Annotated in this window: 102 protein-coding genes and 1 riboswitch (2 of these 103 only partly in view); of the genes, 59 read left to right on the forward strand and 43 right to left on the reverse strand. The window is 69.7% G+C overall.

Features of this window, described 5'->3' with window-relative positions:
* On the reverse strand, positions 1-2,093 hold the 5' portion of the coding sequence (locus ACH4YL_RS11455; RefSeq protein ID WP_398507041.1) for a ThuA domain-containing protein. Its footprint begins 391 nt before the window's first position; only the first 2,093 of its 2,484 coding nucleotides appear in the window; its start codon is at positions 2,091-2,093; the stop codon falls past the left edge of the window.
* A gap of 210 nt (positions 2,094-2,303) precedes the next feature.
* On the opposite strand from ACH4YL_RS11455, the gene ACH4YL_RS11460 reads away from it, so the two are divergent.
* Together ACH4YL_RS11460 and ACH4YL_RS11465 are read left to right on the forward strand one after the other, a co-directional pair.
* The gene (locus ACH4YL_RS11460; protein ID WP_398507042.1) at positions 2,304-3,317 is read left to right on the forward strand and encodes a multicopper oxidase domain-containing protein; all 1,014 of its coding nucleotides are present in this window, start codon (positions 2,304-2,306) and stop codon (positions 3,315-3,317) included.
* A 239-nt stretch (positions 3,318-3,556) separates the two neighbouring features.
* A complete protein-coding gene (locus tag ACH4YL_RS11465) occupies positions 3,557-4,408 on the forward strand; it encodes an alpha/beta fold hydrolase (protein WP_398507043.1) in 852 nt (283 codons plus the stop codon).
* 26 nt (positions 4,409-4,434) lie between these two features.
* Here the strand turns inward: ACH4YL_RS11465 and ACH4YL_RS11470 are convergent, their stop codons facing one another.
* A complete protein-coding gene (locus tag ACH4YL_RS11470) occupies positions 4,435-5,085 on the reverse strand; it encodes a TetR/AcrR family transcriptional regulator (RefSeq protein WP_398507044.1) in 651 nt (216 codons plus the stop codon).
* A gap of 154 nt (positions 5,086-5,239) precedes the next feature.
* On the opposite strand from ACH4YL_RS11470, the gene ACH4YL_RS11475 reads away from it, so the two are divergent.
* Positions 5,240-6,031, forward strand: coding sequence for a VOC family protein (locus ACH4YL_RS11475; protein ID WP_398507045.1), 792 nt, complete (start codon positions 5,240-5,242; stop codon positions 6,029-6,031).
* Between the two features lie 164 nt (positions 6,032-6,195).
* Positions 6,196-6,441 carry a WhiB family transcriptional regulator gene (locus ACH4YL_RS11480; protein WP_398507046.1) on the forward strand — a complete coding sequence of 82 codons (246 nt, stop codon included), beginning with the start codon at positions 6,196-6,198 and terminating at the stop codon, positions 6,439-6,441.
* A 13-nt stretch (positions 6,442-6,454) separates the two neighbouring features.
* Here ACH4YL_RS11480 and ACH4YL_RS11485 read toward each other — a convergent pair whose 3' ends face one another.
* The 7 genes from ACH4YL_RS11485 to ACH4YL_RS11515 all read right to left on the reverse strand — a co-directional run bounded on the left by ACH4YL_RS11485 (position 6,455) and on the right by ACH4YL_RS11515 (position 13,183).
* Positions 6,455-7,060 carry a hypothetical protein gene (locus ACH4YL_RS11485; protein WP_398507047.1) on the reverse strand — a complete coding sequence of 202 codons (606 nt, stop codon included), beginning with the start codon at positions 7,058-7,060 and terminating at the stop codon, positions 6,455-6,457.
* Positions 7,057-7,743: a hypothetical protein gene (locus tag ACH4YL_RS11490; RefSeq protein WP_398507048.1), complete on the reverse strand. Its 687-nt coding sequence runs from the start codon at positions 7,741-7,743 to the stop codon at positions 7,057-7,059. Before ACH4YL_RS11490 ends, ACH4YL_RS11485 begins: the two co-directional genes overlap by 4 nt.
* 22 nt (positions 7,744-7,765) lie before the next feature.
* On the reverse strand, positions 7,766-9,004 hold the full coding sequence (locus ACH4YL_RS11495) for a hypothetical protein (RefSeq protein WP_398507049.1): 1,239 nt from the start codon (positions 9,002-9,004) through the stop codon (positions 7,766-7,768).
* Positions 8,997-9,299, reverse strand: a complete 303-nt coding sequence (locus ACH4YL_RS11500; protein WP_398507050.1) for a hypothetical protein — start codon at positions 9,297-9,299, stop codon at positions 8,997-8,999. The genes ACH4YL_RS11495 and ACH4YL_RS11500 overlap by 8 nt, the downstream gene beginning before the upstream one ends.
* Before the next feature lie 202 nt (positions 9,300-9,501).
* A complete protein-coding gene (locus ACH4YL_RS11505; protein WP_398507051.1) occupies positions 9,502-10,476 on the reverse strand; it encodes an acyl-ACP desaturase in 975 nt (324 codons plus the stop codon).
* Positions 10,477-10,592: 116 nt separating this feature from the next.
* Complete coding sequence (gene ddaH, locus ACH4YL_RS11510) at positions 10,593-11,369, reverse strand: dimethylargininase (RefSeq protein ID WP_398507052.1); 777 nt, start codon at positions 11,367-11,369, stop codon at positions 10,593-10,595.
* Positions 11,370-11,554: 185 nt separating this feature from the next.
* Positions 11,555-13,183, reverse strand: coding sequence for an ABC-F family ATP-binding cassette domain-containing protein (locus ACH4YL_RS11515; protein ID WP_398507053.1), 1,629 nt, complete (start codon positions 13,181-13,183; stop codon positions 11,555-11,557).
* Positions 13,184-13,476: 293 nt separating this feature from the next.
* Here ACH4YL_RS11515 and ACH4YL_RS11520 point away from each other — a divergent pair, with 293 nt between their 5' ends.
* Together ACH4YL_RS11520 and ACH4YL_RS11525 are read left to right on the forward strand one after the other, a co-directional pair.
* A complete protein-coding gene (locus ACH4YL_RS11520; protein ID WP_398507054.1) occupies positions 13,477-14,139 on the forward strand; it encodes a GPP34 family phosphoprotein in 663 nt (220 codons plus the stop codon).
* 89 nt (positions 14,140-14,228) lie between these two features.
* Positions 14,229-15,038 (forward strand): isocitrate lyase/phosphoenolpyruvate mutase family protein, encoded by an 810-nt coding sequence (locus tag ACH4YL_RS11525; RefSeq protein ID WP_398507055.1) that lies wholly within the window; start codon positions 14,229-14,231, stop codon positions 15,036-15,038.
* Positions 15,039-15,041: 3 nt separating this feature from the next.
* Here the strand turns inward: ACH4YL_RS11525 and ACH4YL_RS11530 are convergent, their stop codons facing one another.
* Positions 15,042-15,458: an SsgA family sporulation/cell division regulator gene (locus tag ACH4YL_RS11530; RefSeq protein ID WP_398507056.1), complete on the reverse strand. Its 417-nt coding sequence runs from the start codon at positions 15,456-15,458 to the stop codon at positions 15,042-15,044.
* A gap of 160 nt (positions 15,459-15,618) precedes the next feature.
* Between ACH4YL_RS11530 and ACH4YL_RS11535 the strand changes: the two genes are divergently transcribed.
* Complete coding sequence (locus ACH4YL_RS11535) at positions 15,619-16,728, forward strand: WD40/YVTN/BNR-like repeat-containing protein (RefSeq protein WP_398507057.1); 1,110 nt, start codon at positions 15,619-15,621, stop codon at positions 16,726-16,728.
* A 20-nt stretch (positions 16,729-16,748) separates the two neighbouring features.
* Here the strand turns inward: ACH4YL_RS11535 and ACH4YL_RS11540 are convergent, their stop codons facing one another.
* Complete coding sequence (locus tag ACH4YL_RS11540; RefSeq protein WP_398507058.1) at positions 16,749-17,048, reverse strand: YciI family protein; 300 nt, start codon at positions 17,046-17,048, stop codon at positions 16,749-16,751.
* A gap of 54 nt (positions 17,049-17,102) precedes the next feature.
* On the opposite strand from ACH4YL_RS11540, the gene ACH4YL_RS11545 reads away from it, so the two are divergent.
* Positions 17,103-17,795: an endonuclease V gene (locus ACH4YL_RS11545; RefSeq protein ID WP_398507059.1), complete on the forward strand. Its 693-nt coding sequence runs from the start codon at positions 17,103-17,105 to the stop codon at positions 17,793-17,795.
* A 280-nt stretch (positions 17,796-18,075) separates the two neighbouring features.
* Positions 18,076-18,228, forward strand: a complete 153-nt coding sequence (gene mmpA, locus ACH4YL_RS11550) for a morphogenic membrane protein MmpA (protein ID WP_398507060.1) — start codon at positions 18,076-18,078, stop codon at positions 18,226-18,228.
* 20 nt (positions 18,229-18,248) lie between these two features.
* On the opposite strand, the gene ACH4YL_RS11555 is transcribed toward mmpA, so the two are convergent.
* Positions 18,249-19,448: a saccharopine dehydrogenase family protein gene (locus ACH4YL_RS11555; protein ID WP_398507061.1), complete on the reverse strand. Its 1,200-nt coding sequence runs from the start codon at positions 19,446-19,448 to the stop codon at positions 18,249-18,251.
* Positions 19,449-19,722: 274 nt separating this feature from the next.
* Between ACH4YL_RS11555 and ACH4YL_RS11560 the strand changes: the two genes are divergently transcribed.
* The 4 genes from ACH4YL_RS11560 to ACH4YL_RS11575 all read left to right on the forward strand — a co-directional run bounded on the left by ACH4YL_RS11560 (position 19,723) and on the right by ACH4YL_RS11575 (position 25,673).
* Entirely contained in the window at positions 19,723-20,928 is a 1,206-nt protein-coding gene (locus ACH4YL_RS11560; RefSeq protein ID WP_398507062.1) for a CaiB/BaiF CoA transferase family protein, read from the forward strand.
* Positions 20,925-22,067: an acyl-CoA dehydrogenase family protein gene (locus tag ACH4YL_RS11565; protein WP_398507063.1), complete on the forward strand. Its 1,143-nt coding sequence runs from the start codon at positions 20,925-20,927 to the stop codon at positions 22,065-22,067. Before ACH4YL_RS11560 ends, ACH4YL_RS11565 begins: the two co-directional genes overlap by 4 nt.
* A 94-nt stretch (positions 22,068-22,161) precedes the next feature.
* Positions 22,162-23,376, forward strand: a complete 1,215-nt coding sequence (locus ACH4YL_RS11570) for an acetyl-CoA C-acetyltransferase (protein ID WP_398507064.1) — start codon at positions 22,162-22,164, stop codon at positions 23,374-23,376.
* A 107-nt stretch (positions 23,377-23,483) separates the two neighbouring features.
* Positions 23,484-25,673, forward strand: coding sequence for a 3-hydroxyacyl-CoA dehydrogenase NAD-binding domain-containing protein (locus ACH4YL_RS11575; protein WP_398507065.1), 2,190 nt, complete (start codon positions 23,484-23,486; stop codon positions 25,671-25,673).
* 22 nt (positions 25,674-25,695) lie between these two features.
* On the opposite strand, the gene ACH4YL_RS11580 is transcribed toward ACH4YL_RS11575, so the two are convergent.
* On the reverse strand, positions 25,696-26,424 hold the full coding sequence (locus ACH4YL_RS11580; RefSeq protein ID WP_398507066.1) for a MerR family transcriptional regulator: 729 nt from the start codon (positions 26,422-26,424) through the stop codon (positions 25,696-25,698).
* Positions 26,425-26,547: 123 nt separating this feature from the next.
* On the opposite strand from ACH4YL_RS11580, the gene ACH4YL_RS11585 reads away from it, so the two are divergent.
* Positions 26,548-27,027 carry a macro domain-containing protein gene (locus ACH4YL_RS11585; protein ID WP_398507067.1) on the forward strand — a complete coding sequence of 160 codons (480 nt, stop codon included), beginning with the start codon at positions 26,548-26,550 and terminating at the stop codon, positions 27,025-27,027.
* A 66-nt stretch (positions 27,028-27,093) separates the two neighbouring features.
* On the opposite strand, the gene ACH4YL_RS11590 is transcribed toward ACH4YL_RS11585, so the two are convergent.
* From ACH4YL_RS11590 to sph, 3 genes are all read right to left on the reverse strand, one after another.
* Entirely contained in the window at positions 27,094-28,161 is a 1,068-nt protein-coding gene (locus ACH4YL_RS11590) for a S1 family peptidase (RefSeq protein WP_398507068.1), read from the reverse strand.
* A 169-nt stretch (positions 28,162-28,330) separates the two neighbouring features.
* Entirely contained in the window at positions 28,331-29,251 is a 921-nt protein-coding gene (locus ACH4YL_RS11595; RefSeq protein ID WP_398507069.1) for a cation diffusion facilitator family transporter, read from the reverse strand.
* 78 nt (positions 29,252-29,329) lie between these two features.
* Positions 29,330-30,313: a sphingomyelin phosphodiesterase gene (sph, locus tag ACH4YL_RS11600; protein ID WP_398507070.1), complete on the reverse strand. Its 984-nt coding sequence runs from the start codon at positions 30,311-30,313 to the stop codon at positions 29,330-29,332.
* Positions 30,314-30,487: 174 nt separating this feature from the next.
* Here sph and ACH4YL_RS11605 point away from each other — a divergent pair, with 174 nt between their 5' ends.
* The 3 genes from ACH4YL_RS11605 to ACH4YL_RS11615 all read left to right on the forward strand — a co-directional run bounded on the left by ACH4YL_RS11605 (position 30,488) and on the right by ACH4YL_RS11615 (position 32,950).
* A complete protein-coding gene (locus tag ACH4YL_RS11605; RefSeq protein ID WP_398507071.1) occupies positions 30,488-30,982 on the forward strand; it encodes a hypothetical protein in 495 nt (164 codons plus the stop codon).
* Between the two features lie 160 nt (positions 30,983-31,142).
* On the forward strand, positions 31,143-32,078 hold the full coding sequence (locus tag ACH4YL_RS11610; RefSeq protein WP_398507072.1) for an ion transporter: 936 nt from the start codon (positions 31,143-31,145) through the stop codon (positions 32,076-32,078).
* Positions 32,075-32,950: an oxygenase MpaB family protein gene (locus tag ACH4YL_RS11615; protein WP_398507073.1), complete on the forward strand. Its 876-nt coding sequence runs from the start codon at positions 32,075-32,077 to the stop codon at positions 32,948-32,950. Before ACH4YL_RS11610 ends, ACH4YL_RS11615 begins: the two co-directional genes overlap by 4 nt.
* Here ACH4YL_RS11615 and ACH4YL_RS11620 read toward each other — a convergent pair.
* From ACH4YL_RS11620 to ACH4YL_RS11635, 4 genes are all read right to left on the reverse strand, one after another.
* On the reverse strand, positions 32,922-34,322 hold the full coding sequence (locus ACH4YL_RS11620; RefSeq protein WP_398507074.1) for a GH1 family beta-glucosidase: 1,401 nt from the start codon (positions 34,320-34,322) through the stop codon (positions 32,922-32,924). The genes ACH4YL_RS11615 and ACH4YL_RS11620 overlap by 29 nt on opposite strands.
* A gap of 66 nt (positions 34,323-34,388) precedes the next feature.
* Positions 34,389-35,297, reverse strand: a complete 909-nt coding sequence (locus ACH4YL_RS11625; protein ID WP_398507075.1) for a carbohydrate ABC transporter permease — start codon at positions 35,295-35,297, stop codon at positions 34,389-34,391.
* The gene (locus ACH4YL_RS11630) at positions 35,294-36,250 is read right to left on the reverse strand and encodes a carbohydrate ABC transporter permease (RefSeq protein ID WP_398507076.1); all 957 of its coding nucleotides are present in this window, start codon (positions 36,248-36,250) and stop codon (positions 35,294-35,296) included. The genes ACH4YL_RS11625 and ACH4YL_RS11630 overlap by 4 nt, the downstream gene beginning before the upstream one ends.
* A gap of 115 nt (positions 36,251-36,365) precedes the next feature.
* The gene (locus ACH4YL_RS11635; RefSeq protein ID WP_398507077.1) at positions 36,366-37,670 is read right to left on the reverse strand and encodes an ABC transporter substrate-binding protein; all 1,305 of its coding nucleotides are present in this window, start codon (positions 37,668-37,670) and stop codon (positions 36,366-36,368) included.
* Positions 37,671-37,920: 250 nt separating this feature from the next.
* Here ACH4YL_RS11635 and ACH4YL_RS11640 point away from each other — a divergent pair, with 250 nt between their 5' ends.
* A complete protein-coding gene (locus ACH4YL_RS11640) occupies positions 37,921-40,704 on the forward strand; it encodes a glycosyl hydrolase (RefSeq protein WP_398507078.1) in 2,784 nt (927 codons plus the stop codon).
* Positions 40,705-40,736: 32 nt separating this feature from the next.
* Here the strand turns inward: ACH4YL_RS11640 and ACH4YL_RS11645 are convergent, their stop codons facing one another.
* Together ACH4YL_RS11645 and ACH4YL_RS11650 are read right to left on the reverse strand one after the other, a co-directional pair.
* The gene (locus tag ACH4YL_RS11645; RefSeq protein ID WP_398507079.1) at positions 40,737-41,777 is read right to left on the reverse strand and encodes a LacI family DNA-binding transcriptional regulator; all 1,041 of its coding nucleotides are present in this window, start codon (positions 41,775-41,777) and stop codon (positions 40,737-40,739) included.
* A 135-nt stretch (positions 41,778-41,912) separates the two neighbouring features.
* Entirely contained in the window at positions 41,913-43,466 is a 1,554-nt protein-coding gene (locus tag ACH4YL_RS11650) for a M1 family metallopeptidase (protein WP_398507080.1), read from the reverse strand.
* Positions 43,467-43,695: 229 nt separating this feature from the next.
* Between ACH4YL_RS11650 and ACH4YL_RS11655 the strand changes: the two genes are divergently transcribed.
* The 5 genes from ACH4YL_RS11655 (at position 43,696) to ACH4YL_RS11675 (ending at position 50,250) form a co-directional block, all read left to right on the forward strand.
* On the forward strand, positions 43,696-44,670 hold the full coding sequence (locus tag ACH4YL_RS11655) for an NAD(P)-dependent alcohol dehydrogenase (protein WP_398507081.1): 975 nt from the start codon (positions 43,696-43,698) through the stop codon (positions 44,668-44,670).
* Positions 44,671-44,813: 143 nt separating this feature from the next.
* Positions 44,814-46,790: a Xaa-Pro dipeptidyl-peptidase gene (locus ACH4YL_RS11660; protein ID WP_398507082.1), complete on the forward strand. Its 1,977-nt coding sequence runs from the start codon at positions 44,814-44,816 to the stop codon at positions 46,788-46,790.
* Complete coding sequence (locus ACH4YL_RS11665) at positions 46,787-48,067, forward strand: M14 family metallocarboxypeptidase (protein ID WP_398507083.1); 1,281 nt, start codon at positions 46,787-46,789, stop codon at positions 48,065-48,067. The genes ACH4YL_RS11660 and ACH4YL_RS11665 overlap by 4 nt, the downstream gene beginning before the upstream one ends.
* 125 nt (positions 48,068-48,192) lie before the next feature.
* Positions 48,193-49,872, forward strand: a complete 1,680-nt coding sequence (locus ACH4YL_RS11670; protein WP_398507084.1) for a BCCT family transporter — start codon at positions 48,193-48,195, stop codon at positions 49,870-49,872.
* Between the two features lie 99 nt (positions 49,873-49,971).
* Entirely contained in the window at positions 49,972-50,250 is a 279-nt protein-coding gene (locus ACH4YL_RS11675) for a hypothetical protein (protein ID WP_398507085.1), read from the forward strand.
* A gap of 65 nt (positions 50,251-50,315) precedes the next feature.
* Here the strand turns inward: ACH4YL_RS11675 and ACH4YL_RS11680 are convergent, their stop codons facing one another.
* A complete protein-coding gene (locus ACH4YL_RS11680; protein ID WP_398507086.1) occupies positions 50,316-51,269 on the reverse strand; it encodes an NAD(P)/FAD-dependent oxidoreductase in 954 nt (317 codons plus the stop codon).
* Between the two features lie 87 nt (positions 51,270-51,356).
* Between ACH4YL_RS11680 and ACH4YL_RS11685 the strand changes: the two genes are divergently transcribed.
* The 3 genes from ACH4YL_RS11685 (at position 51,357) to ACH4YL_RS11695 (ending at position 54,747) form a co-directional block, all read left to right on the forward strand.
* Positions 51,357-52,382, forward strand: a complete 1,026-nt coding sequence (locus tag ACH4YL_RS11685) for an oxidoreductase (RefSeq protein WP_398507087.1) — start codon at positions 51,357-51,359, stop codon at positions 52,380-52,382.
* Positions 52,383-52,464: 82 nt separating this feature from the next.
* Positions 52,465-52,998 carry a TrmH family RNA methyltransferase gene (locus ACH4YL_RS11690; RefSeq protein ID WP_398507088.1) on the forward strand — a complete coding sequence of 178 codons (534 nt, stop codon included), beginning with the start codon at positions 52,465-52,467 and terminating at the stop codon, positions 52,996-52,998.
* Between the two features lie 108 nt (positions 52,999-53,106).
* Entirely contained in the window at positions 53,107-54,747 is a 1,641-nt protein-coding gene (locus ACH4YL_RS11695) for an ABC-F family ATP-binding cassette domain-containing protein (RefSeq protein ID WP_398507089.1), read from the forward strand.
* A 107-nt stretch (positions 54,748-54,854) separates the two neighbouring features.
* Here the strand turns inward: ACH4YL_RS11695 and ACH4YL_RS11700 are convergent, their stop codons facing one another.
* Positions 54,855-55,865 carry a sigma-70 family RNA polymerase sigma factor gene (locus ACH4YL_RS11700; protein ID WP_398507090.1) on the reverse strand — a complete coding sequence of 337 codons (1,011 nt, stop codon included), beginning with the start codon at positions 55,863-55,865 and terminating at the stop codon, positions 54,855-54,857.
* 255 nt (positions 55,866-56,120) lie between these two features.
* Between ACH4YL_RS11700 and ACH4YL_RS11705 the strand changes: the two genes are divergently transcribed.
* Positions 56,121-56,912 carry an SDR family NAD(P)-dependent oxidoreductase gene (locus ACH4YL_RS11705; protein ID WP_398507091.1) on the forward strand — a complete coding sequence of 264 codons (792 nt, stop codon included), beginning with the start codon at positions 56,121-56,123 and terminating at the stop codon, positions 56,910-56,912.
* A 130-nt stretch (positions 56,913-57,042) separates the two neighbouring features.
* Here ACH4YL_RS11705 and ACH4YL_RS11710 read toward each other — a convergent pair whose 3' ends face one another.
* Positions 57,043-59,418: a Tex family protein gene (locus tag ACH4YL_RS11710; RefSeq protein WP_398507092.1), complete on the reverse strand. Its 2,376-nt coding sequence runs from the start codon at positions 59,416-59,418 to the stop codon at positions 57,043-57,045.
* 96 nt (positions 59,419-59,514) lie between these two features.
* Complete coding sequence (locus ACH4YL_RS11715; RefSeq protein WP_398507093.1) at positions 59,515-60,378, reverse strand: hypothetical protein; 864 nt, start codon at positions 60,376-60,378, stop codon at positions 59,515-59,517.
* 126 nt (positions 60,379-60,504) lie between these two features.
* Between ACH4YL_RS11715 and ACH4YL_RS11720 the strand changes: the two genes are divergently transcribed.
* On the forward strand, positions 60,505-61,476 hold the full coding sequence (locus ACH4YL_RS11720) for a GlxA family transcriptional regulator (RefSeq protein ID WP_398507094.1): 972 nt from the start codon (positions 60,505-60,507) through the stop codon (positions 61,474-61,476).
* A gap of 10 nt (positions 61,477-61,486) precedes the next feature.
* A complete protein-coding gene (locus tag ACH4YL_RS11725) occupies positions 61,487-62,131 on the forward strand; it encodes a DJ-1/PfpI family protein (protein ID WP_398507095.1) in 645 nt (214 codons plus the stop codon).
* Between the two features lie 8 nt (positions 62,132-62,139).
* On the opposite strand, the gene ACH4YL_RS11730 is transcribed toward ACH4YL_RS11725, so the two are convergent.
* Positions 62,140-62,883 carry an enoyl-CoA hydratase/isomerase family protein gene (locus ACH4YL_RS11730; RefSeq protein ID WP_398507096.1) on the reverse strand — a complete coding sequence of 248 codons (744 nt, stop codon included), beginning with the start codon at positions 62,881-62,883 and terminating at the stop codon, positions 62,140-62,142.
* 230 nt (positions 62,884-63,113) lie between these two features.
* Here ACH4YL_RS11730 and ACH4YL_RS11735 point away from each other — a divergent pair, with 230 nt between their 5' ends.
* Positions 63,114-63,584 (forward strand): ATP-binding protein, encoded by a 471-nt coding sequence (locus tag ACH4YL_RS11735; protein WP_398507097.1) that lies wholly within the window; start codon positions 63,114-63,116, stop codon positions 63,582-63,584.
* A 219-nt stretch (positions 63,585-63,803) separates the two neighbouring features.
* On the opposite strand, the gene idi is transcribed toward ACH4YL_RS11735, so the two are convergent.
* The 3 genes from idi to galE all read right to left on the reverse strand — a co-directional run bounded on the left by idi (position 63,804) and on the right by galE (position 66,738).
* Positions 63,804-64,397, reverse strand: a complete 594-nt coding sequence (idi, locus tag ACH4YL_RS11740; RefSeq protein WP_398507098.1) for an isopentenyl-diphosphate Delta-isomerase — start codon at positions 64,395-64,397, stop codon at positions 63,804-63,806.
* Between the two features lie 270 nt (positions 64,398-64,667).
* Positions 64,668-65,609 (reverse strand): cation diffusion facilitator family transporter, encoded by a 942-nt coding sequence (locus ACH4YL_RS11745; protein ID WP_398507099.1) that lies wholly within the window; start codon positions 65,607-65,609, stop codon positions 64,668-64,670.
* A 145-nt stretch (positions 65,610-65,754) separates the two neighbouring features.
* Positions 65,755-66,738, reverse strand: coding sequence for a UDP-glucose 4-epimerase GalE (gene galE / locus ACH4YL_RS11750; RefSeq protein WP_398507100.1), 984 nt, complete (start codon positions 66,736-66,738; stop codon positions 65,755-65,757).
* Between the two features lie 367 nt (positions 66,739-67,105).
* Here galE and ACH4YL_RS11755 point away from each other — a divergent pair, with 367 nt between their 5' ends.
* From ACH4YL_RS11755 to ACH4YL_RS11840, 18 genes are all read left to right on the forward strand, one after another.
* A complete protein-coding gene (locus ACH4YL_RS11755) occupies positions 67,106-68,968 on the forward strand; it encodes a DUF5941 domain-containing protein (RefSeq protein WP_398507333.1) in 1,863 nt (620 codons plus the stop codon).
* Positions 68,965-69,702 carry a sugar phosphate nucleotidyltransferase gene (locus tag ACH4YL_RS11760; RefSeq protein WP_398507101.1) on the forward strand — a complete coding sequence of 246 codons (738 nt, stop codon included), beginning with the start codon at positions 68,965-68,967 and terminating at the stop codon, positions 69,700-69,702. Before ACH4YL_RS11755 ends, ACH4YL_RS11760 begins: the two co-directional genes overlap by 4 nt.
* Positions 69,690-70,751 carry an iron-containing alcohol dehydrogenase family protein gene (locus tag ACH4YL_RS11765; RefSeq protein ID WP_398507102.1) on the forward strand — a complete coding sequence of 354 codons (1,062 nt, stop codon included), beginning with the start codon at positions 69,690-69,692 and terminating at the stop codon, positions 70,749-70,751. Before ACH4YL_RS11760 ends, ACH4YL_RS11765 begins: the two co-directional genes overlap by 13 nt.
* Entirely contained in the window at positions 70,729-71,508 is a 780-nt protein-coding gene (locus tag ACH4YL_RS11770; protein WP_398507103.1) for a CDP-alcohol phosphatidyltransferase family protein, read from the forward strand. The genes ACH4YL_RS11765 and ACH4YL_RS11770 overlap by 23 nt, the downstream gene beginning before the upstream one ends.
* 8 nt (positions 71,509-71,516) lie before the next feature.
* Positions 71,517-72,389 carry a glycosyltransferase family 2 protein gene (locus tag ACH4YL_RS11775; RefSeq protein WP_398507334.1) on the forward strand — a complete coding sequence of 291 codons (873 nt, stop codon included), beginning with the start codon at positions 71,517-71,519 and terminating at the stop codon, positions 72,387-72,389.
* A gap of 98 nt (positions 72,390-72,487) precedes the next feature.
* Positions 72,488-73,417 carry an ABC transporter permease gene (locus ACH4YL_RS11780; protein ID WP_398507104.1) on the forward strand — a complete coding sequence of 310 codons (930 nt, stop codon included), beginning with the start codon at positions 72,488-72,490 and terminating at the stop codon, positions 73,415-73,417.
* Positions 73,410-74,195, forward strand: coding sequence for an ABC transporter ATP-binding protein (locus tag ACH4YL_RS11785; RefSeq protein ID WP_398507105.1), 786 nt, complete (start codon positions 73,410-73,412; stop codon positions 74,193-74,195). The genes ACH4YL_RS11780 and ACH4YL_RS11785 overlap by 8 nt, the downstream gene beginning before the upstream one ends.
* A 434-nt stretch (positions 74,196-74,629) precedes the next feature.
* Complete coding sequence (hpnC, locus tag ACH4YL_RS11790) at positions 74,630-75,559, forward strand: squalene synthase HpnC (protein ID WP_398507106.1); 930 nt, start codon at positions 74,630-74,632, stop codon at positions 75,557-75,559.
* An 8-nt stretch (positions 75,560-75,567) separates the two neighbouring features.
* Positions 75,568-76,506: a presqualene diphosphate synthase HpnD gene (gene hpnD, locus ACH4YL_RS11795; protein ID WP_398507107.1), complete on the forward strand. Its 939-nt coding sequence runs from the start codon at positions 75,568-75,570 to the stop codon at positions 76,504-76,506.
* A 91-nt stretch (positions 76,507-76,597) separates the two neighbouring features.
* Positions 76,598-77,983 carry a hydroxysqualene dehydroxylase HpnE gene (gene hpnE, locus ACH4YL_RS11800; protein WP_398507108.1) on the forward strand — a complete coding sequence of 462 codons (1,386 nt, stop codon included), beginning with the start codon at positions 76,598-76,600 and terminating at the stop codon, positions 77,981-77,983.
* A gap of 38 nt (positions 77,984-78,021) precedes the next feature.
* Positions 78,022-79,089 carry a polyprenyl synthetase family protein gene (locus ACH4YL_RS11805; protein ID WP_398507335.1) on the forward strand — a complete coding sequence of 356 codons (1,068 nt, stop codon included), beginning with the start codon at positions 78,022-78,024 and terminating at the stop codon, positions 79,087-79,089.
* A gap of 113 nt (positions 79,090-79,202) precedes the next feature.
* Positions 79,203-81,200, forward strand: coding sequence for a squalene--hopene cyclase (gene shc, locus ACH4YL_RS11810; protein ID WP_398507109.1), 1,998 nt, complete (start codon positions 79,203-79,205; stop codon positions 81,198-81,200).
* Positions 81,200-81,853, forward strand: a complete 654-nt coding sequence (locus ACH4YL_RS11815; protein ID WP_398507110.1) for a 1-hydroxy-2-methyl-2-butenyl 4-diphosphate reductase — start codon at positions 81,200-81,202, stop codon at positions 81,851-81,853. Before shc ends, ACH4YL_RS11815 begins: the two co-directional genes overlap by 1 nt.
* 5 nt (positions 81,854-81,858) lie before the next feature.
* The gene (gene hpnH, locus ACH4YL_RS11820) at positions 81,859-82,881 is read left to right on the forward strand and encodes an adenosyl-hopene transferase HpnH (RefSeq protein WP_398507111.1); all 1,023 of its coding nucleotides are present in this window, start codon (positions 81,859-81,861) and stop codon (positions 82,879-82,881) included.
* 325 nt (positions 82,882-83,206) lie between these two features.
* Complete coding sequence (gene dxs / locus ACH4YL_RS11825; protein ID WP_398507112.1) at positions 83,207-85,087, forward strand: 1-deoxy-D-xylulose-5-phosphate synthase; 1,881 nt, start codon at positions 83,207-83,209, stop codon at positions 85,085-85,087.
* The gene (locus ACH4YL_RS11830) at positions 85,084-86,469 is read left to right on the forward strand and encodes an aspartate aminotransferase family protein (RefSeq protein WP_398507113.1); all 1,386 of its coding nucleotides are present in this window, start codon (positions 85,084-85,086) and stop codon (positions 86,467-86,469) included. The genes dxs and ACH4YL_RS11830 overlap by 4 nt, the downstream gene beginning before the upstream one ends.
* 88 nt (positions 86,470-86,557) lie before the next feature.
* Positions 86,558-87,154 (forward strand): helix-turn-helix domain-containing protein, encoded by a 597-nt coding sequence (locus tag ACH4YL_RS11835; RefSeq protein WP_398507114.1) that lies wholly within the window; start codon positions 86,558-86,560, stop codon positions 87,152-87,154.
* Positions 87,138-87,323: a DUF6126 family protein gene (locus tag ACH4YL_RS11840; protein WP_398507115.1), complete on the forward strand. Its 186-nt coding sequence runs from the start codon at positions 87,138-87,140 to the stop codon at positions 87,321-87,323. Before ACH4YL_RS11835 ends, ACH4YL_RS11840 begins: the two co-directional genes overlap by 17 nt.
* Before the next feature lie 19 nt (positions 87,324-87,342).
* Here ACH4YL_RS11840 and ACH4YL_RS11845 read toward each other — a convergent pair whose 3' ends face one another.
* A complete protein-coding gene (locus ACH4YL_RS11845; RefSeq protein WP_398507116.1) occupies positions 87,343-88,155 on the reverse strand; it encodes a tyrosine-protein phosphatase in 813 nt (270 codons plus the stop codon).
* 181 nt (positions 88,156-88,336) lie between these two features.
* On the opposite strand from ACH4YL_RS11845, the gene ACH4YL_RS11850 reads away from it, so the two are divergent.
* From ACH4YL_RS11850 to ACH4YL_RS11860, 3 genes are all read left to right on the forward strand, one after another.
* Positions 88,337-90,433 carry an alpha-galactosidase gene (locus ACH4YL_RS11850; protein ID WP_398507117.1) on the forward strand — a complete coding sequence of 699 codons (2,097 nt, stop codon included), beginning with the start codon at positions 88,337-88,339 and terminating at the stop codon, positions 90,431-90,433.
* A 385-nt stretch (positions 90,434-90,818) separates the two neighbouring features.
* Positions 90,819-90,975, forward strand: a riboswitch (cyclic di-AMP (ydaO/yuaA leader).
* Between the two features lie 2 nt (positions 90,976-90,977).
* Entirely contained in the window at positions 90,978-91,943 is a 966-nt protein-coding gene (locus tag ACH4YL_RS11855; RefSeq protein ID WP_398507118.1) for a peptidoglycan DD-metalloendopeptidase family protein, read from the forward strand.
* 219 nt (positions 91,944-92,162) lie between these two features.
* A complete protein-coding gene (locus ACH4YL_RS11860) occupies positions 92,163-92,954 on the forward strand; it encodes an SGNH/GDSL hydrolase family protein (protein ID WP_398507119.1) in 792 nt (263 codons plus the stop codon).
* Between the two features lie 8 nt (positions 92,955-92,962).
* Here the strand turns inward: ACH4YL_RS11860 and ACH4YL_RS11865 are convergent, their stop codons facing one another.
* From ACH4YL_RS11865 to ACH4YL_RS11900, 8 genes are all read right to left on the reverse strand, one after another.
* A complete protein-coding gene (locus ACH4YL_RS11865; protein ID WP_398507336.1) occupies positions 92,963-93,841 on the reverse strand; it encodes a carbohydrate kinase family protein in 879 nt (292 codons plus the stop codon).
* A 135-nt stretch (positions 93,842-93,976) separates the two neighbouring features.
* Positions 93,977-94,597, reverse strand: a complete 621-nt coding sequence (locus tag ACH4YL_RS11870) for a TetR/AcrR family transcriptional regulator (protein ID WP_398507120.1) — start codon at positions 94,595-94,597, stop codon at positions 93,977-93,979.
* Between the two features lie 9 nt (positions 94,598-94,606).
* The gene (locus ACH4YL_RS11875; protein ID WP_398507121.1) at positions 94,607-95,896 is read right to left on the reverse strand and encodes an acetate--CoA ligase family protein; all 1,290 of its coding nucleotides are present in this window, start codon (positions 95,894-95,896) and stop codon (positions 94,607-94,609) included.
* Complete coding sequence (locus tag ACH4YL_RS11880; protein ID WP_398507122.1) at positions 95,893-97,074, reverse strand: CoA-binding protein; 1,182 nt, start codon at positions 97,072-97,074, stop codon at positions 95,893-95,895. The genes ACH4YL_RS11875 and ACH4YL_RS11880 overlap by 4 nt, the downstream gene beginning before the upstream one ends.
* Positions 97,071-98,258, reverse strand: a complete 1,188-nt coding sequence (locus tag ACH4YL_RS11885; RefSeq protein ID WP_398507123.1) for a Glu/Leu/Phe/Val dehydrogenase dimerization domain-containing protein — start codon at positions 98,256-98,258, stop codon at positions 97,071-97,073. The genes ACH4YL_RS11880 and ACH4YL_RS11885 overlap by 4 nt, the downstream gene beginning before the upstream one ends.
* The gene (locus ACH4YL_RS11890; RefSeq protein WP_398507124.1) at positions 98,255-100,078 is read right to left on the reverse strand and encodes a thiamine pyrophosphate-dependent enzyme; all 1,824 of its coding nucleotides are present in this window, start codon (positions 100,076-100,078) and stop codon (positions 98,255-98,257) included. The genes ACH4YL_RS11885 and ACH4YL_RS11890 overlap by 4 nt, the downstream gene beginning before the upstream one ends.
* Position 100,079: 1 nt before the next feature.
* Positions 100,080-101,237 carry an acyl-CoA dehydrogenase family protein gene (locus tag ACH4YL_RS11895; RefSeq protein WP_398507125.1) on the reverse strand — a complete coding sequence of 386 codons (1,158 nt, stop codon included), beginning with the start codon at positions 101,235-101,237 and terminating at the stop codon, positions 100,080-100,082.
* An 83-nt stretch (positions 101,238-101,320) separates the two neighbouring features.
* Positions 101,321-101,905, reverse strand: coding sequence for a carboxymuconolactone decarboxylase family protein (locus ACH4YL_RS11900; RefSeq protein ID WP_398507126.1), 585 nt, complete (start codon positions 101,903-101,905; stop codon positions 101,321-101,323).
* A gap of 135 nt (positions 101,906-102,040) precedes the next feature.
* On the opposite strand from ACH4YL_RS11900, the gene ACH4YL_RS11905 reads away from it, so the two are divergent.
* From ACH4YL_RS11905 to ACH4YL_RS11935, 7 genes are all read left to right on the forward strand, one after another.
* A complete protein-coding gene (locus ACH4YL_RS11905; RefSeq protein ID WP_398507127.1) occupies positions 102,041-102,517 on the forward strand; it encodes a PPOX class F420-dependent oxidoreductase in 477 nt (158 codons plus the stop codon).
* Between the two features lie 98 nt (positions 102,518-102,615).
* On the forward strand, positions 102,616-103,821 hold the full coding sequence (locus ACH4YL_RS11910) for an MBL fold metallo-hydrolase (RefSeq protein ID WP_398507128.1): 1,206 nt from the start codon (positions 102,616-102,618) through the stop codon (positions 103,819-103,821).
* Positions 103,822-104,870: 1,049 nt separating this feature from the next.
* Entirely contained in the window at positions 104,871-106,244 is a 1,374-nt protein-coding gene (locus ACH4YL_RS11915; RefSeq protein ID WP_398507129.1) for an ATP-binding protein, read from the forward strand.
* 54 nt (positions 106,245-106,298) lie between these two features.
* On the forward strand, positions 106,299-106,685 hold the full coding sequence (locus ACH4YL_RS11920; RefSeq protein ID WP_398507337.1) for a roadblock/LC7 domain-containing protein: 387 nt from the start codon (positions 106,299-106,301) through the stop codon (positions 106,683-106,685).
* Positions 106,682-107,053, forward strand: coding sequence for a DUF742 domain-containing protein (locus ACH4YL_RS11925; protein ID WP_398507130.1), 372 nt, complete (start codon positions 106,682-106,684; stop codon positions 107,051-107,053). Before ACH4YL_RS11920 ends, ACH4YL_RS11925 begins: the two co-directional genes overlap by 4 nt.
* Positions 107,034-107,660, forward strand: coding sequence for a GTP-binding protein (locus ACH4YL_RS11930; protein WP_398507131.1), 627 nt, complete (start codon positions 107,034-107,036; stop codon positions 107,658-107,660). Before ACH4YL_RS11925 ends, ACH4YL_RS11930 begins: the two co-directional genes overlap by 20 nt.
* A 131-nt stretch (positions 107,661-107,791) precedes the next feature.
* Positions 107,792-109,123: a cytochrome P450 gene (locus tag ACH4YL_RS11935; protein WP_398507132.1), complete on the forward strand. Its 1,332-nt coding sequence runs from the start codon at positions 107,792-107,794 to the stop codon at positions 109,121-109,123.
* Between the two features lie 105 nt (positions 109,124-109,228).
* On the opposite strand, the gene ACH4YL_RS11940 is transcribed toward ACH4YL_RS11935, so the two are convergent.
* The 4 genes from ACH4YL_RS11940 to ACH4YL_RS11955 form a co-directional block, all read right to left on the reverse strand.
* Positions 109,229-110,434: a pyridoxal phosphate-dependent aminotransferase gene (locus tag ACH4YL_RS11940; protein ID WP_398507133.1), complete on the reverse strand. Its 1,206-nt coding sequence runs from the start codon at positions 110,432-110,434 to the stop codon at positions 109,229-109,231.
* Between the two features lie 5 nt (positions 110,435-110,439).
* Positions 110,440-111,543: a tryptophan dimethylallyltransferase family protein gene (locus tag ACH4YL_RS11945; protein WP_398507134.1), complete on the reverse strand. Its 1,104-nt coding sequence runs from the start codon at positions 111,541-111,543 to the stop codon at positions 110,440-110,442.
* Positions 111,544-111,821: 278 nt separating this feature from the next.
* Positions 111,822-112,973: a mandelate racemase/muconate lactonizing enzyme family protein gene (locus ACH4YL_RS11950; RefSeq protein WP_398507135.1), complete on the reverse strand. Its 1,152-nt coding sequence runs from the start codon at positions 112,971-112,973 to the stop codon at positions 111,822-111,824.
* A complete protein-coding gene (locus ACH4YL_RS11955) occupies positions 112,973-114,022 on the reverse strand; it encodes a LacI family DNA-binding transcriptional regulator (RefSeq protein WP_398507338.1) in 1,050 nt (349 codons plus the stop codon). The genes ACH4YL_RS11950 and ACH4YL_RS11955 overlap by 1 nt, the downstream gene beginning before the upstream one ends.
* Positions 114,023-114,218: 196 nt before the next feature.
* Here ACH4YL_RS11955 and ACH4YL_RS11960 point away from each other — a divergent pair, with 196 nt between their 5' ends.
* On the forward strand, positions 114,219-114,959 hold the 5' portion of the coding sequence (locus tag ACH4YL_RS11960; protein ID WP_398507136.1) for an ABC transporter permease. It continues 123 nt past the right edge of the window; 741 of the gene's 864 nt are visible here — the first part of the coding sequence; it begins with the start codon at positions 114,219-114,221; its stop codon lies beyond the right edge, outside the window.

A 114,959-nucleotide genomic window follows, 5' to 3' on the forward strand; every position in this document is an offset into this window, starting at 1 on the left:
CCGCCGCCCTTGAGCCACGGCATCAGCAGCTTCTGCTCCTCCGTCTTGTAGCTCGGGATGCCGTTGGCGTCGCGCGGATAGTCCACGCCGCCGCCCTGCGGCGAGTACCAGATGGTGTTGGAGGTGATCGGCGGCAGATTCACCAGGCCGTCGTTGTTCGGCGACTCGTTCTTCGGCGCGTCGCAGTTGTACCAGCCGAGCGGCTGGCTCGGATCGGGCAGATTGCGGTCCCGGTAGGGCTGCTTGTTGCCCATGCAGTACGGCCAGCCGTGGTTGCCCGGCTTGGTGATCGCCGCGAAGGTGTCGTACTTGGCCGGGCCCCAGGTCGTCGAGGGTGCGCCGGCGTCCGGGCCGACCCAGCCCGCGTAGAGGATGTCAGTCGACTTGTCGATGAAGATGCGCGCCGGGTTGCGTACGCCCATCACATAGATCTCGCCCCGGGTCTTGCCGCCGCCCTCGTCCGGCTCCTGGCCGGTGAAGAGGTTTCCGGCCGGGAGCGTGTACGTGCCGTCGTCCTCCGGGTGGATCCGCAGGATCTTGCCGTTGAGGTTGTTGGTGTTGCCGGCCGTGCGGCGCGCGTCGGCGAAGGAGACGCCCTTGAAGTTGGGCTGCGGGTTGTTGCCGGAGTAACCGCTGCTGAAACCGGAGGAGTTGTTGTCACCGGTGGCGATGTAGAGGTTCTGCTTCGAGTCCCAGGCCATGCCGCCGCCCGCGTGGCAGCAGCTGTGGATCTGCACCGGCCACTTGAGCAGCACCTTCTCGGACGCCAGGTCCAGCTTGTTGGCGGCGAGATCGAAGGTGAAGCGGGAGACGCGGCGCTCGGCCATATGCGTCTCGCGGTTGATCTGCGAGTGGGGTGTGTAGTGCAGATACACCCAGCCGTTGGTCATGAAGTCGGGGTCCAGCTCGATGCCGAGCAGCCCTTCCTCGACCTTGGTCAGCTCGTCGCCGCCACCCTTGTTCCCGAAGATGGTGAGCGCCGCTGCGAGCGTCACCTTCTTGGTCTTCGGGTCGTAGACATGAACCTCGCCCAGGCCCTTGCCGATGTCGGGGTTGTTCCAGTCGGTGACCACGGGCTTGCTGGAGTCCGCGCCACCGCGGCCGATGTAGAGAATGCGTCCGTCCGGGGCGGTGACCAGGCCGTGCGGCTCGCCGATCTGGTCGTTCTGGCCCGGCTGGTTGGGCTGGGTGACCCGCTCCGCCGTGTAGTTGGCGTCGATGGTCGCCTTGCAGTCGGCGCGCGAGAGACGGGTCGTCCACGCGAGAGCGCCGCGCAGATGGTCACGGAAGTCGGTCTCGGCGAAGCTGTCGACCGTACCGCCCATGCCCGTGTAGAAGGAGCGGCCGCCGTCGTAGTCACGGCACCAGGAGACCGGGTGGTCCCAGCCGTTGGCGCCCGCGGGCGGCGTGTAGGAGTTCTCCTTGACGCGGGCCACGGTGTGCACGGTGCCGGATGGGTTCACCGACCAGTTGAACCATTTGTCGGGCCGCTTCCACTGGAGGGGAAGGGACTTGGTGGCCGGATGCTGACGGTCGCCGACCTCCACGACGGCGCGCTGCACAGCGCTCGCGGCGCCCTTGGGACGCGCTCCGATCAGCCCGGTGAACCAGTCGGAGTACGGCTCGGTGCGGGCCGCGTCATGGATGCCGACGAAGCCGCCGCCGGCCTCCAGATAGGACTCGAGCCCGGCCTCCTGCTCCGGGTCGAGCACATCGCCGCCGCCGGTCAGAAAGACGACCGCGTTGAACTTTCCGAGCCTGGTGGCATTGGTGAACACGGAGGCGTCGTCCGTGGCTTCGGTGTTGAAGCGGCCCGCGGTGGGGCCGGTCAGTCCGATGCTCTCGATCGCCGCGATTCCGGCGTCGACGGTCGGCGACTCCTCGGTGGCCGAGGCATGGAAGACGAGAACCTTCACCTTCGCGCTGCCGGGAGGAGACGGTAACGACAACGTTGTCTCGGGCGGCTCCGGATAGGTCCTGGCCGAGGCGACATCGCTGACGCCGATCAAGGACGCGGTCAGTGCACCGACCCCAAGGGCCGCCGCCAGACGGCTTCTTCGTGATCTCGACCTGTGATGTGGTGCGCGCTGCATGGGTCACCCACCCCTCTTTGGTCACAACAACAGCCTCGGAAACTAGACCTCTTTTCGCGGTTCGCCAATAGTTGTGACCTCAATGGCACGAACTTTGTCCTGGGTGTGGATAAACGAAGATCACCCGGCTACCGTGTGGCCGGTTCCCTGGGGTCCCATGAGCCCCGTCAATCTCCGTACCAGACTGGGGAGTTCGGCATGGTGGACGGCATGGACAGGCGGAGCTTCAGTCGGCGGCTGCTGGCTGGAGGCGCAGTGGCGGCCACGGGAGTGACATCGTTGTCCCTCGCCGCCGCCCCGAGTGCGACCAGCGCGACCACGGCGGAAGGCGCACCGAAGACTGCCCCGGCCGGCGGACAGGTACGCCATCTCAAGCTGTACGCCGAGAAGCTGGCGGACGGTCAGATGGGCTACGGCCTGGAGAAGGGCAAGGCGTCGATCCCGGGCCCGCTGATCGAGCTGATCGAAGGCGACACGCTGCACATCGAGTTCGAGAACACCATGGACGTGCCGGTCAGCCTGCACGCGCACGGAGTCGACTACGACATCGCCAACGACGGCACCAAGCTGAGCAAGAGCCATGTCGAACCCGGCGACACCCGCACCTACACCTGGCGCACGCACCTCCCGGGCAGGCGGGCGGACGGCACCTGGCGGCCGGGCAGCGCGGGTTACTGGCACTACCACGACCATGTGGTGGGCACGGACCACGGCACGGGCGGCATCCGCAAGGGGCTGTACGGTCCGGTCGTGGTCCGCAGGAAGGCCGACATTCTGCCGGACAAGCAGTTCACGATCGTCTTCAACGACATGACCATCAACAACAAACCGGCCACCGCAAGCCCCAACTTTCAGGCGACGGTGGGTGATCGCGTCGAGATCATCATGATCACGCACGGCGAGTTCTACCACACGTTCCATATGCACGGTCACCGCTGGGCGGACAACAGAACGGGCCTGCTGGAGGGCCCGGCCGACGTCAGCCGGGTGATCGACAACAAGATCACGGGCCCGGCGGACTCGTTCGGCTTCCAGATCATCGCGGGCGAGAGCGTGGGCGCGGGGGCGTGGATGTACCACTGCCATGTGCAGAGCCACTCCGACATGGGGATGGCGGGCCTGTTCCTGGTGGCGAAGCCGGACGGCACGATCCCGGGATATGAGCCGCACCATCCGGCGGCGGACGCGAAGTCGGCGGCGAAGGCGGGCGGGCACAGCCACTAGGTCCTGTCCGGCCCATCATGCCGGGCCCGCGTGCCCTTGCGCCTCGGCGGTATCACGCCATTCTGGCCCCGTGCCGGGGTGCTGCACAGGCGCACCCCGGCCGACGCGGCGATCTCGACGCTGTCCCTGCCCGCCGGTTCGCGGCCCGTGCAGGTCGATTCCGAGCTGCACTAAAACTGTGCGAACGATCGTGCTAATATATGTCTCCGACATCATCGGCCGACCGAGGAGAACCGGGAATGCACCCCTTGGCTCCGCTCCTTCGCACCGTCCTGAACACCACGTCCCGGGTCGCACCCCGCCTCGCGGGCCGGATGACCTTCGCGGTCTTCGCGCGGCCGGCCGGGCGCAGCCGCGCGCGGCCGGCCGAACGGGACATGCTCGCCGAGGCACGCACCGGCCGCCTCACCGTGAGCGGCAAGCGTGTGGTCACGTACGCATGGGGAGACGGCGAACGTCCCGTGCTGCTGGTGCACGGCTGGTCCTCACGCGGCTCCCGGTTCACCGACTTCATCGGGGCGCTGCGAGACAAGGGCTACAGCCCGGTCGCCTTCGACGCTCCCGGGCACGGCGACTCGGAGGGCCGGGCCACCACGATCCTCGAATACCGGGAGATCATCCGGCAGTTGCACGCACGGCACGGCGACTTCGAGGCCGTCGTCGCCCACTCCTTCGGAGTCCTCGCGGCGTTCTTCGCGCTGCGCGGCGAGGTGGCGGCGGGCCGGATCGTCGGGATCGGCGGAGTCGGCAGCTTCGACTATCTCGTCGACGGCTTCTGCGCCGGCCTCGGTCTGCGCCCCGAGCTGAAGGACCAACTGCGGGACCGTATAGAGGGGTTGCTGTTCCCGGGAGAGCCCGAGATATGGCGGCGCTTCAGCGCGACCTACCGTCCCGAGGAGGTGGCGGTCCCGGTCCTGCTCTTCCATGACGAGGGCGACGAGATGGTGCCGCCGGCCCAGTCGCGGCTCATCGCGGACGCCCACGGTGAGCTCGCGCGGGTTGTCGTGACGCGTGGTCTTGGCCACCGCCGGATCCTCGGCGATCCCGAAGTGGTCGCCGAGGCGGTGGACTTCGCGGTGTCGGTCGGCTGACGCGAAGGCCGGGCCGACCGGCTGCTCTACGGCCGGTCCGGCAGCTCCGCCGGGTCGGTCGCCGCGCCCCGCAGCCGGCTGAGGATGCCGCGCCCGGCCCGCTCGTACGCACTGTCGTCCTCGTGCAGCACGGAAACGGCATTGGCCGCCTCCATCAGCGCGATGATCTCGAACGCGAGCTGCGGGACATCGAGTTCCGCGTCGAAGCCGCCGACGAGACGCGCCTCGTCGATGGTCCGCTCCACATAACGCACCCAGTCCACTCGCGCCTTGGCGATCGCGTCGTGCACCGGACCGCTGCGGGCGTCGAACTCCGCGGTGACGGCGTAGAAGAAGCAACCGCCGGCAAAGACACGGGACCGGGAGTAGTCCAGCCAGTGACTGCACAGCGCCCACACGCGAGCCGCACCGGGCGCCAGCTCGCGAGTCGGCCGTACGACATGATCGATGTACACGTCGCCCGCCGCCCGCACCGTGGCCAGCTGGAGCTCCTCCTTGGAGCCGAAGAGCGCGAAGACACCGCTCTTGCTGAGCTGCAACTCGGTCGCGATACGACCGAGGGACAGCCCCTCCAGCCCCTCCACGGACGCGATGTTCATGGTGCGCTCGAGCACCAGCCGCCGGGTCTGGTTGCCGCGCTCGACGCGGCCGTCGGTTCGTGTGTCACCGCTGCTCATACCCGCAATCGTACTGAACGCACGATCGTGCGCATATCGGCTGTACGGTTCCGGGACGGGTCGTGGCGTACTGGGGCGTACTGGTGCGGGGCCCCGGGATCGGTAGCAGACTCGGGGACGACAGGAGAGCGGGATCCCCACGAAGGAGAGCACCATGCTCAGCACCCGTTATGTCAGAGGCTCCCTGAACTGGATCGACCTCGGAACGCCGGAAACCGACGCGGCGGCGGCCTTCTACAACGGCCTGTTCGGCTGGAACTTCCAGTCGGCGGGACCTGACGCCGGTGGCTACGGAATGTTCCAGGTGGACGGCAAGACCGCGGCGGGCGTGATGGCGGTGGAGCCGGATCAGGTCCCGCCGGCGTTCATGCTGTACTTCCAGTCGCCCGACGCCGACGCCACGGCGAAGGCGGTCCAGCAGGGCGGCGGCTCTGTCCTGTTCGAACCGATGGACGTCTTCGACCTCGGCCGCATGGCGATCTTCACCGACCCGTCGGGCGTCGGCTTCGGCACCTGGCAACCGGGCCAGAGCAAGGGCCTCGACGTGGTGAACGATCCCGGATCCCTGGTCTGGGTTGAGCTTTACACGCCGGACCCGGGAGCGGGCGTCGCGTTCTACACGAACGTCTTCGGCTGGGAGACCTCGACGATGCCGCTGCCGGACGGAACCGGCGAATACACGATGGTGAACCCCGCGGACCAGGGCGCGGACGCGATGTTCGGCGGCGTCGTACCACTGGCCGCGGACCCGGGGGAGACGGAAGGCCCGTACTGGCTGCCGTACTTCGAGGTCGAGGACTGTGACGCGGCGGTGGCGAAGACGGAGGAACTGGGCGGCAAGATCAGGATGGCCCCGGTGGAGATGGAGGGCATCGGCCGCTTCGCGAAACTGGCGGACCCGTGGGGCGCGAGGTTCGCGGTGATGAAGAGCGCGCCGCCGCAGTAGCGGGTGCGGGTGCGGGTGCGGTGCGGTGCGTTTGCTGTGTCCGGCGGCGAGGCGACGGGCCCGACGCAAGTCGGGCCCGTCGCGCTGGGGTCGGCCTGGCCTGGGACGACGCCGTTGATGCTTCATTGATCCGGTGTTTATCGGCACCGGGGAGCGTGTCCCGCATGCCGATCAACACCACCACCGACAACGAACTCTCCTGGCAGGAGACCGCCCTGTGCGCACAGACGGGCGCGGACTTTTTCTTCCCGGCCCCCGGCTCCTCGACGAGAGAGGCGAAGCAGCTGTGCGGGGCTTGCGAGGGGCGAGTGGAGTGCCTGGAGTATGCGCTGGAGCATGACGAGAAGTTCGGGGTGTGGGGTGGGTTGTCGGAGAAGGAGCGGCATCGGTTGAAGCGGAGCCGGGGCTGAGCCGGGCCTTCCGTCAGGTCGTGTGAACCCTGCCCCCTGTCACGAGCCCGGCGCGCTCGGCGAGAGCGTCATCCTCTGGGGTCCCGGGCGGGAGGGCGTCGCCCATGGATTCGGGTACGACGCGGACGGGGAAGTGGCCGCCGACGGGGGAGACGACGCCGCCGAAGCGGGGGTCGCCAGCGAACCAGATCATGTCGGGGTGCGGGTTCTGCTTGTTCTGAAGGTGTCCGGAGTACTGAGTCGTGCGCAACACGGGCGCGTGGTCCTCGCTGAACCTGATCACGACGGCCCGTGGACTCTCCAATGAGCGGCGCGGATATCCGCAGGGGTACGCACGCCACGGGTACGTCCGGAGGATCGTCGCCACGCGCTTCGTTCGGTGAAGAGCCAGACATGTGACGAACATGATCAACGGATAGAAGATCACGCTGAGCACAATGAACCCCACCCGGTCGGCCGGGGGCAGTGAAGCGGCTGCGTACGTCAACGCCACGCCCATCAGCAGCATCGCGATGAGCCACAGCCTTCGCTTGACGACGAGACGCCGATGGCCGACCGATGTGGACGGATGGTCGAGCGCGGCCTTGGCCAGGGGGACGGGAATCGGCTCCGGCGTCACGAGAACAGCTCCAGGATGCGAGAGGTTCGCTGTGGGGGCGTGGCCGGCTGTGCCGGCTCGGAGAAGCTCAGCGTCTGAGCGATGCCAACGAGGATGTCGGTGTACGCCTCTGCGTGGCGGTGGGCCGCGCTGGTGAGGACGGCCACCGCGACGTGGACGCCGGTTGGGCACGGCACGGTGACGCGGGCTTGAAAGACCTCGCTCCGCGGGCTGGTCACGCCCGCCTCACCAAGTAGTTCGGCCGGCGGCGCCGACAGGGTGCCCGCCACCAAGGCTGCCGGCAGCCCGCCCGGTAACTCGAGCAGTCGGCCGGTGTTGGTGTTCCACAGGGGAGAGTTCGCCTGCGCGAGCGCGCACTGGGCGACTGCAAGCCCTGCGGTACGTGACGCGATGCCGACCACCGACAGTGAGAAGAACGAGACGCAGGCGCCGTGTTCGCCGTCGGGGTGGACTCCGACGGATGAGTGCACGCTCTCGCCTTGGCGCATGGTCCTGAGTAGATCGGCCAGGGCGCGTGTGTCGGTGAGGGCGCGATCAATCGCCGGGTCACCCTCAAGGAAGGGCTTCAGGGCGGTCGCGGCCGTGTGCTCGAACTCGTCCAGGTCGATCGCGTCGAGTGAGTGGAAACCCGGCGGCAGCCGGAACCACATTTGCGGTGCGGGAGTTTCTGGGCCATTGGTCACTGGAGTGCCTCACGGTTCGTGTTCATCGGGTGAGCGACGCCCAGGCGTGGGCCGCCTTGGCAGCGGAGCTTGGACCGTCGTCCAGAACAGCTCGGCCACCGTCGACCGCCGTTGCGCTGTCCGAGACTGTCTGGTCGTCGCTCCACGGGCCGTAGTGGGTGGCTACCGTTCCTACCCCGGCTCCCGGCAGGGCGTACTTCACCGCCTTCTGCACCGGGTCGGACGTGTGCTGCAAGGCCCATGCGGTGAGCGGGTTTTCCACCTCGCGCATGCCGTTCATGGCGCTCTTCGCGCCGATCACGAAGCTGTCGGACCCTGCACGCACGGCGGTCATCGCGGCTGCTGAGTCGCCGATTGCGCCGGCAGCGTGGACAGCGGCCGTAGCGGACTTGGCGCCGTGGGCAATGGCTGCCACACCTGGGACGGAGCCCAGCGCGTCGCCCGTCAGCGTGACCGTGCTGTCCCAGAAGTCGGCGTCGAACTCACCCTTCGTAAAGCCGTCCTTCATCGACTTCTGGATTCTTGAATCCGTTGCGTGGAGTGCGAGGGCGCCGATGCTCGCACCCGTCGCCACGAACAGCAGAGCCAAGCCGGCGGGCGGGAAGAAGGGCCCGATCACCAGGGCCAGGAAGCCGGCGACGGCGGACACGTCGGACAGGAAGTCACCAAGGTCCTCGTCCACCCACCTCAGCACCTCGTCCAAAACCCCCGGCTCCTGCGGAGCCAACCTCCCCGTCGCCCCCTCCAGCCCCTTCGCCACCCGCCCCGCCTCCGCCCTGTGCGTCTCCTCCAGCTCCCTCGCCAGGCGGCGGACCGACTCCAGCGCCTCCCTCGCCTTTGTCACCGCCTCGGCCGCCGCCAGGAGCTCCGGCTCCGTCGTGTCGGGGGCCGACCGCAGCCGGTCGTACCCCGCCTCCGCCTTCGTCAGCGCCGTCCGGTCCAGCTTCGCCTGCGTGTCGTAGCGCCTGGCCGTGGCCTGGTGGCCCACCAGGTCGTCGTGCCATCTGCGCAGGTGCGACGCGGCCTTGGAGACCGAGCGGTGTGCGTTCCGCAGATACCGCGGCAGGTCCCCGTCCAGGGCCGAGCGGAACGCGTCCGCCGCCTCGCCACGCCAGTACGTGCTCTCGCCGAGCAGCTGGTCGACCAGCCGGTGTGCCGTGCCCAACGCAGCCGCGGATGTGCTCAGTTTCGTCTGGAGCGCCAGGATCGCCGCCGGGCTTCCCGGTGCCGGGTTCCAGCCCAGGTGGGGGTAGTCAGGCACCGGGGCGCACCGCCTTGAAGGCGGATTCGATGGCCTTGTTGACCTGGGCGTAGCCCTCGTGGCTGAGCTTCACTCCGTCGTGGACCGTCCTGATCCGCGTGCCCAGTTGGTCCGCGCCGTACTTCCACCGGCGCTGGAAGCCGTCGCACGCCTCGTCCAGTTCCTTCGTGCCCAGTTGGTCCGTCCGTACCTGCTCGAGCGCGCGTCTCGCCTCGGCCAGCGATGTCAGCGAGCGCCCCAGCGCACGCGAGAAACGGCCCAACTGGTCGGTGTCCACCTGAAGATCACGATCCATGGCCGACCACCTTGGCAGATCATCGGCCGAAACGGATAAAGGCCGTACCTCTGACGAGTGGTGGGATATCCGGATGTTGACCCCGGGCCAGGACCAGGGCCGGTACCTCCCCCCGCTCCCGGCCCCCGCCCGCGGACATGGCAAAGGCCGCGTTCGGCAAACTCCCGAACGCGGCCCGGCCCAGCCCGATCTGCCGTACTGCTCAGCCGGCGGCGCGCGCCGCCATCCTGGCCTTGCGGGTCGCGAGCTTCTCGTCGAACTTGGCGGCCTCGCTGTCCAGACCGCCCATGTACAGGCCCAGCTCCTCCTGCGCCTTGAGACCCTCCGGGCCGAGACCGTCGATCTCCAGCACCTTCAGGTGGCGCAGCACCGGCTGCAGCACGTCGTCGTGGTGGATCCGCATGTTGTAGATCTCGCCGATCGCCATCTGCGCCGCGGCCCGCTCGAAGCCGGGCATGCCGTGGCCCGGCATCCGGAAGTTGACGACCACGTCGCGTACGGACTGCATGGTCAGGTCCGGCGCGATCTCGAAGGCCGCCTTCAGCAGGTTCCGGTAGAAGACCATGTGCAGGTTCTCGTCGGTCGCGATGCGCGCCAGCATCCGGTCGCAGACGGGGTCGCCCGACTGGTGGCCGGTGTTGCGGTGCGAGACGCGGGTGGCGAGCTCCTGGAAGGCGACGTACGCCACCGAGTGCAGCATCGAGTGGCGGTTGTCGGACTCGAAGCCCTCCGACATGTGCATCATGCGGAACTGCTCGAGCTTGTCCGGGTCGACCGCGCGCGAGGTCAGGAGGTAGTCGCGCATCACGATGCCGTGCCGGCCCTCTTCCGCGGTCCAGCGGTGCACCCAGGTGCCCCAGGCGCCGTCGCGGCCGAAGAGGGAGGCGATCTCGTGGTGGTAGCTGGGGAGGTTGTCCTCGGTGAGCAGGTTCACGACGAGGGCGATCTTGCCTATGTCGGTGACCTTGGACTGAGCGGGGTCCCAGGCCTCACCGTCGTCGAAGATGCCGGGGAAGTTGCGACCGTCGGAGAACGGGACGTACTCGTGCGGCATCCAGTCCTTGGCGACCTTGAGATGGCGGTTGAGCTCGGTTTCCACCACCTCTTCCAGCGCGTACAGCAGTCGGGCGTCGGTCCACGCGTCCGAACTGCCGAGGTGGGGAGAGGTGATCGTCACGGGTACTCCTGGGGGACGGGATACTTACCTACGTCTTCGTAGGTTACGAAACCGTAGGTTAAGGGCGCAGTAAGCCCGCGGCCAAGCCCGCTCCGGGGATGTCCGGTTACGTTCCGTTATGCGTACAGGTCACGGAGGCGTACGGAGAGACAGGTCACGCACCCTTCGAGCTTCTCGAACTCGCTGATGTCCACCAATACGGGTTGATAGCCGAGGTCCGTGAACAGCTCGGCCGTCTTCGGCGCACTGGCCGCCATCAGCAGTTTTCCCTCGCCGAGCAGCACCACGTGCGCGCCGGACTCCTCCGGAACCGAAAGATGGCGCGGAAAAACGGACGGCGTGTCGACGAGCGGCGGATAACCGATGACGGTGGAGTCCGGCAGTGCGGTCACCGCGGATTTGAGATGCAGCACCTTGCTCACCGGCACGGCGACGACGCGCGCGCCGAGCGGCTCGAAGGCGGCGCGCAGCTGCTGGACCCCGGCGGCGTTCGTACGGCCGCCACGTCCGACATAGACCGTGTCGCCGATCTTGAGCACATCGCCGCCGTCGAGCGTGCCGGGCTCCCACACCCAGTTCACCGAGCAGCCCAGGCGCGCCAGGGTCTCCTCGACGGCGGCCGTCTCCGGCCTGCGGGACTCGGCGCCCGGACGGGCGATCAGCGCCACATTGCGGAACATCACCACCGTGTCCTCGATGAACACGCCGTCCGGGCAGTCGTCGGCCGGCGCGGTCTCGACCGTCTCCCAGCCGTGCTCGCGCAGGGTCTCGGTGTATGTCTCCCACTGCTCCAGCGCGAGGTCGACATCGACCGGGGTGCGCTCGACATGGGTGACGAGCCCCTCGGCGAGGCGCGGGCTGGGGCGGCGGATCAGGGCTTTCCTGCTGGGCACGAGCGATTCTCCAGCTATGTCTCGGGTCAGGTCGCGCCCATCATGACCCGCCGGGCTCGGGCGATGGAATCCCCGGCGGGCCGCTGATCCCCGTCGGTGCGGAACCTCCCCATCCCGCACCCGGGTCCTCTCCGGCCGATCCTGCCGGGCTCGCCTGCCCCGGCACGGCCTCCCGCCCGGCCTGATCAGCCGTTCAGGACCTCGTCCGCCGTGATGTCACGGAGCTCGCCGTCCAGCAGCAGCCAGCGGGTGATGCCGATCGATTCCAGGAACGGCACATCGTGACTCGCCACGATCAGCGCTCCCTCGTACGACTCCAGCGCCGCCGTCAGCTTCCGCACGCTCGCCATGTCCAGATTGTTCGTCGGCTCGTCGAGCATCAGCAGCTGCGGCGCCGGTTCGGCGAGCAGCAGCGCGGCGAGCGCGGCGCGGAAGCGTTCACCGCCCGACAGCGTCCCGGCGGGCTGGTCGGCCCGCGCGCCCCGGAAGAGGAAGCGCGCGAGGCGTGCTCTGATCCGGTTGTTGGTCGCGTCGGGTGCGAAACGGGCGACGTTCTCGACCACGCTCAGCTCGTCGTCCAGCACATCGAGCCGCTGCGGCAGAAAACGCAGCGGCACCTCGGCCACCGCCTCGCCCGCGACCGGCTCCAGCTCGCCGGCGATCGTACGCAGCAGCGTCGTCTTGCCCGCTCCATTGCGTCCGACCAGCGCGATCCGCTCCGGGCCGCGCACCTCGAACTCCCCTTTCACCTCGGCCCCGTAAGGCAGTCGCAGCTCACTCAGCCGCAGTACGCCGCGGCCGGGATGGACCTTGGTGTACGGCAGTTCGACTCGGATCTCGTCGTCGTCGCGGACCGCCTCCACCGCCTCGTCGAGGCGCTCCTTCGCCTCGACGAGCTTCTCGGTGTGCATGGTGCGGTACTTGCCCGCCGACTCCTGGGCCGAGCGTTTGCGCGCGTGCGCGACGATCTTCGGTACGCGTTTGCTCTCCTGCATCTTCTGGCCGAACCGTTTGCGGCGGGCCAACGTGACCTGTGCGTCGGCCAGTTCGCGCTTCTGGCGCTGCACATCGGCCTCGGCGACGCGCACCATCCGCTCCGCCGCCTCCTGTTCCACGGCGAGCGCCGCCTCGTACTCCGAGAAGTTGCCGCCGTACCAAAGGACTTCGCCGTCGCGCAGATCCGCGACCTGGTCGACCAGCTCGAGCAGTTCGCGGTCGTGGCTGACCACGACCAGTACGCCCGACCATGCGGCGACCGCCTCGTACAGCCGCCGTCGCGCGTACAGATCGAGATTGTTCGTGGGCTCGTCGAGCAGCAGCACATCAGGCCTGGCCAGCAGCAGCGCCGCCAGTCGCAGCAACACGCCCTCGCCGCCGGAGACCTCGCCGATGGTGCGGTCGAGCCCGATGCCGTCGAGGCCGAGCTGATCGAGTGTTGCCCGCGCCCGTTCTTCCACGTCCCAGTCGTCGCCGACCGCCGTGAAGTGCTCCTCGCCGGGATCGCCGGCCTCGATGGCGTGCAGGGCCGCGCGGGTCCCGGCGATGCCGAGCACCTCGTCGACCCGCAGCGTGGTGTCGAGCACCAGGTTCTGCGGCAGATACCCGACGTCGCCCGCGGTGCGGACCGTGCCGTCGGCCGGGGTCAGCTCGCCCGCGATCAGTTTCAACAGCGTTGACTTTCCTGATCCGTTGAGGCCGATGAGTCCGGTCCGGCCGGGGCCGACCGCGAGCTGGAAGTCGTCGAGGACGACGGTGCCGTCGGGCCAGGCGAAGCTGAGCGAGGTGCAGGTGATGTGGGTGGAAGCGGTAGACATACAGGTCTCCAGGTTGCGTCGAAGCGGCAGGGCAACGAGTGGAGACACCGCGGCACGGGCGACGGCCGAAAGGGACCATGGAAGGGGTTCCGGTCGGGGAGGACGGCTCGAAATGCCGAGGTCGCACGCACGGCGCACAGTCTGCGGACAGCAGCTGCGGCACACGGTGTCTCAAGACCTCAGACGAGCAACGTCCTTCTCCGTTCGACGACAACAGAACCGCTGTACACCGTAAGAGCGGGGTTGGAGGCTGTCAACGAATTATCGTGACCGGGGACAAGGAGGCATGGCCCATGCCCGATGGATCGTTCTCGCTCCCCGCCCGGCTGTATCTCCTCGCCTGGGACACCGGCCTGATGAGGCTCACCGGCAGCTCCGACCTCGCCTTTCTCGTACGGGCCGGAGCCCTCACCGAACTCGCCCAGCGCGGCGCGCTCGCCGACGACGACGGCATCGCGCGGCCCGTCGGTGACACCCGCACCGGCGACCCGGTACTCGACGGGCTGCTGGAGCTGATCGAGGAGTCCCGGCCACGCACCTGGCAGCGCTGGGTCACGTACCACGCGAAGTACACGCTGGAAGCCGTCCGCAACGAGCTGCTCGTCGCCGGCTATCTGCGGACGAGGCAGCGGGCTCTGTTCTCCAGGGCGCAGTACGAACTCGACCGGCCCGACGTCGTGAAGTCGCTGATCGAGGAGGCGCGGACCGTGCTGACCGGTCCCGTGCCGGTGACGGAGGTCTCCGAGCAGGACGCCGCGCTGGTCGCACTCGCCACCGCGGCCGGGCTGCGGACGCTCGCCACCGGGACGGAGCGCAAGCAGCACAAGGAGCGGATCGAGGCCCTCGGCGAGCGCAGTGGAACAGCCGCGCTCGCGTCGAAGAGGGCCGTCGAGGACGTACGGACCGCGGTGAGCATGTCGGTCACGTCCACGATCGCGGCGTCCGGCGGGGGCTGAACACCGTTCGGCCGACGGCCACATGTCGCCGCACGTTGATGTCGGAAATCTGCCAGCCAGGGCCTGTCTCCGGTGGTTGAGTTCGATCCATGACGACCTTGAGTGATCTCGCCCGCCGCTTCCGCTCGCTGCACACCGCCGACCGCCCGCTGGTGCTCGCCAACGCCTGGGACATCACCAGCGCCCGGATCATCGCCAAGGCCGGAGCGCCCGCGCTCGCGACCACCAGCGCCGGAGTCGCCTGGGCCCTGGGCAGCGCGGACGGCGACCGGCTGGAGCGCTCCGCCGCGATCGGGCAGCTGGCGCGCATCACCGCCGCTGTCGACGTGCCCGTCAGCGCGGACATCGAAGGCGGATACGCCGAGACCGCGGACGGCGTCGCCGAGACGGTCCGCGAGGTGCTCGCGGCCGGAGCCGTCGGCATCAACATCGAGGACGGGCCGCGGCCCTCGGCCGAACACGCGAGGCGCATCGCGGTGGCCCGCGCGGCGGCCGACGCCGCTGACGTACCGCTCTTCATCAACGCCCGCATCGATGTCTATCTGGCCGGCATCGGCGCCGAGCCGGGCCGTCTTGAGGAGACGCTGAAGCGGGCAGCCGCGTGCCTCGCGGCGGGCGCGGACGGAATCTTCGTGCCCGGTGTCGTCGACCGGGCCACGGTCGAGGCGCTGGCCCGCGGTATCGACGCACCGCTCAACGTGCTCACCGGCCCGGGCGCGCCGAGCACGGCCGAGCTGGCGCGGTTCGGCGCGGCGCGCATCAGCGCGGGCTCCTCGATCGCGGCGGCGGCGCACGCGGTGGTCAGGGAGGCGGCGCGGGAGCTGCTGACGGAAGGGACATGCTCGGCACTGGAGGGCGGGTACGGGTACGGGGAGCTCAACGCGCTGCTGGAGCGCTGACGCTCAGCAGGCGTCGCGCATCAACTCCGCCAGATCGTGGTCCAGGTCCAGGTACAGGTGCTCGCGGCCCGTCGGCACCAGCACCTGCGACAGGCGCAGAAAGCGCCGCAGCTCGCTCGTGCGGACATGCACCATCGCGACGCCCTCCGGCGCGTGGAACTCCATCACGGTGCGGTCGTAGCCGTACGGTCTGACGCGCACGTCGCCGACACCCGCCGGCTCGTCGATGCCCGCCGTGAGCAGTTCACGGGAGAACGCCCAGGACACCTCGTTGCCCTCCAGCGTCGCCTTGGGCGGGAAGGCCATGCTGACGGCGAAGGGGTCGTCGCGGTCGTAGCGGAGCGTCGCCGCGACGGACTCCGTCTGGGGCGCCGAGGCGACCAGGCGGGCCTGTACGGCGTGCTCGATGACGGTGGACAAAGCCTGCTCCTTCGTACGCGGCTCGCTGACGTCTCCCTGACACCTGTAGAGACGGAAGAAGAAGCGATTACGTGCATTGGAAGCGGCAGTGACCTGCGTCACCGCCCAGCATGTCTCGCACTCTGGACGGGTTGGTGTGCGTGGGCTAGCTTCCAGCGCCATGACGTCCATGGGGAAGACGAGACGAACGGTGTCGGTGGGACTGTGCGCGGCGGCGGTGGCCGCGGCCCTGGCCGCACCGGCGCACGCCGCACAGGCGGAGCCGACGAGCGGCGACAAGGCGGGCACGGCAGGCCGGTCGCCGAGCTGGAGCCTGAAGCAGACCGGCGCAGACGTACGGTTCCGGGGGCTGGCGGCCGTCAGCCGCAGCACTGCGTGGGTGGCGGGCTCCAAGGGCACGGTGCTGCGCACCGGCGACGGCGGCCGCAGCTGGCGGAACGTCTCGCCGCCCGGAGCGGGCGAGCTGGAGTTCCGCGACATCGAGGCGTTCGACAGCCGGCGCGCGGTCGTGCTGGCCATCGGCGAGGGGGAGGCGTCCCGGGTTTTCCGCACCGAAGACGGCGGCGCGAGCTGGACCGAGTCGTTCCGCAACACCGACCCGAAAGCCTTCTACGACTGCATCACCTTCTTCGACAGCCGGAACGGACTCGCCATGAGCGATCCCGTGGACGGCAAGTACCGCATCCTGTCGACCGGCGACGGCGGCAAGTCGTGGAAGGTGCTGCCGAGCGCCGGAATGCCGGCGGCGCTGCCTGGCGAGGCTGCCTTCGCGGCCAGCGGCCAGTGCCTGGTCAGTTCGGGACGCAAGGACGTCTGGCTGGCCACCGGCGGCGGCGCGACCGCACGGGTGCTGCACTCCGCCGACCGCGGCCTGAACTGGACCGTCGCCGAGTCGACCGTCCCGGCCGGCGACCCGGCACGCGGAGTGTTCGCGGTCGCCTTCCGCGACCGCACCCACGGCATCGCCGTCGGCGGCGACTACCGGCCCGACCAGGCATCGCCGCAGGCCGCGGCGGTCAGTGGGGACGGCGGACACAGCTGGCAGCAGGCGAAGACGCCGCCGCCCGCGTACCGTTCGGGCGTCACCTGGCTGCCGCACAGCAAGCGCGCGGCGCTCGCCGTCGGCCCGACCGGCACCGATCTGACGGTGGACGGTGGCCACAGCTGGCGCACGGTCGACACCGGTTCGTACGACACGGTCGACTGCACGGCCGACTTCGGATGCTGGGCCTCGGGCGAGAAGGGCCGGGTCGCCCGCCTGGAGTTCTAGGTGCTGTCCGCAGCCGAACTCTAGGCCGGCAACTGCTGCCGGTACGGAGCGAGTTCGGGCGCCGTCTTGGTCGCGATGAACTCGGTGATCCGGTACTCGCACACGCCGCCGACCGCGAAGGGGTCGGCCGCCGCGATCTCCTCGATCCGCGCGCGGTCGTCCCCGACGGCCAGGATCACGCCGCCGTCACGCGGGTTCTTGCGGCCCAACGCGAGGAACACACCCTCCTCGTACAGCGCGTCCAGCCAGGCCACATGCGCTTCGAGCAGCTCGTCGACGCGCTCTACCGGCGCGGTGTAGGTCAGTTCCAGTACGAACATGATCGCCAGATTACGTGACCCGTGCCGGGCGGGCAGCTCTAAGGTTGCAGCACCATGAAGATCATCGAGATGCCCGCGGACTGGCCCGCCGACGAGACGGCCGCGCTGGCCGTCCAGGACGAGCTGCGCACCCGCGTCGTCCTGGACGAGCCCGGTCCGCCGCCCGCGTCGGGCCTGGTGACGGGCGTGGACGTGGCGTACGACGACGAACGCGATGTCGTCGCCGCGGCGGCCGTCGTGCTCGACGCGGCGACGCTGGCCGTGGTCGACGAGGCAACCGCGGTCGGCCGGGTGACTTTTCCGTACGTCCCCGGGCTGCTGGCGTTCCGTGAGATCCCGGCCGTGCTCGCGGCACTGGAGTCCCTCACATCGGCCCCCGGCCTGATCGTCTGCGACGGCTACGGACTGGCCCATCCGCGCCGCTTCGGGCTCGCCAGCCATCTCGGTGTGCTCACCGGGCTCCCGGCGATCGGCGTCGCCAAGAGCCCCTTCGTCTTCACGCACGCCGAACTCGGGCCGCGGCGGGGCGACTTCGCGCCGCTGCTCGCGGACGACGGCGAGGAGGTCGGCCGCGCGCTGCGCACCCAGGAGGGCGTCAAGCCCGTCTATGTCTCGGTCGGCCACCGGACGACCCTCGACAACGCCTGCGCGCACACGCTCCACCTGGCGTCCCGCTTCCGCCTCCCGGAATCCACCCGCCGCGCCGACCGCCTCTGCCGCGAGGCGCTCGCCGACGCGACGGCCTAGGGTCTTTCGTCTGGGTCAGGCCGGATCAGTGAGCGGGTCTGGTGCCATGGGGCCTCCCCGGGCCCTCTGGGCCCAGGGGACGGATCGCAAGGCGGAGGAGGGAGGCATGGCGGAGCCATGCCGACCGACGACAACGCGGCGAGGCGCGGTGCCAGGGCACGCGGGCCCGGCAAGATCCAGACGACAGGCGCTAGGTACCTACGTACTCACGTATCCGGCCCCCGGAACTAGGTATCCGAGCGGATGTGAGGTGCCCGCGCCGATCGGCATGCTCCCTCGCATGACGACACACACGACACACACGACGCACAGCGCGACCGACACCACCGCAGCCAACCCCGTCGAGCGCATCGTTACGGCCGTGCTCATCCTGGCCGCCCTGGCCGGCTTCGCCTGGGTCGGATCGATGGTCTTCACGGCCGTGACCGGCTGACCGGACCATCGCGCCGTATTTCAGCGAGTCGTGGCAACCCGGAACCGCAGGCCCGCTGCCCGCAACCTCGACAGCAGCGCGTCACCCATCGCGACCACGGTCGTGACCTGGCCCGATGTCTTCGGCAGTTCGTCGAAGACCAGGCACAGCGCCGACTCGGCGAACATCTTCGCCGTCTCGTCGTAGCCCGGGTCCCCGCCCGAAACCTCCGTGTACACCTTGCGGCCGCCGCCCTCGCCCACGAACCGCACCGAGAACCAGCTCTTCGCCCGCCGCCTCTCGTCCGGACCCTCGCCCGGCTTGAGGCGGTCCGACAACCAGCGCCGGGCGGGGGGCAGTTGGGCCAGGCCCAGCATCGCGCCCATCGCCGCCACACCGCCCGCCGCCATCGGCAGCGTCGGCACCGCCGCGTAGTGCCGGTAGCGGAAGTCCGGACCGTAGCGAGGCAGCGCTCGCGCCGAACGGGCCACGATCTGCGGGTCGATCGTCGGCAGCGGCAGCGCCCACGCGCCGGTCTCGCCGCTGAACCGCGGCCCGGCAAGCGGGGCCCGGGCTCGCCGGCCCACCAGGCGGGGCTGGTGCAGCTTCCGGTCGTGCGCCGCCCGGAGCATCTGCCGGCCACGGCTCATGGCGTTGAGCGCGGAGGCGTAGGTGCCACCGGAGAACTGGGCGTCGGCGGACACGAATCCGTCGACGCTCAGTGGCACGTCCTCCGGCAGTTGCAGGACGGTGAAGTACGCGCCGAGGTCGTGCGGAATGGAGTCGAAGCCGCAGCAGTGCACCAGACGCGCGCCGGTCTCGCGGGCCCGCGCGTCATGGCGTACGTACATCAGATCCACGAACTCGGGCTCGCCGGTCAGATCGATGTAGTCGGTCCCGGCCTCCGCGCACGCCGCGACCAGCGGCTCGCCGTACCAGAGGTAGGGGCCGACGGTGGTCGCCACCAGCCGTGCGGACTCGGCGAGTTCACGCAGGGCGTCGGCGTCGTCCGCCTGTGTCTCGATCAGCGGCAGGTCGGCGCAGCCGGGATGGTCGGCGGCCAGGCGCTCACGCAGCCGCTCGAGCTTCTGCCTGCTGCGGCCGGCGAGGGCCCAGCGGCATTCGTCGGGCGCGTTCGCCGCCAGATACCGAGCGGTGAGCTGCCCGACGAACCCCGTCGCCCCGAAGAGCACGATGTCGTACGGGCGCTGCGCGCGACCGGTCCCGTTCTGCCTGTTCAATGACCCCTCCGCCTGCCTCTGCGCTGATGCCGGTGGCTGAGGCTAGCGTGCGAAGGCGCCTGGAAGAAGGATGCGTTTCCCATCGGTAACATGCCGCGGTCCTGCCGCGGATCTAGCGTGAGGCCATGCGGGCCGTCCCTGTCCGGCAGCGAGGCCGCGGTGCGCAATCTGGACTCCTAAGCGCTTGCTCGGCCCAAACCCTTGTGCCGAGTGAAACGCGTTCTTACCATCGCTGGTGTTACATCAGTTGTGTCACATCAGTGCTGGGGGCTTGATGGCAGCGACAGGGAACGGCCCGCTCGCCGGAGTGCGCGTGGTCGAACTGGCGGGCATCGGTCCCGGCCCGTTCGCCGCCATGCACCTGGCCGACCTGGGCGCCGACGTCGTACGGGTCGACCGGCCCGGCGGCTCGGGGCTCGCGATCAATCCCGCGTACGACCTCACCAACCGCAACAAGCGCTCGGTGCTGATCGACCTCAAGGCGGACGACGGCCCCGATCAGGTGCTCGACCTGGTGGAGCGGGCCGACATCCTCATTGAGGGCAACCGGCCCGGCGTCGCCGAGCGGCTCGGCGTCGGACCCGAGGAGTGCCTGGCCCGCAATCCGAGTCTGGTGTACGGCCGGATGACCGGGTGGGGCCAGGAGGGACCGCTCGCCCAGCGCGCCGGTCACGACATCGCGTACATCGCCGTCACCGGCACGCTCGGCATGATCGGCAAACCGGACGAGCCGCCCGCCGTTCCGGCCAATCTGGTCGGCGACTACGCCGGCGGCTCCCTCTATCTCGTCATCGGCGTGCTGGCCGCACTGCAGCACGCCCGGAGCGAGGGCGGCCGCGGCCAGGTCGTGGACGCGGCCATCGTCGACGGCGCCGCCCATCTGGCCACGATGATCCACGGGATGATGGCGGCCGGCGGCTGGCAGGACCGGCGCGGCGCGAATCTGCTCGACGGCGGCTGCCCGTTCTACGGCAACTACGAGACGGCCGACGGCGAGTACATGGCGGTCGGCGCGCTGGAGCAGCAGTTCTACAACGAGTTCGTCGAACTGCTCGGCATCAAGGACGAGGCCCCGGCCCGTAAGGACTTCGACCGCTGGGACGAACTGCGCAGCGCCGTCGCGGCACGCTTCAAGACCAGGACGCGCGCCGAGTGGACCGCGGTCTTCGAGGGCTCGGACGCCTGTGTCGCGCCGGTGCTCTCGCTGCGCGAAGCCCCGGCCCATCCGCATCTCGCGGCCCGCGGGACCTTCGTCGACCACGGCGGACTGGTTCAGCCCGCGCCGGCGCCCCGGTTCTCCCGGACGCCGGGATCCGTGTACCGCGGCCCGGCGCAGCCGGGTGCGGACACCGCCGAGGTCGCCCGCGACTGGGACGTACCGGGGCTCACCAAGATGCCGGGACTCACCAAAGATCCAGGACTCACCAAGAATCCAGGGCTCACCAAGAATCCAGGGCTCACCAAGGAGGACGACCGTTGAAGCGTCAGATCTTCGCAGCCGAGCACGACGCCTTCCGCGAGACCGTCCGCACCTTCCTGGCCAAGGAGGTCCTGCCGCACTACGAGCAGTGGGAGAAGGACGGCATCGTCAGCCGCGAGGCCTGGCTGGCCGCCGGACGGCAGGGCCTGCTCGGCCTCGCCGTGCCGGAAGAGTACGGGGGCGGCGGCAACGCGGACTTCCGCTACAGCGCGGTGCTGGCCGAGGAGTTCACCCGGGCCGGCGCTGCCGGGCTCGCGCTCGGACTGCACAACGACATCATCGGGCCGTATCTGACCTCGCTCGCCACCGAGGAGCAGAAGCGGCGCTGGCTGCCCGGCTTCTGCAGCGGCGAGATCATCACGGCCATCGCGATGACCGAACCCGGCGCGGGCTCCGACCTCCAGGCGATCCGCACCAGCGCCGAGGACCGCGGCGACCACTGGATCCTGAACGGCTCCAAGACCTTCATCTCCAACGGAATCCTCGCCGACCTGGTCATCGTCGTCGCCAGGACCACACCCGAAGGCGGCGCCAAAGGGCTTTCGCTGCTGGTCGTCGAGCGTGGCGCGGAAGGCTTCGAACGCGGCCGCAATCTCGACAAGATCGGCCAGAAGTCCCAGGACACCGCCGAGCTGTTCTTCAACGACGTACGCGTCCCGAAGGAGAATCTGCTCGGCGAGCTCAATGGCGCGTTCATCCATCTGATGACGAATCTGGCGCAGGAGCGGATGGGCATAGCGATTGCCGGGATCGCCGCCGCCGAGTATCTGCTGGAGATCACCACGCAGTACGTCAAGGAGCGGGAGGCCTTCGGGCGGCCGCTGTCCAAGCTCCAGCACATCCGTTTCGAGATCGCCGAGATGGCCACGGAATGCGCCGTCACCCGTGCGTTTCTCGACCGCTGCATTGTCGATCACTCGAACGGGGAACTCGATGCGGTACATGCGTCGATGGCCAAATGGTGGGCCACCGAGCTGCAGAAGCGGGTCGCCGACCGCTGTCTGCAGTTGCACGGCGGCTATGGATATATGACCGAGTACCGCGTCGCCAGGGCTTTCACGGACGGCCGTATCCAGACCATCTACGGCGGCACGACCGAGATCATGAAGGAAATCATCGGCCGCTCCATCCTGTCCTGACCCTCACTTCCGCCCGTCCGAAACCCCTGTCCGAACCCCCTCTCCGAACCTTCTGCCTGACCCCGCACTTCTTCACCCTCGAAAGGCTGCTGTCTTGAGTACCGAAGCGTTTGTGTACGACGCGATCCGCACCCCGCGCGGGCGCGGCAAGGCCAATGGCGCGCTGCACGGCACCAAGCCGATCGACCTCGTGGTCGGCCTGATCCACGAAATCCGCAGCCGCTTCCCGGGGCTCGACCCGGCCGCGATCGACGACATCGTGCTCGGCGTCGTCGGCCCGGTCGGCGACCAGGGCTCCGACATCGCCCGTATCTCGGCGATCGCCGCCGGGCTGCCGGACACCGTCGCGGGCGTGCAGGAGAACCGCTTCTGTGCCTCGGGCCTGGAGGCCGTCAACATGGCGGCCATGAAGGTCCGTTCCGGGTGGGAGGACCTGGTGCTGGCCGGCGGCGTCGAGTCGATGTCGAGGGTGCCGATGGCCTCCGACGGCGGCGCGTGGTTCGCCGACCCGATGACCAACTTCGACACCGGCTTCGTACCGCAGGGCATCGGCGCGGACCTGATCGCCACCATCGAGGGCTTCAGCCGCCGCGATGTCGACGAGTACGCCGCGCTCTCGCAGGAGCGGGCGGCAGCGGCCTGGAAGGACGGCCGCTTCGAGCGCTCCGTCGTGCCCGTCCGCGACCGCAACGGTCTCGTCGTCCTCGATCAGGACGAGCACATGCGCCCCGGCACCACCGCCGATTCGCTCGCCGCCCTCAAGCCGTCCTTCGCGGGCATCGGCGACATGGGCGGCTTCGACGCGGTGGCGCTGCAGAAGTACCACTGGGTGGAGAAGATCGACCACGTCCACCACGCGGGCAACTCCTCCGGCATCGTCGACGGCGCGGCTCTCGTCGCCATCGGCAGCAAGGAGGTCGGCGAGCGGTACGGGTTGACGCCGCGCGCCCGGATCGTCTCCGTCGCGGTCTCCGGCTCCGAGCCGACCATCATGCTCACCGGGCCCGCGCCCGCCACGCGCAAGGCGCTCGCCAAGGCTGGACTGACCGTCGGCGACATCGATCTCGTCGAGATCAACGAGGCGTTCGCCGGTGTCGTGCTGCGTTTCGCCCGCGATCTGGACCTCTCGCTCGACAAGATCAACGTCAATGGCGGCGCGATCGCCATGGGCCACCCGCTGGGCGCGACGGGCGCGATGATCCTCGGCACGCTCGTCGACGAACTGGAGCGCCAGGACAAGCGGTACGGCCTTGCCACGCTGTGCGTCGGCGGCGGAATGGGCATCGCCACGATCGTCGAGCGCGTCTAGGTCGTGTCCGCAGGCCACCGCGCGCAGCCGCGTGGACGCAGGCGTCATGACCGTCGCCCCGCGACAGGTCCGTCCGCGTCCTCACCACACCCTCAGGAGACTTTGCAATGACCGAGAGCACCACCATCCGCTGGGAGCAGGACGAGACGGGGATCGTCACCCTCGTCCTCGACGACCCCAACCAGTCCGCGAACACCATGAACCAGGCCTTCAAGGACTCGATCGCGGCGATCGCCGACCGCGCCGAGGCCGAGAAGGACTCGATCCGCGGCATCGTCTACACCTCCGCCAAGAAGACCTTCTTCGCGGGCGGCGACCTGAAGGACATGATCAAGGTCGGTCCCGAGCAGGCGCAGCAGGCCTTCGACACCGGTACGGCCATCAAGAACTCCCTGCGCCGTATCGAGGCCCTCGGCAAGCCCGTCGTCGCGGCGATCAACGGCGCGGCGCTCGGCGGCGGTTACGAGATCGCGCTCGCCAGCCACCACCGCATCGCGCTCGACGCGCCCGGCTCCAAGATCGGCCTGCCCGAGGTCACGCTCGGTCTGCTGCCCGCGGGCGGCGGTGTCACCCGTACCGTACGGCTGATGGGCATCGCCGACGCGCTGCTGAAGGTGCTCCTCCAGGGCACGCAGTACTCGCCGCAGCGCGCGCTGGAGAACGGTCTCGTCCACGAAGTCGCCGCCACGCCCGAGGAGATGCTCGCCAAGGCGCGCGCCTTCATCGACGCCAACCCCGAGTCCCAGCAGCCCTGGGACGTCAAGGGCTACAAGATCCCCGGCGGCACGCCCTCCAACCCGCGCTTCGCCGCCAACCTGCCCGCCTTCCCGGCCAATCTCAAGAAGCAGACGGCGGGCGCCCCGTATCCCGCGCCGCGGAATATCCTCGCCGCGGCCGTCGAGGGTTCGCAGGTCGACTTCGAGACCGCGCTGACCATCGAGGCCCGGTACTTCACCGAGCTGGTCACCGGGCAGATCGCCAAGAACATGATCCAGGCGTTCTTCTTCGACCTCCAGGCGGTCAACTCCGGAGCCAGCCGGCCGAAGGGCATCGAGCCGCGGCCGGTCCGCAAGGTCGCCGTGCTCGGCGCCGGGATGATGGGCGCGGGCATCGCGTACTCCTGCGCCCGCGCCGGTATCGACGTCGTCCTCAAGGACGTGACCGCGGAGGCGGCCCAGCAGGGCAAGGCGTACTCCGAGAAGCTGCTCGCCAAGGCGCTCTCCCGGGGCCGTACGACCGAGGCCAAGCGCGACGCGCTGCTCGCGCGGATCACGCCGACCGGTGACCCCGCGGACCTCGCGGGCTGCGACGCCGTGATCGAGGCGGTCTTCGAGGACACCTCGCTCAAGCACAAGGTGTTCCAGGAGATCCAGGACGTCGTCGAGCCGGACGCGCTGCTCTGCTCCAACACGTCGACCCTGCCGATCACCGTGCTGGCAGAGGGAGTCGAACGTGCCGAGGACTTCATCGGACTGCACTTCTTCTCGCCGGTCGACAAGATGCCGCTGGTCGAGATCATCAAGGGCGAGCGCACCGGGAACGAGGCGCTGGCCCGTGCGTTCGACCTGGTCCGTCAGATCAACAAGACGCCGATCGTGGTCAACGACTCGCGCGGCTTCTTCACCTCGCGGGTGATCGGCCAGTTCATCAACGAGGGTGTGGCGATGGTCGGCGAGGGCGCCGAGCCGGCGTCGATCGAGCAGGCCGCCGCGCAGGCCGGGTACCCGGCCAAGGTGCTCTCACTGATGGACGAGCTGACGCTCACACTGCCGCGCAAGATCCGCAACGAGACGCGGCGCGCGGTCGAGGAGGGCGGCGGCAGCTGGGTCGCACACCCGGCGGACGCGGTGATCGACCGCATGGTCGACGAGTTCGGTCGCCCGGGCCGCAGCGGCGGGGCGGGCTTCTACGAGTACGGCGACGACGGCAAGCGGACCAGGCTCTGGCCGGGCCTGCGCGAGCACTTCGCCAAGCCGGACGTGGAGATCCCGTTCGAGGACATGAAGGAGCGGATGCTCTTCTCGGAAGCGCTGGACTCGGTGCGCTGCCTGGAGGAGAAGGTGCTGACGTCGGTCGCCGACGCCAACATCGGCTCGATCATGGGGATCGGCTTCCCGGCCTGGACCGGCGGCGTGCTGCAGTACATCAACGGGTACGAGGGCGGGCTGCCGGGCTTCGTGGCGCGGGCACGGGAGCTGGCGGAGCGCTACGGGGAGCGGTTCAACCCGCCGGCGCTGCTGGTCGAGAAGGCGGAGAGCGGCGAGACGTTCACGGACCTGGCGGACCGCACGGACTGACGCGCTGCGTGCGGGCCGCGGCTCACTCGGCGGTGAACGCGGCCCGCAGCTCCTCCCTCAGCGACCGCTGAAACGCGGTGACCAGCGCCTGGACCACGAGCGGCTGCATGTGGGCGGAGAGCGACTTCATGGCCGCCACATGCTCCGGGTCCGACTCCCGCTCGCGGTACGGATTCCACACCTCGTCCCGGAACAGCCGGGTGAGCTCGTGCGCCGCCGAGCGGGTGTGCTCCACCAGGACGGTGCGGGCGGCGAGGATCGTCTCGTGCGCGATCGGTACGTCCAGCAGCTGTACGCCGAGCCGCAGCAGCCCCGGATCGACCCGGTAGGTGTCCGGTTCCTCCGCGCGCTGCACGACGTCCATCGCCACCAGCCGCTCGATGTCCTCCTCGCTCAGTCCCCGCCCGGCCCGCCGCTCCAACTCACCGCGCCCGGCCTCCTCGGCCGAGTCCGGCGCCCAGGAGGCGACCAGGGCACGGTGGATCGCGAGGTCGTGCGCGCTCAGGTCGTCCGGCAGCTGCTCCAGATAGCGCTCGATGGCGGCCAGCGTCATGCCCTGGTGCTGAAGCTCCTCGATGAGGGCGAGCCGCGAGAGATGACTGGGCCCGTAGTGCCCGACGCGCCGGGGCCCGATGGCGGGCGGCGGCAGCAGCCCGCGGGTCCCGTAGAACCGGATGGTCCGCACGGTCACCCCGGCACGCGCGGCCAACTCGTCGACAGTGAGCGTCGCGTCCTCGATCCCGCTCCCCATGCCCGCCGCCTCGCTTCCTGCCGCCCGCGACTGATCGTCCTGCGGTGCAACAGTATTGCTGTCTCACCATTGTTGTGAAAGTCGGCGGGACGGATTGTCAGTGGTGCTTCGTACGCTGAACGCATGTCCGAGATCAGGTACATCCGGGGGGACGCCACCGCGCCGCAGGGCAGGGGCGTGAAGCTGATCGCGCATGTCTGCAACGACCTGGGCGGCTGGGGCAAGGGCTTCGTTGTGGCGATATCGCGGCGCTGGGCGGAGCCGGAGGCGGCCTACCGCCGCTGGCACCGCGAGCGCGCGGGCAACGACTTCGGTCTCGGCGCCGTCCAGTACGTCCAGGTGGGGCGGGATCTGTGGGTGGCGAACATGGTGGGCCAGCGGGGGATCCGGACCGGCAGCAAAGGGGTTCCCGTCCGGTACGAGGCGATTGGCGCGGCGCTCGGCCAGGTGGCGGAGAAGGCGGCCGAGCTCGGCGCGTCCGTTCATATCCCGCGGATCGGGTGCGGGCTGGCCGGCGGGAAATGGTCGCGGGTCGAGCCGCTCATAGCCGGGCGGCTGGCGGCGACCGGGATCGACGTCACCGTGTACGACCACGACGGGTGACGCCGTGGACGGCGCGGAGGGCGTGCCCGCCGCCGAGCGGGCACGCCCTCCGTGCGGGCGAGTGCGTCAGTACACGGCCACGCCGTACGCCGTCAGCGCTTCGCGGACCGGCTGGTGGATCGCCGAGCCGTTGGTGCCCGTGCAGCCGGAGCTGCCCGAGTGGATGCCCAGCGCCGTCGAGCCGGCGAAGTGGGCGCCGCCGCTGTCGCCGCCGGCCGAGCAGGCGGTGGTGCGGACCATGTTGTAGACCGGGCCGTCGCCGTAGTTCACGGTGACGTTCACGGCCGTGACCGAGCCGCTCGTCACCTTCGTCGTGGAGCCGCTCTTCTGGATGGCCTGGCCCACGATCGCGTCGGCGGCGGACGTGATGTCCCGGTAGCTGCCGTTGTACAGGTTCACGTTCCCGGCGGGCTGGGCGCCGCCCGAGTAGCGGACGATGCCGTAGTCGTTGGTCGGGAAGCTGGTGCCCTCGCGGGTGCCGATGGACGCGCCGCCGGACGTCGCCGACCAGCTGGCCGCCGCGTTGGTGCAGTGGCCCGCGGTCACGAAGTAACGGGCCGTGCCCTTCGAGACGTTGAAGGCCGCCGAGCAGCGGAAGCCGCCGCCGTAGATCGCGTCGCCGCCAGCGACCTCCTTGGTGAAGACGCCGGGCACGCGCTTGATGCGCACCGCGTCGCCGAGGCTCTTGGCGACCTTCTGCAGGCGTGCCATGGACCGTGCGGAGACCGACTGGTCGGCCTCGATGGCGACCTGGTTCGTCGAGGGGTCGATGCCCCACGACGTGCCGGTGATCTTCGCCTTGCTCTCCAGGACGCCTATGACGGATTCGAGCTCGGCCGTGCTGCGCTGAACGATTTCCGCGCGGGCGCCTGCGGCGCGCACCTGGTCGGCGGCGGCCGAGTCGGTGACGGCGACGACCAGTTCGCCGGTCTCGGCGTCGAGGTAGGACCCGGCGCCGTGGTCGCCGAGCGTGCGCTCGAGCGTCGTGTCGAGCGCGTACTGCGTCGCAGACGCGGTGATGCCGGGCTCGGGGTCCGGGGCGGCGGCGGCCCCTGCGGTGCCGGTGCCGAGCCCGACGGCGGGCAGGGTGATCAGTACGGAAAGGCAGATGCGCGCGCTGAGCGTGCGTCTCATGGGGGGCTTCTCCTTCGTACGAGTCCGCGGTGGGGATGACCGTGAAGTGGGGGGCGTGCGAGAAGCAGGGTGGACTGGACCAGTCCTGAGTGCGGATTCAATGTGGCATGGCCCTGTCATCCAACACAAGGGTGCGCGGGAACCCCAAAGCCCCCTCGGCGCAGCCGCGTCAGGGTTGGATCTGCACCGTCGCCGCGGTCAGCCTGCGCACCCGGTGCACCAGCGCGTGCTCCGCCGCGACCGCCACCGCATGCGCCTGAGCCACCGTCAGCGCCGGGTCCACCACGATCGAGGTCTCGGCCCTCAGCGCGTGCCCGAGCCAGCGCATCCGCAGGTCCGACACGGCCCGTACGCCCTCCACCTGGGAGAGCGCGTGCTCCGCCGCATCGACCAGCGCCGGATCCACCGCGTCCATCAGCCGGTGCCAGACCTCGCGCGCCGCGCCGCGCAGCACCAGCGCGATCGCGCCGGTGATCGCGAGCCCCACCAGCGGATCGGCCCACCGCCATCCGAGTGCGGCGCCGCCCGCGCCCAGCAGTACGGCCAGTGAGGTGAAACCGTCGCTGCGTGCGTGCAGCCCGTCGGCCACCAGCGCGGCCGATCCGATCCTTCGGCCGGTGCGGATGCGCGCCTGGGCCACCCACTCGTTCCCGGCGAAACCCACCAGCCCCGCGGCCGCCACCGCCGCCAGATGGCTGACATCCTGCGGCTCGAACAGCCGCCGCAGCGCCTCGTACCCGGCGAAGACCGCGGACGCGGCGATCACCAGCACCACGAAGACGCCCGCCAGATCCTCGGCCCGGCCGAAGCCGTAGGTGTAGCGCCGGGTGGCCGCTCGCCTGCCGAGGACGAAGGCGAAGGCGAGCGGCACCGCGGTGAGGGCGTCGGCGGCGTTGTGCACCGTGTCGCCGAGCAGCGCGACCGAGCCGGACACGGTCGCGATCACCGCCTGGACGGCGGTCGTGGCGGCGAGCACGCCAAAGCTGAACCACAGGGTCCGCAGCCCCTCGGCGGACCCTTCGAGCGCCGGGTCGAGGCGCTCGTGATGGTGGTGATGGTGATGGCCATGAACGTGCGCGGGACCCGTCATGGCCACCACCGTGACACACCGATTCCCTTGCAGCCACTGCCGAGAAGCGGCCCCTGACCAGCTGCGAAGGGCTTGCGACTACTGACCGGAGGCGATCACCGGATAGTGGTCGCTCAGATTGGTGTAGGTGTAGTCCGTGCCCCAACTGCTCACGGTCCAGGGCGCGCTCTGCTCCTTGATCACCTGGTTCGTCCAGCCGGCGGGCTTCGCGTGCCCGGCCCGGTGCAGGACGTAGTCCAGGTCCTCGCGCGGGTCGTACGGGTAGCGGTCGGCCGCGATGGAGTTCTGCTCGGTGTCGAAGGAGTACGGGTGCCCGGTTCGTGCGTCGGCCCCGACGAGAGAGCCGTCGGCGAGCATCGTCGCGTACTCCGGCGTACGCGAGTCGACATTGAAGTCGCCCGCGACCAGGACCTGTTCGGATGCCGGAATGTTCTTCGCGTCCAGGAAGGCGTCGATCGCCTTGAACTGAAGGCTCCGCATCCGCGCCGCCTCGCCGGCGTCGCAGCCGGGGTCCGTGGACTGCGCGTGTGTGCCCACCACGTGCACCTTCGCGCCGTTCACATTGAGCACCGCGTAGACGAAGCCCTTGTTGGACCACCAGTCCGCACCGCAGGCGTCCTTGTAGACGTACTGCTCCTTGCGCACGATCGGCCACTTGCTGAGGACCGTGACGCCGCCGTCCTCCGGAGTGGTCGCGGAGTACGCGCCGCCCGTCGCGTCCCAGCCGCTCTTGCTGCGCCCCATCACCGGCGTCTGGTACGGGTACTGGGCGGCGGCGTTCTGCTTCAGCGCGTCCGACGAGGAGTTGTCGAAGGCCTCCTGGAGCACCACGACGTCATTGCCCTGGAAGAACGAGGTCGCGGGGATGGCCCCGGCCCGGTGGTCCTGGCCCCAGTTGGGGTACAGCGTCTTGCTGAAGAGAAAGGCGTTGTACGTCAGCACCTTCAGGCGCGGCGTCGCGTCCGCGGCGGCGGCGGACGGAGCGGTCCCGGTGAGGACGGCTGCGGCGAGCGCCGTGGACAGGGCTGCGCCGGGTATGCGGCGGAGCGCGGATTGGGGCACGAAGACTCCCGAGTCGGTGAGGGGTGGGGGAGGAGCGACGCACATCAAAGCAGCCGCAGTTACCACCTGGTAATGACTCGGTGCCCACTTTCTTTACGCGGGGGCACAATCACAACAACTCTGCGGCGCGCTCAGTGGTCCCCGCCGACGTACGGTTCGGGTAGTTTTCCGCCCATGAACGATGACTTGATTCCCATCGACATCGGCCCGCTCAACCCGACCGGATGGGGCCTCATCATCGGGTTCCTGTCGTTCGGGATCGTCTACGCCGTGATGGCGTGGCGCATCCTGCCGCGGGCGGCCCGCATCATCCAGCAGCGCGAGCAGAAGACCCAGGGCGTCGCCTACGAGGCCGAGCAGCTCCGCGACCAGGCCGAAGAGATCCGTGCCCAGTGGGAGGCCGTGCTCGCCGAGGCCCGCCACGACGCCGCGCACACGCGCCAGCGGGCGCACGAGGAGGGCACGACGCTGATCGTGGCCGCCCGCGCGGAGGGCCTGCGCGAGCGCGAGCGGATTCTCGCCGAAGGGGCCGCCTCCATCGAGGCCGAACGGACCGTGGCCGAGGCGGAACTCCGCGACGACGTCGACATCTGGGCACGCGCGCTGGCCGAGCGGATTCTCGGCGAGCCCGTCAGCGCTCCCGCCGACGGATCCCGCACCACCGACTGAGATCAATTCCCCCACAAGACATATGTGCGCCTGAGTCCCTCTCCGGGTGGGCTTGTCGAACTCCTGGGTGTGCGCCGCGCGCGACACGGATATGCGTGCGCAAGGCTGGCTGACTTCACAGCCGAAAGACACATCCAGGTGGGGACAGGTGCGGAATCGAATGGGCCTTGGCACCGCAGTCGCAGAAGACGGACGACGACAGCTGGCGCGGCACGCACGCAGATTGACGGAGGCGGACTGGTTCTCGGTGGTCGCCGTCTGCGCCATTGCGGTCAACGCGACGCTGCTCGGGGCCGAGACATACGCCGGCTTCACGGACCGCTGGCAGGCCGAGCTGAAACTCCTGGAGCATCTCCTCCTCGGAGTGTTCACCGTCGAGATCGCGCTGCGTGCCCTCGCCCATGCGGACAGCCCCGCCGAGTTCTTCCGCAATCCGTGGAACATCTTCGACATGGCGGTCGTGCTCTGCGCGTTCCTGCCGTTCGTGAAGGAGAACACCACGATTCTGCGGCTGCTGAGACTGGCCCGGGTCATTCGCACCGCACGCTTTCTGCCGCAATTGCGCATCATCGTCACGGCCATCGGCAAGAGCATTCCGGGAGCGGTGAGCTTTCTGCTCGTCGGCACGCTGCTGCTCTATCTGTACGCGATGCTCGGCTGGGCCTGCTTCTCCTCCGCCGACCCCGAGCACTACGGCTCGCTCGGCCGCGCCGCGATCACGCTCTTCGTCCTGATGACGCTCGACGGACTCGGCGACGCCATCCACGCGGGACTCGAGATCTCGCCGTGGTCGGTCCTCTACTACGCCTCGTATGTGCTCCTCACCTCCTTCCTGCTGGTCAATCTGCTGATCGGCGTGGTCATCAACTCGCTCGAACAGGCCCGTGAGCTGGACGAGCAGCGCAAGAGGCCCGAGCCCCCGAAGCCCGCTCCCGCCGTCGCCGAGGAGCTGCGGGACCGTATCGCCGCCGCCCGCGCCGGACTGGAGGACCTGGAGCGCCTGCTGGTCCAGGTCCCGCCCCAGCCGGAGGGAGAGCCGCGAAAAGGCGACAAAGCTACAATGACCATGAACCGAGCCGCTGGGAGCACCCCATGACCAGGGCCGCCGCGGACCCCGTACCACCACCGCCCGGCGGTGTGCTGTGGACGGTCGCCGGCGACATCCGCGCCCTGCTGATGCTGCCCGCCGCCCTCACCCTCCAGGTCGCCCACCCGGCCGTGGGCGCCGGCGTCGACGAGCACTCCGTCTTCCGCACCGACCCCTGGGGCCGCGGAGAGCGCTCGATCCGCTCGCTCCAGACCTGGGTGTACGGCGGCGACGCGGCAGTCGCGGAGGGACGCAGGCTGCGCGAGCTCCACAAGTCCATCCAGGGCACCGACGCCCACGGCCGCGGCTATCACGCCCTCAGCCCGCACTGCTACTCCTGGGTCCATGCCACCGGCTTCCCGGTCTACCAGCACGGGCTGCGCTATCTGGCGCGACCGCTCACCGAGGCGCAGGAACGGCAGTTGTACGCGGAGTGGCTCCAGGTCGGGCGGGTCCTCGGCATCCACGACCGGGACATGCCGCAGACGATCGAGGAGTTCTGGCCGTACTTCCGCAAGGTGCTCGCCGACGAGGTGGAACAGACCGCCGTCGTACGCGAACTGATCGCCACCGACGCTCCGGTGCCGCCGCCCGACGTCGGCCCGGAACCGGCCAGGCTGTTGCTGAGAGCGGCCTGGCCGGTGCTGCTGCCGCCCTTTGTGCGCCTGCGCCGTTTCCTCACCATCGGGCTGATGCCGCCCGAGGCGCGCGAGGCGATGGGCCTGGAGTGGACCGACGAGCAGGAACGGACGCTGCGCAGATTCGCCCGGGTCGTACGGGCCGTGGTGCCCGTGCTTCCCGAGCGACTCCGCTATCTCCCGCTCGCGCGCAAGGCCCGCAGGGCCGCCGGACTCAGCCGGTCAGGCCGCCTCGCGCGATGACATCCGCGTACCACCGTGCACTGTCCTTGAACGTGCGGCGCTGGGTCGCGAAGTCGACATGGACGATGCCGAAGCGCTTGCTGTAGCCGTACGCCCACTCGAAGTTGTCCAGCAGCGACCAGAGGAAGTAGCCGCGCACATCCGCGCCCGCGTCGATCGCCCGGTGCACGGCGGTGAGATGAGACTGCAGATAGGCCACCCGCTCCGGGTCGTTGACCTCGCCCGACGGGTTGGCGTAGTCGTCGTACGCCGCGCCGTTCTCGGTGATCACCAGCGGTACGCCCGGCAGATCGTCGCGCAGCCGGGTCAGCAGCTCGTACAGCCCGTCGGCGTCGACCGGCCAGTCCATCGCTGTCCGCGGCCCGGGCGCGGGCAGGAACCGTACATGCTCCTCGGCGCCGGCCCACGGCGAGGGCGACTCGGACGAGCCCGCCGCGACGACGCTGGGGGAGTAGTAGTTGATGCCCAGCCAGTCGATCGGTGTCGAGATCGCTTCGAGATCGCCGTCCTGGACGAACGACCAGTCCGTCACCGACGAGGTGTCGCGGACCAGGTCCTGCGGCAGCCGGCCGTGGAAGACCGGATCGAGGAAGATGCGGTTGCCGACCGCGTCGATCCGGCGCACCGCGTCGATGTCCGCCGCGGACGGCGAGTGCGGGCGCACCGCGTGCAGATTCAGCGTCAGCGAGATCTCCGACGTGGACGGCAGGACGGTGTGCAGCAGCTGCGCGGCCCAGCCGTGCGCCAGATTGAAGTGATGGGCGGCGCGCAGTGAGGCGTTCGCGCTGGTGCGCCCGGGCGCGTGCACACCGTTGCCGTAGCCCAGAAACGCGGCGCACCACGGCTCGTTGAGCGTGGTCCAGGTCGCCACCCGGTCGCCGAGCGCGTCCGCCATGATCCCGGCGTAGTCGCCGAAACGCTGTGCCGTCTCGCGCTGCGGCCAGCCGCCCGCGTCCTCCAACTCCTGCGGCAGGTCCCAGTGGTAGAGCGTGGCGACCGGCCGGATGCCGGCGGACAGCAGCTCGTCGGTGAGCCGCCGGTAGAAGTCGAGGCCCTTCTGCACGGCCGGTCCGCGGCCGGTCGGCTGCACCCGGGGCCACGCCACCGAGAACCGGTAGTCGGTGACTCCGAGCCGCTTCAGCAGCGCGACGTCCTCGCGCATCCGGTGGTAGTGGTCGGCGGCGATGTCGCCGGTGTCGCCGTTGCGCACCTTGCCCGGTGTCCGGCTGAAGGTGTCCCAGATGGACGGCGTACGGCCGTCCTCGGCGGCGGCACCCTCGATCTGGTACGCAGCGGTGGCGGTGCCCCAGCGGAATCCGGCCGGGAACCGCAGCATCGTCGTCGTCTCGGGGCGTGCGTCGACAGCGGTCATGAAAGGGAACTCCCAGGATGTGAGGTGGGGGGAGGCGGAGCGGCGAGCGGGTGTACGGAGAGGGGTTCAGCCCTTGACGGCGCCCTGCATGATGCCGCCGACGATCTGCCGGCCGAGCAGTCCGAAGACCAGCAGCACCGGCAGCGTCCCGAGCAGGGTGCCGGCCATGATCACGGACTGGTCGTTGACGTATCCGCCGCCGAGCTGGCGCAGCGCGACCTGCACGGTCGGCTCCTGCGAGGACAGTGCGACGATCGGCCAGAAGAAGTCGTTCCACGCGGCCATGAAGGTCAGCATCCCGAGCACGGCCATGCCGGGCCGGGCGATCGGCACCACGATCGACCAGAAGATCCGGGCGGTGGACGCGCCGTCCACCCGGGCCGCCTCGATCAGCTCGTCGGGCAGCGACTGCACCAGGTACTGCCGCATGAAGAACACGCCGAAGGCGGAGACCAGACCGGGCAGGATCACGGCCTGGAGCTGGTTCACCCACTGCAGTTCGGCGATGAGCATGAACAGCGGGATGACTCCGAGCTGCGGCGGGATCATCATCGTGCCGACCGTGATCGCCAGCAGCGCGCCCCGGCCGCGGAAGCGCAGCTTGGCGAAGGCGAAACCGGCGAGCGTGCAGCACAGGACCGTGCCGACGGTGATCGATCCCGAGACGATCAGGGAGTTGATGAGGGCCTTGCCGATATCGGCCTCCTCCATCACCGCCTCGAAGTTGTGGATCAGGTTCGGGCCGGGCAGCAGCGTCGGCGGCACCTTCGCCAGATCGGCGTTGGAGCGGCTGGCTGCCACGATCGTCCAGTAGAACGGGAACGCCGAGATCAGCACGGCGACGATCAGGATCGCGTAGGTGAGCTTTCCGCCGTGCATCGTGCGCCCGGCCCGGTTCCTGTGCCGGCGGCGCACGGGACCCGGCGGTGTGCCCGTGGCGGGCGGCTCGGTCGGCGGTGCGGCGAGCGCGGTCATCGGCCGGCCTCCTTGCGGGTACGGCGGCGTGCGATCAGGGCGTTGACCCCGACCAGCACCAGGATCAGCAGGAACATCACCCAGGCGATCGCGGCGGCCCGCCCCAGATGGAAGAAGCCCCAGCCCTGCTCGTACATGTAGAGACCGAGGGTCTGGTACTGGTGCGAGATGCCGCCGGAGATCGATCCCTCGAACAGCAGCGGTTCACCGAAGAGCTGGGTGGCGCCGATCGTCGACACCACGACGGTGAACAGGATGGTCGGACGCAGCCCCGGCAGCGTCACATGGATGAACTGCCGCCAGCGTGAGGCGCCGTCCATCTCCGCGGCCTCGTACAGCTCGCTCGGGATCGTCTGCATGCCCGCCAGGTAGATCAGCGCGTTGTAGCCGGTCCAGCGCCAGATCACGATGGTGGACACCGCGATCTGCGAACTGACCGTGCCCGCCTGCCAGTCCACCGGACCGAAGCCGACAAGCCCGAACACATAGTTGATCAGGCCGAAGTCCCGGCCGAAGAGCTGGGCGAAGACCAGCGTCGCGGCGGCGACCGATGTGGCGTACGGCAGCAGCATCGCCGTGCGCAGAAAAGTCCGGCCGCGCAGCCGGTAGTTGAGCAGATGGGCCAGGCCCAGCGCCATCACCAGCTGCGGGACCGTGGACAGCACGCCGATGGTGAACGTGTTGCGCAGCGCGGTCCAGAAGATCTCGTCGCCGAAGAGCGCGGTGTAGTTGCCGAAGCCCCGCCACTCCATGTCGCCGGGCGTCTGCAGCTCCACCCGGTAGAGCGAGACGAAGGCCGTGTAGATCAGCGGGAAGAGCCCGAAGGCGGCGAAGAGAGTGAAGAACGGAGCGACATAGGCGTACGGCGAGAGCGTGCGCCAGGTCCTGCGCACGGCCGACGGCCGGTCCGCCGGCTGCGGCGGGACCGGCTTCGCGGTGGCGGTGAGGGTCACGGTGCGGCCCTTCGATGAGTTCGAGGAGTGGGAACGGGGGCTGTGCGGGCCTTCAGGCCGGTCCGGCCGGGAATCAGGACCGGCCTGAAGGAGCTCAGCGTTGCGGGACGCGTTGTCAGCCCGTCGCGTTCTTCACGTTCTTCTTCGCCGTCGACCACGCCTTGTCGGGCGCGGTGCCCTTGCGCTCCACCTCGCTCAGCGCGTTGGTGATCTGGTCGGCGACGCTCTTGTCGTGGACGCCGAGGACCTGGACAGGCGCGGCCTTGGCGGCGTCGCCGAAGATCTGGCCGATCGGCGCGCCCGAGAAGTACGGGTCGGTCGCCGTCGCGACCTTGGCGATGGCACCCGTGGAGGACGGGAAGTTGCCCACCTTCTGGAAGAGCTTGGCCTGCTGCTCCGGCGCCGTGAGCCACTGGATCAGCTCGTACGCCTCCTTCTTGTGCTTTGCGGCGCGCGGGATGGAGAGATACGAGCCGCCCCAGTTGCCGGCACCGGCGGGGAGCTTGGCGATGTCCCACTTCCCCTTGCCCGCGTCACCGGCCTGGCCGCGGATGTAGCCGAGCATCCACGCCGGGCACGGCATGGTGGCGAAGGAGCCGGCGGTGAACGCCTGGTTCCACTGCGGCGACCACTGGTCGAGCTTGGCGCTCAGTCCTGCCTCGGCGGCCGCGGTCGAGGCGTCCCAGGCCTCCTTGATCGCCGGGTTCTCCTCGTAGATCAGCTTTCCGGAGGCGTCGTAGTAGCGCTCCTTCTGCTGGCCGACCATGATCGTGTAGAGGCTGCCGACGCTGTCCAGCCAGGCGCTCTTGGCCGGAGCCTTCTTCTTGAACTCCTTGCCGAGGGCCAGATAACCGTCCCAGGTCGACCACTTGGCGGCGAGTTCGGTGCGGTCGGTGGGCAGACCGGCCTGCTTGAACAGGTCGGTGCGGTAGCACATCGCCTCGGGGCCGACGTCCGTGCCGAGGCCCAGGACCTGGCCCTCCTTGCCGAGCGCGGCCGACCACTTGGCGTCGGCGAACTGGCCCTTGAGCTTGTCAGCGCCGTACTTCTTCAAGTCCTCGAACTTGTCGGCCTGCTGCTGTGTGACGGCGGCGATCCGGCCCACCTCGATGCCCTGGACGTCGGCGAGACCGCCGCCGCCCGCGAGCCGGGTCTGCAGCGACTTCCAGTAGTCCTGCTCGTCCTCGGTGTCGCTCTGCTTGATCTTCACGTTCGGGTGGAGCTTCTCGTACTCCGCGTAGAGCCCGGCCTCCTTGTAGCCGAAGGATCCGAAGAGGTCGACGGTGAGCGTGACCTTGCCGTCCGCGCTGCCGGACGAGCTGTCCGACGAACCGGATCCGCAGGCGGCCAACAGCGCCCCGGCGAGCACAACCGCGCCCAGGCGGACTGCGGTTGAAGTGGCGGCTCGGGCGATGGGCATGGGAAGCCTCCCTTGGCTTCGGTGAACGAGGGAGCGTGAGAGCGATCGTGAGAGCGCTCTCAAGAATGCGACTGGAGCGTGCCCCGCAGGCGCTTGTCCCGTCAAGACTCGAAGGCGTAACGGCTTGGACTCGACGCCAACTGCCGCCTGTGTCCGATCTATTGACACCTATGTTTCAGGAGTTTTACGTTCCTACCCATCTGAGAGCGCTCTCGGACGCCCTTTCCCGTGATGACTCGAGGTGCCGTCCATGCCAGCCCCCCGTACCCGACCAGCTGCCGCGCTGGTTCTGGTCACCGCCCTGGCCGTCGTCGGCCTGGGCCCGGCCGCCACTCCGGCGGCGGCCGCCACCATCCCCGTAGGCTCAGGCAGCTACTCCGACACCCGCCCCGCCGGGACCTCGGGCCCCACCACCAACACCGGTGCCCCGGTCACCCCCAAGGTCACCCCAGCCGCCAAGGACAAGCCGGTCCCCACCAACGACTGGTGGTCCTCCCTCGCCTTCCAGCGCTACGGCGACAACCCGCACTCCACGCCCATGTACGGCCACCCGCTCACCTACCAGGCCACCGCCGGCGGACTCGAGGTCGGCTACCCGACGAGCCCGGCCGTCGTCGGCGAGGGCCGCCAGTACGAGTACGCCCACAAGCGCGACCTCACGCTCGGCCTGACCGGGCTCAACTCACCGGACACCAAGGCCGACGACTGGTCCGACTGGACCGTGACCCCGTACTGGTCCGACGGCACCCGCACCCTGCGCACCACCATCGGCCACGGCATGCCCTTCGTCTACGCCAAGGGCTCGGGCGGCAACGCCCAGATCACCACCGCCGCCGCACCCACCGTCTTCGCCGACCAGGGCAATGTCCTCGGCATCACCGTCGCGGGCCACCACTACGCCCTGTTCGCGCCCACCGGCAGCGACTGGACGGTCTCCGGCTCCACGGTGACCGCCGGTCTCGGCGCCAAGGACTACTTCTCGCTCGCCGTGCTGCCCTCCACCGACGCGCTGGCGACCTACAAGAAGTACGCGTACAGCTTCGTCACCGGCTCCAAGGTCAGCTGGAACTACACCGGCGGCACCGTGCAGGCCACCTACGCCCTGACCACCGAGGCCAAGGAGGGCACGGAACGGGGCACGCTCCAGGCCCTCTACCGCCACCAGTGGCTCAACACCGCCGACCCGCTCACGCCGTACACGTACGTCTCGCCGCGCGGCACCATGAAGGTCCGCGAGTCGGCCTCCTTCACCACCAGCCAGAAGTCGTCCGCCGTGCTGCCCGCACTGCCGAAGACGAACGCGGTCGAAACGGCCCGGCTCAAGGGCTACCTCGACCAGGTCGCGAACGATCCCAACCCGTTCAAGGACTACACCGACACCTACTGGACCGGAAAGGTGCTCGGGCAGCTCGCCCAGCTCGTGCCCCTTGCCGACCAGATCGGTGAGACGGCCACCCGTGACAAGCTCCTCGGCCTGATGAAGGGCAAGCTCCAGGACTGGTTCACGGCAGGAGGCGCCAACGAGTTCTCCTACGACAAGGACTGGAAGACGCTCACCGGCTACCCCGCCTCGTACGGCAGCGACACCGAGCTCAACGACCACCACTTCCACTACAGCTACTACGTCTACGCGGCCGCGATCGTCGCCCAGTACGACCAGGCCTGGGCCGCCGACTCCGCGTGGGGCGGCATGGTCAAGACCCTGGTGCGGGACGCGGCCAACCCCAGCCGCACCGACACCGCCTTCCCCTTCCTCCGCGGCTTCGACGTGTACGCCGGCCACAGCTGGGCCTCCGGGCACCAGGGCTTCGCCGCCGGCAACAACCAGGAGTCGTCGTCGGAGTCCACCAACCTCAGCGCGGGACTGATCCTCTGGGGCTCGGCCACCGGCAACACCGAGCTGCGTGACCTCGGCACGTACCTGCTGACCACCGAATCGGAGGCGATCGCCCAGTACTGGTTCGACGCCGACGAGCAGGTCTTCCCCTCCTCCTTCGGCCATGACACGGTCGGCATGGTGTGGGGCAGCGGCGGGGCGTACGCCACGTGGTGGACCGCCAACCCCGAGGAGATCCACGGCATCAACGCCCTTCCGGTGACCGGCGGTTCACTGCACCTGGGCGGCGAGAAGGCCGCAATCCGGCGCAATATCGCAGAGATGGAACGCGAGAACGGCGGTCCGGCCGTCGAGTGGCGGGACATTCTGTGGGAGTTCCAGTCGCTCGCCGACCCGGCGGCGGCGAAGTCCAAGTGGGACGCGGGCAACGCGGGCTACACCCCCGAGCAGGGCGAGTCCAAGGCGCACACGTACCACTGGATCAGCACCCTCGACGCGCTCGGCGCCCCCGACGCGACGGTGACCGGTGACATCCCGAGCTCCGCGGTCTTCGGCAAGGGCACGGTACGGACCTACGCCGCGCACAACTACGGCGCCACGGCCCGCACGGTGACCTTCTCGGACGGCAAGACACTCTCCGTTCCGGCACGCTCGACGGCGACCGGCACCGGGACCGGTGGCGGAGACCCGGATCCCGACCCCGATCCCGACCCGCCGACGGGCAACACCTTCCAGCTGCGCACCGGAGGCGTGCTCACCACCGCGACGGGCGGTACGGCGGCCGCCGACACGATCGCCTCGGCGGCCGGCGGCAACTACGACGGCACTCCGCACCAGCCGCTCGTCTACGAGATCAAGCAGGTCAACGGCACGGTCGACGCGGGCGCGGCGACCGCGTTCCGTCTCCAGCTGGACGCGGGCACCGCGGTCGGCCTCGGCCAGCAGGCACGGATCAGCTATGACCTCACGGGCGACGGGACCTTCGAGCGGACGGAGACGTACCACTACTTCGCCACCGACCCGGTGACCGGCTGGGAGGAGTACGCCCAGTCACGCGGCCTGAAGGCGGCGACCGGAACGCTCGGCGATCTCAAGGGAGGCACCGTGCGCCTGGAGGTGTGGAGCGCGATCGGCAACGGCACGGCCAAGCTCCAGACCGGCACCGCCACCTCGGTGCTGACCATCCCCTTCAAGTGAGCGCGTAACGTGCGGCGGGCACCCGGCCTCTCTCAGGCCGAGGCCCGCCGCACCAGCGTGGTCGGGGTGATCACCGAGGCGGGCGTGCCGGCCCCCGGCTCGTCTTCGTTGAGTACGCGCATCAGCAGCCGCACCATCAACCGGCCCATGCCCTCGATGTCCTGACGGATCGTCGTCAACGGCGGATCGGTCTTCTCGGCGACCGACGACATGTCGTCGAAGCCGACCAGCGCCACATCCTCCGGCACCCGCAGTCCTCGCTCGCGCAGCGTCCGCAGCGCGCCCGAGGCCATCAGGTCGTTGGCGGCGAACACGGCGTCGAGATCGGGACGGAGATCCAGCAGCTCGGCCATCGCGCGAGCGCCCCTGTCCTCGGTGAAGTCGCCCTGCCGGACCAACTCCGGGTCGGCGTCCAGCAGTACGTCGCGGTAGCCGTCGATCCGGTCGAGCGCCGAGGTCTGGTCGCGGGGGCCCGCGATGTGCGCGATGTGCTGACGCCCGAGCGAGACCAGATGGCGCACCGCCTCCCGGGCGCCGCCGCGGTTGTCGCAGTCGACATACGGCACGGCGAGCTCGGCGGTCGCGCCCGGCCAGCCGGGACGGCCGCCGAAGACGGTCGGGACCTTGACCCGGCGGATGATGGAGGGCAGTTCGTCGTCGTTGTGGAGCGAGAAGGCCAGTGCGCCGTCGACATGGCCGCCGCCGAGATAGCGGGCTATCCGGTCGTGATCGCCGGGACCCTCCACCCACAGCAGCACGAGCTGCGAGTCGTACGCGGTCAGTTCGCGGCTGATGCCGCGCACCTGCTGCTCGAAGAACGGGTCCGAGAAGATCCTGAACTCCGGCTCGGCGATGATCACGGCGATCGCGCCGTTGCGCCGGGTGACCAGGGTGCGGGCCGCGTGGTTCGGCACGTAACCCAGTTCCTCGACCGCCTGGCGCACCTTGTCGACGAGCGGTGCGCGCACTCCCACACCGCCGTTGACGACCCGGGAGGCCGTGGCCCGTGAGACGCCGGCGAGTGCGGCGACGGCTTCCAGGGTGGGGCGGGACCCAGCGGTCTGCTCGGGCAAGGCGGCGCTCCTCGACTGCGTCGGCTGTTCGGACGACCAGGATATCCGGGACCTCGGCGATCACCTGAGAGCGCTCCCATCAGGAGGACGGGGAGCCGCCGCCCCTGCCGGGACGGCGGCTCCCCGCACTCCGCCTCAGCGGTGCTCGTGATCGTGCTCGGCCCCGGGAGTGCGGCCGCTTCCGTGACCGTGATCGTCGCCGTGATCGTGGATCGAGTTCGTCGCGGCGATCTTCTTCCAGGACCTGGGCTGGGCCCGCGCCACGTCGGCCCGGGCGATCCGCGCGTCCGCCGCCGCCGGAGCGGCCGGCTTCGACGGCTGGTAGAGCCAGGTGTCGAAGAGACCGGCGAGCGGCTTGCCGGAGATCTTCTCGGCGTACTTCACGAAGTCGCCGACCTTGGCATTGCCGTAGGCGTGCTCGGCCGGCCAGCCCTTGAGGATCGCGAAGAAGTCCTCGTCGCCGACCTCGTTGCGCAGCGCCTGGAGGGCAAGCGCGCCCCGGTCGTACACGGCGAGGTCGAACTGGTTCTCCGGACCCGGGTCGCCCGGCTTCACCGTCCAGAAGGGGTCATCGGCGGGGTGCTGCGCGTACACATGGTCACCGAGCTCCTGTGCCGTGCCCTCGCCCTCCTTCTCCGACCAGAGCCACTGGCTGTAGCGGGCGAAGCCCTCGTTGACCCAGATGTCCTTCCAGCCGTCGACGGAGACGCTGTCGCCGTACCACTGGTGGGCCAGCTCATGGACGACGACCGAGACGTTGGCGCCGTTCGCGAACTGCCGCGGGCTGTAGAACGGCCGGGTCTGCGTCTCCAGTGCATAGCCGCTGGTCACGTTCGGCACATAGCCGCCGAGCGCGTTGAAGGGATACGGGCCGAAGACCTCGGTCAGCCACTCGGCGACCTCGGCGGTCCGCTCGACGCTCGCCCGTGCCGCGCCCGCGTTGTCGCCGAGATCCTTGCTGTACGCGTTCAGGACCGGCAGCCCGCTCGCCGTCCTGTCCGTCGTGATGTCGAACTTCCCGACGGCGAGCGTGGCGAGATACGACGCCTGCGGCTTGTTGGAGCGCCAGTTGAAACGGGTCCGGCCGAGCTTCGAACTCTGCGACTGCAGCACCCCGTTGCTGATCGCCTGGGTGCCGTCGGGCACCGAGACGGAGATGTCGTACGTCGCCTTGTCCAGCGGATGGTCATTGCTCGGGAACCACCAGACGGCCGAGTCCGGCTGCTGAGCGGCGACGCCGCCGTCCGGAGTGCGGTGCCAGGCGGTGTATCCGCCGATGCTCAGCTCGGACGGCTTGCCCGCGTAGCGGACGACCACCGAGACGGCGCGGCCCTTCTCCAGCGGCGCGACCGGAGTGACGACCAGCTCATGGTCACCCTCGTTGGTGAAGGCCGCCTTCTTGCCGTTGACCCGTACCTCGCTCACCTTCAGCCCGAAGTCGAGGTTGAAGCGGCTCAGATTCTGCGTGGTGGTGGCGAGGATGGTCGCCGTGCCCGCCAAGAGGTCTGTCGTGGGCTCGTAGGTGAGCCTGAGGTCGTAGTGGGATACGTCGTATCCGCCGTTTCCGCTGGCCGGGTAGTAGGGATCGCCGATGCCCGGTGCGCCCGGCGACGAGTCGGCGGCCGATGCCGGGATCGCCAGCAGCAGGGAGGCCGCGAGTGCGCTCGGGACGATGAGTCTGCGGTGCACGGATGCTCCAAGTCGTGGGGGGCTGATGATCACTTGGAGCCTATGCAGACGGACCGGCCGCGGTCAGGAGCGAGGCTCGGCCATTCATGTGACTGCCATTGCGCCGAAATGTGGCGGTCGGCGACACCGGCGGCGGGCCGTCGCGCTGCCCTCGTCAGGGCCGGACCGCTGGCCTATCCTCCCGAGTAGTCCTGATATTTCCGGTCGGCCACGAACTCCGGGAGACCCGATGAAGGCAGTCGTCCAGGACCGGTACGGCTCACCCGACGACCTGGAGATCAGGGACATCGACAAGCCGGTGGCCGCCGAGGACGAGGTGCTGGTACGGATCCGCGCGGCCTCGGCCAATGCGTACGACTGGCACGTCATGCGGGGTGACCCGTACATCCCAGCGCGCCTGGGCATGGGACTGCGCAGGCCCAGAGCGAAGATCCGCGGCAGGGACTTCGCGGGCGTTGTGGAAGCGGTGGGCGCGAAGGTGACAGGACTGCGTCCGGGTGACGAGGTGTTCGGCGAAGTCGACGGAACCTTCGCGGAGTACGTGTGTGTCCGGGACACCATGGTGGGGCCGAAACCGGCGAGCCTGACGTTCGAACAGGCGGCCGCGGTACCGCTGGCGGGGAACACAGCCCTGATGGGCCTGCGCGACCGAGGCCGGGTACAGCCGGGACAGCAGGTCCTGATCAACGGCGCGTCGGGCGGCGTGGGGACGTTCGCCGTGCAGATCGCCGCGTGGCTCGGCGCGGAAGTGACCGGCGTGTGCAGCACGAGAAACGTCGACCTGGTCCGGTCGCTGGGCGCACACCATGTCATCGACTACACCCAGGTGGACTTCACTCGGACCGGACAGCGGTACGACGTCGTCCTCGACATGGTGGCGAACCGCTCGCTGGCCGACTGCCGGCGCGCGGTGACACCGACAGGAACGCTTGTCCTGGGCGGCGGAGGCACACCGGGCCGTCTCATCGGCGCGGCCGGTCTCACGGTCAGGGCGCTCGCGCTGTCCCCCTTCGTCCGACAGCGGCTGGTCCTCCTCATCGGACCCGCGCCGAGCAAGGAGAACCTGGCGACGCTGAGAGGCCTCGCCGATTCCGGAAAGATCACCCCGACCATCGACCGGACCTACCCGCTGAGCGAGGCCCCGGAGGCGATCCGGTACCTCGAGGTGGAGCACGCGCGCGGGAAGGTCGTCGTCACGGTGTGAACCATCACGGTGTGAACCGGGCACGCGCCGGACCGCTGCTCCGGGACCACATTCCGCTGGATCATTCTGTAGTCCCTGCGAGATCGTTCCGCGCGGCCGAACGCCCTCTGTTGCACAGGAGTTGACCGGAGTACCTTCCGCCCATGCCGATACGCGCGCGGGGCTCCCGCTTGACGTGCAGATCGCTGGTGGTGGCGGCTTCGGCCGCCCTGATGGCCGTGACGCTCAGCCCGCCAGGGGCACACGGCGCGCAGATGCGGGAGAGCAGACCCGTGTACTCGTACGAGAACGCCGTCCGCGAGGCCGTTTGGGTGGACACCCGGCTCGACGGAGACGGCGACGGCAAGACGGACCGGGTCGCCGTCGACATCGTCCGGCCGCGCGAACCCGCCGCCCAGGGCCGAAAGATTCCGGTCATCATGGACGCCAGTCCGTACTACTCCTGCTGCGGACGCGGCAACGAGAGCCAGAAGAAGACGTACGACGCGAACGGCAACGTTGTCCAGTTCCCGCTCTACTACGACAACTACTTCGTCCCGCGCGGCTATGCCTTCGTCGCGGTCGACCTGGCCGGGACCAATCGCTCCGACGGCTGCGTCGACGTCGGCGGCCGCTCCGACATCCAGTCCGCCAAGGCCGTCGTCGACTGGCTGAACGGCCGCGGCCGCGGCTACACCACGCGCACCGGCGCCGAGCCCGCCCGAGCCGGCTGGTCGAACGGCAACACCGGGATGATCGGCAAGAGTTACGACGGCACCATCGCCAACGGCGTCGCCGCGACCGGCGTCGAGGGACTGAAGACCATCGTCCCGATCGCCGCCATCTCCTCCTGGTACGACTACTACTTCGCCAAAGGCGCGCCGCTCTACGACTCGGGTCCGGAGTGGCTCTCCGACTATGTGGAGAGCACGGACGCACGGGCCCGCTGCCAGGCCGTCCAGCAGCGGCTGATCGACGAGGCCCCACGCACCGGCGATCTGACCCGGCTGTGGACCGAGCGGGACTACGTCCGGAGCGCCGACAAGGTCGGCGCGAGCGTCTTCGCCGTCCATGGCATGCAGGACCTGAACGTCCGGTCCAAGCACTTCGGCCAGTGGTGGGACGCGCTCGCCGACGAGGGCGTGGAGCGCAAGGTGTGGCTGTCGCAGACCGGGCACGTCGACCCGTTCGACTTCCGGCGCGGCGAGTGGGTGAAGACGCTGCACCGCTGGTTCGACCACTACCTCCTCGGTTACGACAACGGCATCGAACGCGAACCCATGGCCGATGTCGAGCGTGCACCCGACCAGTGGTCCACCGACCGCGTCTGGCCTCCGCGGGCCACGGACGCCACCACTCTGCGCCCCGGCAAGGGCGCGGCGCCCGGCGTCGGCACGCTCGGACCGACTCCGGCGCGGCCCGGCGTGAGCGAGACCTTCACCGACGACCGTACGCAGGACGAGACCGACTGGGCCGCGCAGATCGACACGTCGACCCCCGCCAAGGCCGGATTCATCACCAAACCGCTCGGGCGCGATCTGCGGCTCTCCGGATCCTCCACGGTGACGGTCACCGTCACGCCGACCACCAGCAGCGCCCATCTCTCCGCGGTCCTCGTCGACCTGGGCCCGGACACCATCCGCGACTACGCCGCGGCCGGCGAAGGCATCAGCACACTCACCGAACGCACCTGCTGGGGCGCGAACACCGCCGGCGACAGCGCCTGCTTCAAGGAGACCAAGGCGCGCACGGCGGCCGTCGAATACACGGTCTTCAGCCGTGGCTGGGCCGATCTCGGCAACTACGCCTCCGACGCCACGGGCCGCCCGCTGACCCCCGGCAGGCCGTACACCATCACCCTCGATCTGCACGCGAGTGACCATGTCGTCCCGGCCGGGCACCGGCTCGCGCTGATCGTCGCCGGCACGGACCGGGACCTCATCGACCCGCCCGCGAGCACGCCGACGCTGACGCTCGATCTCGCTCGCACGTCGGCGAAGCTGCCGATCGTCGGCGGCGCACCCGCCTTCGTACGCGCCACGGCAGGCTCCACCGCCGCTCCCGCTCCGCGTGAGCCCCGGCTCAGCGGTGTGGCCGAGCCGCGTCCGATCCGTCCGATCCCGGGAGCCGGCAGCCGATGAAACCGCGTATCCGCACACTCGGTCTGACACTTGTCGCCGCCGCGCTGGCCGTACCGCTGGTCACGGCACCCGCCGAGGCGGCGGACAGCGTCCCGCGCACCGGTTTCGAGATCAGCGACGGCGCCCGCTGGACCAGCCAGCCGGAGGAGCAGACCTTCCTCGGCGCGGTCGACCGACGCAGCGACCGGGTCTCGGTCGGCCGGATCGGCACGACCAAACAGGGCCGGCCGCTTCAGATCGTCCATGTCGGCTCTCCGCATGCGGCGAGCACGGTGCTGCTGATCTGTACGCAGCACGGTGACGAGCCGTCGGGTCGGGAGGCCTGTCTCTCGACGGTCCGCGATCTGGCGTTCGCGCGGGACGCCGAGACCCGCCGGCTGCTCGCCCGGACCCGGATCCTGGTCGTGCCGACCGCCAATCCCGACGGTCGTGCCGCGGACACCCGCGGAAACTCGGACGGCGTCGACATCAACCGCGACCACATCGCGCTGGGGACCGCCGAAGGACGGGCGATGGCAGCCGTCATCCGCGACCAACGACCCGACGTCATCTACGACTTGCACGAGTACGGCGCGACCCCGCCGTACTACGACAAGGACCTCTTCGACCTCTGGCCGCGCAACCTCAACACCGACGCCCGGGTCCACCGGGAGTCGCAGACGCTGTCCGGGCAGTACGTCCGCCCGGCCGCGCACAAGGACGGCCACACCACCGGCACGTACGGCATCTGGACCGACCCGGTCACCGGCGACCCGATCAAGCAGGTCGCGGGCGACGGTCAGGAGCGCATCCTGCGCAATGCCTCCGGCGTCAAGAACGCGGTGGGTCTCCTTATCGAGAGCCGGGTCGACCCGCTGACGGAGGAGGAGAAGGCGGACGCCGCGCTGAACAACCGGCGCCGCGTCGGCAGCCAACTGTCGGCCCTGGACGGTCTGCTGTCCTTCGCCGACGAGCGGCGCGGACCGATCGGGGCGGCGACCGCCGCGGCCCGGCTGGCGGGCTTCAAGGACCGCGGCCCGGTCTATCTCGGCGGAGCGGACAACGACCCGGCGACCGCGGAGGAGACACTCTCGGATCCGCCGTGCGGCTACCGGCTCGATGCGGCGCAGTACGCGGAGTTCCGGGACGAACTGGCACTGCACGGCGTCGTGTCCAGGCCGGAGGGCGACGGCGCGTTCGTGCCGCTGCGGCAGTCGCGGCGGGCGCTGGTCCCGCTGCTGCTCGATGCGCGCGCCCCTTACCACCTCACATCGGGGCAGCCCGTGACCGCTTGTTGATCCCGTTGACGTGCATTACCTGTGGTAGGGGGTAGCGGAGGCGAAAAGCAGGTTCCACGACTCCGTGAAAGGTGCCACTTGTGTCGCACGACGAACAACAGCCGGAGAGCCGGGGAGAGAGGCCTGTGACGGCGGATCTCCCCGGCCATCCGCACGAGACCGGTCGGGGCGTCACCGACCGCGTGGTCTTCGGAGTGACGGCCGTCCTCACCCTCGCCTTCGTTGTCTGGGGCGCCGTCGCCACCGACACGCTCGAAGACATCTCCAGCAAGATGCTCAACGGGCTGATCCACAACGGCGGCTGGGCCTTCGTCCTCGCCGCGTCCGGCTTCGTGGTCTTCGCCCTCTGGCTCGCCATCAGCCGCTACGGCAAGATTCCGCTTGGCCAGGAGGGCGAAGGCCCGGAGTTCCGCACGGTGTCGTGGGTCGCCATGATGTTCAGCGCGGGCATGGGCATCGGCCTGATGTTCTACGGAGTGAGCGAGCCGCTCGCGCACTACATCACCCCGCCGCCCGGCACCGACCCCGCCGACTCCGCGGCCCGCATGCAGACATCCATGGCCACCACGCTCTTCCACTGGACGCTGCACCCGTGGGCGATCTACGCGGTCGTCGGACTCGCCATCGCGTACAGCACCTTCCGCCGTCGCCGACGCCAGACCATCAGCGCGGTCTTCGTGCCGCTGATCGGCGAGCGGCACGCGCACGGTGCGCCCGGCAGGGTCATCGACATCCTGGCGATCTTCGCCACGCTCTTCGGCTCCGCGGCCTCGCTCGGTCTGGGCGCGCTCCAGATCGGCAGCGGTTTCCAGGAACTGGGCTGGATGGACAAGGTCAGCACCGGCCTGCTCGTCGGCATCATCGCGACGCTGACGCTGGCCTTCGTCGCGTCCGCCGTCTCCGGCATCGAAAAGGGCATCCAGTGGCTGTCCAACACCAATATGGTGCTCGCCCTGCTGCTCGCCGTGTTCGTCTTCGTCGCCGGGCCGACCATCATCGTGCTCGATCTGCTGCCGACCTCCATCGCTGCGTACTTCGGCGATCTGCCGCTGCTCGCGGGACGTACGGAGGCAAGCAGTGGCGAGGGCGTCGCCGACTGGCTCGGCAGCTGGACGGTCTTCTACTGGGCCTGGTGGATCTCCTGGACGCCGTTCGTCGGCATGTTCATCGCGCGCATCAGCCGCGGAAGGACGATCCGCCAGTTCGTCGGCGGAGTCATCCTGGTGCCGAGCACCGTCAGCCTGATCTGGTTCGCGGTCTTCGGCGGTACGGCGATGAAGCTGCAGGAGCGCAATCAGCTCGGTGAGGAGACGACGCCGGAGGGCCAGCTCTTCGCGGTGCTGCAGCAGTATCCGATCGCCACCGTCATGAGCCTGCTGGTGATGATCCTGGTCGGCATCTTCTTCGTGTCCGGCGCGGACGCGGCGTCCATCGTGATGGGAACGCTCTCGCAGAAGGGCTCCTTCGAACCGGCCAAGCTGGTGATCGTGTTCTGGGGCGTGGTGACCGGTGCCGTCGCGGCGATCATGCTGCTCATCGGGAACGGCAAGGGCGATGCGCTCGCCGGACTGCAGAACCTGACGATTCTGGTGGCCGCGCCCTTTGTGATCGTCATGATCGGCATGTGCGTGGCGCTGATGCGGGATCTGCGCCACGACCCGCTGATCGTGCGCGGCGAGATCGGCGTGGACGCCGTGGAGTCCGCGGTGATCGCGGGCCACGAGAAGTACGACGGTGACTTCGAGATCCGTATCGGCCCGGGAGCGGGCCCGGACGACGGCCGGAGCCCGGTCGGGAAGCCGTGATCACATCGGCTAAAGTTACTGGCTGGTATTGATCAAGCCTCTCAACGGGGCTGCACAGCCGTGCACTTGGAACGTGGTGCACGGGATGAAAGAGGAACGATGCGTCGTACGACCACCCTTGCCATCACCGCCGCCCTGGCCGGCGGTCTGCTCTTCGCGGCCGCGCCCGCGCAGGCGGCCACCACGGCGGGCGTCCGCGCCTCCGGCGTGATCATCTGCGACTACGCCAAGATGCACCAGGAAGTCGCCGATCTGAAGTCGAAGGCCGCGAAGCTGGACCGGCTCGGCGAGCGCGAGGCGGCCAAGCGGGCGCGTGCGCAGGCTGACGCGATCCAGCGCAAGATCAAGAACTGTCAGAACGCAGAGAACAACCTCTGACCCGCGCCTCCGCCCCGGCCCCTGCGACCTCAGGGGTCCGGGGCGGAGTTCGTCCGGCCGGAGCTCTATGAGGCCAGCGCCGCGGCGGCCTGCGCGCAGCCCCACGCCACGGTCACACCGGCCCCGCCATGGCCGTAGTTGTGCACCAACAGCCCGCCGCCCGGCAGCGGTTCGGACTCGATGCGTACGCCCGTCGACCTGGCCGGACGCAGTCCCACCAGATGTCCGATGATCCGCGCCCGTGCGAGTTCCGGAAGGATCCGCGCACAGCGCGCCACGATCGCATCGGCCGTCGCCGGATCCGGCGAAGTCCGCCAGTCGCCCTCCTCCGCCGTGCCGCCCAGAATCAGCCGCCCCGGCTGCGGAAAGACATACGCCGTCTTCTCGGAAGCGCCGTCCGCCGCGGTGAACCACTCCTCGATCCCCGGGTTCTCCACCAGGACCAACTGGCCGCGCACCGGCTGGAGCCGGTCGTCCGGAACCAGCTCCCGCGACCCGAGCCCGGTGCAGTTGACCACCACCGGAGCCTGAGCCGCCGCCTCGGCGAAGGAACCGACCGTACGCCGCTCCACCACACCGCCCGCGGCCTCGAACCGCCGCCGCAGCCAATCCAGATGGACCGGCATGTCGACCAACGGAAGCCGCGCCCACAGTCCTTCCGTGTACCCGGACGGCAACTCGTCCGCGCCCGCCGCGCGCAGCCCTTCCACCTGCGCCGCCCACGGCCCCAACTCCCCGAGCCGGACATGGGCGTGTACACCTGCGACCAGGCGTACGCCCGTCTCCTGCGGCCGCTCGGCCAGCTTCTCGTACACCCGCAGCGTGGCGAGCGACCAGTCGCCGACCAGCGCCTCCGGCTCGATGCGGTACGGCCACCACAGGGCACCGGCCACCGCCGACGTCGTCTCCTGCACCGACTCCCGTGTCCAGACGCGCACCCGGCGTCCGCTCTCCGCCAGCACAACGGCCGTCGTCAGCCCGATGACTCCGCCGCCCACCACGATCACTTCGCCGCTCATGCCTGGACGGTAGCGAATGCATGAGCTACGCAGCGTTCCATGCCTGCGCCGTGCTCAGAACGGGTCATAGGTGGGGATACTCAGGACATGTCTGCCGAGTACGCGACCTTCGGGCTGGCGCCGGCGATGCGGGCCGGGGGAGTCCTCGCCGATGGTGGCTACCAAGTCCACCGGGACTTCATGGACTTCATCGTCGACGGGCGGCCGTTGCTGTTCCAGCTCTGTGACCTCGACGCCGTCTCGCCGCTTGCCTCCGACGTACCGCCGGCGATCTTCACCGCACAGGTACGCACACTACTGCTGGACGCGCCCGCTCCGCTGGCCGGCGGACGCTGTGTCATCTACGGCTGCCCGGAGTGCGAGGCGCTGGAGTGCGGCGCGGTGACGGCCGTCATCGAGCGCGACGGCGCGGACATCGTATGGCGGGACTTCGCCTGGCAGACGTCCGAGAGCGCGGACCTGGAGCTCAACGGCTACGGGATAGGGCCGTTCCGCTTCCAGGGCGACGCGTACCGCGCCGAGTTGGAACGACTGATCCCGCCAGGCGATGACGCTCCGCTCCAGCGCCGCCGCGTCCTGCTGATCGGCGCGCGCGTCGCCGTACTGGCGAGACTGGCCGCGGCCCTGCGGACCATCGGCATCGGCGCGGACATCACGCACGACGCCACCAGGGTCCCGGCCGACGAACTGCGCACCTACGGCGCGGTCGCGTTCGGAACCGCGGTCGGTGAGCAGGAACGAGCAGCGGTGCGGGCGGCCTTCGAGGCGGCTGACGCGGACGTGGCGTATGTCGACGGCCTCGCCCCGATCATTCCGCTGCTGGTCGCGCAGATAGAACACGCCCTGGACCGCAGCCCGTTGGAGCGCCGCAGACTGACCCGGCTCACCGCGAACGACGGCGGAGCGGGCGTGGAGGTGACCTCGGCATGCCGGGTGCAGCTCGTCGCCTACCGGCTCGACCGGCTGTACCGCACCCGCATCACCGAAGTGTTCAACGGATTGCTGGAGCCCGGCGAGCACCGAATTCCAGTGGACGGGCGGGCGGTCAAAGGGCAATCCTTCCTTGTGGCGCGCACCATGGGGAGCGTGCTGGTCGCGCCGGTGGCGCGATGAACAGGACGAGGGGCCCGGGCGAGCCGCTGAATCGCCGTGCCGACATGCACCGAACGAACGGGAGGCCCGCCTCCCCGCGCCGATGAGCGCCCGGGGAAACGGACCGTCGATCCGTACCCGCACACCCGAGGAGCTGCGGCGCAGCCGCCGCCCCCGCGCCCACTCCTGCTGGGACCACCTCTACGCCGCGCCGCTGTGGCCGCTGCACGGAGCCAACCTCGGCACCCTCGCGCGCACCTGCGACGCGGTCGGCGCCTGTCTGACCGTGCCGCGGTTCCCGTGGGTGCCCGAGGCCCTGGCCCGCGGGAACACGCTGCGCAAGCCGCTCTGCACGCACTGGACCGGTGACCCGCTGGGCTGGCTGGAGAAGCAGCGCGAGCGCGGCGTACGGATCGTGGGCGTCGAGCTCGCGGACGAGGCGGTCCGCCTCGCCGACCTCGCCCCGGCCCGGCAGCCGACTGTCGTGGTTCTCGGCCATGAGCAGACAGGCATCGCGCCGGAAGCGCTGGACCTGCTCGACGAGTGCGTGGAGATCCCGATGATCGGCACGGGGGCCAGCCTCAATGTGGCGGTCGCCGGCTCGCTCGCCCTGTACAAGCTCGCCGGACTGCTCTGACCACGGGAACTGCTCTGACCACGGGAACTGCTCTGACCACGGGAACTGCTCTGACCACCGGATCTGCGCTCACGACCGCATCCGCCCTGACCTAGGATCTGTCCCCTGATGACTGCAACCCTCGTCGCCAAGGACCTCGCCGCCGGACACGGCGACCGCTCGCTCTTCTCCGGGCTCGACCTCGTCGTCGCGCCCGGCGACGTGATCGGTCTCGTCGGAGTCAACGGAGCCGGCAAGTCGACCCTGCTGCGTCTGCTCGCCGGACTCGACCGTCCCGAGCAGGGCGAGCTGCGGCTGTCGCCGCCGACCGCCACCGTCGGCCATCTGCCGCAGGAGCCGGAGCGGCGCGCGGGCGAGACGGTACGGGAGTTCCTGGCCCGCCGTACCGGCGTCGCCGCCGCGCAGACGGCCATGGACGAGGCGACCCAGGCCCTCGTCGACGGCGCTCCCGGGGCCGATGACGCGTACGCCACCAGCCTGGAGCGCTGGCTCGGTCTTGGCGGCGCGGACCTGGAAGAACGCGCCGACGAGGTCGCCGGAACGCTCGGCCTGACCGTCGGGCTCGACCTGCCGATGACCGCGCTCTCCGGCGGTCAGGCCGCCCGCGCGGGCCTCGCCTCACTGCTGCTGTCGCGGTACGACGTCTTCCTGCTCGACGAGCCGACCAATGACCTGGACCTCGACGGCCTGGACCGCCTGGAGACCTTTGTGCAGGGCCTGCGGGCCGGCACGGTCGTCGTCAGCCACGACCGTGAGTTTCTCACCCGGACGGTCACCAAGGTCCTCGAACTCGATCTCGCGCAGCAGGAGATCACCCTCTATGGCGGCGGATACACGGCCTACCTGGAGGAGCGCGAGACCGCTCGCCGGCACGCCCGCGAGGAGTACGAGGAGTACTCCGACAAGCGGTCCGCCCTCGAAGGCCGCGCCCAGATGCAGCGCTCCTGGATGGACAAGGGCGTCAAGAACGCCCGCCGGAAGGCGAGCGACAACGACAAGATCGGCCGCAAGTTCCGCAGCGAGGCCAGCGAGAAGCAGGCGGCGAAGGCCCGCCAGACCCAGCGCATGATCGAGCGTCTCGACACCGTCGACGAGCCGCGCAAGGAGTGGGAGCTGCGGATGGAGATCGCCTCCGCACCGCGCTCGGGCTCCGTCGTCGCCACGCTGCGCGAGGCCGAGGTGCGCCGCGGCGACTTCACCTTCGGCCCCGCGTCGCTCCAGATCGACTGGGCGGACCGGGTCGCGATCACCGGCGCCAACGGATCGGGCAAGTCGACCCTGCTCGCCGCCCTGCTGGGCAGGCTCCCGCTCGACGCGGGCCATGCCTCGCTCGGCTCGGGCGTCGTCGTCGGCGAGGTCGACCAGGCACGCGGGCTGTTCTACGGCACCGAGACGCTGCTCGACGCGTTCTGCGCGGCCGTACCGGACACCGAACCGGCCGAAGTGCGCACCTTGCTGGCCAAGTTCGGCCTCAAGGCGGCCCATGTGCTGCGCCCGGCGACCACGCTCTCCCCGGGCGAACGCACCCGCGCTGCGCTGGCGCTGCTCCAGGGCCGGGGCGTGAACCTCCTCGTCCTGGACGAGCCGACGAACCATCTCGACCTGCCCGCGATCGAGCAGCTCGAGTCGGCGCTGGACTCGTACACGGGAACGCTGCTGCTGGTCACCCACGACCGCCGGATGCTGGACGCGGTCCACACGACGCGCCGCATCGAGGTCGCGGACGGAAAGGTCACCGAGGCCGGCTGAGAAGCTGTGTCTGAGCCACGCATAACAAGTTGAGCGGGGCCCGCAGGCCGCGGTCGGCTACGTCGCCTCACTGGTGAAGGTCGATGCGGCGTCCGCTCGGAAGCCGGCTATCGGCTCGGGAGCGATCGCGGCAGCCCGAACGATGAGAGCACACTGGTCTCGAAGTGGGTCATGGCGCAGATCCGGTCGCCGGTGAGGGTGAGGACGATGAGGCCGGTCCCGTGGCGGATGCCGGTAGGGGCGCGCAGGTAGGCTCCGAACGCCGGTTGACCGTTGGCTCGGGTCGGCACGAGGTCGAACCTTCGGCCCGCGCCGAAGATGCTGGCGCAGAAGCGGGCCACGACGTCTGGGCCCTGGTATTCGAAGGGCATCGGCGGCATCGACATGAATACGTCGTGGGTCAGAAGGGCCACCAGCGCGCCGACATCGGCGGACTCCCACGCGCGGACGAATTTCGCCACGAGCGCGTCCTCGGCGGGTGAGTCGCAGGCGGGAGCCGGTTCGCGCTCGGCGGTCGGCGGCAGCCGGCGCTGCAGGCCGGCGCGGCCACGTTTGAGGGCGCTTTTGACCGACTCGACACTCGAGTCCAGCATGTCGGCCACCTCGTTCGCGTCGAATCCGAGGACGTCGCGCAGGATGAGGACGGCGAGCTGGCGAGGCGGCAGGACCTGCAGTGCGGTCACGAAGGCCAGAGAGACGGATTCGGTCTGCTCGTAGCGGGCCTCCGGGCCGAGCGGCACGCCGGTCGCACCCTCGAGGAGGGCGTCGGGGAACGGCTGCAGCCAGACGACCTCGCCGAGCCGGGTCGGCTCGGGCGGTTCAACATTGGGCACATGCCACTCCTTGGCCGGGCGTCGGCTTGCCGAGCGGCGCGCGTTGAGGCACCGGGTGGTGGCGATCCGGTAGAGCCAGGTGCGGATCGAGGCGCGCCCCTGGAACCCTCCGATGCCTTGCCAGGCGGCCAGCAGCGTGTCCTGCAGGGTGTCCTCGGCGTCCTGGAAGGATCCGAGCATCCGGTAGCAGTGCACCTGCAGCTCCCGGCAGTACGGCTCGGTCAGCTCCCGGAACGCCTCACCGTCCCCTGCCCGCGCCCTTGAGATCAGGTCGGCTGTCGCCACCCTCACCGTCACCTCGCCTTCTTCCCACGCCGTGTCGCACTTCCATCCTGTATGGACACCGGCAGAGGGGCGAAAGGGGCGGTTGACGGGTGCCCCCTTCGCCGACGTCGCGGTGTCTACATCATCGACGGCTCGGACGATCCGGTCGCCGGCTGACGGCGAAAGGCAGCCCCGTGCAGATGAGTCTCAGCCGTCGGTCGTCACTCATGAGGTGGGCAGGTGTGATCCACCCACTGCACAGAAGGGACCAGAGAGATGTTGCTGAACGACAAGGTTGCGGTGATCTACGGAGCCGGAGGCGCGATCGGCAGTGCTGTCGCACGCTCTTTTGCGCACGAAGGGGCAGAGGTTTTTCTCACCGGGCGCCTCCAAGCACCGGTCGAGGTGGTCGCCAAGGACATCGTTTCCGCCGGCGGGTCCGCCGCGGCGGCCGAGGTCGACGCGCTCGACGAGCAGGCCGTGGACAGGCATCTGCAGTCCGTGATCGATCAGGCAGGGCGCGTTGACATCTCGTTCAACGCGATCGGCATCCCGAACGCACAGATTGTGGGTGTCCCTCTGGCCGAGCTGGACGCCGGGCAGTTCTCCCTGCCGATCACGGCCTACGTCACGTCGTACTTCCTGACCGCGCGCCTGGCCGCACGGCACATGATCCCGAACAGATCGGGAGTGATCATGACCGTCACCGCACTCCACTCGCGGACGGGCCTCCCATTGGTAGGAGGCTACGGTCCGGCGCAGGCCGCCAAGGAGGCACTCACACGAGACCTGTCCGCCGAGCTCGCACCTCAGGGCATCCGCGTGGTCGGTCTGCGCCCACAGGGCATGCCGGAGACACGCACGATCAAGGAAGCCTTCGAGCCGCGGGCCAAGGCAACGGGCATGACTTGGGAACAGTGGCAGGAGTTGCTTGCCGGCAGGACCCACCCGCGACGGCTCATGACGCTTGCGGAGATGGCTGACGTTGCGGTTTTCATGGCGTCCGACAAGGCGAGCGGGATGACGGGAACCACCGTCAACCTGACCATGGGCAGCCTGGACGACTAGCGACCGACGCTGCGCCAAGAGCGGCGGCGGCGTAACGATGCGCAAGGGCCTGCCTCCGGGCCGACCGTGGCACGCGCACGCGCAAGGGCCCCGCAGCCACCCGGCTGCGGGGCCCTGTCGCTTCCAACTCTCAGCGGCGGCGCTGGTCCGGATCCGCGAGGCCAGCACGGCGCAGTGCGTCCGCCATCGCGCTGTTCGCCGGCGGTGGGGCCTGACGGTCCCCGCCACGGCCGCCGCCTCCCTGCTGACGGCGCTGCTGCGGCGGGCGGCCGCCGCGGTCACCGCGCTGGCGCTGGCCTCCGCCACCGGAGGCACCCGCGTCCTTCGGCGCCGCCTCGTCCTCGAGGCGCAGCGTGAGCGAGATCCGCTTGCGCGGAATGTCGATGTCGAGGACCTTCACCTTCACCACGTCGCCGGGCTTCACCACGTCCCGCGGGTCCTTGACGAACGTCTTGGACATCGCCGACACATGGACCAGACCGTCCTGGTGCACGCCGATGTCCACGAACGCGCCGAACGCCGCCACATTGGTGACCACGCCTTCGAGGATCATGCCGGACGCCAGGTCGCCGAGCTTCTCCACGCCCTCCTTGAAGGTGGCCGTCTTGAAGGCCGGCCGCGGGTCGCGTCCCGGCTTCTCCAGCTCGCGCAGAATGTCCGTCACCGTCGGCAGACCGAACGTCTCGTCCACATAGTCGGCCGGCTTCAGCGACCGCAGCACCGGCGCGTTGCCGATCAGCGAACCGACCTGCTCGCCCGCCGTCCGCACCATGCGCCGCACCACCGGATACGCCTCCGGGTGCACGCTGGAGGCGTCCAGCGGATCGTCACCGTCGCGGATCCGCAGGAAGCCCGCGCACTGCTCGTACGCCTTCGGGCCGAGCCGCGCCACATCCTTCAGCGCCTTGCGCGAGCGGAACGGGCCGTTCGCGTCGCGGTGCGCGACGATGTTCTCGGCGAGACCCGTGCCGATGCCGGAGACCCGTGAAAGCAGCGGCGTGGACGCGGTGTTGACGTCGACGCCGACACCGTTCACACAGTCCTCGACGACCGCGTCCAGCGAGCGCGAGAGCTTCACCTCGGACAGATCGTGCTGGTACTGGCCGACGCCGATCGACTTGGGGTCGATCTTCACCAGCTCGGCGAGCGGGTCCTGGAGCCGGCGCGCGATCGACACCGCGCCACGGATCGACACGTCCAGCTCCGGCAGCTCCTGCGAGGCGAACGCGGACGCGGAGTACACCGAGGCGCCCGCCTCCGAGACCATCACCTTGGTGAGCTTCAACTCCGGGTGCTTGGTGATCAGTTCACCGGCGAGCTTGTCGGTCTCGCGGGACGCGGTGCCGTTTCCGATCGCCACCAGATCGACGGAGTGCTCCTTGGCCAGCCGCGCCAGCTTCGCCAGCGACTCGTCCCACTTGTTCGCCGGGACGTGCGGATAGATCGTGTCGATGGCGACGACCTTGCCGGTCGCGTCGACGACGGCCACCTTCACACCCGTACGGAATCCGGGGTCGAGGCCCAGCGTCGCGCGCGTGCCGGCCGGTGCGGCCAGCAGCAGATCGCGCAGGTTCGCGGCGAAGACCCGGACCGCCTCGTCCTCGGCGGCGGTGCGCAGCCGCAGCCGCAGATCGATGCCGAGGTGCACCAGGATCCGGGTCCGCCAGGCCCAGCGCACCGTGTCGGCCAGCCACTTGTCGGCCGGACGTCCGCGGTCGGCGACATCGAACCGGCGGGCGACCATGTTCTCGTACGCCGAGGGACCGGGCTGGTCGGACGGCTCCTCCGGCTCCAGCACCAGGTCGAGGATCTCCTCCTTCTCGCCCCGGAACATGGCCAGCACCCGGTGCGACGGCAGGTCGGTGAACGGCTCCGCGAAGTCGAAGTAGTCGGCGAACTTCGCGCCCGCCTCCTCCTTGCCCTCGCGCACCTTCGCGGCCAGCCGGCCCCGCGTCCACATCCGCTCGCGCAGCTCGCCGATCAGATCGGCGTCCTCGGAGAAGCGCTCGGTCAGGATGGACCGCGCGCCGTCGAGCGCCGCGGCGGCGTCCGCGACGCCCTTGTCCGGGTCGACGAACGCCGCGGCCGCCGCGAGCGGATCGACCGAAGGATCGCCGAGCAGCCCGTCGGCCAGCGGCTCAAGACCGGCCTCGCGCGCGATCTGCGCCTTCGTCCGCCGCTTCGGCTTGAACGGCAGATAGATGTCCTCAAGCCGCGCCTTGGTGTCGGCGGCCCGGATCTGGGCCTCCAGCGCCTCGTCCAGCTTGCCCTGCTCGCGTACGGACTCCAGGATCGCGGTCCGCCGCTCCTCCAGCTCCCGCAGATACCGCAGCCGTTCCTCGAGCGTGCGCAGCTGCGCATCGTCGAGCATCTCGGTCGCTTCCTTGCGGTAGCGCGCGATGAACGGCACGGTCGACCCGCCGTCGAGCAGCTCCACGGCCGCCTTGACCTGCCGCTCCCGTACGCCGAGCTCCTCGGCGATCCTGCCTTCGATGGACGTCGTCACGGTTGTCCGACTCGCCTTCTCGTGCTGGCTGTGCTTGAGAGTGCATTGTGCCGGGTGGCCGGGCGCCGTGTCGCGCGGCCCTCTGCGCCGGCCGCGCTAGGACTTGCCGGTGGACTCACCCGGGAAAGCGCCCGCGGCCAGCGCGGTCTTGAGGAAACCGCGTGCCAGTTCGGTCAGCCGCTCGACGGACTCGGCACCCAGATGTGCGTACGGGGCATGGTCTGCGCGGTCCGTGTGCTCCTCCACCTCTTCGCGCAACCGTACTCCCGCCTCGGTCAACTCGCCCCCGGCATCGAGGAGTCCGCGCTCGCGCAGCCGGTCCTCAGCCGCCTCCCAGTCGGTGCGCCGCCAGCCGCGCGTGGCGAGAATCCAGCGCGGCGCCATGCCCTTGCCGGTCGCGGTGTGGCTCACCAGCGCCTCCAGCGGGTCGAGCTCCGCGTGGAGCAGCGCGGCGAGATGGGCGTCGCCCCGGTGCTCGCGAAGCAGCGTCGCGGCATGCCAGTACGCGAGATGCGGCTCCTCGGGCACCGGCAGATCGGCGTGCGCGGCGTACAGCGGCCGGGCGTGGCGGGTGCAGGCCTCGGTGGCACGCAGCGCGAGGTCCGCGGCCTCGGCCAGTTCCTTCGACGCGACGGCCTGCTCGCCGAGCAGCCGCCGCAGCGTGGAGTCGACCGCGCGCAGCCGTGCGCCGAGGGCCGCTTCGGGCGATGCGATGTCCCAGACCGCGGGCAGATGCCGGGCGACCAGCTCGTGGTTGAAGTTGTAGAACGTCGCGGTGACCGTGCCGGGCCCGACGGCGCCCATCGCGGCGGCGCGGGCCGCGAAGTAGGCGGCCTTCGCGTCCTCGATGCCGAGCGCGGCGAACTCGGTCTCGAGGTCCGGCGAGAAGTACACCGTCGAGTGCATCGGGTTGAGGGCGTGGTGGCAGCGGCGTCCCGCGCGCGGCGGCAAAGAGGTCATGCCGGTCAGGTTACCGACTGGTCGGTACGCGAGACCAGGCCGGGGGCGTGAACTCGGACACCGATGGCAGGAAAGGTGGGGTCCTCGTCATTGCGGACACTCGGTACGCGGAGAACGATGGAGGACATGACAGAGCGATCCGTGCTCGTCGTCCTCTACGACGGCGTGCAGAGCCTGGATGTGACAGGCCCCGTGGAGGTGTTCACCCGCGCCGGGATGGTGACCGGCGACCCGGCCGCCTATCCGATCCGCACCGCCTCGCTGGACGGGTCGGCGGTGCGGACCTCCAGCGGGCTCTCACTCGTCCCGGACACCGCTCTCGCCGACGCGGCGCCGCACCACACACTCCTTGTCCCCGGCGGCGAGGGCACCCGCCGTCCCGACGCCGCGGTGATCGACTGGCTCCGGGAGAACGCGCCGCGCGCCGAGCGGCTGCTCTCCGTCTGCACCGGATCGCTGCTGCTCGCCGACGCCGGACTGCTCGACGGCCACCGGGCCACCACGCACTGGGCCCTGTGCGACCATTTCGCCCGCCGCCATCCGCAGGTCGACGTCGATCCGGACCCGATCTTCGTGCGCGACGGACGGATCGCCACCTCCGCCGGCGTCACCGCCGGCATCGACCTGGCACTCGCGCTGGTCGAGGAGGACCACGGCCGCGATGTCGCGCTCACCGTCGCCCGCATTCTGGTGGTGTTCCTCCGACGCCCCGGAAACCAGGCGCAGTTCAGCGCCCAGCTCGCCGCACAGACCGCGCGCCGCGAACCGCTGCGCGAGGTCCAGCACTGGGTCAGTGAGCATCCCGACGGCGATCTGTCCGTCGAATCCCTGGCCGGGCGCGCCCGGCTCTCGCCACGGCACTTCGCCCGCGCGTTCCAGGCCGAGACCGGGATGACGCCGGGCCGGTACGTCGAGCGCGTACGGCTCGAACACGCCAGGCGGCTGCTGGAGGACACCGCCTACGGCGTCCAGGAGGTGTCGCGCGCGGCCGGTTACGGCACGCCCGAGGCGATGCGTCGCGCCTTTGTGAAGACGCTCGGAACCGCGCCCGCGGAGTACCGCCGCCGCTTCCACGCCCCTGCCCAGCCCGCCACCTGAAGGGAACCCCATGCAGATCGCGATCCTGCTCTACGACCGCTTCACCGCGCTCGACGCCGTCGGTCCCTATGAGCTGCTCGGCCGGCTGCCCGGCGCGGAGACCGTGTTCGTCGCGGAGAAGACGGGTCCGGTACGCAACGACCAGGGCAGTCTCACGCTGATCGCCGAACGGAGCCTCGCCGAGGTGACGGCCCCGGACATCGTCGTCGTCCCGGGCGGAACCAGCACGCGTCAGGTGCTGAAGAACAAGACGGTCCTCGAGTGGCTGCGCACGGTCGATGCCACCAGCACCTGGACCACATCTGTCTGCGTCGGCTCGCTGGTGCTCGCCGGAGCCGGCCTGCTGAAGGGCCGCCGCGCCACCTCGCACTGGCTCGCGCTGGACGACCTGGCGGGGTTCGGCGTCGAGCCGACCGGCGAGCGGGTGGTCTTCGACGGCAAGTACGTCACCAGCGCCGGGGTCTCCTCCGGGCTCGACATGGCCCTGCATCTGCTCGGTCGGATCGCCGGCGACCCGACCGCCCAGTCCGTGCAACTGCTCACGGAATACGACCCGCAGCCGCCCTACGACGCGGGCTCGCCCGACAAGGCCCCGGCGGACCTCGTGGCGGACTGGCGTGGAGAGGCCGAATGGGTCCTCCACGGTGCGAGCTGACCCGAACGTCACACGGTCCAGGTGAAGCGCGGCGCCCGCCGCTCCAGGAAGGCGGCGACACCCTCCTCGGTGTCACCGCCGCCGCGCGCCTGCTCCTCCCAGTGCGCGTCCCGGTCGGTGCGGCCGTTCGTGAACTCCTTCGCCGCCGCCTGCGTGAGCTGCGAGCGCGAGGCGAGGATCCTGGTGAACTCCGCGACCCGCTTGCCGAGTTCGCCGCCCGGCAGCACCTCGTCCACCAGACCGCTGCGCAGCGCCCGCTCGGTGTCGATCAACTCGCCCGAGAACAGCAGGTACTTGGCGGCCGCCGGACCCACCAGTGAGACCAGCCGCCGGGTGGACGAGGCCGGATAGACGATCCCGAGCTTCGCCGGAGTCACTCCGAACAGCGCGTCCGCCTCCGCGAACCGCAGATCACAGGCGGCCGCGAGCTGACAGCCGCCGCCCACGCAGTAGCCGCGCACGGCGGCCAGCGTCGGCTTCGGAAACGCGGCGAGCGCGTCCTCGGCCCGTACGGCAAGGGTCTGCGGAGCCTCGCCGGGCTCCCGCAGCGAGGAGATGTCCGCGCCCGCGCAGAAGGTCGGCCCCTCACCGGTCAGCACCAGCGCCCGCACCGCAGGGTCCTCGGCCAGCCGCGCCAGCAGCTCGGGCAGCGCGCGCCACATCCCGGCGGTCATGGCATTGCGCTTGTCGGGATTGCTGATGACGACGGTGGCCACGCCGTCCGCGACGGAGTGGTGCAGCTGGGGCTCCATGTGCCGGATGTTATCCGCCGAAGGTGCACCTGGCGGCCGGGGTCAATGCGTCGGAGAACCGGCCAGAAGAAGATCAGGATCAGTCGCACAACTGACGCTGTCATACGCACTCGGTCAAAAAGCGTCGATTGACGCTGACTTGTGTTCAGCTACCCGGTCCGGACCAACTGACTACCAACACTGATAACTCGATGGTCAGGGGCAGTCGAACCGAGGGTGGGTGCCGGACTATGGAGAGCCGCGGGAGCGTCCCGGCCCGGCCGTTGTCGTACGAGGGCGTCTGGCGATTCACCGCTCCTGCGGTCGACCTGTCGGTCCCACAGGCCCGGCACGCGGTGCGCGATCTGCTCAACCGCCAGGGAGTCCCGGCCCAGGACGAGCTCGTCCAGGGCCTGCTGCTGATCGTCTCCGAGCTGGTCACCAACTCCGTACGGCACGCGGCGCTGCTCTCGCCGGAGATCGCCGTCGAGGTCGCGATCGGACCCGAGTGGATCCGGGTGTCCGTGGAGGACAACCACCCGTACCGCCCCAAGGCGCTGGAGACGGACTGGGGGCAGACCGGCGGCCGCGGTCTGCTGCTGGTACGGGAGATCACACTGGAGGCCGGCGGATCCTGCGACGTCGAGCACACCGCGAGCGGCGGAAAGATCATCTGGGCCGCACTGCCCCTGAGACGCGACGGCGACACCGCGCGGCTCTAGGGCCTGTCGTCTGGATCTTGCCGGGCTCGCGTGCCCTGGCGCCGCGCCTCGCCGCGTTGTCGTCGGTCGGCATGGCTCCGCCATGCCTCCCTCCTCCGCCTTGCGATCCGTCCCCTGGGCCCTGGGGGCCCGGGGAGGCCCCATGGCACCAGACCCGCTCACTGATCCGGCCTGATCCAGACGACAGGCCCTAGATCTGGCGCTCGGTTCGCCTCCGGGTCACCAGCCGCTGGACGGACCCGTGAGCTCCTTGATCGCCGGGCGGGCGGCGTCGAGCACCGTCATGAACCATGCGGAGAACGGCGCGTCGGCATGCCGCTCGTCCAGCTCCTTCGGCGTCACGAACGCCGTATCGCCGACCTCCTCCGGATCCGGCCGCAGCGGAGCCTGCACCAGACCGACGAAGAGGTGGTTGTACTCCTGCTCCACCAGACCCGAGTCCGGGTCCGGGTGGTTGTAGCGGACCGTGCCCGCCTCGGCGAGCAGCGACGGCGAGATGCCCAGCTCCTCGTACGTACGACGGGCGGCGGCCGCGAACGGCGCCTCACCGGGGTACGGGTGCCCGCAGCAGGTGTTCGACCAGACGCCGGGGGAGTGGTACTTGCCCAGCGCGCGGCGCTGCAGCAGCAGGCGGCCGTGCTCGTCGAAGAGGAACACGGAGAACGCCCGGTGCAACTGCCCGGGCGCCTGATGGGCCGAGAGCTTCTCCGCGGTGCCGACGGTATTGCCGTGCTCGTCGACCAGCTCGAGCAGGATCGCTTGGGGTGCGCCGTTCGACGCACTGTTCGCCGCGGTGGCTGGTGAGGTCGGCATAACCATCCTTCGCATCGGTCCTCGGCCCTGAGGGGCCTGCCCAGTCTGCCGTACAAAAGCGGCTTGTCCGCACTTCGGCAGTCCGGGCATGTCCTCCTCCGGCGCCGTGGGTCGGCGCGGAAGCCGCCCTGTGCATCGGATGCTGAGAGCCCCCGGATAGCGCATTGCCCCGCCGCGCACCACGGGAACCATCCGGCCCGGGCCGGTCATGGCCGCATCGGGCACCACGAAACTTGGCCGGATTCCGCCGCGTCGGCCCGGCGCGCCGTCTCAGTGACAGAGCCTGGCCTCGTGCTCCGCATGGCCCACCGGCTCCAGCTGGAACGTGCAGTGCTCGACATCGAAGTGATCGCCGATGCATCCCTGCAGATCGTGCAGCATCTTCTCGTGCCCCACCGCGTCCAGCACATCCTGGTGCACCACCACATGCGCGGAGAGCACCGGCATTCCGGAAGTGATCGTCCAGGCATGCAGATCGTGTACGTCCTCCACACCCGGCAGCGCGAGTACGTGTGCCCGCACCTCACCCATGTCGACGCCCTTGGGAGCCGCCTCCAGCAGCACGTTCAGCGTCTCCCGCAGCAGCTTCAAGGTCCGCGGCACGATCATCAGGCCGATCAACAGCGACGCGATCGGGTCGGCCGCCTGCCAGCCGGTGGTCAGGATGATCCCGGCCGAGACCAGGACCATGAACGAGCCGAGCGTGTCCGCGAGCACCTCCAGATAGGCGCCGCGCACATTGAGGCTCTCCTTCTGGCCGCGCATCAGCAGTGAGAGCGAGACGGCGTTGGCCAGCAGACCGACCAGGGCGAAGGCGATCGTCAGTCCGCCCTTGGTCTCGGCCGGTTCGAGGAAGCGCTGCACCGCCTCGTACAGGAGGTACGCGCCGACGCCTAGCAGCAGCACACAGTTGGCGAGCGCGGCGAGTATCTCGGCCCGTGCGAAGCCGAAGGTCCGGTTCCCGGCGGCCGGCCGGTTGGCGAAGTGGATCGCCAGCAGCGCCATCGCCAGACCGACCGCGTCCGTCGCCATGTGGGCGGCGTCGGCGATCAGCGCGAGCGAGTCGGCGAGCACGCCGCCGACGATCTCCAGGACCGTCACGCTCAGCGTGATCGTCAGCGCGATGCGCAGGCGTCCCTGGTAGGCCGAGGCCGCGGTGCCGGTCGGCGGCGGTCCGCCGTGCGAATGCCCGTGGTCGTGCCCAGCCCCCATGCGAGACGCCTCCAGGTCGTCGGAATTGATCTGCCGAGACCTCAGTGAACTACGGGTGGGGGGTATCCGGCAACACGGCACTGAACACCGTTGTCATATCGCCTGACCTGCGGAAACGACCCGCAGGTCAGAGGCGCCCACAAGATCATCCGAGGCGAGCTCCGGGGTGCCGCAGGCACCAGCCGTCCCAGGCCGACTCGACCATCTCGCGCACTCCGCGGGAGGCCGTCCAGCCCAGTTCCTTGGCGATCAGATCGACGGAGGCGACGGCCTTCGCGGCATCGCCGGGGCGGCGCGGCTCGATCACCGGCTGCTCGTCGTAACCGGTGATCTCGGCCACCAGATCGGAGAGTTCACGCACCGAGACGCCGACGCCGCGGCCGATGTTGACCGTCAGATCCCCGGCGCCGTCCTGGTCGGCCAGCCTGCGGGCAACGGTGAGATGGGCGTCGGCGAGATCGGCCACGTGGATGTAGTCGCGGACGCAGGTGCCGTCCTGCGTCGGGTAGTCGGCGCCGAAGATCCGTGGCGCCTCACCGCGGGTGATCCGGTCGAAGAACATCGGGATGATGTTGAACACCCCGGTGTCGGCCAGCTCGGGACGGGCCGCGCCCGCCACATTGAAGTAGCGCAGACAGGCCGTCGACATGCCGTGCGCCCGGCCGGTGGCCCGTACCAGCCACTCGCCGGCCAGCTTGGTCTCCCCGTACGGATTGATCGGCACGCACGGAGCGGTCTCGGGGATCATCTCCAGGTCCGGCACTCCGTATACGGCCGCCGACGACGAGAACAGGAACCGCTGCACACCGGCCTCGACGACCGCCTCCAGCAGCACGGTGAGTCCGTGGAGGTTCTGCCGGTAGTAGAGCAGCGGCTCCTCGACGGACTGTCCGACCTGCTTCTTCGCGGCGAGATGGACGACGCCGGTCACATCGTGCTCCGCGAGCGTGCGGTCCAGCAGCTCGCGGTCCAGGACGGCGCCGCGGACCAGCGGGATCTCCTCGGGCAGCCGCTCGGCGACTCCGGACGACACATCGTCGAGTACGACGACCTTCTCGCCCGCCTCCCTCATGGCCAGCGCCACATGCGCGCCGATGTACCCCGCTCCACCTGTGATCAGCCAAGTCATGACCGCAAGCCTATGGCCTGTCGTCCGGGTCCTGTCGGGCCCTGCCGTGTCCTGTCGGGCCCTGCCGTGTCCTGCCGGGTTCGCGGGCCCTGCCGGGTTCGCGGGCCCTGCCGGGTTCGCGGGCCCCGGCACCGCGCCTCGGCGGACCCCGGCCCGGCCGACCCGCGGTTTGTGGGTCGAGGCGATGATCGACGATGATGATCTCGGTGCGCCCGGCACAACGGGGCAGGCACCGTCGAGCGGGGCGTAAACGGCCAGTGAACTCCCGCCTCCACGCATCAGATAGCCTCTGCCGACGAGCCGCCGCCCGTATACGGGCCGAGCCGCCGCGCACCCGCACACCCGCAGCTCCAAGGAGTGAGTTCGTCTGCCGACCGCCATCCTCACCGGCCCGCCGGTACCCGGATCGTCGCTCGAAGGCGATCTGCGGTCGCTGGGCTTCGACGTACGGGTCGCCCCGGATGCCGCCACGACCGGCTCGCTCCTCGCCGCCGTCCCCGCGTCGGAACGGGTCGCGGTCGTCGACGCACGCTTCGTCGGCCACGTCCACGCCCTGCGCCTGGCCCTGACGGACCCGCGCTTCCCCGCCGCCGCGGTCGAGGGCGCGCTCACGGCCCAGCCGGAGGCCCGGAGCGCGCTGACGCGCGCGCTGGAGACGACCACCGGCGTGGCCGGGCGCACACCGGCCGCGCGTGCGGCCGTGACGGAAGCCGGGAGCAACACAGCCACCGACACCGGCGTGCAGGCGGACGACCTGCCCGGCGCGCTCACCGCCGCCCTCGCGGCGACCGGCACCGCCGTGCACCGGCCCGAGCTCGGGTCGCTCGTCGCGACCGTGCCCGGCGACCCGCAGGCGCGGAACGAGGCCCGGCAGGCCGTCGCCGCCGTCGACGACGAAGCCGTCCGGCTGCGGTCCGCCGTGAAGGCCCGTGACGGGTTCTTCACGACCTTCTGCATCAGCCCGTACTCCCGCTACATCGCCCGTTGGTGCGCACGCCGTGGCCTGACGCCCAACCAGGTCACCACCGCCTCCCTGCTCACGGCCCTGATCGCGGCCGCCGCCGCGGCCACCGGGACCCGCGGCGGCTATGTCGCCGCCGGCGTGCTGCTGCTCTTCTCCTTCGTGCTGGACTGCACGGACGGCCAGCTCGCCCGCTACTCGCTGCAGTACTCGACGATGGGCGCCTGGCTCGACGCGACCTTCGACCGTGCCAAGGAGTACGCCTACTACGCGGGCCTCGCCCTCGGCGCGGCCCGCGGCGGCGACGACGTGTGGGCCCTGGCGCTTGGCGCGATGGTGCTCCAGAGCTGCCGCCATGTCGTGGACTTCTCCTTCAACGAGGCGAACCACGACGCCGTGTCCAACACCAGCCCGACTGCCGCGCTCTCCGACAAGCTCGACAGCGTCGGCTGGACGGTCTGGGTGCGCCGGATGATCGTGCTGCCGATCGGCGAGCGCTGGGCCATGATCGCCGTGCTGACCGCCGTGACCACCCCGCGGATCGTGTTCTACGCGCTGCTGATCGGCTGCTCCTTCGCCGCCTGCTACACCACAGCCGGCCGCGTCCTGCGCTCGCTGACCCGCAAGGCACAGCGGACCGACCGGGCCGCCCAGGCGCTGGCCGACCTCGCCGACTCGGGACCGCTCGCGGAGACCGTCGCACGCGCCGCGGCAAGCGGCGCCCGGAAGCTTCCCGCGCTGCTCCCGCCCGTGATCGCCTTCGCCGGCGGCGCGGCCGTCGTCGCAGCTGCCGCGTTCTGCGACTACGGCTCGCTCTGGCCCCTCGTTGCGGCCGTGATGTATGTCATCACCTCGGGCGTGGCCGTCGCCCGCCCCCTCAAGGGCGCCCTCGACTGGCTCGTCCCGCCCGTGTTCAGAGCCGCCGAGTACGGCGTCGTCCTGGCCCTTGCCGCCCGGGCGGAGGTGAACGGGGCCTTGCCCGCGGCCTTCGGACTGGTGGCCGCCGTCGCCTACCATCACTACGACACGGTGTACCGCATCCGCGGCGGTACGGGCGCGCCCCCGCGCCTGCTGGTTCGGGTGATCGGCGGCCATGAGGGGCGGGTCCTCGCAGTCGCGCTGCTGGCCGCGCTGGTCACCGCCACCGACTTCACCATCGCGCTGACGGTGCTCGCTGCCGTCGTCGCACTCGTGGTGCTGACGGAGAGCATCCGCTTCTGGGTGTCCTCCGCCGCACCCGCCGTACATGACGAAGGAGAACCCGCATGATCGGCCTCGTACTGGCAGCCGGTGCCGGACGGCGTCTTCGCCCCTACACCGACACGCTCCCGAAGGCCCTCGTGCCCGTGGACGGCGACACCACCGTCCTCGACCTGACGCTCGGGAACTTCGCGGAGATCGGCCTCACCGAGGTCGCCATCGTCGTCGGCTACCGCAAGGAGGCCGTCTACGAGCGCCAGGCCGCCCTGGAGGCCAAGTACGGCCTGAAGCTGACCCTCGTCGACAACGACAAGGCCGAGGAGTGGAACAACGCCTACTCCCTGTGGTGCGCCCGTGAGGTCCTGAAGCAGGGCGTCATCCTCGCCAACGGCGACACCGTCCACCCGGTCTCCGTCGAGCGGACCCTGCTCGCCGCCCGCGGCGACGGCAAGAAGATCATCCTCGCCCTCGACACGGTGAAGCACCTCGCCGACGAGGAGATGAAGGTGATCACCGCGGACGGCCAGGGCGTCACGCGCATCACCAAGCTGATGGACCCGGCCACCGCCACCGGCGAGTACATCGGCGTCACCCTCATCGAGCCCGAGGCCGCCGTGGAGCTCGCGGACGCGCTGAAGGCCACCTTCGAGCGCGACCCCGACCTCTACTACGAGGACGGCTACCAGGAGCTCGTGGGCCGCGGCTTCACCGTGGACGTGGCTCCCATCGGGGACGTCAAGTGGGTCGAGATCGACAACCACGACGACCTCGCGAAGGGCCGTGAGATCGCGTGCCAGTACTGACCCGGCTCATCCCGTCGCCGGTCGTCGTCGACATCAACGCCGGCGCACTGGACGACCTCGCCGGCCTGCTCGCCGACCAGCGGATCTCCGGATCCGGCAAGCTGGCGATCGCGATCAGCGGCGGTTCCGGCCAGGCGCTGCGCGAGAGGCTGTCGCCGGTGCTCCCGGGCGCCACCTGGTTCGAGATCGCCGACGGCAACATCGACTCCGCGGTCGGGCTGGCCGACGCCATCAAGGGAAAGCGCTACGACGCCGTGGTCGGCCTCGGCGGCGGCAAGATCATTGACGTGGCGAAGTACGCCGCGGCCCGCGTCGGCCTGCCGATGGTCGCGGTCGCGACGAACCTGTCGCACGACGGTCTCTGCTCGCCGGTCGCGACGCTGGACAACGACAACGGCCGCGGCTCCTACGGCGTCCCCGGTCCGATCGCGATCGTGATCGACCTCGACGTCATCCGCGAGGCGCCGGTACGTTTCGTACGCTCCGGCATCGGCGAGGCGATCTCCAACCTCTCGTCGATCGCGGACTGGGAGCTCTCCCACCAGGTCAACGGGGAGCCGGTGGACGGCCTGGCCGCAGCGATGGCCCGCACCGCCGGCGAAGCCGTACTGCACAACCCCGGCGGAGTCGGCGACGACGAGTTCCTCACCGTGCTCGCCGAGTCCCTGGTGCTGACCGGCATCGCGATCTCGATCAGCGGCGACACCCGGCCCGCGTCCGGCGCCTGCCACGAGATCAGCCACGCCTTCGACCTGCTTTACCCCAAGCGGGCAGCAAGCCACGGAGAACAGGTCGGACTGGGAGCCGCCTTCGCGATGCACCTTCGCGGAGCCCAGGACGAAGCACGGCTGTTCGCCGAGGTGCTGCGCAGGCACGGCCTGCCGGTGCTGCCCGACGAAATCGGGTTCTCCATGGACGAGTTCGCCAAGGCCGTGGAGTACGCACCGCAGACCCGACCGGGCCGCTTCACCATCCTCGAGCACCTTGACCTCACCACCGATCAGATCAGGGACGCGTACGCCGACTATGCCAAGACCATCAGTAGCTGAACTCCGTCCGGTCGTTCACCCGGAGGGAGTGAAGGACCGGCGAAGCGGGGAGCACTGGGGCGGCCGCCTGTACATGCGCGAGGTCTCCCTGCGCATCACCCGCCGCCTGGTCACCACCAAGGTCACGCCGAACCAGCTGACCTACCTGATGACCATCTGCGGCGTCCTCGCGGCCCCCGCCCTGCTCGTGCCGGGCGTCTGGGGCGCCGTCCTCGGCGTCGTGGCGGTCCAGCTCTACCTGCTGCTCGACTGCGTCGACGGCGAGGTTGCCCGCTGGAAGAAGCAGTTCTCGCTCTCCGGCGTATACCTGGACCGCGTCGGTGCCTACCTGTGCGACGCCGCCGTCCTGGTCGGCTTCGGCCTGCGCGCCGCCGACCTGTGGGGCTCCGGGCGGATCGACTGGCTGTGGGCCTTCCTCGGCACGCTCGCCGCGCTCGGCGCGATCCTGATCAAGGCCGAGACCGACCTGGTCGGGGTCGCCCGCCACCAGGGCGGTCTGCCGCCGGTCAAGGAGTCGGCGTCCGAGCCCCGCTCGTCCGGCATGGCGCTGGCCCGCCGGGCCGCCGGCGCGCTGAAGTTCCACCGGCTCGTCCTCGGCATCGAGGCGTCGCTGCTCATCCTGCTGCTCGCGATCCTGGACGCGGTCCGGGGCGACCTGTTCTTCACGCGCCTCGGCGTCGCCGTGCTGGCCGGCATCGCGCTGCTCCAGACGCTGCTGCACCTGGTGTCCATCCTGGCCTCGAGCAGGCTCAAGTGAGTACGCCCATGAAGCTCGGCGCGGTCATCATCACGATGGGCAACCGCCCCGACGACCTGCGCGCGCTGCTCGACTCGGTCGCCAAGCAGGAAGGCGAGCCGATCCAGGTGGTCGTCGTCGGCAACGGCGCGCCGGTGCTCGATGTCCCCGAGGGCGTACGCACCGTGGACCTGCCCGACAATCTGGGCATTCCGGGCGGACGCAACGTCGGCATCGAGGCCTTCGGGCCGTCCGGCTCCGAAGTCGACGCGCTCCTCTTCCTCGACGACGACGGTCTGCTGCCCAACACCGACACCGCCGAGCTGGTGCGCGAGGCCTTCGCGGCCGACCCGGGTCTTGGCATCGTCAGCTTCCGGATCGCCGACCCGGAGACCGGGCTGACCCAGCGCCGGCACGTTCCGCGGCTGCGGGCCTCCGACCCGCTGCGCTCCTCGCGCGTGACGACCTTCCTCGGCGGCGCCAACGCCGTACGGACAAAGGTGCTCGCCGAGGTCGGCAGCCTGCCCGACGAGTTCTTCTACGCCCACGAGGAGACCGACCTCGCCTGGCGTGCGCTGGACGCGGGCTGGGCCATCGACTACCGCGCGGACATGGTGCTGTTCCATCCGACGATGCCGCCGTCCCGGCACGCGGTCTACCACCGCATGGTGGCCCGCAACCGGGTCTGGCTGGCCCGCCGCAACCTGCCCGCGCCCCTGGTCCCCGTCTACATCGGTGTCTGGGTGCTCCTCACGCTGGCGCGGCGGCCATCGCTGCCCGCACTGAAGGCCTGGTTCGGAGGTTTCAAGGAGGGCTGGCGGACCCCCTGCGGTCCCCGCCGTCCCATGAAGTGGCGTACTGTGTGGCGGCTTACCAGACTGGGCCGACCACCTGTCATCTGACAAGCTCGGTTCTGAGAGCATCGGGTTCACGGGGGAGGCGGCTACGCCCGAAGCCGCGCCCGAATTGCCGCGCATCTTGAAGACGAAAGTTTCCACTTGTGAGTGACACAACTCATGACGGTGCGGTCATGCTGACCAAACCGCCAGCCGCCGACGACGGTCTGTCCCCGGCGGAGATCGCTGCCAAGTACGGCCTGTCGGTCAGCGGTGCCCGACCGGGGCTGGTCGAGTACATCCGGCAGCTGTGGGGCCGACGCCACTTCATCCTGGCCTTCTCGCAGGCCAAGCTGACGGCCCAGTACAGCCAGGCCAAACTCGGCCAGCTGTGGCAGGTGGCCACCCCGCTGCTCAACGCGCTCGTCTACTACTTGATCTTCGGGCTCATCCTGGGGACCCGGGAGGGGATCTCGAACGAGGTCTTCGTCCCGTTCCTGGTGACGGGTGTCTTCGTCTTCACCTTCACCCAGAGCTCGGTGATGGCGGGCGTACGCGCGATCTCGGGCAACCTCGGACTGGTGCGAGCACTGCACTTCCCCCGTGCCTCGCTGCCCATCTCGTTCGCCCTGCAGCAGCTCCAGCAGCTGCTGTTCTCGATGATCGTGCTGTTCCTGATCGCCATCGGGTTCGGCAGCTACCCGAAGCTGTCCTGGTTCCTGATCATTCCCGCGCTGGTCCTGCAGTTCGTCTTCAACACCGGTCTCGCGCTGATCATGGCGAGGCTCGGCAGCAAGACTCCGGACCTGGCGCAGCTGATGCCCTTCATCATGCGAACCTGGATGTACGCATCCGGCGTGATGTTCTCCATCCCGGTGATGATGAAGGACAAGCCCGAGTGGATCGCCACCGTGCTGCAGTTGAACCCGGCCGCCGTCTATATGGACCTGATCCGCTTCGCGCTGATCGACGGCTACGGCTCGGAGAACCTGCCGCCGCACATCTGGGCGTTCGCGCTCGGCTGGGCGATCCTGTTCGGCGTCTTCGGGTTCGTGTACTTCTGGAAGGCTGAAGAACGGTACGGCCGTGGCTGAAGACAACATGCAGGACCGGATCCCCACCGTCATCGCCGACGATGTGCACATCGTCTACCGCGTGCACGGCAGCGCCGGCGGCAAGGGCAGTGCCACCGCGGCGCTCAGCCGGATGCTCAAGCGCGGCAAGGGCGAGCCGCGTGGTGTGCGCAAGGTGCACGCCGTGCGGGGCGTCACCTTCACCGCGTACCGCGGCGAGGCGATCGGACTGATCGGCACCAACGGCTCCGGCAAGTCCACACTGCTGCGTGCCATAGCCGGGCTGCTGCCGACCGAGAGCGGCAAGGTCTACACCGACGGTCAGCCCTCGCTGCTCGGTGTGAACGCCGCGCTGATGGGCGATCTGACCGGCGAGCGCAATGTCATCCTCGGCGGCCTCGCCATGGGAATGTCGCGCGAGGAGGTCCGCGAGCGCTACGAGTCGATCGTCGACTTCTCCGGGATCAACGAGAAGGGCGACTTCATCACCCTGCCGATGCGCACCTACTCGTCGGGCATGGGCGCCAGGCTCCGCTTCGCCATCGCGGCGGCCAAGGACCACGACGTCCTGATGATCGACGAGGCACTGGCCACCGGTGACCGGAAGTTCCAGATCCGCTCCGAGCAGCGGATCCGCGAGCTGCGCAAGGAGGCCGGCACGGTCTTCCTCGTCAGCCACAGCCTCGGTTCGATCAGGGACACCTGCGACCGCGTGCTGTGGCTGGAGAAGGGCGAGCTGCTGATGGACGGCCCCACGGCCGAGGTCCTGAAGGCGTACGAGAAGGAGACCGGCAGGTAACCCGGCCCCGATCGCCAGTTCCGACAAAAGACCCCCGCCGTGGCATCCAGGCGGGGGTCTTTTGCGTCATGGCAGGGGACGGCGCGGTCCGCACCGCGGCTCGACAGCCGGCCCGGAACGTCAAGCGAAGGTCAATTCCTGTGCGACAGAGGAAGGTTGGCCCCGATTGGAGTGTTCTTGTAATGCGCGCAACACCCCGACGTATCACTACGCGTTGTACAACGTAAGCTGTACCGGTGCTGAATCACGGCAAGTGGGGCGATACCCCCTCGGCATAGTGCCCGCCAGGCGGTCCCCCCGGAGTCGGGAACACCGGCGGCGTGTCCGAAATAGGATGGATTGGATCGGCAGTGTAGAACGGGAGATGTGACGGCAATGACGGAAAATCTCCAGCTCCGCGAGGCTTTCGCCGTCCCCGCACCGGGCAGCTCCGCATGACGGGCACCCGGCAGACGCGTGCTGTGTTCCCGGCGAATCCCGCGCGCGCCACGCTCGACAAGGCCGCGGACGAGAACTTTCCCGTAGCCCCCTTCTTCCTGCCGCGCGACTGGCGCGACGACCTGATGGCCGTATACGGCTTCGCCCGCCTCGTCGACGACATCGGCGACGGCGACCTCGCCCCCGGCGGCGCCGACGCACGCCACCTCGGAGTCGATCCCGCGGACGCCGACGACCGGCTCGCGATGCTGGCCGCCTTCGAGACCGATCTGCTCCGGGTCTTCGACGCGTCCGGCGAAGCGCCGCGGCATCCGCTGTTGCAGGCCCTCCAACCGACCGTGCGCCGCCGCTCGCTCACCACCGCCCCCTTCATCGGCCTGATCGAGGCCAACCGCCAGGACCAGCTGGTGAGCCGCTACACGACCTATGACGAACTCCTCGCCTACTGCGAGCTGTCCGCCAACCCCGTCGGCCGGCTGGTGCTGCAGATCACCGGAACCGCGAGCCCCGAACGGGTGCGCCGTTCCGACGCCGTGTGCACCGCGCTCCAGATCGTCGAGCATCTCCAGGACGTCACCGAGGACCTGGGCCGCGGCCGGATCTACCTGCCCGCCGAGGACATGCACCGGTTCCACGTCACCGAGGCCGAACTGGCCGCGCCGACCGGCAGCGCCTCGGTGCGGGCCCTGATCCGCTACGAGGCGGATCGCGCCCGGCAACTGCTGGATGAAGGCACACCGCTGGTGGGTAGCGTCCACGGCAGGCTGCGACTGCTGCTCGCCGGATTTGTGGCCGGCGGGCGCGCCGCACTCAACGCGATCGCGGCCGCAGGGCACGATGTTCTGCCCGGAGCGCCCAAGCCCGCCAAGGCCCATCTGCTGCGTGAAGTGGGAGCCGTCTTGCGAAGAGCGCGTAGAGAGGGGTGAGCCGGACGATGGAGGGACCGACACAGGCGTCCGCGCAGGTGCAGGCCGCGTACAGCTACTGCGAGGCCGTCACCGGGCAGCAGGCGCGTAACTTCGCCTACGGCATCAGGCTGCTGCCGACCGACAAGCGACAGGCCATGTCCGCGCTGTACGCCTTCTCCCGGCGGGTCGACGACATCGGCGACGGCGCACTCGCGCCCGAGGCCAAGCGCGAGCGCCTCGAAAGCACCCGCGAACTGCTGGACCGGATCAGGCAGCACGCGGTCGACGAGGACGACACCGACCCGGTCGCCGTGGCCCTCGCGGACGCGGCGGGCCGCTTCCCGCTCCCGCTCGGCGGGCTCGACGAACTGATCGACGGCGTCCTGATGGACGTTCGCGGCGAGACCTACGAAACCTGGGACGATCTCAAGGTCTACTGCCGCTGCGTCGCGGGCGCGATCGGGCGGCTCTCGCTCGGCGTGTTCGGCACTCAGACCGGCGCGCGCGGCACCGAGCGCGCCGGCGAGTACGCCGACACGCTGGGGCTCGCACTCCAACTCACCAACATCCTCAGGGACGTTCGCGAGGACGCCGGCAACGGACGCACCTATCTGCCCGCCGACGACCTCGCCAAGTTCGGCTGCTCCACGGGCTTCCACAGCGCAACGCCGCCGCCCGGCTCCGACTTCGCCGGCCTGGTCCACTTCGAAGTGCGGCGCGCCCGTGCGCTCTTCGTCGAGGGCTACCGGCTGCTGCCGATGCTCGACCGGCGCAGCGGAGCATGCGTCGCCGCCATGGCCGGCATCTACCGCCGGCTGCTCGACCGCATCGAACGCGACCCCGAGGCGGTGCTGCGCGGCCGCGTCTCGCTGCCGGGCCGCGAAAAGGCGTTCGTCGCCGTGCGCGGCCTGTCCGGACTCGACGCCCGGCACGTCAACCGGCAGAGCCTCAGGGGGCGCGCGTGATGCTGCCGTACGCGCACAACCGGCGGGCAACCCTCCGCTCCGGTGCGGCGTCCCAGACTGCAACGGCCGCACAGGGTCAGGGGGAAGGCGCATGAGCGACGACGACCTGCGGACCCGGCACGCGGTGGTGGTCGGCGGCGGACTCGCCGGAATCACCGCGGCGCTCCAGCTCGCCGACGCGGGCATGGACGTCACCCTCGTCGAAGGCCGCCCACGACTGGGCGGCCTCGCCTTCTCCTTCCGGCGCGGCGACCTCACCGTGGACAACGGCCAGCATGTCTATCTGCGCTGCTGCACCGCCTACCGCTGGTTCCTCGAGCGGGTCGACGGCGCTGAACTCGCGCCGCTCCAGGACCGGTTGGACGTGCCCGTGCTCGATGTGGCACACCGGCGCGGACCGCGGCTCGGACGGCTGCGCCGCACCGCGCTGCCCGTGCCGCTGCACCTCGCCGCAAGCCTGGCCACCTATCCGCACCTTTCGCTCGTCGAGCGGGCGAGCGTCGGGCGCGCCGCTCTCGCGCTGGGCAAGCTCGACCCGGCCGACCCGGCGCTCGACGGCATCGACTTCGCCACCTGGCTGGGCCGTCACGGCCAGTCCGAGCGCACCATCGAAGCCCTGTGGGACCTGGTCGGGGTGGCGACGCTGAACGCCACGGCGCCGAACGCGTCCATGGGACTCGCCGCCATGGTCTTCAAGACCGGACTGCTCTCCGAGCCCGGCGCGGCCGACATCGGCTGGGCCCGCGTGCCGCTCGGCGACCTCCACGACACGCTGGCCCGCAAGGCCCTCGACTCCGCCGGCGTACGCACCGAAGTCTCCACCCGTGTCCGCAGCGTCTCCCGTGGCGAGCACGGACGCTGGGACGTCGAGGTGGAGGGCGAGCGTCTCGAGGCGGACACCGTCGTCCTGGCCGTGGCCCAGCGCGAGGCCCATGCGCTGCTGCCCGAAGGGGCCATCGAGGACCCGGACCGGCTGCTCGACATCGGCACCGCGCCGATCCTGAACATCCATGTCCTGTACGACCGCAAGGTGCTGCGCCGGCCCTTCTTCGCCGCGCTCGGCACACCCGTCCAGTGGGTCTTCGACCGCACCGACGCCTCCGGACTCAAGGACGGCCAGTATCTGGCGCTGTCCCAGTCCGCCGCCGAGGACGAGATCGACGCACCCGTCTCGCAGCTGCGCGAGCGCTATCTGCCCGAACTGGAACGGCTGTTGCCCGCCGCGCGAGGAGCCGAGGTGCGCGACTTCTTCGTCACCAGGGAGCGCACGGCGACCTTCGCACCCGCTCCCGGAGTCGGCAGACTGCGCCCCGGCGCCCGCACCCGCGCTCCCGGCCTGTACCTTGCGGGCGCGTGGACCGCCACCGGCTGGCCCGCGACCATGGAGAGTGCCGTACGCAGCGGCTTCACCGCCGCAGGCGCCGCGCTCTCCGCCCTCGGCCGCCCCCATGAACATCCGCTCAAGGAGGCGGCATGAGCCTGAGTACTGGAACAAGAGGAGAGACCGTGCCGACTGTGCCCTCGGCGAACCCGGCTGAAGACACCGCAGCCGGCGTCGACATCGTCGCGCTGCTGGAACGCGGGCGGACGTTGTCCACCCCCGTGCTGCGCGCCGCCGTGGACCGGCTCGCGCCGCCCATGGACACCGTCGCCGCCTACCACTTCGGCTGGATCGACGCCCAAGGACGGCCCGCGGACGGGGACGGCGGCAAGGCCGTACGGCCCGCGCTCGCGCTGCTGTCCGCCGAAGCGGCCGGCGCCTCGCCCGAGGTGGGCATCCCCGGCGCGGTCGCCGTCGAGCTGGTGCACAACTTCTCGCTGCTGCACGACGACCTGATGGACGGCGACGAGCAGCGCCGCCACCGCGACACCGTCTGGAAGGTGCACGGGCCCGCCCAGGCCATCCTCGTCGGCGACGCGCTCTTCGCGCTCGCGAACGAGGTCCTGCTGGAGCTCGGCACCGTCGAGGCCGGACGTGCGACGCGCCGGCTCACCACCGCCACGCGCAAGCTGATCGACGGCCAGGCCCAGGACATCTCCTACGAGCACCGCGAGCGGGTCACCGTCGAGGAGTGCCTGGAGATGGAGGGCAACAAGACCGGCGCGCTGCTGGCCTGCGCCGTCTCCATCGGCGCGGTCCTCGGCGGCGCGGACGACCGCACCGCCGACACGCTCGAGGCGTACGGCTATCACCTCGGACTCGCCTTCCAGGCCGTCGACGACCTGCTGGGCATCTGGGGAGACCCGGTGGCCACCGGCAAGCAGACCTGGAGCGATCTGCGCCAGCGCAAGAAGTCCCTTCCGGTCGTCGCCGCGCTCGCCGCCGGCGGACCGGCCTCACAGCGCCTCGGGGAGCTGCTCGCGGCCGATGCCAAGAGCAGTGACTTCGACAGCTTCTCCGAGGAGGAGTTCGCCACCAGGGCGGCCCTGATCGAGCAGGCAGGCGGCCGCGAGTGGACCTCCCAGGAGGCCCGCAGGCAGCACGCCGTCGCCATCGAGGCGCTCAGCGGTGTCGACATGCCCGAGCAAGTGCGGGCGCAGCTCGTGGCGCTCGCCGACTTCGTCGTCGTACGAAAGAGATGATCGCTATCGCGTCCACCATATGAATCGCAGTCGCCGGCCGGCGACCGGGCAACCGGACGCCGGCCGACGGAGACCCCAGCACAGCAGAGACGTACTGCACCGAAGGGGAAGCCATGACAGCGACGACCGACGGAAGCAGCGGGCCCGTGCGGGCCGACGCAACCGCGGCCAGTGAAACAACCGAATCGATTGCCACGGGGGATGTCCGCGAAGCCGCCGCGCGTGCGGCGGAACGATCCGTCGCGTATCTGCTCGGCCGGCAGGACGCCGAAGGCTGGTGGAAGGGCGACCTCGAGACCAATGTGACGATGGACGCAGAGGATCTGCTGCTCCGTCAGTTCCTTGGCATCCAGGACGCGCGGACCACCGAGGCGGCCGCCCTGTTCATCCGCGGCGAGCAGCGCGAGGACGGCACCTGGGCCACCTTCTACGGCGGGCCCGGCGAGCTGTCCACCACCATCGAGGCCTATGTCGCGCTCCGGCTGGCCGGTGACCGGCCGGACGATCCGCACATGGCCCGCGCATCCGCCTGGATCCGGCAGCGCGGCGGCATCGCGGCGAGCCGCGTCTTCACGCGGATCTGGCTGGCGCTGTTCGGCTGGTGGAAGTGGGACGACCTGCCCGAGCTGCCGCCCGAGCTGATCTTCTTCCCCAAGTGGATGCCGCTGAACATCTACGACTTCGGCTGCTGGGCCCGGCAGACGATCGTTCCGCTGACCGTCGTCTCGGCGAAGCGGCCGGTGCGGCCCGCGCCGTTCGCGCTGGACGAGCTGCACACCGACGCCCGTACGCCCAATCCGCCGAAGGCCCTGGCTCCCGCGGCGAGTTGGGACGGTTTCTTCCAGCGTGCCGACAAGGCGCTGCACCTGTACCACAAGGTGGCCCCGCGCCGGCTGCGCCGCGTCGCCATGAACGCCGCCGCGCGCTGGATCATCGAGCGGCAGGAGAACGACGGCTGCTGGGGCGGCATCCAGCCGCCCGCCGTGTACTCGCTGATCGCGCTGCATCTGCTCGGCTACGACCTGCGGCACCCGGTGATGCGGGCCGGCCTGGAGTCGCTGAACCGCTTCGCCGTCTGGCGCGAGGACGGCGCCCGCATGATCGAGGCCTGTCAGTCGCCGGTCTGGGACACCTGTCTGGCCACCATCGCGCTCGCCGACGCCGGTGTGCCGGCCGACCATCCCGCGCTGGTCAAGGCCGCCGACTGGATGCTCGGCGAGGAGATCGTGCGGCCCGGCGACTGGGCGGTGCGCAGGCCCGAACTCGGTCCGGGCGGCTGGGCGTTCGAGTTCCACAACGACAACTACCCGGACATCGACGACACCGCCGAGGTCATCCTCGCGCTGCGGCGGGTCAAGCACCCGGACGCCGAGCAGGTCGACGCGGTCATCGCGCGGGCCGGGCGCTGGACGCTCGGCATGCAGTCCAAGAACGGCGCATGGGCCGCGTTCGACGCCGACAACACCAGTACCTTCCCGAACCGGCTGCCGTTCTGCGACTTCGGCGAGGTCATCGATCCGCCGTCGGCGGATGTCACCGCGCATGTCGTCGAGATGCTGGCGCACGAGGGCAAGGCACACCACCCGCGCACCCGGCGCGGCATCGAGTGGCTGCTCGCCGAACAGGAGCCGAACGGCGCCTGGTTCGGGCGCTGGGGCGTCAACTACGTCTACGGAACAGGGTCGGTGGTCCCGGCGCTGATCGCGGCCGGCCTGCCCGCCTCGCATCCGGCGGTCCGCCGCGCCGTCCGCTGGCTCGAATCCGTGCAGAACGACGACGGAGGCTGGGGCGAGGATCTGCGCTCGTACCGCGAGGAGAGCTGGATCGGCCACGGCGAGTCCACCGCGTCGCAGACCGGCTGGGCGCTGCTGGCGCTGCTCTCGGCGGGCGAGCGGGAGAGCAAGGCGGCCGAACGCGGGGTGGCCTGGCTCGCCGAGACACAGCGGGCCGACGGCTCCTGGGACGAGCCGTACTTCACCGGCACCGGTTTCCCCTGGGACTTCTCGATCAACTACCACCTCTACCGTCAGGTCTTCCCGCTCACCGCGCTCGGCCGCTTTGTGCACGGCGAACCGTTCGCCGATCGCATGTCCGGCCGCAAGGGGGGCTGATGCCCGGTTCCACGGAGCCGTCCGGCTCCGCCGCGCCGCTGCTGATCGCCTGTGCGCTCGGCATCGAGAAACTCGCCCTGCGCAGCGGCGACCGCAGTGGCGCACCCGGCCCGCTGACCGTGCTCCGCACGGGCATGGGCCCGCACCACGCGGAACGTGCCGTGCTGGGAGTGCTGAGTGACAGGGCGATGCGGGACGCGGTCGTCATCGCCTCGGGCTTCTGCGCGGGCCTCGCGCCCGGCATGCACCCGGGCGATCTGGTGGTCGCCGACGTGACCCGCCACGCCAGCGGCACCACGGTCTGTACGGACACGGAACTGCTGGTCAAGGCGTTGACCCGGGCCGTGCCCGGACGCACCGTGCACACCGGTCCGCTGACCGGATCCGACCATGTCGTCCGCGGCCACGAACGGGCCGAGCTGCGGGCCACCGGAGCGATCGCGGTGGACATGGAGTCCGCCGCCACGCTCCGCTGCGCCCGGAGCACCGGGCCCCGTCCGGTTGCGGCCGTCCGGGTGGTCGTGGACGCTCCAGAGCATGAACTCGTCCGCATTGGCACAGTCCGCGGGGGAATATCAGCCTTCCGCGTTCTTCGTGCCGTACTTCCTGCTTTCTTTGAATGGCACCGTTCTTTGCTGCTCCCCAGGAGGTGAGCTAGATGGCCATGCCGCTTCGTCAGACCATCAGGGTCGGGACGTACCTCTTTGAACAGAAGCTACGCAGGCGTGAGAAGTTTCCGCTCATCGTCGAGCTGGAACCGCTCTTCGCCTGCAATCTGAAGTGTGAGGGCTGTGGGAAGATCCAGCACCCGGCTGGGATTCTGAAGCAGCGCATGCCGGTCGCCCAGGCGGTCGGAGCAGTGCTGGAGTCCGGTGCGCCGATGGTCTCCATCGCGGGCGGCGAGCCGCTGATGCATCCTCAGATCGACGAGATCGTGCGTCAGTTGGTGGCCAAGAAGAAGTACGTGTTCCTGTGCACCAACGCCATGCTGCTGCGTAAGAAGATCGAGGACTTCACCCCGTCCCGGTACTTCGCCTTCGCCGTGCACATCGACGGGCTGCGCGAGCGGCACGACGAATCGGTGGCGAAGGAAGGCGTCTTCGACGAGGCGGTGGAGGCGATCAAGGAGGCCAAGAAGCGCGGCTTCCGGGTCACCACCAACTCGACCTTCTTCAACACGGACACTCCGCAGACCGTGATCGAGGTGCTGAACTACCTCAATGACGACCTGAAGGTGGACGAGATGATGATCTCGCCCGCGTACGCCTACGAGAAGGCGCCCGACCAGGAGCACTTCCTCGGCGTCGAGCAGACCCGCGAGCTGTTCAAGAAGTCCTTCGCGGGCGGCAACCGGCGGCGCTGGCGTCTCAACCACTCGCCGCTCTTCCTCGATTTCCTGGAGGGCAAGGCGGACTTCCCGTGCACGGCATGGGCGATCCCGAACTACTCGCTCTTCGGCTGGCAGCGGCCCTGCTATCTGATGAGCGACGGATACGTGCCCACGTACCGGGAGCTCATCGACGACACCGACTGGAGCAAGTACGGCCGCGGCAAGGACCCGCGCTGCGCCAACTGCATGGCGCACTGCGGGTACGAGCCGACCGCCGTCCTCGCCACCATGGGCTCGCTCAAGGAGTCCATCAGGGCGGCACGCGAGACCGTCTCCGGAAACCGCGGGTGACGTGAGGTCCGGGCCGGCGGCGACCGCCGGCCCGGACGGTTCCGTCACGGTGCAGATCAACAGGGGGTGTCTTTTGGATCAGGCCGGATGAGCGAGCGGGGTCTGGTGCGTGCAGCTGCAAGGCGGAGGAAGGAGACGACGCGGAGCGTCGGCGACTGACGACAACGCAGCAGATGTGCGTGCCAGGGCACGCGAGCCCGGCAAGATCCAAAAGACACCCCCCAGGGGCGACGCAGATCGCCGAATCCATGGAGGACGCAGGGGTGGCTCCGGGCTTGCCCGCCGTCACCGTGAGCCGAGGCAAGCAAGTGAAGGGGGTCCGACCGTGACGATTCTGGAGAGCATCCGGGGGCCGCACGATCTGAAGGCGCTCACCGGCGCCGAACTCGATGAACTCGCGGAGGAGATCAGAGAGTTCCTGGTCCACGCGGTGGCCAGGACCGGGGGGCATCTGGGCCCCAACCTGGGGGTGGTGGAGCTCACCGTCGCCCTGCACCGGGTCTTCGACTCGCCCGTCGACCGCATTCTCTGGGACACCGGGCACCAGAGCTATGTGCACAAGCTGCTCACCGGCCGGCAGGACTTCTCCAAGCTGCGAGGCAAGGGCGGCCTCTCCGGCTACCCCTCCCGCGAGGAGTCCGAGCACGACATCATCGAGAACTCGCACGCCTCCACCGTGCTCGGCTGGGCCGACGGCCTCGCCAAGGCGCACCAGGTGCTCGGCAGCAGCGACCATGTCGTCGCGGTCATCGGCGACGGCGCGCTCACCGGCGGGATGGCCTGGGAGGCGCTGAACAACATCGCGGCCGCCAAGGACCGGCCGCTGATCATCGTCGTCAACGACAACGAGCGCTCCTACGCCCCGACCATCGGCGGCCTGGCCAACCACCTTGCCACGCTCCGCACGACCGACGGCTATGAGCGGTTCCTGGCCTGGGGCAAGGACGTACTCCAGCACACTCCGGTCGTTGGCAAGCCGCTGTACGAATCGCTGCACGGCGCGAAGAAGGGTTTCAAGGACGCGTTCGCGCCGCAGGGCATGTTCGAGGACCTCGGACTCAAGTACGTCGGGCCCATCGACGGGCACGACATCGCGGCCGTCGAATCCGCGCTGCGCCGCGCGAAACGCTTCCACGGGCCGGTCCTGGTCCACTGCCTCACCGAGAAGGGCCGCGGCTACCAGCCCGCCCTGGAGGACGAGGCCGACCGCTTCCACACCGTCGGCGTGATGGACCCGCTGACCTGCGAGCCGCTCGCGCCGTCCAACGGGCCGTCCTGGACGTCCGTGTTCGGGGACGAGATCGCCGACATCGGGGCCGAGCGGCCGGACGTCGTGGCGATCACCGCGGCCATGCTGCATCCCGTCGGCCTGACGAAGTTCGCCGAGCGCTTCCCGGACCGAGTGTGGGACGTGGGGATCGCCGAGCAGCACGCCGCGGTCTCCGCGGCCGGGCTCGCCACGGGCGGGCTGCATCCGGTCGTCGCCGTGTACGCCACCTTCCTCAACCGCGCATTCGACCAACTGCTGATGGATGTCGCGCTGCACAAGTGCGGCGTCACTTTCGTACTGGACCGGGCCGGTGTCACCGGCGTCGACGGACCCTCGCACAACGGCATGTGGGACATGTCGATCCTGCAGGTCGTGCCGGGACTGCGGATCGCCGCGCCGCGCGACGCCGAACGGCTGCGCCAGGAGTTGCGCGAGGCCTGCGACGTGGCCGACGCGCCGACCGTGCTGCGCTTCCCGAAGGAGTCGGTCGGCGCGCCGGTCGAGGCGATCGGCCGGATCGGCGGGATGGACGTACTGCGCCGGGCCGAGGACGCCGATGTGCTGCTGGTGTCGGTGGGCGCGCTGGCCTCCGTCTGTCTGCAGACCGCCGAGCTGCTGGAAGAGCGCGGCATCGGCTGCACCGTCGTCGACCCGCGTTGGGTCAAGCCCGTCGACGAAGCGCTGGCGCCGCTCGCGGCGAGCCACCGCCTGGTGGCCGTGGTGGAGGACAACAGCCGCAACGGCGGCGTCGGTTCGGCCGTCGGACAGTCGCTGCGCGACGCTGGGGTGGATGTGCCGCTGCGGACGTTCGGCATTCCCGAGCAGTTCCTGGCGCACGCGAAACGCGGCGAGGTGCTTGCCGACATCGGGCTCACGCCGGTGGAGATCGCGGGACGTATCAGCGCTGCCCTGGCAGTCAAGGAGAACGGCAGATGAGCACGGAGTTCGATCTGGGCAAGCTGCTCGCCGAGCGCGGCGGCGAGCGCTACGAGCTGCACACCCGCCATCTCAACCACCAGCTGCCGCGCATGCTGCACACCATCGGCTTCGACAAGGTCTACGAGCGGGCCGAGGGCGCGTACTTCTGGGACGCCGAGGGCAACGACTATCTCGACATGCTCGCGGGCTTCGGCGTGATGGGGCTCGGCCGGCACCATCCCGTCGTACGCAAGGCGCTGCACGACGTACTCGACGCCTCGCTCGCCGACCTCACCCGCTTCGACTGCCAGCCGCTGCCCGGCCTCCTCGCCGAGAAGCTGCTGGCCCACAGCCCGCATCTGGACCGGGTGTTCTTCGGCAACAGCGGCACGGAAGCGGTGGAGACCGCGCTGAAGTTCGCCCGGTACGCAACCGGACGGCCGAGGATTCTGTACTGCACGCACGCCTTCCACGGGCTGACCACCGGCTCGCTCTCCGTCAACGGCGAGGCCGGCTTCCGGGACGGGTTCGCGCCGCTGCTGCCCGACACGGCGATCGAGCTGGGCGATCTGGCCGCTCTGGAGCGGGAGTTGACGCGCGGCGACGTGGCGGGCTTCGTCGTGGAGCCCATCCAGGGCAAGGGCGTGCTGGCGCCGCCGCCCGGATTCCTGCGGGCCGCGCAGGAGCTGCTGCACCGGCACAAGGCGCTCCTGATCGCCGACGAGGTGCAGACCGGCCTCGGCAGGACCGGCGACTTCTACGCGTACCAGCACGAGGAAGGCGTGGAGCCGGACCTGGTCTGCGTGGCGAAGGCGCTCTCCGGCGGATACGTACCGGTCGGCGCGACCCTCGGCAAGGACTGGATCTTCAAGAAGGTCTACTCGTCGATGGACCGGGTGCTGGTGCACTCCGCGAGCTTCGGTTCCAACGCGCAGGCGATGGCCGCCGGGCTCGCGGTCCTCTCGGTGATCGAGGACGAGCAGATCGTCGCCAACGCCCGGGTGACCGGCGAGCTGCTGCGCTCCCGTCTTGCCGCGCTCGTCGACCGCTATGAGCTGCTGCACGAGGTGCGCGGACGCGGGCTGATGATCGGCATCGAGTTCGGCAGGCCCGACTCGATCAGGCTGCGCAGCCGCTGGACCATGCTGCAGGCGGCCCGCAAGGGTCTCTTCGCTCAGATGGTGGTGGTTCCGCTGCTGCAGAAGCACCGGATCCTCACACAGGTCTCCGGCGACCATCTGGAAGTGATCAAACTGATTCCGCCGCTGACCATCGGGGAGCGGGAGGTGGAGCGGTTCGTCGACGCCTTCACGGCGGTGATGGACGACGCGCACGCCGGCGGCGGGCTGATGTGGGACTTCGGCAAGACCCTGGTGAAGCAGGCCGTGGCCAACCGCTGATCATTGTCTGGCTTGGCTCTGTTTGCCTCTGGTTTGCCTCTGGGGCAAGAAATTTGCCTCAGAGGCAGACTGGTGGCGCAATGAGTGCATGAGCACTTCTGCCGGAGCAACCGGCGCCGCGCTGCCCGACGTCGGGCCCCGGCTGCGCGATCTGCGCCGCCGCCGCGGACTCACCCTGGAAGCCGCCGCACCTCGCGCGGGGCTTTCACCGGCACATCTCTCCCGGCTGGAGACCGGCAACCGGCAGCCGTCACTGCCGATGCTGCTCGGTCTGGCCAGGATCTACGGTACGACGGTCGCCGAGCTTTTCGGGGAGCTGCCGCCCGAGCGCGATCCGGTCGTCCGGGCCGGCGGCCGTGAGGCGGCCGCCGCCGACGGCTGGACCTACCACCAGGCCGGCAGTCCCGGCCGCGCCATGCAGGCGCTGCGGCTGACCGTTCCGTACGGCACCCAGAGCGATCTGGTCCGGGTGCATCCCGGCGAGGAGTGGCTGTATGTCCTCGACGGGCGGGTGCGGCTGAGCCTCGGGGAGGTGGTGCACGAGCTGTATCCCGGCGACAGCGCGCACTTCGACTCGCTCACGCCGCACCGCATCGCGGCGGCCACCCGGGACGGGGCCGAGCTGCTGTTCGTACACACTCTGCTGCAGAGCCCCGACGTCCACGCCCATGTCCGACACCCCTGAGAGGCCCGCCGTGTCCAAGCTGTCCGAGCCGTCCGAGCGGAATTCCGAGCACAACGAGGAGGGGAAGTTTCCCCGAGGGCTGGTGATCCGGCTCTTCGCCTACCTGGTGGCGGGCCATCTGTTCGCCGGGTTCCTCTATCTGCTCTTCACGCTGGGCGGCAAGGGCTGAGGGTTGGAGCGCCGGCCGCTCAGGCCTCGTCGAGCAGACGCTCGCGCAGCTTCTCCCGCGTCTGCGGGCCGACCTTCAGGCCCTCGGTGAGATAGCGGTCCGTGCTGCCCCAGGTCTGCTCGATCGTCTCGAAGGCGGCGCGCAGGTAGTCGGCGCGTGCGTCGAACAGCGGGCTCAGCAGCTCCATCACCTCGGGCGACATGGACGAGGGTGAGTCGTCCTTGCGCTTGACCTTGTAACGCCGGTGCGGGTCATTGGACTTGAGGTAGTCCGCCTCGATGGCGTCTCGCTCCACACCGACCGCCAGCAGCGAAACGGCTATCGACAGACCGGCCCGGTCCTTGCCGGCCGCGCAGTGCATCAGAGCGGGCACGCTGTCCTCGGCCAGCGCGTGCAGCACCCTGCTGTGCTCGCCGGTGCGCTCCTTGATGATCGTCCGGTACGACGCCGACATCCGGCCGGCCGCCTTGCCGTCGGCGAGGATCGAGCGCAGCTGCTCGATATTGCCCTCGCGGACCATCGTCCAGAACTCGGCGCCGTCGGCCGGGTCGGTGAGCGGCAGATTCACATTGCGTACGCCGGGCAGCTCGACGTCCGGGCCCTCCAGCCGCATGTCCGCCGCATTGCGGAAGTCGAAGATCGTGTGCAGGCGCAGCGTGGCCAGAAACGAGGCGTCGCTCTCGGTGGCGTGTGCCAGATGTCCGCTGCGGAAGAGCCGTCCGTACCGCACCTGCCGGCCGTCCGCGGTCGGCAGTCCGCCCACGTCCCGGAAGTTTCGCACCCCGGCCAGCTCGGGTTCCGTCGACGGGACCTGCGGCAGCTGCTGCGTCACAAGGGCTCCTGGGGTGACTGCTGTCGGCGCGGTCGCCGACGATGGCGTGTTGTCGACGATACGACATTGGTTCCTCGGGCAATCATCTCGGTTCGGCCCCCTCAAGTGCGTTGCACAGGCAGTGGTCTCTGTCGGATGATGTGCGGGCCTGTGCGGACCTGTGAGTATCTGAGGGGTCGGGATGATCGAGACTGTTGGCAAGGGGCGTACGTGGGTTCTGTCCGGACCGATGAGCAGCTATGCCTTTCATCTCACCGACGGCGATGAGCTGCTCCATCTCCACTGGGGCCCGCGGATCTCGGCGGCCGATGCAGAAGCGCTCGCGTCCGAGGGCCCGCCGCCGTACTGGCCCTTCGAGTCACAGCTCGACGGCCACGAGGAGTACCCGGTCGAGGGCGGACCCCGCTTCGTGCGCCCGTCGCTCTCCGTCCGAACGAGTGAAGTGCGCGGCACCGAGTGGACGTTCGCGGACGCCGCGGTCGACGGCGACGTACTGCGGCTGCGCTTCACCGACGCCGTGCACGGCCTCGGGCTCACCCTCCACCACCGGATGCGTGACGACTTCGATGTGATCGAGCGCTGGGTCACCGTGGCCCACGAGGGCCAGGGCGCCGATCTTGAACTGCTGCGCGCGGATGCCGCCGCCTGGACGCTGCCGCAGCGGGACGGCTGGCGGCTCAGCCAGCTGCACGGCCGATGGGCGGCCGAATCACTGCTCGTACGGTCGGAGCTGACGTACGGCGAGAAGGTCATCGGCAGCCGCCGCGGCCACACCGGGCACCAGCATCTGCCCTGGGTCGCGCTCGACGCGGACGGTGCCACCGAGGAGGACGGCGAGGTCTACGGCTGCGCGCTCGGCTGGTCCGGGTCCTGGCGGATCTCCGTCCAGCAGCTGCCCGACGGCCTGGTGCAGATCACCGGCGGCGCCGGATACGACGACTCGGGCCTGCTGCGGCTCGCGCCCGGCCAGTCCTACACCTCTCCGGTCTTCGCCGGGCTGTGGAGCCGCGACGGATTCGGCGGAGCCAGCCGGGCCTGGCACGCCTGGCAGCTGGCGCATGTCGTCCCGGACGCGACGGCCGACCGGCCCGTGCTCTACAACTCCTGGGAGGCCACCGGCTTCGACATCTCGGAGGAGCAGCAGCGCGCGCTCGCGCAGCGCGCCGCGGCCATGGGTGTGGAGTTGTTCGTCGTGGACGACGCCTGGTTCGGCCGGCGCGTCAGCGACCGCGCCGGGCTCGGCGACTGGACGCCGAACCCGGAACGCTTTCCGAACGGTCTCAAGCCGCTCGCCGACGACGTGCACGCACTCGGCATGCAGTTCGGCATCTGGGTCGAGCCGGAGATGGTCAACGCCGACAGCGATCTCTACCGCGCACATCCCGACTGGGTGCAGCACCACCCCGGCCGTGCCAGGACCGAGTTCCGCAACCAGCTCGTGCTCAACCTCGCCCGCCAGGACGTCCAGGACTACCTGTGGGAGCAGCTCGACGGGCTGCTGAGCAGCGCGCCGATCGACTATGTGAAATGGGACTTCAACCGCTGCTTCACGGACGCGGGCTGGCCAGGCCAGGAGTATCCGCAGAAGCTGTGGGTCGAGCATGTGGACGCGCTGTACGCGCTGCTCGACCGGCTGCGGGCCGCGCACCCGCAGGTGGCCTTCGAGTCCTGCTCCGGCGGTGGCGGCCGGATCGACCTGGGAATCCTCTCCCGGACCGATCAGGTGTGGACCTCGGACAACACCGATCCGCTGGACCGGCTCGCCATCCAGCACGGCTTCACCCAGATCCATCCGGCGCGGGTCATGGCCGCATGGGTCACCGACAGCCCCAATGTCCAGCTGAACAGTCGCGTCAGCACGCTCGGCTTCCGCTTTGTCAGCGCGATGGCCGGAGTGCTCGGCGTCGGCGGCGACCTCACCGAGTGGACGGATGAGGAGCTGGCGGAGGCGCGCGACTGGGTGGAGCTCTACAAGAAGATCAGGCCGCTGGTGCAGCACGGCGAGCTGCACCGGCTGCGCGCGCCGGACGGCGGACTCAGCGCCGTGCAGTACGTGCGCGGTGCCGAGACCGTTGTGCTCGCGCTGCTGCAGGCGCAGCACTACGGCGAGCGGCCGCCGCGGCTGAGGCTGCGCGGCATCGACCCGGCGGCCGCGTACGAGTGCCTGGACACCGGAGCCGTACACCGCGGCTCTGTCCTGCTGCACCACGGGCTGCACACCGGACTCAAGGGCGACCTGGACGCGACGGTCATCCGGCTGCGGCGCATATCGGACTAAAGGGTTCTATAGCTGGCGGTCTCGGTGAAATTCCTGCGTCATTGGCCGGAATTGGGAAGCAAGTGAGAGCGATCGCCGCTAATTGACTCTTCTGGCCCTTCTGTCCGAATTGGATGATTCGGTATAACGTGCCCCGTCTACAAGGGAGATGGGGTATGGCGCGTGAGCAGGATCATATTCGTGACGGTGTGTGGCGGTCGCACAAAGCGGAATTCCGCACGCCAGACGGACACTCAAGATCATTGATTCACGGAGTGTGACCGGAATTCTCCGGTGGTTTCCCGACTGGCCGTTGATCGGCAAAAGGAGTGACTTGTTCCGCTCGGCGCGGCTCGCTTAACGTCACGGCAATCCGGACGGACCGCCTAATCCTGCCGCCGCCCGGAATTCGAACCCACCCACGCGTGGCAGGAGCGGGGGACCCAGGTAGTACGCCGATTCCGGAATTCCGGACGGCTCGGGGTCAAGTCGCGCAGTTGCGCGGCCGGGCATCTCCAGCCCGAACCCGACAGCTCACCTCGTAGGCGCCGGAGAGGAAAGCGCCATGCCCGCAAAGGGTAAGCATCGCCGTCCCAAGACCAGTCCGCTCACGCGCACCGTCGTCGCCGCCGGCACCGGCAGCGCCGCGATCGCCATCCCGCTCATGAGCGCCGCCGGCGCCCACGCGGCCGACAAGGCCGCACCCGCCGCCGCCCCGGAGAAGGCAGTGGCCGCCACGGCCCCGTACAAGGTCGCAGCCCCGGCGGCCAAGAAGCCGGCCGCGGCTCCCACCACGTACCGCGTCGTCGCCGGCGACTATCTCTCCAAGATCGCCGCCGAGCACGATGTCCGCGGCGGCTGGAAGAAGCTGTACCAGGACAACCGGGAGAGCGTCGGCGAGGACCCCTCGCTGATCCACCCGGGCCTCAAGCTCACCCTCGGAGCCAAGGCGAAGGCCAAGCCTCAGGCCAAGCCCGACGCCAAGCCCGAGCCGCGCAAGGAGAGCCGCGAGAAGTCCTCGGCCGACACGTCCAAGGACTCCGGCTCCGAGAAGGCCGCGCAGCCCAAGGCCGAGAAGCCCGCGGCCGAGAAGACCGCCAACAGCGCCCCGCAGGCCAGCAGTGACGGCTTCACCGCCCCGCTCGACTCGGTCAACATCAGCACCGCCTACCGCACGGCCGGTGCCATGTGGTCCAGCGGCTACCACACCGGCATCGACTTCGTGGCCGCCTCCGGCACCACGATCAAGTCCGTGGGTCCGGGCACCGTCGTCTCCGCCGGCTGGGCCGGCGCGTACGGCAACGAGGTGGTCATCCAGCACAGCGACGGCACCTACTCGCAGTACGCCCACCTCTCCTCCCTCTCGGTCTCCTCCGGGCAGAGCGTGAGCGGCGGGCAGCAGATCGGCCTCTCCGGCTCCACCGGCAACTCCACGGGCCCGCACCTGCACTTCGAGATCCGGACCAGCCCGGGCTACGGCTCGGACATCGACCCGGTGGCCTACCTGCGCCAGCACGGCGTGTCTCTCTGACGCCGGACCGGCACGGGACCTGAACGGGTCCTGAACCGCGCCTGACTCCGGACCTGACCCCGGACGAAAGCCCCGAATCCCCTCGCGCCACGGCGGTGCCGCGAGGGGATTCGGCGTTATTCCGCCTTGGACGAGATTTGACCGGTGGCAAACGTCACCCCTCGTCAACCCCTCCTTACGGTCGCGTAGGTCACATCCGTAAGGGAAAGATGAGGACTTGTGGCAGACGATTCGAGAACAGAGAACAGTGGCTCATTCGGGTCGTACGCGGCGATCGGTGACAGTTTCACCGAGGGCGTCGGCGACCCGGGCCCGGACGGGACGTACGTCGGCTGGGCCGACCGCTTCGCGGTCCTCCTCGACGACCGCACGCCGGAACACTCCTTCAGGTACGCCAATCTCGCCGTACGCGGCCGTCTCCTCGACCAGATCGTCTCGGAACAGGTGCCGAGGGCGAAGGAACTCGCCCCCGACCTGGTGACGTTCTGCGCAGGCGGCAACGACATCATCCGCCCCGGAACCGACCCCGACGACGTGGCCGAGCGCTTCGAGCGCGCGGTCGCCGACCTGACCGGCGCGGTCGGCACCGTCATGGTGACCACCGGATTCGACACCCGCGGCGTTCCCGTGCTGCGCCATCTGCGCGGCAAGGTCGCCACCTACACCGCGCACGTACGGGCCATCGCCGACCGCTACGACTGCCCCGTACTCGACCTGTGGTCGCTCAAGTCCGTCCAGGACAGGCGGGCCTGGGACCCCGACCGACTCCATCTGTCGCCCGAAGGACACACCCGCGTCGCGCTGCGCGCCGCGCAGGTGCTGGGACTCGGCGTGCCCGCCGACCCGGACCAGCCATGGCCGCCGCAGCCGCCGCGCGGACCGCTCGAGGTGCGCCGTGACGACATCCACTGGGCACGCGAGCACCTGGTGCCGTGGATCGGCCGGCGGCTGCGGGGCGAGAGCTCCGGCGACCATGTCGAGGCCAAGCGTCCCAATCTGCTGCCGCTGTGACGGCGGTGTCAGGGCCTGGCTGTCTGTAGTTCCTCCGGACCGATCAGCGCCGTGCTGCCCGCGCCCGTGCAGGCGTACGCGCCCGCCAGCGCACCGAGCCTGGCGCTGTCCTCCAGGTCGCGGCCGGACAGTCGGCCGTACAGAAATCCGCAGACATACGCGTCGCCCGCGCCGGTCGAGTCCACCACCGGTGCGGGCGGCAGCGTTGCGGGGATCGGGCGCGGCGTTGTGCTGCCGTCCCGGGTGAGGAGATACGAGCCGCCCGCGCCCGCCGTCGCGACCACCGCCTGGGCCCGTCCGTCGCGCAGGATCTCCCGCATCACCGACGCTATGCGGTCGCGCGCGCCCGCAGCGCTGAGGAAGACCAGGTCCGCGCGGAGCGCGAACTCCCGGTGGTGGTCGGCCAGTCCGTCCCAGTCGTGCAGATCGGTGGAGACCGGGATGCCGAGATCCTCGATGTCGTCGAAGAGGAACCGCGCGAAGTTCACGATCGAGAGATGGACATGGCGGGCCCGCCGCAGTTGGGGGAGGTAGAACTCGCGCGGCATCCGCAGCTCGGCGGGGTCGCGGCCGTCGTAGAACGACATCCGGCGGCCCGCGGGGTCGACCAGATTGACCGCGCGGCGGGTGCCGGCCGGAGAGATCAGCGGCTCGAACTCGACGCCGCCCGCGGCCAGTCGCTCCTGGACCTGGCGGCCGGGCCAGTCGTCGCCGATGTAGTCGAGGAGTGTGACATCAAGGCCGAGGGCCCGGCAGCCCAGCGCCACATTGCCGCCCGTGTGGCCGGGCCATTCGTGGATCGGGCCGACGCCGAAGGAGTCGGCGAGCGGGACGGGCAGCGAGTCGACACGGACGACCGTGTCCACGCCGCTGCCGCCGACGACCAGCACATCGAGAGGGGAATCAGGAGAATCGAGGGGCCGAAGGGGCGTGGGGTCCGTCTGCTGCTGCGACAGGTGCGACACAGGTGCCAGTATGGGGGGTCACGCATGGCCGGGTGCAGGGGCCCCGGCGCACGAGGGTCAGCGTGAGGCTGCGGTCAACGCCTCGCGGTCCAGGCCGAGTTCGCGAGCGAGCGCCTCGTCCGTCCACTGGAGCATCGCGGCGCGCGAGAGCGAGCCGGCGTACGAGGTCATCTGCACGGCGAGGCCGTCCAGGAACGCGGTCAGCCGCCAGGCCGCCGCCGCCGGATCCTCGCACGGGAACTCGCCGTCGGCCGCGCCCTCCGCGATGACCTCCGTCAGCGCGGCCTTCCACTGCTGGTCGAGATCGCGCGCGACCTCACGGAGCACCGGTTCGCGCAGCGCGGCCGCCCAGCCCTCGATCCACAGCCGCCAGCCCTTGGCCGTGCCCGTCGGCGCGTACCAGCGGACGGCGGCCCGCAGCCGGCGGAGCGCGGATGTGCGGCGGCCGAGCAGCTTGCGCAGATGGGCGAGATCGCCGTCCGCGGCGTGCGTGAAGGCCGCGGCGACGAGCTTCTCCTTGGTCGAGAAGTGGTACAGCACCAGGGCGTTGCTCACGCCGAGAGCCGTGGCGACGTCGGCGATCCGCACGGCCGCCACGCCGTGCTCCTCGATCTGCTCGACTGCGGCGGTGAGCAGCTCTTCGCGCCGCTCCGCCACGCTCAACCGGACTCTAGCCACGGACTCACCCTACACAGCCGATCTTGGCGGCCGACTCGCCAGCACTCCGTGGGCATCGAGCGCGATGGCGCCGCCGGGGTGCACGAGCAGCGGATTCACCTCCAACTCGGAAAGCTCGGGATGCTCGGCGGCTGCCTGCGCGACTGCGCAGAGCGCGGCGGCCACGGCGTCCAGGCATACGGGCGGTGCGCCGCGCCAGCCCGTGAGCAGCGGTGTTTGCCGTAGCGAGAGCAGCAGTTCACGGGCGCGGCCGGGGGTGAGCGGGGCGAGGGCGAGGGCTGTGTCGGCGAGCAGCTCGGCGGTGACACCGCCGATGCCTACCATCGCGACGGGGCCGAAGGCGGGGTCGCGCCGTACGCCGACGATGAGTTCGACCGCGTACGGCGGGGTCGCCATCGCCTCCACGGCGTACCGCCCGGCCCCGGTGGCGACACTCATCCGCGCGAACGCGGCGCGCAGCGCCCGCTCGTCGGCGAGGTGCAGCGCCACGCCGCCGGCCTCGGTCTTGTGGGCCAGCCGCATCGCCTTGAGGACGAGCGGGTAGCCGGTGCGGTGGGCCGCTTCGGCGGCGGAGTCGGCGCAGTCGACGAACTCGGCGATGGGGAAGGTGAGTCCGTACGAGGCGAGCAGCTCGCGCATGGTGGCGTACTCGCCGTCGGGCACGGAGTACGGCGCGGTGGGTGGCAGGTGGGGTGGCGGGACGCTCGGTCGGCCGAGCGCCGAGAGACCTGTGATGGCCGTCGCGGCCTGCTCGATGCGCTCGTAGACGGCTATGCGCTCCGCGCGCAGAACGGCGAGAGCGGGGGTGTCGCGGGCCATGGTGTGCACGACGAGCGTTCGCCCCGACGCGTGTGCGGCGGCGGCGAGTTGCCGGGCCACGGCGCATTCGAGGTCGGCTTGGGCGGGGTTGGCGCCGGCGTACTCGCCGAAGTACCCGGTGAGGACGACGGCGTCGGCGTCCCCGCCGAGGAGAAGGACCTCGGCGATCCGCGCGTAGCTGAAGAGGTCCGCTTCGCCGGCGCCCGCGAGATCGACGGGATTGGCGCAGGCGGCGCCGGGTGGCAGATGCGGCGCGAGGCGCCCGACGGTCCGCGCGGAGAGGGAGGGCACGTCCAGCCCACGGGCCACGAACACATCGGCGGCGAGGGCACCTTGTCCGCCGCTGTCACCGACGACGGCGACCCGGAAGGTGGTGGGGCGGAGGTGCGCGGACGTGCGCCGGTCGCCGCTGCCTGCGCCGGCGGCGACGCGCTGCGCGGCGTCCGGGCCGGAGTGTGGCGCGAGTTGGCCTGACCTCACCGGCGCGGCTGGGGATGTGGGCGTGTCCCGGCCGGTGCTTCCGGTGCTTCCGGCGCCTCCGGTGGTGGCGGGCTCGGACAGATCGGCCGGGCACCAGCTCGCCGTGCGGTGGTCTTCGCCGCCGCCGCCGCCGCCGCCGCCGCCGACGACGACGGTGGCGCGTGCCGGGGTGTCGTCGGTGTCGGCAGTGCTGCCGCTTGCGGCGCGGCGTGCGTCGCGTATGTCCTGGGCACCGGTGCTGCCCGCGGCGCGGTCCTGCGCGTCGGCGGGTCGCCGGAGCCCGCCGCTGACGCCCCTCCCACAGGCGCGGGTGTGGCGCACCCCGCCAGCAACACCGCCGTGTCCGCCAGTTCGCCGGCCGTCGTCAGCAGTAGCGCGCCCGCGTCGCGGCAGACCGCTTCCACCGTCGCCCGGGCGCTCACCAGCGCGCCGGTGTGGGACGCGGCCGCGCGGCCGGACGCGGCGCTCGTGCCGACCGTCAGGAGCAGTAGCGGCTTGCCCGCCGTGTTCGCCGCGGCGAGCAGGCCCGCGAGGCGGCGCCCGTCGCGGAAGTCCTCGACATACGCGGCGACGACCCGCGTCGCCTCATGTGCGATCAGCGCCTCCAGCGCGTCCGCCGCGTCGATGTCGCGCTGGTTGCCGAGTGAGACGAAGCGCGAAAAACCCTGCCCCGCGCGGGCCAGCAGGCGGCCGATCTCCAGGGCCAGATTGCCGCTCTGCGAGACCAGTCCGACCGAACCCGCCGGGAACTCGCCCCAGCTGAGCCGCAGTTCGGTCGTCGTGTCGACGATGCCCATGCAGTTGGGACCGAGCAGCCGCGCACCGTGCGCCCTGATCAGCTGCACCAGTTCGTGCTCCTCCGCCGCGCTCGTACCGCCCGAGGTGATCACCGTGAAGCACCGTGCGCCCGCCGTGAGGCCCTCGGTCACCACCGGCCGGACCTGCTGCGGCGGGACCGCGACGACCACATGGTCCGGCGGGGCGGGCAGCGCGGCCAGACGCGGGAGGAAGGGCACACCGTCCAGCCCGCCGCCACGCCGGTTGACCAGGTGGACCGTGCGGCGCTCGCGCCCCGCCAGCGCGCCCGCCGCAAGCCAGTAGCCCCACTTCGCCGGGTTGTCCGACGCGCCGACGACGGCGACCGAGGCCGGGTCGAACAGCGCGTCGAGCGATGTCATCTGTACCAGCCGAAGCGCTCCGCGATCACCGGCAGCCGGTCGGCGACGATCGCATGAGCGGCGGCCCGCGGCGTCGAACCGTCCGCCTCGGCCCGCGCCAGCATCCGGCCGATCAGGTCCCGCATCGAGCGCCGCGTATGCGCGAACGCCTCGTCCGCGTCGGCCCCGATGTCGCCGAACAGCGTCCACCACCACCACGCGTTGGTACCGGAGTTGACGACGACATCGGGCAGCACGGTGATGCCGCGCCGCGCGAGCAGCTCCTCCGCGTCCGGCAGCACGGGCATGTTCGCCGCCTCGACGATCCAACGCGCCGTGATCTGTGCCTGATTGGCGGTGTCGACGGCATACGAGACGGCCGCGGGCACCAGCACCTCCGCATCGACCGACAGCCATGCGTCGCCCGTCAGCTCCAGATCCTGAGGCCGCAGGGCCGTACGGTCGACCGTCCCGTACGAGTCACGTGCCGCCAGCAGCGCATCGATGTCCAGGCCGTCCGGGTTGGCGACTGTGCCCTTGATGTCGGCGACGGCGACGATCTTCAGCCCGGCGCGCTGGAGGAAGCGCGCCGTCGCCCCGCCCATCGTGCCGAGTCCCTGCACGGAGACCCGCGTTCCCTCGTACGCCACTCCCGCCCGGTCGAGCGCGACCAGCACCGACTCGGCGACGCCGCAGCCGCCGACCAGCTCGTCGAGGCCGATGCCGTCGACCTCCACGGTGAAGGCGTCCGCGAGTCGTCGGCGCGCCGCCGTCTCGTCGTCGAGCAGCCGGTACACGGCCTGGATGGACGAGACGAGACCGGCCTCCGCGGCGGCCCGGTCGACGATGTCCTGTGTGAGGCCGAGGTCTTCGCCGGTGGTCCACATGGACTCGATGTAGGGGCGCATGGCGCGCAGATAGCGGACCAGGATCCCGTACGCCCGTGGGTCCTGCGGGTCGCAGTCGATGCCGCCCTTGGCGCCGCCGAGCGGGATGTACTTGCCTTCGGGGCCGTCCGGGTTGTAGTGCAGGGCCTCCTTCATGCTCATCCCGCGGGCGAGCCCGGTTACCTCGTCGAGCGTGCAGCCCTCCCGCATGCGCAGTCCGCCGCTGGAGACTCCGCGCACCAGCCGGTCCACGACCAAATGGCCCTGGCGGCCGGTGACATGGTCGGTCCAGGTGAGCGACAGCAGGGGAGTGGTCATCGGGCGGTCTCCTCGGGAACGGTGATCACGGTGGGGCCCGGAGTGGCCAGCGCGCGGGTGAGCGCGGCGGCGAGGGCCTCGGGGGTTCGGGCGTACTCGCCGTGGCCGCCGTAGGCGCGGGCGATGGCGGGCAGGTCGACGGGGGCGAGATCGACCGCGGCAGGGGTGTCGCCGCGGGCGGCCATCTCGTCGCGGATCTCGCCGTATCCGCCGTTGTCGAACACGACGACGGGCAGCGGGTGCCCCAACTGCGCGGCGGTGGCGAGCTCCTGTACCGAGAACTGCAGCCCGCCGTCGCCGCTGAGCGCGATGACCTGACGGCCCGGATGCGCGGTCTTGGCTCCGATCGCGGCGGGCAGGGCGTAGCCGAGAGTGCCGAAGCCGGTGGGGTGGAGGTAGCGGGCCTCGGGGCCGATCGGGAGGTGGGGCACTGCGCCGTAGTAGCAGCACTGGGCGCTGTCGGAGGTGATGACGGCGTCGCGGTCGAGTACGGCGCGGATGACTCGCAGATACGGCAGCCATCGGGCGTCGCTGTCGTGCGTCTCGCGATCCCGAGCGCGGCGCAGGTCGGCGACCTGCGCGACGGCGGCGGCGGCGTCCGCCTGCGGCCGGTGCTGACCGGTGTCCGGCTGCGGCCGCCGGGTGGCGTCCGCGTCCCGCGCGATACGCAGCCGCGTGGCCTCCTGTCCGGTGGACGGGCCGTCGGTCCCGGCCGGCCGCAGCGGCGCGGGCCGGGCCGGGGGCATCGCGCCCGACCCGGACGGGTCCGGCTCCAACCCGTCTCGCACCAGCCGCAGTTCCACGACCCGTCGCTGCTCCCCGCCCGCCGCGCGGCAGTCCGCCAGCAACGCGCCCAGGACCTCCTGCGCGTCGCCGACCAGCGGCAGGTGTGCCGGCGTGCCCGTGTACATCTGGGCCGGGTCCAGGTCCACGCGGATCAGCGTGCCGGGGAGGCTGAGAGGGGCGGACCACACGTCGGACTCGGCCAGTTCCGTGCCGACCGCGAGTACCACGTCGCATTCCGCCAGCCACTTCTGGACCGCCGGGCTGTGCAGTGACACGCCGAGGCAGAGCGGGTGGGACTCGTCCACGATGCCCTTGCCGTTGGCCGTGGTGACCACCGGCGCGGCCAACTCCTCGACCAGCGCGAGCACTTCACCGAACGCCCCGCGCGCGCCCCCGCCGACCACCAGACCGGGACGGCGCGCCGTGCGCAGCGCCTCGGCCGCCCGGGCGGTTTCGACGGCAGGCGGGCGGACCGGCCAGGAGCGCGGCGCGACCCGGATCTCCGGCACGGACTCCTTCGTCTCCAGGAGGTCGAGCGGAACCTCGACATGGACCGGTCGCGGCCGCTGGGTGGCGAAGAGTGTGAACGCCCGGGCCACCGCCGCCCCGATCTCGTCGACCGTCGACACCCGGTGGCTGAACGCGGCCACACCCCGCAGCGCCTCCGTCTGGCTGCGCATCTCGTGCAGCAGACCCGTCGACTGGCGCGGATGGCGCAGCGGCATCCCGGGCGAGACGACGAGCAGCGGGACGCTGTCGGAGTACGCCTGGCCGACCGCCGCCGCGATGTTCAGCAGCGCGGGTCCGGTGGTGGTGATCGCGACGCCGGGCCGCCCGCTGACCCGGGCGTAACCGTCCGCCGCGTATCCCGCGCCCTGCTCATGACGCGGTGTCACATGCGAGATTCCGTACCCGGCGAGATGCCGGTAGATCTCCAGGTTGTGCGTGCCCGGAATGCCGAACGCCTGGATGACGCCATGCGCCGCCAGCGCGCGGACGACCGCCTCGCCGCCCGTCAGAAGCGTGGACGCCATGTCACATGCTCCTCGAGATGATCAGCCGCATGATGTCCGATGTGCCTTCCTCGATCTCCTCCAGCTTGGCGTCCCGCATCCACTGCTCGACCGGGTACTCGCGCGAGTAGCCCCATCCGCCGAGTGTCTGGACCGCCGCCCAGGTGCAGTACGCCGCCGTCTCCGAGGCCGTCAGCTTCGCCATCGCCGCCTCGGTCGTCGCGTCAAGACCCGCGTCGAGCCGTTTCGCCGCGCGCCAGGTCATCAGCCTGGCCTGCTCGATACGGGTGCGCATGTCCGCAAGGCGGAAGGCCACCGCCTGGTGCTCGATGATCGGCTTGCCGAACTGCCGTCGGCTCTTGGCGTAGTCGCGTGCGTACTCGTACGCCGCCCGGGCCACCCCCGTCGCCGCCGCGCCGAGCACCGTGCGGGAGATGTCGAACGTACGCATGAGGCCGTGGAAGCCTTCGCCTTCTGCGCCGAGGCGGTCCGCCTCCGGCACGAAGGCGTCGGAGAAGAAGATCTCCCGGCAGACGATCGCGCGCTGGCCCATCTTGCGCATCGGCTCGCCGAAGGCGACGCCCTCGGCGCCCTTGCGGAAGAGGAAGGCGGTCACGCCGCGCGAGCGCCGGCCCGGGTCGGTCTTGGCGAAGACGACATACTGCTGGGCCTCGCCGGCGTTGGAGATCCACGCCTTCTGGCCGTTCAGCCGATAGCCGCCGTCGGCTCTGGTCGCCGTCGTCACGATGGACGCGGCGTCCGAGCCCGCGCCCGGCTCGGTCGTCGCGAGCGCGGTCATCGGGGTGTCCGGGCCTGCCAGCGGGGTGAGCCAGGCGCGCTTCTGCTCCTCGCTGCCGAGCGCGAGCAGCGGGTCCGCGAAGAAGCCGTTGGAGCAGAGCAGATTTCCGATCCCGAGGTCTCCGACGCAGAGCTCCTCCTGGACGAGGCACTGGGTGAAGACATCGGTGTAGCCGCCGCCTCCGTACTCCTCGGGGAGCATGAAACCGGTGATGCCGACCTTGGCGGCCTTGCGCCAGAGGTCCCACGGAGTCCGGGTGTCCGCCTCGTCCACCTCGCGCGCCCGCGGCCTGATCTCCTCACGGGCGAAGGCGCGGCCGAGCTCGACGATGTCGCGCTGTTCGGTCGTGAGCGGGACCAGCTCGGTGGGGAGCTCGGACATGCTGCCTCCAGGCACGACATCGACGGAGTAACTGAACCGTCAGTCAGTATCTGGAGGGCTGGGCTCCGCTGTCAACATGATCGTCAGCCGACCTCCCGGGAGCCGGGCGCGATGCTGCGGACGGCCGGGATCTCGCAGTGGTCCTTGAACCCCTGGCTCGTCAGACCGAGCGCGGAGTTCATCCGGGAGCGGAGGTTCTCCACCGCCACGATCGCGGTGAGCTCGACGAACGCCGCCTCGCCGAGGGTCCGCAGCAGCCGCTCGGCCAACTCGTCCCCGACCGTCGGCGGATTGGCGGTCATCGCCTCCGCGTACTCCATGACATCGCGCTCCAGTTCCGTATAGGCATCGCTGTCGCGCCACACCGGCACATCGTGCACCTTCCGCACATCCATGCCGCGCTCCCGGTTCTCCCAGTGGCCGAAGTCCATGCACCAGCTGCAGCCGATCGACGCGGCGGACGCCATCACCGCCAGCGCCTTGAGATCGGCGTCGAGGTCCTTCCACTTGGCCACCGACTGCTCGAAGCGCAGATCGCTCCAGAGCACCCGCGGGTTGTGGGCCAGCGCCAGCGCCGGGTCCAGGACCTTCCCGTAGGTGCGCTTCGAGTACCACTCGGTGAGGCGCAGCAGCAGCGAGCGACGTGGAGTGAGGGAGATACGGGCCATGACGGGCCTCCAAGGTCGTGGACGGTGTCCTTTCACGCGTGCGACGGAACGGGCGGCCCGGAATGTGACATCGCGGAGCTCGGGCAGCGAGGGGATCTTCAGGAACACCGGCACCAGGGAGCGCGTTGCCTGGTCATGACGGAATCGGACTCAGAAGGCGGCCCGGCCGCCGGAGCGGAACCGGACGCGCTGCAGGACGCCCTGCTGCAGCTGGTCGCCGACCACGACGGCGGCGTGCTGGTCACCATCAAGAGGGACGGCAGGCCCCAGCTGTCCAATGTGAATCACGCCTACTACCCGCAGGAGCGGACCATCCGGGTGTCGATCACCGACGGCCGCGCCAAGACCGTGAACCTGCGCCGCGACCCCCGCGCCTCGTACCACGTCACCAGCGAGGACCGCTGGGCCTGGACCGTCGCCGAGGGCACCGCCGAGCTGTCGCCGGTGGCCGCCGATCCGTACGACGACACGGTGGAGGAGCTGATCAGTCTCTATCGCGACGTGCGCGGCGAGCACCCGGACTGGGACGACTACCGGCGTGCGATGGTCCAGGACAAACGCCTTGTCCTGCGGCTGCGCGTCGAGCGGGCCTATGGGCAGCCGCGCGGCTAGGCCCAGCCCGGTCGTGCGCTCCGCCACCGGATGGATCTTCCTCCCGCGATGTCGTACCCCACGCACATAATGAAAAGACCCCGACCTCTGGAGGTGCCGTGACCGGCGCTGACTCACCTCACACGCTGCGATCCCGGTTGCGCGCCCGCAGACCCGCGGCGTTCGGCGCCGACCCCGCCGGAGAGCGGATGGAGCGGATCCGCCGCTCGCCGAACTTCGCGGACGGCGTTTTCCAGAACCCCGTGGGAGCCAGGACCAGGCCGTCCGGCGGCTCCATGATCGAGTTTGCCAAGATCTACTTCCAGAAGGAGGCGCGGGCCCGCCGGTCGCCCGTCGGGCTGGTGCCGTTGCATGCCACCACCCTCGCCGACCTGGCGAAACCGCCTGTCTCGGGGCTGCGGCTGACCTGGATGGGACATTCGAGCGTGCTCGCCGAGATCGACGGACGGCGGGTGCTCTTCGACCCGGTCTGGGGCGACCGCTGCTCGCCCTTCGCCTTTGTCGGCCCCAAGCGGCTGCACCCCGTGCCCGTGCCGCTCGCCGAGCTCGGCCCGGTCGATGTGGTCGTGATCTCCCACGACCATTACGACCACCTCGACATGCCGACGATCAAGGCCCTGGTCTCGACGGACACCGTCTTCGCGGTCCCGCTGGGCGTCGGCGCGCACCTGGAGCGCTGGGGCGTGTCCGCCGACCGCCTGCGCGAGCTGGACTGGAACGAGTCGGCGGAGGTGGCCGGCCTGCGGTTCACCGCCACTCCCGCACGCCACTTCTGCGGCCGCGGAATCCGCAACCAGCAGCACACGCTCTGGGCGTCCTGGGCCGTCGCGGGCCCCGAGCACCGCATTTATCACAGCGGCGACACCGGCTACTTCCCGGGATTCAAGGACATCGGCACCGCGCACGGCCCGTTCGACGCCACCATGATCCAGATCGGTGCCTACAGCAAGTACTGGCCCGACATTCATATGACGCCCGCCGAAGGGATGCGCGCCCACCTCGACCTCCAGGGCGGGCAGCCGGTCGGCACGATGCTGCCGATCCACTGGGGCACGTTCAATCTCGCTCCGCATCCGTGGGCCGAGCCGGGCGAGGGCACGGTCGCGGCGGCCGCAGAGGCGGGCGCGCGTATCGCGCTGCCGCGGCCGGGTGAGCCCTTCGAGCCGGGTGCCGAGGGCATTCCGACCGAAGCGTGGTGGCGGGCCGCGACGTCCGCGCCCGCAGGAGGCCGGGCTCCTTCCGCCGACTCGAAGCCGGGCAAGGCCGCGGATACGGGCAGCCCTGAGGTGGCATCGACCACCTGACGTCACCTCTGACGGTGTGCTCCAGCGCCGTGGTGGGGGCGGTGCTACCTCGGGCTGCGGTACGAGGCCCCATACCAGAGACGGACTTGCGGCGGGCAGGTTTTGCAACTGCCCGTCGCAAGTGCCTTTTTGGCAACTACGGTGTGTGGCTAGTGATCAACGATGCGCTCATCTCGCCAGTGATGAAACATCGTTGAGCCGAGCTGATCACACGCGGTACGCCGAATCCTGGGAGGACGCCGATGTCCCAACCACGCGCACCCGACGCGCGGCCGAACAACCCGTGCTCCGTCACGGGAATCCGCGGACGTCCCTCGGTCTCGACGTCCTTCGCTCTCGATGAATTCACAGACGCGTCGGCGTAATTGACGATGCGGTCGACGGGCGGGGTGTCCGTCCATCGCGAGCCCTCTTCCGTGAAATACCCGCGCGGATCGTTGTTCGAAAAGGCGGGGAATCGTCAGTACCTCGCAAGGTCCCGCCAGCCGGCCACCGTGCCGACCGGCGGCACGGCTTCCTTGCAGGTCAATGGCTTCTTTGTGCTGCCATGACGGCGAATCACCCAATTCCGAATTCCGCCGAATAATCGGGTTGAACGATTCTGCAGAATTTCGCACATGAGTGCATTCCTGTGATATTTGCATTCTGGCCGCGGAATCACACTAACCTCGCTATGCTCACTGTCGCGCAGCGAGTTGCGGCGATTTCACGCGTCGCCACTTGTTGTCGTGGTGCCGCTGATCGCACGAGGGCTCGGGCGTCCTGGGACCCGGCTCCATGCGCGCGGAACGCCGCCTTGGATTGCGCTGCGGCCAAGTATTGGTGAGCGCGCGCCCGACGGCCGGCGATCTAGTTCATGCGGCTCATTTCCTGGTGCCCAGATGTGCCATGTATGTCGCCCTATCCCTTCCACTAGTGCTCTGAGGATGCCGATGGTTCGTGCTGGTTCGTCACCCAGAGGGTCGGGGCCCGCCTCCACCCGCATGTGGCTGTTGCCACCCGTACTGCTGGGCGTGTGTACGGCCGTGGCCGTGTCGTTGACGCCTTCCATGGCCCGTGCACAAGTCGCCTGGATCGGCATCATCGCGACGGCGGTAGTGGTCGGCGCGGCCGGGGAGGCGGCACGCCGGCGTCGTGCGATCGGCGAGCTGCGCAGGCAGTTCGCCGAGAGAGAGGCAATCCTGCAGCGGCATCTGGCCGAGCAGGAGGCCGAGACGGTACGGATGGCCGAGCAGACCCTGCCCGCAGCCATGGCCGAGCTCCAGAAAGGAGCCCCGGCCGACGAGGTGCTGCGCGGCATCGTCCAGGTGTCCCGCGTCAGCCCCGAGTTCGAAGCCGCGCACCAGGCGGTGCTGCGCTATGTGCTGCTTGCCGTGGAGGCCCAGGAAGATCTGCGTGACTCCGCGCAGCGGGCCTTCGTCAACATCGCCCGCCGAGTCCAGGCCATCGTTCACCAACAAGCCCAGGAACTACGGGAGATGGAGGACCGGCACGGTCAGGATCCGGACGTCTTCGGGGACTTGCTGCACCTCGATCACCGGACCGCGCTGATCGGCCGGCTCGCGGACAGCATCGCCGTCCTCGGTGGGGCCCGGCCCGGCCGTCAGTGGCAGCAGAACGTACCGCTGTTCAATGTGCTGCGCGGTGCCATGTCCCGGATCATCGACTACCAGCGTGTCGATCTGCACTCGGTGGCAGAGGTCGGCGTTCTCGGACGCGCGGTCGAACCTCTGATCCACGCCCTGTCCGAGCTGCTGGACAACGCCACTCGCTACTCGCCGCCGGAGACACGTGTCCATCTGACCGCGATCGAGATCCAGTCCGGTGTGGCCATCGAGATCGAGGACGCCGGGGTCGGCCTGACCGATGAAGCCCGCAACCGCGCCGAGCGTGCCCTGGCGCAGAACTCCTCCAGCGGACTGGACATCGACGACCTGGGTGAGTCACCGCGACTAGGCCTGGCCGTGGTCGGCCGGCTTTCCCATACGAACAACTTCAGAGTCTCGCTCCGTCCGTCCGCCTACGGCGGCGTACGCCTCGTCCTGATCGTCCCGCCGGAACTGATCACCGCAACTCCGGTGCGCGGCGGAGCGCTTGCCAGGGCCGCAGTCCTGCCGCCGCCCCGGCGCACCGCGGGTCCGACGCGCCGCTCCCGGGTGGCCGCCGAGGAGCCTGTGCCCGCAGCCTCGCCGCGCGGCGCCAACGGGCTCCCGCAGCGCAGGCGCCGTACGCGCGACGTGACTCCGCCCGGGCGGGCGAGGTCTGTCTCCACCACTGACTCCAAGTCCCAGGTGTCAGCTGATCCAACCCCACAGGCCGGGATGTGGCTGGCCGCGTTCCAACAGGGCGTGTCCGGCGAGTCCCGGGCTGAGTCCACAGCACGTGGTTCCCATGGCCTGAGCGACGAAGAGTCCGAGCAGTAACTGAGTCATTAGGTAAGGATGAGTAACTAAGTGGTGACACAGCAGCGGCTCAATATGGACTGGATGCTCGAGGGGTTGGCGTCCAGTGTTCCCCAGACCCGTGAGGTCGTGGTGCTGTCCTCGGACGGTTTGTGTATGGCGCAGTTCGGTACGGACGAGGACTCCGCAGATCGCCTCGCCGCCGCCTGCGCCGGACTGCAAAGCCTCTCGGCGGCCATCGCCGCGGAATTCCCGCACGGCAACGGCCGGATGAAACTCGTCGTCATCGAGGTCCACGGCGGCTTCTTCTATCTGATGGCGGCCGGCGCCGGGGCGTATCTGGCGGTGCTGGCCGACGACGACGTGGATGCCGGGCTCATGGGAGAACGTATGCGTGACCTCGTCGCCCGGATCGGTCAGCACCTCACCAGCCCGCCGCGGGACGACCGGCAGGTCCCATGAGCGACCCGAATCAGGAACAGCGCAGGGTCTGGGAAGAGGGCGGGCCCGAACGGCTCTACGTGATCACGTCCGGCCGGGGCGGGCCCGCCGACAAGAACGCCCTGGACATGGTCACGCTGATCGTGACCCGGAACGGGCCCACGGCGAGCATGCAGCCCGAACACGCCGCCATCGTCCGCTTATGCGACTACCCGCTCTCCGTCGCCGAGATCTCCGCGTACCTCCACCTGCCCATCAGCGTGATCACGGTACTGCTCGCGGATCTGCTGCAGAGCCGCCATGTAGAAGCCAGGGCGCCGATCCCGGCTGCGTCGTTGCCCGATGTCGAACTTTTGGAGGCGGTGATGCATGGACTCCAGAATCTCTGATGCCGTCGTCGGTCCCCGCATCGAAGACACCCTGCCGGCCTCGGTCACCACAGCCGTCAAGCTGGTGATTGTCGGTGGCTTCGGTGTCGGAAAGACGACCCTGGTCGGATCAGTCAGTGAGATCCGGCCGTTGACCACCGAGGAGACGATGACGCAGGCCGGTGTCGGGGTCGACGACATCGCCGGAGTCGAGCGCAAGACCGAGACCACCGTGGCCATGGACTTCGGCCGGATCAGCCTCAGTGACGAACTGGTGCTGTATCTGTTCGGCACCCCGGGTCAGCAGCGCTTCTGGTTCCTGTGGAACGGCCTATTCGAGGGTGCGTTGGGCGCGGTGGTCCTGGTCGACACACGGCGGCTGGAAGACAGCTTCGATGTGATGGGCCGACTCGAGGAACGCGGCGTGCCCTTCATTGTCGCCATCAACGCCTTCCCGGACGCTCCCTCGTACCCGCTGGCCGAGATCCGGGAGGCCCTGGACGTCCCCGAGACCGTGCCCATGATCGATTGTGACGCTCGCAGCCGCAACTCCAGCCGCGATGCCCTGCTGACCCTCGTGCGCTATCTGCACGCCCTCACCACCACCACAACAACGGAGTCCTGGTGACTGCCTCTTTCCCTGATCAGCCGCGCACCACGTTCGCATCCAGTCCGCCTCCGGAGTGCCCGGCACACGCCCCGTCCGGGAATGCTGACGGTCTTGCACGGCTCTTCGGGCCCGAGGCGGCCGCGGACCCCATGGGCTTGTACGAGCAGTTGCGCGCCCAGCACGGTCCTGTCGCGCCCGTCCTGCTGGACGGCGACCTTCCGGCCTGGATCGTCCTCGGTTACCGCGAGATCCTGGAAGTTGCCGGCACACCCTCCCGGTTCAGTCGCGACTCCCGCACTTGGCGCTGGTTCAGGGAGGGCAAGGTCCCGCCGGATTCCCCGCTGCTCCCGATGATCGCCTGGCAGCCGGTCTGTCTGTTTCTGGACGGTGAGGAACGCAATCGTCTGCGCCTCGCAGTCACCGAAAGTCTGGAGCGTTTCAACCGCCGTGGAATCCGGCGCCAGGTCACCCGCTTTACCGACCAGTTGATCGACGGATTCGCCGACCGAGGAGAAGCGGATCTCGCCGGTGAGTTCGCGGAACACCTGCCGATGCTCGTCCTGACGCAGCTTCTGGGAATGCCCGACGAGTACGGTCCACGGCTCGTCCAAGCCAGTAGAGACATGGTGGCGGGCACCGAGACTTCGGTGGCCAGTAACGAGTTCATTGTGGATACTCTCAAGCAGCTCGTGTGGCGCAAGCGCGGAAATCCCGGCCATGACGTCACGTCCTGGCTGATTGAACACTCCTCCGGCCTGACCGATGAGGAGGTTTGGAATCATCTCCGGGTCATTCTCATCGCCGCGAACGAGACCACGGTCAACCTGCTCAAAAGCACCCTGCGGATGGTGCTGACCGATCCCCGTTGCCACGCGTCGCTGGCCGGCGGGCAGATGATCCTGCCCGACGTGGTGGAGCATGTGCTGTGGAGCGAACCGCCCCTCATGACCATCCCGGGACGCTGGGCCTCCGTGGACACGGAGGTCGGCGGCCAGAAGATCGAGGCGGGGGACATGCTGCTGCTCGGGCTGGCCGCCGGGAACCACGACCCGGCCGTCCGACCCGACCCGACGGTTCCGCTGCACGGCAACCGCTCGCATCTCGCCTTCAGCAGCGGTCCACAGGAGTGCCCCGGCCAGGACATCGGCCGCGCCATCGCCGACACCGGCATCGACATCCTGCTCACGAGGCTGCCCGACCTGCAACTGAGCATCCCCGAGGAGGAGTTGCGCTGGCAGTCGGGCTGGATGACGCGGCACCTGACAAGCCTCCCGGTGCGGTTCACGGCGCGTCGATCCGGCCCTTCCGCCAAGCCTGCCGGTCAATCCGGAGCCGACGCTGGCACTGGGCGTTCTCTGCGCGACTTCACTGATGGCGGCTCAAGGCCTTTGTATCCGCCCCCTGTTCCCTATCCGTCGACCTCGGTTCCCAGGGCGCGCACGTCCTGGTGGGGCTCGCTGAAGGCATGGCTGCGAAGGTGATAGACCGGTTATGGAGGGAGAACTCCACGGCCCTCCATAACACCCTGCAGAACGTCCTCCAGAAGACCATCGGCAAGAACGCCTGCCGGGCACCGGCTCCTTGAGTCAGGTGCCCGGCACGAGTGTGTGCAGGGCCCTTTCCATGCGATCCAGCGCCTCTTTCATCATCCCCCGGGAAGTGGCGTAGCTGATACGGACATTGCCTTCGGCGGCCGGGCCGAACCACTCAGGAGTGCCGGCCACCACGGCCACCCGGGCTTCCGTCAGGAGGAATCCGGCCATGGCGTGACTGCTCAGCCCGCTGGAAGAAATGTCGGGGAACAGGACGAACGTCCCGTCCGGGCGGCTGCACGATATACCGGGCATCGCGTTCAGCCGGTCCACGCAGTAGTTCCGCGTCTCTTGAAGGTGTTCCAGGAAAGCATTTCTCCAGGGCCAGCCGTGACGCAGCGCGGCCAGAGCGCCGACCTGGGCGAAGGGCGTCAGGCTGTACGCGGCACCGAGGCGCTGGAAGGTGCGCTGGAGATTGATCGCTTCCCGTGCGTCCGGCGCGATCACAAAACCCATTCTCAGCCCGGGCAGCGCGAAAGTCTTGGAAAGTCCGGTCACCGTATAGGTTCTCCCGCTGGTTGCGGGGTCCAGACTTGCCATGCTGACATGCGCCGCGGGAGGATAAACGATTTCGTTCCAGACCTCGTCGGACAGAATGGGTATGCCTCGAGCTTCGGCTATCCCGGCCACTGCGCGAAGGGTCTCTTCGGTGAAGACCGTACCCAATGGGTTGTGTGGATTGCACAGACAGATCAGAGCGGTGCGCGGCGATATCAGAGAGGCGAGCCGATCCGGGTCCAGCTGGCCTGTGTTCTTGTCCATCGGGCAGTACACCCGCCGTGCACCTGCGGCATCGATCGCCTGACCGAACAGCAGGTCAACCGGATCGAGCAGGATGCACTCGTCGCCCTTCCGGCAGAGCAGGTGCACCACCCCCCAGAGCGCGGATGCCGTGCCGGAAGCCAGCACCACGCAATCCGGGTCCGCGTTGATCCCGTAGCGGGCCTTCGCCACAGCGGAGAACGTCTCGCGGAGTTCGCTGAGTCCTTCAGGCGGCGTATAGGGAAAGTAGCCATCGGAAAGAGACGACACGACTGCATCCGTGACGGCCTGGGGCCCAGGGAAGTCAGGCTCTGCCGCGGTCAGCGGGATGACATCCGGGGGATAAGCACCCCACCGAATATTTGATCGGCTCCGCATCACATCGGGCTGAACCTGGGAGTCGTCGAAAAGCGATCTGATCGCAGCCTGGGACGGCATGTCGATCAGCCCCTCTGATAACGGGCGGGCGGGTATCTGTCGTAAAGCTCCGAGGACCAGTACGTGGTCATACGGGGACGGCCCTGCTGCACACGCACCGATGCGTAGGTGTGAATCCCGCACCCCTCCGACAGCGGGCGCCGGGCCATTTCGTTCAGAAGGGACCTGTAGCGGCCGCTGGGGAGACCGATATCGGCCATGACGGAACTGACGCGGTCCCGGATTATCCTGTCGCTCTCCGCATACAGCCACAGCGGGACGTATGCCGTGGCGGATACGGGGGTATGCCCGCCGGCATCCGTAAAAGTCAGATTGCTGACAATGGGTTGATCCCTCAGCTCACCGGTCCTGCCGGTCAGCTTGCGGCAGAACTCACCCAGCAGGCCGGCCTCGTGATGGGCGGAAACCTCCATGCAGGCGTCGAGGTCGGCCGGGGCAATGTCGTAGTGCCGGAAATACACCTTCACCCGCGAATCGGGACGGTCACTCAGATCGAGGCCGAGGTAGACGATTCGGTCGAGGTCGAAACCCCGGCGGGCGTACGCGGCGACGGACTCCCAAGCCTTGCCGAACCCCAGGCGGTCCAGCGCCTCGTGGGTCCTCTCGGAGCCGGTCATGCCGTGATTGGCGTTCGGGTTCAGATAGACCTTGAACTCCGGCGCTCCGGTCGAGGTGAAGATGGCGGCATGCATCATGGCGAAGCCGGTGGGGTCTTCGCTCGGCAGGAACAGGTCCGATACCGCTGCCAGCCGGTCGCCGACAGCCCCGAAGTCTTCGATCAGCGCCTGAGTCAGACCGAGTGCCGATTTCTGAGCGGCCGGGGTGCTCGGCTCTTCGGGAACAGCCTCAACGAGCACCCGGATTTGCACATCGTGATCCGAAATAGCGGCGGAAAACTCGACGGGCGAACCGTCGGCACACACATCAGAGGGCCATTCAGGATGCTGTGTTATCTCCCTATCGCCCCACCGTGAAAGCATGGTACGGAGAACCTTCGCGCCCTGTTCGACATCCATGCCTGCGCTATTTAAGAGGCGCGCGGCTGTGGCGAGACCGTAATCCAAGAAAGTCGCACCCGCAGATACCCGTGGTTCCGACTGCAGAGACAATTCCGTCCCCTTCTTTCACTGGGTCTCCTCGTACGTGATCTTTCCGCTCTGGCGCAAAATAGCCCTGTGCTCGCTGTGAGCAGTACCCAGATGCTGACCTCGGCATTCCACGATGCATGCCGCATTCATGCGCGTTTGCCGGTTATCGGGCTTATGGCGTGGAAATGGCGCAGGGGGCTGGTGAGGCATTCCTCGCCGGTGGGATGCGCCCCTGCCTGATGGACGTGCAGGCTGGCACCCAATGCGACAGGAACGGTCTCATCGGTTCCTTGTGCGCTTCACGCGTGCCGCCGGCCCCGGTGCTCCAGGACGTCGATCGCCAGCTCCCGCACCACCGACTCGTCCACCTCGACCCCGAGCCCCGGCCCCTCGGGCACCTGGGCGACGCCGTTGACCACCCGTACCGTCTCTCCCGCGTACGGGGACTCGATGAACTGCCGGCCATTCAGATCGACCGGGGTGTCGATGCCGTACGCCGAGAACAGGTGCAGCGAGGCGGCCAGACCCAGATCGGAGTCCGTGAGCCCCGAACCCATCAGCCGCACCCCGCAGTCCTCCGCGAGCGAGCACAGCCGTCGCGACAGCGTGAGCCCGCCACTGCGCTGCACCTTGGCGATGGCCACGTCCACGGCCTCGAGGCGGACGAACGTCGCCAGATCGGTCGGATGCCGCAGGCTCTCGTCGAGCGACACCGGTACCGGCGAGTGCTCGCGCAGCCGCCGAAGCCCGGCGATGTCGTTCGCCGGCAGAGGCTGCTCGAAGGCGGTGATCCCGATGGCGTCCAGACGCCGCGCCATGCGCAGCGCGGCGTCCACGGTGTACGCCTGGTTGGCGTCCACCCAGACCGGCGCGCTCGGCGCATGCTCACGCACGGCGGCCACCACCGCGGCGTCGGTGTCCTCGTCGTGCAGCCCGATCTTCACCTTGAACGCGCGGTGTCCGGCGTCCGAGCCCTCCGCCACGCTGTCGCCGACCTCGGCCGGAGACTGCCCGGAGACGATCCAGCCGAGCTCGATCGTCTCCGACCTGCGCTGCCCCCAGAGCACTCCGAGCGGCACGCCGGCGGCCCGTCCGAGGAGATCGTGCAGCGCCACGTCCACCGCGCTCTTGGCGAGCGGTGCGCCGATGGTGAAGCCACGGTTGATCGCCCGGTCGAAGGCGCGGTCCACGGCGTCCAGGTTCCAGGCCGGGCTGCCGAGGATCGCCGGGGCGAGATAGCGGTCGATGGTCGTGACGATGGACTCGGCGGTCTCGTACGTCCACGCGGGGATGGGCGTCGCCTCGCCCCAGCCGTGCACGCCGTCCCCGCTCACCTTGACGAGTACGCGTACGGACGGCTGTCCGGCGACGGCGACAGCGCCGCCAGATACGCCGAAGGAGCGGCGGGTGGGCAGAGCGACCGCGAAGGTCTCGATGCGCTCGATCTTCATCAACGGGTCCTTTCCGCAAGGGAGTCGGGCGAGTTCGGTGGCGGCGGAGCGACGCTGGCGCGCAGGACGACCTCGCCGCCCACCCGCAGCACCCGCGAGCGCGGACCGCGCGGTTCGCGCAGCGCGAGGGCCATGACCTTCTGGCCCATCGCGGTGAGCGGCAGCGCGACGGTGGTGAGCGGCGGCGAGAGCTCCCGTACGAGCGGGATGTCGTCGAAGCCCGCGAGTGAGATGTCCTCAGGCACCCGGACGCCCTCCTCGCGGAACGCGGCCAGCGCGCCGACGGCCATCACGTCGGTCACGGCGAAGACACAGGTGGGCCGGGCCGGTCGGGCCAACAGCTCGCGGGCGGCGGCGTATCCGCCGTCGCGGGTGAAGGCGCCGCGGACGATCTGTTCCGGCGTGAGCGTGATCCCCGCCTCGGCAAGCCCCTCCCGGAATCCCGCGAGCCGGTCCGAGACGGTGGTCAGTTCGGGCGGTCCGCTGAGCACCGCGAACTCGCGGTGTCCCAGGCCCAGTAGAGCCCGCGCCAGCGCGGCCGCCCCCGCTCGGTTCTCCGGCAGTACGGCGTCGACCCGCAGACTGCGGTGCCGGCTGACCACCGCGACCCGCCCGCCGGCCCGGGCGTACGGCTCGAGTTCGGCCGCAAGCGCCCGCTCCCAGGTCCGGTCCTGGAAGCCCGAGCCGATCAGCAGGATGGCGCGGGCCCGCTGGGCGCGCAGCGTGGAGACGTACGCGACCTCCCGTGCCGGTTCCCGGAAGGTGCTGGCGAGCATGACGAGCAGGTCCTGCTCGGCGGCGGCGCGCATCACGCCGTCGGCGATGGCGGCGAAGTAGGGGTCGCCGACGTCGTGACAGATGAGTCCCACGGTGTTGTTGGAGGCGCTGGCGAGTGCCTGGGCATGGGCGTTGGGTATGTAGCCGAGCAGATCGGCAGCCGCGCGCACCCGCCGGCGCAGATCCTCCCGGACCCGGGTGGTGCCGTTGAGCGCACGGGACGCCGTGGCCAGGGAGACGCCCGCCTCCCTGGCCACGACGTCCAGCGTCACATGGACGGGTGTTGCTTGCCGTTCACTCACTGCACCCCCCGAAACTTCGGGACGACCTATTGACCGTGCGTACAGGCAGTCATTAGCGTGGCGACACCTTATCAGAAAGCGCTTTCTGAAAGCGTTTTCCGAACCTCGGAGTCCAAGACAGCTCCCGGACAGGCCCTAACCGCTCCGGAGACCGGAGGAGTTGACCGTGAGCCAGAGCGCCATCAAGGCAACACCGCGGAAAGTGGCGGGAGTTGCCCAGCGGAGCAAGCCGGGAGCGGGGGAGCGCCTTGCCCGGGCGATAGAGCAGAGCTGGCGGCCCGTCGCCCTGCTGCTGGCCTGCTTCGCCGCGTGGTGGGTGATCGCCGGCGCCGAGCTGGTCGAGCCCTATCTCGTGCCCTCGCCCGGCGCCACGCTGGAGGTGCTGACCGGCAAGACCGACTACATCTGGCAGCACAGCTGGGTGACCACCTACGAGACCCTGCTCGGCTTTGTCATCGCCGTCGCCGTCGGCGTGGCCGCCGCGGTGATCATGGTGTACTCGTCGACCGTCGAGAAGACCCTCTATCCCATCCTGCTCTTCGCCCAGGTGGTTCCGAAGATCGCCATCGCGCCGCTGTTCGTCGTCTGGCTCGGCTTCGGCATCGCACCGAAGATCCTCATCGCCGTGCTCATCGCCTTCTTCCCGGTCGTCATCTCGATGGTCACCGGACTCAAGGCGGTCGACCCGGAGATGCTCCAGCTGTCGTCGACGATGGGCGCGAACGCCTGGCAGACCTTCCTGAAAATCCGCTTCCCCGCCTCGCTGCCGCATCTCTTCTCCGGGCTGAAGGTCGCCGTCACCCTCGCTGTGACCGGCGCCGTCGTCGGCGAGTTCGTCGGAGCCAACGAAGGACTCGGCTATGTGATCCTCCAGGCCAACGGAAATCTCGACACCCCCATGCTCTTC

This window comes from Streptomyces sp. NPDC020681 (assembly GCF_044334895.1).
Lineage (GTDB): Bacteria > Actinomycetota > Actinomycetes > Streptomycetales > Streptomycetaceae > Streptomyces.

Coding starts and splice junctions, on each gene's coding strand:
- ACH4YL_RS11460 (WP_398507042.1), top strand. CDS start 2,304: ATGGACAGGCGGAGCTTCAGTCGGCGGCTGCTGGCTGGAGGCGCAGTG.
- ACH4YL_RS11465 (WP_398507043.1), top strand. CDS start 3,557: ATGCACCCCTTGGCTCCGCTCCTTCGCACCGTCCTGAACACCACGTCC.
- ACH4YL_RS11470 (WP_398507044.1), bottom strand. CDS start 5,085: ATGAGCAGCGGTGACACACGAACCGACGGCCGCGTCGAGCGCGGCAAC.
- ACH4YL_RS11475 (WP_398507045.1), top strand. CDS start 5,240: ATGCTCAGCACCCGTTATGTCAGAGGCTCCCTGAACTGGATCGACCTC.
- ACH4YL_RS11480 (WP_398507046.1), top strand. CDS start 6,196: ATGCCGATCAACACCACCACCGACAACGAACTCTCCTGGCAGGAGACC.
- ACH4YL_RS11500 (WP_398507050.1), bottom strand. CDS start 9,299: ATGGATCGTGATCTTCAGGTGGACACCGACCAGTTGGGCCGTTTCTCG.
- ACH4YL_RS11515 (WP_398507053.1), bottom strand. CDS start 13,183: ATGTCTACCGCTTCCACCCACATCACCTGCACCTCGCTCAGCTTCGCC.
- ACH4YL_RS11520 (WP_398507054.1), top strand. CDS start 13,477: ATGCCCGATGGATCGTTCTCGCTCCCCGCCCGGCTGTATCTCCTCGCC.
- ACH4YL_RS11525 (WP_398507055.1), top strand. CDS start 14,229: ATGACGACCTTGAGTGATCTCGCCCGCCGCTTCCGCTCGCTGCACACC.
- ACH4YL_RS11535 (WP_398507057.1), top strand. CDS start 15,619: ATGACGTCCATGGGGAAGACGAGACGAACGGTGTCGGTGGGACTGTGC.
- ACH4YL_RS11540 (WP_398507058.1), bottom strand. CDS start 17,048: ATGTTCGTACTGGAACTGACCTACACCGCGCCGGTAGAGCGCGTCGAC.
- ACH4YL_RS11545 (WP_398507059.1), top strand. CDS start 17,103: ATGAAGATCATCGAGATGCCCGCGGACTGGCCCGCCGACGAGACGGCC.
- mmpA (WP_398507060.1), top strand. CDS start 18,076: ATGACGACACACACGACACACACGACGCACAGCGCGACCGACACCACC.
- ACH4YL_RS11560 (WP_398507062.1), top strand. CDS start 19,723: ATGGCAGCGACAGGGAACGGCCCGCTCGCCGGAGTGCGCGTGGTCGAA.
- ACH4YL_RS11575 (WP_398507065.1), top strand. CDS start 23,484: ATGACCGAGAGCACCACCATCCGCTGGGAGCAGGACGAGACGGGGATC.
- ACH4YL_RS11580 (WP_398507066.1), bottom strand. CDS start 26,424: ATGGGGAGCGGGATCGAGGACGCGACGCTCACTGTCGACGAGTTGGCC.
- ACH4YL_RS11585 (WP_398507067.1), top strand. CDS start 26,548: ATGTCCGAGATCAGGTACATCCGGGGGGACGCCACCGCGCCGCAGGGC.
- ACH4YL_RS11590 (WP_398507068.1), bottom strand. CDS start 28,161: ATGAGACGCACGCTCAGCGCGCGCATCTGCCTTTCCGTACTGATCACC.
- ACH4YL_RS11595 (WP_398507069.1), bottom strand. CDS start 29,251: ATGACGGGTCCCGCGCACGTTCATGGCCATCACCATCACCACCATCAC.
- ACH4YL_RS11605 (WP_398507071.1), top strand. CDS start 30,488: ATGAACGATGACTTGATTCCCATCGACATCGGCCCGCTCAACCCGACC.
- ACH4YL_RS11610 (WP_398507072.1), top strand. CDS start 31,143: ATGGGCCTTGGCACCGCAGTCGCAGAAGACGGACGACGACAGCTGGCG.
- ACH4YL_RS11615 (WP_398507073.1), top strand. CDS start 32,075: ATGACCAGGGCCGCCGCGGACCCCGTACCACCACCGCCCGGCGGTGTG.
- ACH4YL_RS11620 (WP_398507074.1), bottom strand. CDS start 34,322: ATGACCGCTGTCGACGCACGCCCCGAGACGACGACGATGCTGCGGTTC.
- ACH4YL_RS11625 (WP_398507075.1), bottom strand. CDS start 35,297: ATGACCGCGCTCGCCGCACCGCCGACCGAGCCGCCCGCCACGGGCACA.
- ACH4YL_RS11635 (WP_398507077.1), bottom strand. CDS start 37,670: ATGCCCATCGCCCGAGCCGCCACTTCAACCGCAGTCCGCCTGGGCGCG.
- ACH4YL_RS11640 (WP_398507078.1), top strand. CDS start 37,921: ATGCCAGCCCCCCGTACCCGACCAGCTGCCGCGCTGGTTCTGGTCACC.
- ACH4YL_RS11655 (WP_398507081.1), top strand. CDS start 43,696: ATGAAGGCAGTCGTCCAGGACCGGTACGGCTCACCCGACGACCTGGAG.
- ACH4YL_RS11660 (WP_398507082.1), top strand. CDS start 44,814: ATGCCGATACGCGCGCGGGGCTCCCGCTTGACGTGCAGATCGCTGGTG.
- ACH4YL_RS11665 (WP_398507083.1), top strand. CDS start 46,787: ATGAAACCGCGTATCCGCACACTCGGTCTGACACTTGTCGCCGCCGCG.
- ACH4YL_RS11675 (WP_398507085.1), top strand. CDS start 49,972: ATGCGTCGTACGACCACCCTTGCCATCACCGCCGCCCTGGCCGGCGGT.
- ACH4YL_RS11680 (WP_398507086.1), bottom strand. CDS start 51,269: ATGAGCGGCGAAGTGATCGTGGTGGGCGGCGGAGTCATCGGGCTGACG.
- ACH4YL_RS11685 (WP_398507087.1), top strand. CDS start 51,357: ATGTCTGCCGAGTACGCGACCTTCGGGCTGGCGCCGGCGATGCGGGCC.
- ACH4YL_RS11690 (WP_398507088.1), top strand. CDS start 52,465: ATGAGCGCCCGGGGAAACGGACCGTCGATCCGTACCCGCACACCCGAG.
- ACH4YL_RS11695 (WP_398507089.1), top strand. CDS start 53,107: ATGACTGCAACCCTCGTCGCCAAGGACCTCGCCGCCGGACACGGCGAC.
- ACH4YL_RS11705 (WP_398507091.1), top strand. CDS start 56,121: ATGTTGCTGAACGACAAGGTTGCGGTGATCTACGGAGCCGGAGGCGCG.
- ACH4YL_RS11715 (WP_398507093.1), bottom strand. CDS start 60,378: ATGACCTCTTTGCCGCCGCGCGCGGGACGCCGCTGCCACCACGCCCTC.
- ACH4YL_RS11720 (WP_398507094.1), top strand. CDS start 60,505: ATGACAGAGCGATCCGTGCTCGTCGTCCTCTACGACGGCGTGCAGAGC.
- ACH4YL_RS11725 (WP_398507095.1), top strand. CDS start 61,487: ATGCAGATCGCGATCCTGCTCTACGACCGCTTCACCGCGCTCGACGCC.
- ACH4YL_RS11730 (WP_398507096.1), bottom strand. CDS start 62,883: ATGGAGCCCCAGCTGCACCACTCCGTCGCGGACGGCGTGGCCACCGTC.
- ACH4YL_RS11735 (WP_398507097.1), top strand. CDS start 63,114: ATGGAGAGCCGCGGGAGCGTCCCGGCCCGGCCGTTGTCGTACGAGGGC.
- idi (WP_398507098.1), bottom strand. CDS start 64,397: ATGCCGACCTCACCAGCCACCGCGGCGAACAGTGCGTCGAACGGCGCA.
- ACH4YL_RS11745 (WP_398507099.1), bottom strand. CDS start 65,609: ATGGGGGCTGGGCACGACCACGGGCATTCGCACGGCGGACCGCCGCCG.
- galE (WP_398507100.1), bottom strand. CDS start 66,738: ATGACTTGGCTGATCACAGGTGGAGCGGGGTACATCGGCGCGCATGTG.
- ACH4YL_RS11760 (WP_398507101.1), top strand. CDS start 68,965: ATGATCGGCCTCGTACTGGCAGCCGGTGCCGGACGGCGTCTTCGCCCC.
- ACH4YL_RS11770 (WP_398507103.1), top strand. CDS start 70,729: ATGCCAAGACCATCAGTAGCTGAACTCCGTCCGGTCGTTCACCCGGAG.
- ACH4YL_RS11775 (WP_398507334.1), top strand. CDS start 71,517: ATGAAGCTCGGCGCGGTCATCATCACGATGGGCAACCGCCCCGACGAC.
- hpnC (WP_398507106.1), top strand. CDS start 74,630: ATGACGGGCACCCGGCAGACGCGTGCTGTGTTCCCGGCGAATCCCGCG.
- hpnD (WP_398507107.1), top strand. CDS start 75,568: ATGGAGGGACCGACACAGGCGTCCGCGCAGGTGCAGGCCGCGTACAGC.
- hpnE (WP_398507108.1), top strand. CDS start 76,598: ATGAGCGACGACGACCTGCGGACCCGGCACGCGGTGGTGGTCGGCGGC.
- shc (WP_398507109.1), top strand. CDS start 79,203: ATGACAGCGACGACCGACGGAAGCAGCGGGCCCGTGCGGGCCGACGCA.
- ACH4YL_RS11815 (WP_398507110.1), top strand. CDS start 81,200: ATGCCCGGTTCCACGGAGCCGTCCGGCTCCGCCGCGCCGCTGCTGATC.
- hpnH (WP_398507111.1), top strand. CDS start 81,859: ATGGCCATGCCGCTTCGTCAGACCATCAGGGTCGGGACGTACCTCTTT.
- ACH4YL_RS11830 (WP_398507113.1), top strand. CDS start 85,084: ATGAGCACGGAGTTCGATCTGGGCAAGCTGCTCGCCGAGCGCGGCGGC.
- ACH4YL_RS11835 (WP_398507114.1), top strand. CDS start 86,558: ATGAGCACTTCTGCCGGAGCAACCGGCGCCGCGCTGCCCGACGTCGGG.
- ACH4YL_RS11840 (WP_398507115.1), top strand. CDS start 87,138: ATGTCCGACACCCCTGAGAGGCCCGCCGTGTCCAAGCTGTCCGAGCCG.
- ACH4YL_RS11850 (WP_398507117.1), top strand. CDS start 88,337: ATGATCGAGACTGTTGGCAAGGGGCGTACGTGGGTTCTGTCCGGACCG.
- ACH4YL_RS11855 (WP_398507118.1), top strand. CDS start 90,978: ATGCCCGCAAAGGGTAAGCATCGCCGTCCCAAGACCAGTCCGCTCACG.
- ACH4YL_RS11880 (WP_398507122.1), bottom strand. CDS start 97,074: ATGACATCGCTCGACGCGCTGTTCGACCCGGCCTCGGTCGCCGTCGTC.
- ACH4YL_RS11885 (WP_398507123.1), bottom strand. CDS start 98,258: ATGACCACTCCCCTGCTGTCGCTCACCTGGACCGACCATGTCACCGGC.
- ACH4YL_RS11890 (WP_398507124.1), bottom strand. CDS start 100,078: ATGGCGTCCACGCTTCTGACGGGCGGCGAGGCGGTCGTCCGCGCGCTG.
- ACH4YL_RS11895 (WP_398507125.1), bottom strand. CDS start 101,237: ATGTCCGAGCTCCCCACCGAGCTGGTCCCGCTCACGACCGAACAGCGC.
- ACH4YL_RS11900 (WP_398507126.1), bottom strand. CDS start 101,905: ATGGCCCGTATCTCCCTCACTCCACGTCGCTCGCTGCTGCTGCGCCTC.
- ACH4YL_RS11905 (WP_398507127.1), top strand. CDS start 102,041: ATGACGGAATCGGACTCAGAAGGCGGCCCGGCCGCCGGAGCGGAACCG.
- ACH4YL_RS11915 (WP_398507129.1), top strand. CDS start 104,871: ATGGCCCGTGCACAAGTCGCCTGGATCGGCATCATCGCGACGGCGGTA.
- ACH4YL_RS11920 (WP_398507337.1), top strand. CDS start 106,299: ATGGACTGGATGCTCGAGGGGTTGGCGTCCAGTGTTCCCCAGACCCGT.
- ACH4YL_RS11925 (WP_398507130.1), top strand. CDS start 106,682: ATGAGCGACCCGAATCAGGAACAGCGCAGGGTCTGGGAAGAGGGCGGG.
- ACH4YL_RS11930 (WP_398507131.1), top strand. CDS start 107,034: ATGGACTCCAGAATCTCTGATGCCGTCGTCGGTCCCCGCATCGAAGAC.
- ACH4YL_RS11935 (WP_398507132.1), top strand. CDS start 107,792: ATGGGCTTGTACGAGCAGTTGCGCGCCCAGCACGGTCCTGTCGCGCCC.
- ACH4YL_RS11940 (WP_398507133.1), bottom strand. CDS start 110,434: ATGCCGTCCCAGGCTGCGATCAGATCGCTTTTCGACGACTCCCAGGTT.
- ACH4YL_RS11950 (WP_398507135.1), bottom strand. CDS start 112,973: ATGAAGATCGAGCGCATCGAGACCTTCGCGGTCGCTCTGCCCACCCGC.